Consider the following 95,798-nt stretch of genomic DNA (forward strand, 5'->3'; position numbering starts at 1 on the left):
CTTCCTTATCCCTTACATCATCACACTTCAGTTCCATGGGCGGCTGCCCGCACGAACGCTCCCTCGGCTTTTCCTCGCTGCTTTCATCACACTTATTAAACGTGTTCTTCACATTCCCTACACATTTTCCAATTAGGATGTAATCAGCCTTCAGGAAGCCTCTTATTCCCTCCAAATAAGGTTTTCCTGTAAAGGTGCCTGTGAAAAACAGGTTTTCATATTTCCCCTTTGCCCCTTTGTCCCGGCTGCAGGCAGGCTCCGGGACAAAGGGGTTTTTATAAGTCAGATCATTGACAGGGAGATCCGTTTCTTTCTGACATCGACCGCAAGAACAGTGACTTCTACAACGTCTCCAACACTGACCACTTCCAGGGGGTGTTTGATAAACCTCCTGCTCATTTTTGAAATGTGTACCAGCCCGTCCTGGTGGACGCCGATATCCACAAAAGCGCCGAAGTCCACGATGTTGCGGACAGTTCCCTTCAGCTTCATTCCCTCGGTGAGGTCTTCCATGGAAAGGACATCGCTGCGCAGGACCGGAGCCGGCATGTCCTGTCTGGGATCTCTGCCGGGCTTTTCCAGTTCATCGAGGATATCGCACAGGGTGATCTCCCCGATCCCCAGGCGTTTTGCCGCGGCTGCGGTGTCAGGAACCATTTTCTTCACTTTCCGAAGGGAGGCTGTATCCATGGGGACCTGCAGAAGCTCCAGCAGAGTGAGGACCGCGTCATAGCTCTCAGGATGGACAGCGGTGTTGTCCAGAAGGCTGACGCCGTCGCGGATCCTCAAAAAGCCCGCGCACTGTTCATATGCTCTGGGCCCCAGGCCTTTTACCTTCAGGAGCTGTCTGCGCGCAGAGAAGCTTCCGTTTTCCTCCCGCCATGCCACGATGTTTTTCGCGACTTGGGCACTGATCCCGGAAATGTGGGAAAGGAGGGGCGCTGAGGCGGTATTGAGATCCACCCCCACCATATTCACACATTTTTCCACCACGCCCTCCAGGGCCCCGTCGAGCTTTTTCTGGTTCATGTCGTGTTGATACTGGCCGACGCCGATGGCCTTGGGGTCGATCTTGACGAGTTCCGCCAGGGGATCCTGAAGTCTTCTGGCGATCGATGCGGCGCTTCTCTGTCCGACGTCAAACTGCGGGAATTCCTCCGTTGCCAGCTTGCTGGCACTGTAGACCGAAGCCCCCGCCTCATTGACAATGACATACTGGAGCGGTCTGCCTTCTTTTTTAAAGAAATCGGTGATGATCTTTTCCGATTCCCTCGAAGCAGTGCCATTTCCCACGGAAAACAGGGTGATCCCGTATTTGTCGATGAGCTTCCGGAGCACAGTCTCTGCCTCACGCACCTTGTTCTGGGGCTCCGTGGGGTAGATGACCGCCGTATCCAGGACCTTGCCGGTGGCGTCTACGACCGCCAGCTTGCAGCCTGTCCGGAAGGCCGGATCCCATCCCAGGATCACTCTGTCCGCGACGGGCTGCTGCATGAGCAGCTGTTCCAGATTCTGTTTAAATACGACGATCGCCCCATCCTCCGCTTTTTCCATGAGGGAACTGCGGATCTCCCTCTCTATAGCCGGACCGATCAGGCGGTCATAGCTGTCCGCGCACACCTCCTGCAGGATCTGCTGCGTCCAGGGATTTGCCTGCCCCTTCTTTTTGCGGATGACCTGTCTCTCCAGATAATTCAGGATCTTTTCACGGGGGGCATCGATCTTTACGCTGAGATATCCTTCCTTTTCCCCGCGTCCCACTGCGAGCACGCGGTGGCCGGGGATCCTGCTGACCTGCTCCTCGTAGGAGAAATACATCTCATAGACCCCACTCCGGTCCTCCGCTGCCGGCCCCTTCTTCTCAGAAGCCTTTTTCGCCCCGGTCTCCTTCTTCTTTTCAGCAGACTTTCCTTCGGAGGTTTTTTCTTCCGCCGCTTTTGTCTCTGAAGATTTTTTTGCCGTTTCCTTTTTTGCGGAGATCAGGAAGCCGTCCCGGGAAGTGCATTCCCGGATCCATGTCCGATAATCGGCGTTGTCCGAAACTGTCTCTGCCAGTATATCCCGGGCGCCCTGCAGTGCCTCCTGAGCTGTGGGGACCTCTTTTTCTTCAGAGACATACTTCGCTGCCTCTTCCAGAGCATCGTGGTCCGCTCCCGGGGAAAGGAGCCAGTCCGCCAGTCCCTGCAGTCCCTTTTCCCTGGCGACTCCGGCCCTGGTCCTCCTCTTCGGCCTGAAGGGCCGGTAGAGGTCATCGACCGCCACCTGCGTCTGCGCCGACTCGATCTGGGCGCGCAGCTGTGCAGTCAGCTTTCCCTGCGCTTCGATGCTCTCGAGCACCTTCTCCTTCTTTTCCTGCAGATTGCGCAGGTATCTGAGCCTCTCGTCAAGAGTGCGCAGCTGCTCATCATCCAGTGTTCCTGTTGCCTCCTTCCGGTATCTGGCAATGAAGGGGATCGTATTTCCCTCATCGATCAGTCCCACCGCTGCTTCCACCTGCCACAGCCTGACCCCGAGTTCCCCGGCGATCGTCTTCAGGATCCCTTCCTGAGGATTCCCGGAAGATACCTTTGCCTCTCCGTCTTTATTTTTATTATTATTGTATTCATTATTGCTGACTGTTTTCTTTGTCTCTTCCAAAATCAGTTTCCTCCGCGAATATGATCATAAAAGTACTATCACAAAATATTATCGTAAAAAACATTATCGCAAAAGCGTAAAAATCATTGTTATAAAAAACATAACAGCACATAAAACATTTATCAGGAATCGCAGGCCGGGAATAGTAACCGTTAATTTCTTGTGTTATAATGGCTTCTGATATCGTGCCGGTTTCCCGACCCATGAACATCTGCTGCCCGGCCGGCGGATTTCAATGTTTTTATAAATCAGACAGGAGTATTCTGTATATGAGTCATTTTGATCATCCTAAAAAAAAGACGGACGTTCTGCCCGCCGCGCGCGCTGCCGCTTTGTTTCTGTCAGCTGTTATTCTTTTCAGCGGCTGTTCCGGAACGGGAACGATGTATACGCCGGATCTCGATGAAGAGGCTTCCCTTGATATGACAGGTTCCGGGTCTACGGCCGCTGAAGCCGCACAGCCTGGAGAAGAAACAGGGTCCGGAATTAAAAAAACCGATTCCGCTTTGGCCCGGAGAAAAAAAGCAGTCATGCTCGAAGGCACAGGAAGCGAGCTGCTCAATGCCGAGACCGTTGATTATTATTATCGCTTCACTCTTGACGGTGTCACCCTGCAGCTGCCCTGCAGCTTCTCGGAACTTACCGCCGCCGGTTGGGAGCCTGCCCTGTCCGGTCAGGAAAGCAGTAAAGGCTGGGAACCCGCAGTCAGGGCATACTCCTATGAGTTTTTCGATCTTGTCTCCACAGAGGCTTCGGCGCAGAAAAACTCCGTCTTCAGTACAGCCCGTTCCAGTGATAAAAAGATACGGGTCTGTCTGGCCAATTTTTCGGATAATCCCTCTGCCCTCTCCTCCTGTACTGTCTGTGGTATTTCTGCAGCTTCGGACAGCGGAGCATCCCTGGAGACCTCATTCGGTTTCGGCTTAAACGACTCACTCAAAGACCTGACGACAGTTTTCGGAACAGATCCCTCGATCTACAAAATGACAAAATATGCCGACGGCACCTGCAGTGTTCAATACCGGTTTTCCAACGGACTTCAGGATATAGACAAGATTCCTGTCCTGGCGGAAGCCGAAGAGAAGGAACTGGCAGAGCTCATGCTCATAGAAACGGAAGAGGACAGCAGCACGATCAGGAAGCTGTCCCTGTATTATTTCCGTCAGGATAAATAAGCGAAGAGCGGAACCAGTCAGGGCTCTTTATCCCTGAAATAAACCCGAAAAAAGGGCAGCCCTGAAATCTGAAAGACATAACCAGATTAAAAAGGCCGCCCTGAAATCTGAAAGACATAGCCAGATAAAAAAGGGCCGCCCTGAAATCTGAAAGACATAGCCAGATAAAAAAGGGCCGCCCTGAAATCTGAAAGACATAACCATAAGGTTAAAGCAGAATGTACAGATTATTGCTCAGCAGGGCCTGAGATCAGAAAGATACTTCTCCGCTCTGCTCCAGAAGCGTCACGCTTTCCACTGCCGGAAGGGCTGCGATCTCATTGATCAGGCGCAGGCGCTGTCTGGTAGCGACACGCAGGACCAGCATCTGTTTTCCGTCTGTCCGGCCTGTGGAGATCTTCCTGACTTTGCTGCAGCAGCTCTCAATGATCTGGCGGCAGGCTTTCTGAATATCCTCTCCGTCTCCCGGATGCCCATAGACAGTGAGAATGAGGGGAGCGCTGCCGATCGGCAGGTAATCCAGAAGGATCACTGTCGCTGTCATGACAGCAGTGGTGACGATCGCGATCCTCCACATGCCTGATGCGATAAAAATACCGCTCGCCACTGACCAAAGGATAAACACCTGGTCCATCGGCTCCTTCACAGCGCCTCTGAGGCGGATGATCGCAAGAGCTCCCACGACGCCGATGGAAGCGATGGCATTCTGGCTCATCAGCAGGATCAGCGCCGCTGTCACAGGCGCGGCTGCCAGAAGGGAGAGGTTGAAGCTCATGGAATACAGAGACCTCCGCCTTGTGAGCCGGTAACAGAAGAAAATATAGACACTGACAAGCGCCGCCGCGATCATCGCTGCGGCGATTCCTTTCCCCTGATATTCCGAGGGCGGGTATCCCTCCGACAGTATTTTAAAGACAACATCGATAAAAGACATTTATTTTTCCTCTTCCCTTCCAGAACTATAACTTCCAAATACATAAAAAGAAACTGCGCTTGCGGCGGCAACATTGAGAGAATCCACACCGCGCGCCATGGGGATCATAACTACGCTGTCAGCTGCGCTGATCGTCCCGGGCAGCAGGCCGTCACCCTCGGCACCCAGGATCACTGCCGCCTTCTCCTCTTTTCCTAAACGCAGGTCTCCGATCCCGACTGCGTCCTCTCTGAGGGCCATGGCGATCGTCCGGTAGCCCCGCTCTTTTAAAAGCCGGAGCCCTGAACTGCCCCAGTCTTCCAGGGATCCTCTGATCCAGGCCCATGGGATCCGGAGAACTGTGCCCATGCTGACCCTGAGGGTCCTGCGATAAAGCGGATCACTGCATCCATCCGTCAACAGGACAGCATCTATTCCCAGGGCTGCAGCGTTCCGGAAGATCGATCCCACATTGGCGGGATTCATCACATTTTCCAGCACAGCTATCCTGCGCGCCCGCCCCGGGCGGCCCTGCCCGGAATCTGAATCTCCGTTTAAGATTCTGTGAAAGGCATCCCCCTCACCGTCCAGTATATCCTCCGCCGTTCTCAGGGGAGGACGCCTCATCGCGCACAGGACACCCCTGGTCAGTGCATATCCGGTCAGCTTTGTCAGGACTTCATACCGGCCCGCGTAGACCGGGATCTCCTCACAGCACCTCCGGCAGCGGGCGATCACCTCCGCCGCCTCCCCCCGGACATGCCTGTCCTCCACAAGGAGAGAAACCGGAATACAGCCCGCGTCCAGCGCGCGCATGACCACTTTGGGGCTCTCCGCGATAAAAAGCCCGCCGTTTGGTTCATAATAGTGCTTCAGCTGTACCTCAGACAGCCTGGTATAGACCTCCAGTCCCTGATCCTCCAGACCGGAGACAGAAATCAGATCCTTCATCTAAATACTACTTTTCCCTTTATTCCTGTAACAGAAAAGACTACAGCCGAAAGTATACTCCCATTCGCCGGATTTGCCAACATCATTTGCCGGTGTAATTTATAATGGGAATTTGCAGCGGTTCTCGACAAGGGTTCTTTGATAAGGATTCTTTGATAAGGATTCTTTGATAAGGGTTCTTTGACAAAGCAGGGGACAGTTCCCGGTCCACTTTGAAGTGGAACGGGGACCGTCCCTTTTTGCGATCTGTTTCCCCCGCGCTTCTCCGCGGACGGGGTCATGGTGTGTCCTTACATCATTCGATCATGGACAGCCCGGTATGGCAGCCGGCCTGCGGCCGGCCGCACATCTCTCCACCGGTTTACTGTTTACTTCACCGTCACGCTGACTTTTCTGGAAGTCCCGTTCTGTGCGTAAATGTAAATATGGCAGGTCCCTTTTCCGACCGCTGTGATCTTTCCGTTTTCGTCTATCTCGGCGACCTTCTTGTTGTCAGAGGCGTAGCGGTACCTGGCGGCATGATTCTCTTCGAGCAGCTTCTTCCCCTGGATCTCAGGAATGGTCTTCGCCTTGATTGCGGCGGTCTTTCCGATCCTCAGCGTGTAACTGTCCTTCTGGACGGTCACACTTCTGGCATTCGTAAAACCGCTGGTCCTGCCCCGGCCCCCGGTCACATGGGCGATGATGCTCGCGCCCATCCTTGTGTCCTGTCCTTCCACCTTCCGGTACGCGATGACCCTGACCTTGATATTTTTCGTACGGTCGATTTTCTTTCCGTTCAGCCTTGTGATCTTGATGACTGCCGGGCTTTTCCCGCTGACCCCCCTGACCAGTCTGGGAGCGTCCTTTCCGCAGTAAGCAGCCAGGACATCGTAACGGCCGGCGCCTTCCGCCTTCCCCCAGGAAACCATCAGCGCCTCGCCGTCCCACCATGCCCTGAGGCCGGCGTTCAGGCTGATCTTTGTCCGCGCGTTCTCGGCACCGGTGATCCTGTCGGTTATGGTGTAGGTGCCGTCTTTCAGCGTGGCTGTGTAGTTGGGATCTTTGTTCCAGGACACGGAAATCCTGTATTTCCCCGGTTTGGAGGGCTTTTTGGCAGTGGTGGAGGCCTTGATGCCCAGGTTGTCCCCGGAGACATAAGCGCCGGTCACCTTCCAGGTGAGCTTTTTGATGGATGTCTCGCGCGGGCCGGTCTTGTCCTGAGCGGTGATCGTGATCTTCGCCCGGGCGATGGATGCTTTGATCCGGAAGGCTGCGGAAGTCTTATGGTTCTTATCCCCCACATATCTGTATTCCATCGTATAGGTCCCGGCCTTCACGGCAGTGGGGATGGAGTTTGACCAGGAAGCGGCTCCGCTCATTCTGTACTGCATTTTCGCGCAGCCGTCAGGGAGCTTTGCCGGAGCGGAAAGGAGCTTCTGGTTCTTTCCGTTATAGGTAAGTCCGGATCTGGCAGCGGGCTTTCCGCTGTTCCCGGCGGACGCCGTGTCGAGGGCGGCTTTCCGGACGGTGTAGGTGCCGTCAACGAGCTGCGCGTCGTAGTTTTTGTTCTCATTCCAGCTCACGGTGATGGGATAGGTCCCCGCATCAGAGTCCTTTTTCACCCCGGACGCCACGCTGACGCCCAGCTCGTCGCCGGCCACATAGGCGCCGCCCACCGTATAGGTGAGGGCCTGCAGGTCCTCCCCGTAGATGCCGGACTTGTTGTCGGCTGAGATAGTGATAGAGGCCCGGGCAATGGCAAAGCCCAGCGGCTTTGACACGGCTTCTTTGTAGTTCTTCGTCTCGGCGACCAGGACCCGTACATAATAGGAGCCGGCTTCAGCGGGGACCTGATCTGTATAACCGATGCCCTCGTCCGTGCTGTATTCATATCTCACGTCCCCGTTCCCGGGATTGCCTGCCGCGTCCACTCCAGGTTTGTTGGCAGCCTCACCGTAGGTCCATCCGGTGATGGAGACCGTGGGTGTGACAGGTGCCTTTTTGATCACGGCTGTGAGGCAGGCGGGCGGGACGTCATTGTGGTTGGCGTCGCCGGCAACCCTGTACCAGACATAATAGTCCCCCGCGTCGATTCCCTTCGGGATCTCCTCGGTGAAGAGGCTGTCCTCAGGAGGCGTTGAGGCGTCCTTTCCAAGAACGTACAGCATCGTGCCGCCCTGGACGGTGCCCGGACGGACCAGTTCCTGGGCTTCGCCTGTGTAGGTGAGGCCGTCCTCATGCCCTGTCGGACTGCCTGAGGAATCGCCGGGATCGATCGTCACGGCAAAGCAGGCCTCCGGCGAGTCAAGGTGAGTGTCGTCTGCAAAGACCTTATACCAGACATAATAGGTCCCGGCACCGGTTCCGGCAGGGATCTCTGTGGAATATTTGTCCGCGGAAGGAGGCGTGTTGAGGTCTTTGCCGAGCGCGTACCTCAGCTCACCGCCGGAGGCTTCCCCTGCGATGACAAGCTCCTGAGCCTGCTCGTTGTAGGTAAGGTTCCGGGCAGCCGGCGCCTTTGTGACGTCTGCTGGTTCCTTCTTCGCGTAGGTGTAGATATAGACCGTATCCTGTTTGATTTCGGTCTTCTCGTCAGGCTCCACGTCCCAGATTCCGGCCATGAACGTGCTGTCTTTGGGCCTGCTGCCGGCGGAGGGGATCTGCATCTTTTCCAGCTTCAGCTTGTCGCCCTCGTGGCCTTCCAGGGTCACGGTCCTGTCCGCTGTCGCATCATCTCCCTCGCCGTCATCCCATGCGCCGTTTTCCACTCTGAAGGTGACGCTGTAACTGATCTTCGGGATGACGATTATGGCGCCATTATGGTAAGTGATATTGTAATTGCCCGTCACATCGCTGCCGTCAGCATCCTGGATCACGGCACCGGACAGAATGATCCTTCTACCCTCTACCGTCATAGTGACCGCGCTGAGGCTGTGGCCTGAGACCGCGTCAGACAATGTCACCATGTCTGTTCCGGTCCGGATTCCGGCGCCTTCTTTGATCATCTGATCAATCGCCGTGACCGAGACCGCCCTTTTGGCGATGTTCCATTGCCTGTATACCGAGTCCCTGTAGTTTCCTTTTCCGACAATGAGCACGGAATAGGCACCCGCGTCTTTTCCCTCCGCGCCGGTGGCCACTTCGTAATCGCTGCCGTTAAGATTCAGGCCGTCCATGCTCACTCTGGTGACAGCAACTGTCTGGAGCGATCCGTCATAGGTCCTTTCCGTCTGGTCCACCTTCACATCGGCACCCTTGATGGATTTCGGTTTCACAATCAGTTTTCCGGGGTCGAAGGCGATGTCATAGTTTTTCGCTGTCAGCCCTTTGGGTGTGATCATATAAATACCGACGTCGTCATACTGCCTATAGGTATAGTCAAAGACCAGTCCGCCGGACAGCACGCCGTCCGCGGTTTCCGTGTCATCTCCTACGAAGCCGGCATAGTCCGCGCCGTCGTTCGCCGGTGCGTCCCCGTAGACGATCGTCTTCGGCCTCGCCGTGACCGTCAGCTTCGCCTTTTTGATCTCTGCGACGGTGCAGCCGGGGTCGCTGCAGTAATCCTCCGTGTCACCCGCGGCCTTGAACCAGATATAATAGGTTCCCGCGTCGGTCCTCACGGGGATCTCCTCGCTCCAGCCGGACGTCGGAGGAGCGTCTTTATCGCCGATGGCGTACCTCATCGTTCCCCCCTCCGCGGATCCCCTGGAGCACAGCTCCCGGGCAGCGCCGGAATAGTCCAGTTCCTTTCCGACGGGCTCGGTAAGGATCCCGGGTTTTGACTTTTCCGTCCACTTAGGGCTCACGGTGATAACACCGTTCGCCGCATCTTCTTTAGTATATTCCCAGGTACCACCGTTCTGATCCCATTCGCCCGCTTTCACACTCGCAGACCATGTCTCACCGGTGGTTCCGTCTTGTTTTCTAGTCGGAACCACCAGATAGCCGGCACTGTTGTTGCTGGAACTAATATTGTTAAAAGCCGTAGCCTTATTAGTATCATGCACTACGACTTTAATATAATTCTTGCCGTCCGGGACCGACTCTGCCCTGACAGACAGACACAGCGCCCGCATGCTAATCAGCAGGAGTACCGCCACAGCAAAAGCAGATAAAAGCCGACATATTGTTGCTCCGGTTTGTTTCATTGGAAATCCCTCCTTTTACTTCGATGACTATACTTGCCTCTCAATGCAGTAATGGTCTGAAAAGTAACGTTTTCATCTATATGCACCTGCACACAGGTCGCGCACAGGTCAAATTTTAATTTTCTGCTTGACTTTTTCTGAATACTCGCATAAAATAGATATGCTAAAGGAAATTCCTGATATCGAAGCGTGGCTCAGCTTGGTAGAGCGCTGCGTTCGGGACGCAGAGGTCGTGGGTTCGAATCCCGTCGCTTCGACTCTTGGCAGGGGCAATCCCGGAACTGTATGAACATGCGGTTCCGGGATTTTTCATTTCCAAAAACCCGGCGGCTTCAGTCTGCCGCGCCTGAAGGTTATCCCCCACATAAGGCAGAGGATGTGTTATCATGGTACTGGACAGAACGGTATAAACCAGAACACCACTGCGTTTATTATGCGTTTACAAACAAAATCAGCAAAAGAAAAATCCCGCAGTCAAACCTTTGATCCGAAAGCATCCGCATTCTGTCAGAAAGTCTTTCACAGCACAAGAGGAAAATAGGAGGAAAATCCCATGAAAGGCATCGTTCTCGCCGGCGGCTCCGGCACCAGGCTGTATCCTCTTACCATGGTCACGTCCAAGCAGCTGCTCCCGATCTACGACAAGCCCATGATCTACTATCCGATCTCCGTCCTGATGAACGCGGGGATCCGCGACATCCTGATCATCTCCACCCCCCAGGACCTGCCCCGTTTTGAGATTCTGCTGGGGAACGGTCATCAGTTCGGGCTTCATCTTTCCTACAAGGCGCAGCCCTCGCCGGACGGTCTGGCGCAGGCTTTTATGATCGGGGAAGAATTTATCGGCAATGACTCTGCGGCCATGGTCCTGGGAGACAATATCTTCGCCGGACACGGACTGAAGAAGAGGCTCCGCGCCGCCGTGCAAAAAGCGGAGTCAGGCGGGGGCGCGACTATTTTCGGCTACTACGTAGACGACCCCGAGCGCTTCGGCATCGTGGAATTTGACCAGGAGGGGCGCGCCGTCTCTATCGAGGAGAAACCCGTCCATCCAAAGAGCAATTACTGCGTGACCGGCCTGTATTTTTACGACAACCGCGTCGTGGAGTACGCCAAAGGCCTGAAGCCTTCCGCCCGCGGCGAATATGAGATCACCGATCTGAACCGGATCTATCTGGAGAACAACGAGCTGCATGTGGAGCTGCTCGGGCAGGGCTTCACCTGGCTTGACACGGGGACCCACGAGAGCCTGGTGGATGCCACGAACTTCGTCAAAACAATGGAGCAGCACCAGCACCGCAAGATCGCCTGTCTGGAGGAGATCGCCTACCACAATGGCTGGATCACGCGGGAGGATGTCCTCGAAGCCTATGAGCTTCTGAAAAAGAACCAGTACGGCGAGTACCTCAGGGATGTCCTGGACGGAAAATATATTGACCTGAATACCTGATTCTTAACCTTCCGGCTAATTCTCCAGGTTTTATATCCGTCCTTATGACGGATCCGCGATTCCTGTGATCATGTTCAGGTTTGATCCTGCTGCCTGCTGCGGATCGCCTCCGCGAGGAGCCTTGCAAAATAGTATTCCTCCGCGCGGCCGGGCAGTTCGGCTTTTTTCCGTCTTCCCATGAGTTTTGCCGCTGTTTCTGCTGCATCCGCTCCCCGGTTGACGATGTCATCCACCAGTGTGACGATGGGCATCTCCACATCATACCTTCCGGCAAGGCGCACGGCTGCCGGGAGCGCATTGATTCCCTCGACGACCATCCCGACTTTTTTGACCGCCTCCGCCGGTTTCTCCCCTCTTCCGATCAGGAAACCGGCGCGGTTGTTGCGGCTGTGCCGGCTGGTGGCCGTGACTATGAGATCTCCCATACCCGCGAGCCCGTAGAAGGTCTGCTCCACGCAGCCCATTTTTACGCCCAGCCTCTCGATCTCCGCCAGGCCCCTTGTGATCAGCGCCGCGCGCGCATTGTCTCCGTAGCCGAGGCCCGCGGAAATGCCCGCGGAGAGCGCGATGATGTTTTTCAGCGCGCCGCAGAGCTCGACTCCCTTGACATCTGTATTGGTGTAGACCCGCATGCAGGTAGGCTTTTCAGGGCTCCCCATAAAAACATCCTGCACCATCTCCGCCGCCGCGATGTCCTCACAGGCGGAGACAATGGTTGTGGGCATATCCATCGCGACCTCTTCCGCATGCGTAGGTCCGGACAATGCGACGATCTTCACATTGCGGGGAGCTCTCCTGCCGGTATCTCCACCTTCTCCGCCGTCCTCTTTTTCCGGCTCTTTTCCCAGTTCACTCCGGATCACTTCGGACATGGTCATGAGCGTATCCGCCTCTATTCCCTTCGCCACATCGACGATCACCTGCCCGTCGGGGATATATTTTCCGGCGGCAGCCGCCGTCCCGCGCACAAAAACAGAGGGAACCGCAAAAAGCAGGATATCCTTATCCCGGCAGACCTCTTCAATGGATTTGGTAAAGGCCAGCTCGTCCGGGATCACCATATCAGGCAGATTGGGGTGCCTGCGTGTCGACGAAAAGGCGTCGATCTCTTCTCCCAGAGCAGACCAGACGGTCACATTATTGCCCGCATTACAGAGCATCCTCGCGAGCGCCATTCCCCAGGTACCTGCACCAAGAACACCTATTTTATACATTTCAGTTTCACCTCGTTTTATTTTAAAAGCATTATCATTATTATATAATATTATTCAGCCGGAAGCACTATGTTTCTGTGTTTCGTTTAAGTGTTTCATTTATTGTGGCATTTATGTGTTTCAGGCTGCTGTACAAAAGTAATCATACGTTTTTGTCTGAGCGGGAAAGGCCCCCGCTTCTATAAGGGCGCCGGATCTGCAGGCGGGTCCCCGGACCCGGCGGGGAAAGTCACCGCTTCTGTAAGGACGGCACACCAGTCATCTCATTGGAGTCAGGAAAATGAAACGGTCGAACGCAGGGAACAACAAAGGTCAGAAGGTCAGTCTGCAAAATAGAAAAGCGAAGCAGCAGGGCGCAAAAAAGATCCCGAAGGTCACGGTTAAGCGCAACAGCAATATCATCGACGGGATCACCTTCAGCTTTTCCGCCTTCCTTCTTATAGCCTGTGCGGCAGGTGCCTACTACACCGGAACAGAAGCTTCTCTGGGGCAGGATTTCGTGCATATTCTGGTCTCTCCGGCACCGCTTGTGACAGATTATTTTTCTCTGGGCAGTCTGCCTGCCGCCCTTTTAAATGCCGGTCTGTGCGGACTTACAATGGCTTTCTTCATGTTTTTTCTGCCCGGTCCGTCCCACACCAATACGCTCGCGGGCTTTTTTCTCGTCATCGCGCACTGCTTTTACGGGCTGAACTTTCTGAATATGTGGCCCTGCTTTATCGCTCCCTTCCTGTATCTTACAGTCAAACAGCTGGACTACAATGAAAACCTGCATGTCTGCATGTTCTCCACGTGTTTCAGCCCATTTGTGAGCGAGCTTTTATTCCGTTATACACTGGGAGATTCCTTTTCGATCATCAGAGTGACCCTGACGGTCCGGGGAGTCCTGCTGACCGTCCTGTTTTCCCTCATCATTGCCTTCTGCACCCCCGCCCTCCTTCCGGGTGCAAGAACCTGGCACAAGGGATACAATCTCTATAACGGCGGTCTTGCCTGCGGAGTTTTCGCCTTCCTCCTCTACAGCTTTCTGTACCGCACAGTCGGAGTCAGCGAGCCCAGAGTTCCCATGACCGTAAATCCCGTCTACGCCAGTTTCGGCAATTCCTACCACCTGTTCGGCAATGTCTTCTTCCTGATCCTTTTCGGCTGCTGCCTGTTTTTTGGATGGCTGCTCAACGGCAGGAGCTTTCGCGGAATCAGGCATCTGTACCGCGACACCGGCTATCAGAGTAATTTCGCGGCAAGATACGGCATGCCCCTGTGCCTGATCAACATCGGGCTTTACGGCGCCCTGTTTCTGGCCTATATCAATCTTGCCCTGCTTTTCACGGAGGGAGCAGGTTTTACAGGGCCCACCTTCGGTGTGATTTTTGCCGCGATCACCTTCACCGCGATGGGGCAGCATGTCCGCAATGTCTGGCCGATCCTGGCAGGTTACCCTCTCTTGTCCCTTTTATCCATGCTTTTTAACCACCTGGTCGGCGGAAATGCCGTTTGGACGATCTCCACACAGGCCTACCTCAACAGCGCCGCCTTTGCCACCGGTCTCTGTCCGATCGTCGGACGGTACGGGGCGGCCGCTGGTATCGCGGCCGGCATGCTCTGCGCCGCTCTGTGCACCTCCACAAACGCGCTGCACGGCGGCCTCATGCTCTACAACGGCGGGTTCACCGCCGGCATCACCGCCCTGATCCTCCTCCCGATCCTCGAAAACTACATCCCCGGGCCGCGCAATTCCATGAACCAGCACATTGACCTGAGCGATATGCTCACACTGAAGGATACCCCCAGGATCCCCCGGGCAAAAAGAAAGAAAGATTCCTGAAAATTACTGGAAAGAAAAAGTACTAAAAAGAAGAATCACTGAAAAGAAAAATCCCGTTCCACAATGCCCCATGCAGAGCATTATCGAACGGGATTATCTTTTTCATCGCGCAAGACTCGCGGGCGAGTCTTGGATCTTCTTCACTCCAGGCCCTTAAACGGGTCCTGAAACGATCTGTTATCTCCTTACCCCTCACATCCCGGCATACCATTCCCCGTGGACCAGTATCCGGAATTTGCTGAAATAGGTAAAAATGGCCTTTCCCAGGATCTTTTTCTTTTCAACAAAGGCATATTTTTCCGCTTCCTGGTGGTTATCTGCCAGGCCTTCCTCCACGGCATTATCCGCCCAGTACCGGGCATCCTCGGACCAGTTGCGGTTGTCGCCGAGCATCAGGTAACACCCCTCCGGGACATGGAATTCAAATCCGTCGTTGAGTACGTCCCATTCCTCCTTCAGATATCCCTCCTGGAGCGGTTCTGTGGAATCGTCAATATAGATCCCGGCGTTCTCGATCCGGACTGTCTCTCCGGGGAGACCGATGATCCGCTTAATATATATTTTTTTCTCATCTACAGGATAGTGAAAGATCACGATATCGCCGCGTTCGGGCTCTGAAAACCAGTAGCTGAAGCGGGCCCCGATCAGGCGGTCATGGGTCATGATGGTATCTTCCATCGAGCCCGACGGGATAACCGCATTGATGATAATAAAGTTTGTCAGAAACAGGGCGACGCAGAACATGATGGCAAAGGATTTTATCCAGCTGATGATCTCCTCGATGACAGCCCGCCTCTTTGCTTCCCGCTTCGCCTCCTTTGACGCCCTGGTTTTCTCCTGCGTCTTCTCTGCCCCGTCTTCCATCTGCCCTTCGGCCACACCTTCTTTTTCTTTTTCGGCACCGGTCTCCGGACTGTCTCCGCTTATCTCCATTATCTCCGGATACTGCACCCGGCTGCCGGTTTCCGGATTATCTCCGGTTACTTCCGGCTGTCTTCTCATTTCTTCCATTTTTCTTTCCATTTATGTCGTTCCGGCAATCTCCCTCGGAGCTCCGTCACGCTTTTCCCTGTGCCTTTTTTCTGACTTTTTTTCTCTTCGCAGGCGGCTTTCGGCCTGTACGTTTCTGCACAAGGGAGTCAATGCCCTTCTCAAACTGGATTTTGAAAAATCCGGCTACCGGAACGGCAAAGAGCATGCCGACGATGCCTCCGAAAGCGCCTCCGACAATGAGTGCGGCGATGACAAGCATTGGATGGACATCGACATTGCTGCTCAACAGACGGGGATTAATAACATTTCCGTCCACTGTCTGGATCACGAAAAGCACGACGATCGCGACGAGAAGCCTTTTGAGATCCTGACAGACCAGACAAACAATAATGGTAGAGCCGTAGGCGACGATCGGTCCTATGTAGGGGATCAAATTGCCGATACCGCTCAGAATACCAATAATGACTGCGTAACGGACCCCGATCAGGGTCAGGCTGCAGCTGACAAGGATCGCCATAATGAAGGCATCGATCAACTGCCCACGGATATATCCTGAAAAAACAGTGTCCGCGTCCCCTGCCAGAATGTGGAAATTTCTGCGTGCCTTTCTCCCTCCAAACGCAAGAAGGACACGGTTCCAGTACCTTCTGAGTCCCCGCGCATCCAGCATAAAGTAGATGGCAAAGATAATCGTAAAGAGAAGGTTGGTCAGAAAACCGCCTATATGGCCCAGAGTCCCGGTAAGACTGCTGCTCAGCCCGTTTGCAAACTGTGCGATCTTTGCCCCGATCTCCCCGACAGCCTTTTTCACTTCATTGGAGGAGATATTCATTTGCGCCAGGCGCTCTGTGATTATATTCTGCAGACTTTTGATCGAAGCCGCGACAGACCGCAGGGCATTCACGATCTCAGCGGGACTGGCGATCTTGAGACTCCTGGTAATAGAAGAGACCACTATAGAAAGAATGACCACCACCACGAGCGCCGCGAGGACACAGGTGATGGCGACAGCAGCACCGTGCGGATCCCTGCGCTTCCTTCTGAAAAATGTCAGTCTGCGAAGCTTTTTTTCAAAAAAGCCCGATGCCGGCAGCAGGATATAGGCGAGGACAAATCCCCAGAAGAGGGGACTCAGGAGCATGCCGACCGTCGTCGCAACACGTCCAAGCACTTTCAAAAGCGGTCCGATATTGCCGGCAGCCTGCACGAGGATATAGCTGACTACGATCGTAGCGACCGCATATGCGGCTATAAGACTGTAGTGCCTGTTCTTTTTTTTCAGATCTGCCCGCTCTTCCCTTGACAGACCTCTCCCGGAGGACTTCGGTCTCTTTATTTCTGCAGGAATTTCAGCAGGAACCGTTTTCTCTGAGGACAGTTTTCCTTCTCCGGCCGCACTGCCGGATCCAGCCCCTTTTCCGCCTTCCTTTCTTCCTGCTTCCGGTTCCCGGGCCGCTGCAGGTGCAGACAGACCTTCCCTGGAAACCGGTGCTTCTTCTGAAGGTGTCCGGAGTGATCCTTCCCCAGCTCTGCGGGGATTTGTTTTCACTCCCATCTTTACAATGCTTTCCATCTCATACTCCCTGATGCACACTGCTGTAGTAACATGGCCCCCAAACCGGTCTCCCCTTGAAATCATCCCGTGAAATACTGTGTGTTTCTGTAAAACCGGCTGCCTGCAAAGCTCTCAGCCCCTGAATTCCAATATCATTTCTATCATCCCCCTGTCATTCCCCTGACTAAGAAAATGATCAGAGGGCGGCTGAAAGCGCAATCAATAGATGATTATATCATGACGGGTTTTCAGACACAAGTGCAGTAAATGTGCAGCGAACCGCGGCTGATGACTCCTCCCGTCATGCTCAAACTGTCATTTTCGAATTGCGGTGATTCCCTTTTCCGTCACCACCAGATCCATTCGCACATCCGTCACTTCCATAGCGACCTCATCCGTTTTCTGCACATCAAAAGCGATCAGGATCTTCAATGTATTTGGGGAAATGCTTTCAAGAAAGCGGTCATAATACCCCTTTCCATGGCCGCAGCGTCCGCCCCTCTCGTCAAATACTACACAGGGAACAAGCACAACATCGATTTCCTCCGGGTCAACGACAGAGGATCGTTCCAGTATTGGTTCCCGTATGCCGAAAGCCCCCCGGCTCCAGGCCTGAGGATCATTCGGGGCCGGAAAGACTGCCTGCATGATCCCGTCACTATAACACAGTGGAAAACACACTCTCTTTCCCTGTTCAGCAAGGACCTGATTGATCTCGTCCAGATTCGCTTCAACCGCCGATGCCGCGTAGGAAAAGACAGTCTCCGCCTGCCGCAGGGCAGGGATCCCCTGCAGGAAATGGCAGATCGCGGCGCTCTTTACCGCCCGCTCCTCCTCTGTCAGGCTTCTCCTCCTGCTATAGGCTTCCGTCCGCTGTCTTTTTTTGCGCTCCAGGATATTCTCCCTGTCCGATTCTCTTTCAGCCTTTGACAATTTTACATTCCTTTACAGTTTAACGATTATTTACAGCCGCACAGTTCTTCTATTGTTTCACGGTTCTTTTACAGTTTCACAGTCCTTTTGCAGTCTCACGATTCTTTGCCACTTCCCGGTCCTTTACAATTCGAAAAAAAGTCCCGCGTACGGCACCTGCCATATAGAGGGAACCGAAGGCGATCACAGCAGGTTCCTGCCCTGCGTCTGTGGAGAGCTCTTCCGCTTTTGCGAGCGCGGTCAGGATCCCTTCCTCCACTGTCGCGCAGGGCACTGCTTCAAAGCCTCTGCCGTGGAGTTCTCCCGCCAGCTGCCGGGCAGGGAGCGCACGGGGGCTGTCCGGCGTCAGACAGACAAATTTTTCTGCAAAAGGAGCGACAATGTCAATGACCCGCCCGTAATCCTTGTCCGCCAACATCCCCATCAGAAAAACGACCCTGCGGCCGGGAAGATACTGCCGGATCGATTCCGTCAGAGCCTCCGCGCACTGGGGGTTATGTCCGCCATCCAGGATAAAGAGGGGCTTTGGGGAGAGCACTTCAAACCTCGCCGGCCACTCCACCTTTTCCAGCCCTCGTCGGACCGCCTCCCGGGGGATCTCATAGCCCCGCTTTCTGAGAACCTCGATCGTCGTCAGCGCGACAGCCGCATTATGCAGCTGATACTCTCCGATCAGGGCAAGGCGGAAAGATCCGGATAGAGGAGCTGCCTCGGGATTCTCTGAAAGACCGCCTGATTGACCGTCCGGAAGCCACTGAAAAGTCTGTCCCTCCAGGCGTTGCTCCAGAAGACGGATCCTGCCGAACCGGGCAATCGTGAGGGGGCAGCCCTCTTGGGCGCAGGTGCTGCGGACGACCTCCATGACCTCTGGTACATTCTCATAACAGACCACATCGGAGCCCTTTTTTATGATCCCGCACTTATTACCGGCGATCTCCGCAAGGGTGTTTCCCAGGTATTCGGTATGCTCCAGGCCAATGTTGGTAATGACCGCCGCCTCAGGGGCATCTATGATATTTGTAGAATCAAAGGTGCCGCCGAGACCGACCTCCAGGACGACAATATCACACTTTTTCTGCCTGAAATACTCCATTCCGATCGCCGTGATCAGCTCGAAATGAGTCGGGTGTTCCTCCATGGAGTCGGCGATCTTCGCCACCTGCTCCGTGATCCGGCACAGGGCTTCCTCTTCGATATATTCCCCGCAGTACCTGATCCGCTCCCGGAAATCCTCAATATAGGGAGAGGGATAAAAGCCTGTCGTATACCCGGCCTCCCGGAGGATGCGCTCGATCATCGCGCAGGTACTCCCCTTGCCGTTGCTGCCGGCCACATGGACAAAACGCAGGTCTTTCTGCGGATCGCCCAGGCGCTCCAGCAGCTCCCTGGTCCGGGACAGCCCCAGCTTCCACTGACTCCAGCCATATGTATTAAGATAATCAAGTGCCTCTTTGATCGTCATTCGCATTCTCCGCGGGACCCCGTCCCCGGGTCCGGTCTATACAGTATATATTAGTAAACTTTTACTTTGTCAGGACTTTGTTTTATCAGGCTTCCCGAAAGGGTAATATCGTTACCGCCCTCCCGCTGACTTTTCCCGAGGCGGCTTCACGTCTCCCACAGGTCACGTCTCTCCGGTTTTCCCCGGTTGATCACAAGCAGGATGACCGTGACAAGAATGATCAGGCAGGTTGCTCCGACACTGCCTTCCACGCCGAATCCCGTATTATAAAACAGGCCGTTCCTGGCAGATGCAGCATCGAGTTTAAAGAGGGAATATTTGGATACGATCCCGCTGTTGGGCAGCCCGAAGATGATGTTCTGGGTAAAATTCCACCCCGTATGGATCATGATCGGTATCCAGAGTGCGTCGTAATAATAGACAAAAAGAGAAAACATAATACCGATCACAATGATCTGCACGATCGCTACCGGGGTTACTCCGGGATTAGTCAGATGCAAGGCGCCAAACAAGACCGCGTTTCCAATGACCGCAACAGCAGGATGACGATATCGTCTGCGCAGCTTCTGATACAGATAGCAGCGATCCATGATCTCCTCTGCTCCGGACTGGACGCAGACCACAAAAAGAAAGGCAAAAAACAGTTTTGGATCAAACGCATTAAAAGAAAGTTTGATATCTCCCATCAGCCAGGACATCAGGACGCAGAAGGCATTCAATTCGAACCCCAGCAGCAGCCCTGCTGCAGTCTTAAACAGAGTATTTCCTGTTTTGCTGAATCCCAGACACTTCCACATGGGCCTGTTGTTTTTAAACAGGCTGATAAAGAGAAAAAACGTGATCCAGATTCCGGCAAATTCCAGGTACATCCAGAGGAAAGCCCCCGTGTCCCCGTCTCCCGCAAAAGCGCCGAGTACCTGCTCGACCGGAATCACTGTGCTCAGAAATCCTATAGGTATCGACCCTATCGCGAAAATCACAAAGGCCAGAATCACGGCAACCGGCAGTATGTCCGTCCACCGCCTGGAAGGCCTCAATACTTTTTCTTTGAATGTTTCCATTTACGTGTTTCCTTTCCTGTCTTTTCATTATTTCCCGGCGGGACCCTCGTTCTTCCACGCGCCGCCATCGGCTTCGCAGCCTTTTCTATTTTCCTGGGAGGGATCAGGCACTTTTCCCCAAAGCCGATCAGGTCCTGTCTCCCCTCCCTCAGAAGGGCTTCTTTGACCAGCTCGTAGTTCGCCGGATCCCTGTACTGGATGAGGGCGCGCTGCATGGCTTTTTCATGCGGGTCCCTGGGGACATAGACCGGCTTCATGCCGGCTCCTGTCTTCTTTGTCCCTGCTGCAGTTTTTCTCTGTTCATTGCCAGCTGTCCCTTCCCTGTATTCTGCGCCGGCTCCTGCCGGGGAGCCGGTCAGGGGATCGAGCCCCGTGTAGTACATACAGGTGGAGACCGTCCCGGGCGTCGGATAGAAATCCTGGACCTGTTCAGGCATGTAGCCCAGTTCCCGGATATATTCGGCCAGCGCAATGGCATCCTTCAGGGTGCTTCCCGGATGGGAGGACATGAGATAGGGGACGATATACTGGTCTTTGCCGGACTTTTTGTTCATCTGCTCAAAGAGACGGACAAATTCGCGGTAGACCTTGTTGCCGGGCTTTCCCATTCTGACCAGAACGTTGTCGGAGATATGCTCCGGCGCTACCCGGAGCTGGCCGCTGATATGATATTTACAGAGTTCACGCAAAAAAGTCCTGTCCTTGTCCGCCAGGAGATAGTCGAAACGGAATCCTGACCGGACAAAGACTTTTTTGACACCGGGCAGGGCCCGGAGCTTTCTGAGCAGGGAGAGATAGTCGCGGTGGTCGACCTCCAGGTTCGGACAGGGTTCAGGGAAAAGGCAGCGCCGGTTTTTACAGGCACCCTGAGTCAGCTGCTTCCTGCAGGCAGGAGCCCGGAACTCCGCTGTGGGACCTCCCACGTCGTAAATATTTCCCTTGAAATCCGGTTCGCGGATCATCTGCTCCGCCTCCCGCAGGATCGATTCGTGGCTGCGGACCTGGACGATCCTGCCCTCATGAAAGGTCAAAGCGCAGAAATTACAGTCCCCGTAGCAGCCCCGGTTGGAGGTCAGGCTGTAGCGGATCTCCCCCAGCGCCGGCACACCGCCCGCCCTGTCGTACACAGGGTGCCACGTGCGCATATAGGGCAGGGCATAGACATCGTCCATCTCCTGCATGGAAAGAGGCTTCGAGGGAGGATTCTGTACAACAAAAGTCCTTCCCCCGTAAGCCTCGTACAGGCGCTTTGCCTGAAAGGGATCCGTATTGGCATGCTGGAGGGCAAAGCTCTCCGCATAAGCCCTTTTGCCCGCAGAGGAGGGCTCACAAACCTCCTCATGGTCCGGGAGGCGGATCGCATCGTAAATATCCTCCTCCCGGCGGGTCTTGTACACCGTCCCGTCGATAAAGGTCAGATCCCGCACATCCAAACCGGAAGCCAGCGCGTCCGCGATCTCCACGATACTGCGCTCTCCCATCCCATAAGAGATCAGGTCCGCGCCCGCATCCAGAAGGATCGACCGGCGTACCTTGTCCGACCAGTAATCATAATGGGACAGCCGCCGCAGGCTGGCCTCCAGCCCTCCGAGGATGACAGGTGTCTTTTTAAAGGTCCTGCGGATCAGGTTCCCGTAGACCACGACCGCATTGTCCGGCCGTTTTCCCATCACTCCCCCGGGACTGAAGGCATCCCTGCTGCGGTGTTTTTTGTTCACCGTATAATGATTGACCATGGAATCCATGTTTCCGGACGACACCAGAAAGCCGAGACGGGGCTCCCCGAATTCCTCAATACTGGAAGGGTCGCGCCAGTCCGGCTGGCACAGCATAGCCACCGTATAACCCCGGGACTGCAGGACACGGGAGATGATCGCGGCCCCGAAGCTGGGATGATCCACATAGGCATCTCCGCACACATACACGAAATCGGGCTGCCCGATCCCGCTCTCTTTCAATTCCCGCCTGCTGACAGGCAAAAAACCTTCCGCCATCCCGTTCCTCTCTGTCCGTTTAAGCTTTTATTCTGGTGATTCTTTCTGGCTGCAGAGCATTGTCCCATATTACAGAGAAGCCGCCACGTCCAGCGCGATCTGCATCATTCCGGTGAAATTATTTTCGCGCTCCGCTGCACTCGTGGCCTCTCCCGTGACAAGGGAATCGGAAACTGTAAAGAGGGCCAGGGCATTTACTCCCGCTCTCGCCGCGATGCAGTAAAGAGCATAGCTCTCCATTTCATTCGCCAGGCAGCCCATCTTCGCCCACTTCTTCCATTCCTCTGTTTCATTATAGAAAATATCCGTGGATACAATATTGCCCACTTCGAAATCAAATTTTCTCGAGCGGGCAGACTCCACTGCTTTGCTGAGCAGGTCATAAGACGCGATCGCGGAATAGGTTCCGGGAAGATCATACTGATGGGCGAAATTGGAATCCGTACAGGCTCCCTGTGCCATGACGATCGAACCAATCCTGGTCTTGTCCGTGATCGCCCCGCACGAACCAATGCGGATCAGGTTTTTCACATCGTAAAATTTGACCAGCTCAGAGGCATAGATTCCCATCGAAGGCATACCCATGCCTGTCCCCATAACAGAGACCCTTTTGCCTTCATACGTGCCTGTGAATCCATACATGTTGCGCACTGAATTGAACTGAACCGCATCCTTCAGAAATCTCTCCGAAATCACTTTTGCCCGGAGCGGATCTCCCGGAAGAAGAACAGTCTGAGCGATATCTCCAGAATTTGCTGCATTATGGGGTGTAGACATACTTTTTTCCTCCTTTGAAAAAACTGTTGCCCTATTGCTGCTCTCTGTTTTCCTGTTGTTATCATGATACCATAATCCGGCCCGTTCTGATTCCTGTGTCCATCATTTACTACCTCATTTTTTCTCGCGCTGCGTTTTGCCCCGGTCTTTACCCTTATCTTTGCAATACAAATACGCCACCGTACTGTATTGTACGCTGAACCGCAAATTCACAGGCTGTGGCTTTGTCCGCAAACGGCAGCCTTTTTTACAACCGATGACCTTTATTACAGGGTTTTCCGCAGCTCTTCCAACAGCGCCGTACACCCCTCCAGAATGTCCTGCCAGGCCGTCTCGTAATCCCGCGTGTACCAGGGGTCCGCGACATCCCCGCCGCGTTCCGTATAGTCGAGGAGCTTTCTAATCTTACCCTGAGGATCCCCGCCGCACATCCTGTGCATGTTCCGGATATTGGCGCTGTCCATACCAATCAGCAGATCGTACATCTTATAATCCGACCTGTCCAGCTGCTGCGCCCTTTTCCCCGCACAGGAAAGGCCATGTTCGGCTAGCTTCTTCGCCGCCGGACGGTAAACAGGATTCCCCATCCCGTTCCAGATTTCCTCTGAACTCGTCGCCGCCGACGCAATCTTAAACTGATCCGACAGACCGGCCTTTTTAACAAGATCTTTCATTACAAATTCAGCCATCGGCGAACGACAGATGTTGCCGTGGCAGACGAATAGTATTTTTATCACCTTTTTATAACCTCTTGTATCTTCTCAAAACTTCTCAAATCCAGTGTTTATGCGGATCTCAGAGATTACGCTTCTCATACCGTCTTCGAATTTCTTCTCGTATCATCTCATAAATTCTTATATTTTTTCAGTGAAGTGTCCCAAAATCTGTCCCGATTTTGAAAAGTCGGATACTTCGTCATCTTATTGGTTTACTTATTGAAACAAATCCTCCAGTGTAATCTGACTGTTGATAATTCCACTGTATTTGCCCCGTTTCACTCCATATGTCGTTATCATAGTTGTCTGTAAAGATTTTTTGCAATTTGTCATTCTTCTGAAAGCGTCAAGCTTGTTTCTTAAAACCATGTCGTAATCCTTGTCTATTACGTACTCATTTATCGAGAACTTCATCTCACATACATTAATAACCCTGTCCCTGCGTTCTATGAGTAAGTCGATCTGCGCACCCGGAACTCCCAGTTCTTCATCTCCATGTGTATACCATATTGATTCTTCCGAAAGCACTCCGGATATACCGAGTTTTTTCTTAATTTGCGGGATATGATCTTTACAGAGCTGTTCAAAGGTTAAACCTGTCCATGACCTTCGAGCCGGGTTGTCAATTGCATTGCTCCAGTAATGTTCGTCTTTGCCGTAGTTATTCTTTATATAGCGGTAATAAAACGCCGTGTAATAGTCAGACAGCTGATAAAGGGCATCTTTCTTCTTTTTGCCATAGAAATTAGACACCCTTATAAAGCCGGAAGACTCAAGATTGCTGATCATTTTCGAAAAATTTCCGTTTGCAGGCAAACCCGTCTTCTGTAGGAGTTCATTTCTCGTAAGGCCTCCCTTTTTTGTACTTAATGCCTCAACTATTTTTATATGACTGTCACTGTTTGAGAATAGAGTTGCATACAAATGCCCGAATTCGTCCCACAGTTCTCCCCTCTTTTTAAAGAAAAGATTATCTATATTCTGCGTATATGACATAGCTTTGTCCAGAAGATTCAGATAGTATGGGATTCCTCCCATTATCATATAACACTCTGCTATCTCATAACGCGACCATGTAATACCTTTGAAGCCAAGGAAATCTTCTGTTTCACGCAATGTGAACGGTTCCAGATATATCCTGCATGACTGCCGATTAAACAGCCCGCCTTTATTGCCTGATATATTGTCTGTCATCCACGATGTGGCCGATCCGCAAACTATGAATACAAGGTTATTGTGCGTGGACGCCCAGTCATTCCAAAACCATTCAAACAGCGGAAGAAAATCTGACTGAGGAGTATCAAGCCACGGCATTTCATCAATAAAGACAACCTGTTTTTCCTTCTCAGGCAGAGTCTCCAGATATTCTCTCAGCTGTCTGAACGCATCACGCCAGTCTGATGGCACAGGCTGTGTTTTCCTCGATTTTTGCTTCAACTCGTCTGCAAAACTCTCAAGCTGAAAAGCTTTTGTTTTTTTATAAGCTCCGGTCAGTTTAAAAGCAAATTCATTGTTAAAGTACTCATTGATAAGATAGGTTTTCCCCACTCTTCGTCTGCCATATATAATAATCAACTGAGCCGATATAGCTTCCATACACCGGTCCAGCCTTGTGATTTCTTCGCTTCTTCCTATTATATTTCCAATGCTCATACCGACCTGCCTTCCCACTCAAGCATAAACTTCTGTCTAAATCTCCTATTATTTTATACTTTTAGACAGGTATTTGCAATGCGGCATAGTCTTCCGCATCAAACATGTCTGTCTAAAACAAGACTTTTAGTCGAGATTTGGACAGACTTTGTTCTTACCTCCTAAAGTTCTGTCGAACGCAGTCCATGAGCAGCAAAAGTCGAACGTGACTACTGTATTGCCAGAAAGGGGTGAGAAATATGGCGGCCTGGACCGATTACAAAAACCATCTCAGGGCTGAAAACCCTGAAATCGCAAAAGATATTGAAAACCAATAATCAATTCCCGACCTGCAGCCTTTTATATTTCCGTTGGCCAATCAACAGCGCCGCTATCACGATTATGGCATATAAGACAGGTGCTGCCTGATAATTCAGGAACAGTCTGCCTGCCAGATAAATCAGCCGGTAATTGGAAAACCCTGAATTCATCAGGATCGCATTCGGCCTGAGAAGCCATATCTTTTGTAATAAGCTGTATCGATCCGGGAACTCCACAAACAGATCGATCAGGAGATATCCCATTAATCCGCAGATTGTTGCCAGTTGATTCTGCGTAATTACAGAAAGCAGCATTGTCACTGCAGCAAACAGAACAGCGGCAAGCAAATAGATGCCGAAATAGACGACCAGCATATGACCGATCGTACAGGGAAGCATGGACATTGGTTTCACCAGCTGGAGCATTTCCCCTGTTCCCTCTAAGCCGTAAATGCTGAAATATGGGATCATTACAGACAAAAATACTATCAATGCAGCCGTTATGCTCCAAGTGAATCCGGCTGCAAGTTTAATATAATATAATTCTTTTTTACCATATCGGCTGCATAAAAGGAGCTGGTTCATACTGTCCGCAGATTCTCTTGCATAAGAGCCGGATAGTCCGACAGCAGATAAAAGCAGGATGAAGAATCCCAGCGCCTGAAAGGCTCGCAGCAGGTTTCCGGGGCCCCTGTGACAGCGGTAAACAAACGGTTTCTGAACCATTGTCTCCCGTTTCATCCAGAATTCTTTATCCTTCTCTGTAAGCCCCTGTATTTCCAACCGCTGAACCAGTTCCTGCTCTCTTCGCTCATAAAGCCCGTTTTCCCGGATTTCGGTAAGGTCGATGTCTTCATCGATTGACGTTATCATCACGTCGAGCACATCCATGACTGGTACATATTTTTCATATTCCCCTGTTATTTCCATTACAGTCGTTCCATTGACATATTTGAGAGCCGGTTTCAGTTCATCAATCAACTGTCCGTCAATCTCTCTGCCATTCAGTTCCTCCGCGGCCTCCCTGGATACCGGCCTGGCTTCAGCGATGGAGGAGTCTGCAAGGAGTATCAGCATGAGAACCGATCCCGCAAGCGCTATTATATTGACTCTGGAGCAGAACAGTTTCTTCAGTTCAAACCTATATATAGTCCTCAGCATTATTCTCCCTCACTGGTTATCACTAATCTTAGATATATAGAATTCCTCAAGATCTCCAGCACCCGCATTCCATTCGCCTTGCCAGAGAAGCCTTCCTTCCTTCATGATCATCAGCCTGTCAGCGATATGTTCCAGATCGGATACGATATGCGTGGAAAGCAGTACGATCCTGTCTTTCCCGATATCCGCTATCAGATTCCTGAAACGGATCCGTTCCTGCGGATCCAGACCTGCAGTAGGCTCATCCATAATAAGTATCTGCGGATCATTCAAGAGCGCCTGTGCGATTCCAAGCCTCTGCTTCATTCCCCCGGAATAGGTGCGGACCTTTTTCCGCGCAGCATCTTTCAGCCCCACCAGTTCGATCAGTTCTCCTGTTTTTTTCAGAGCAACGGTTTTCTGCAGGCCTTTTACGGCTGACATATAAAGGAGGAAGTCTCTGCCTGAAAACTCCGGATAGTAACCAAACTCTTGTGGAAGGTATCCAAGCATCTCACGGTATTCTTCTGTTTCCACACCCATTCCATCACAGGTGACGGTTCCGCTGTCCGGGACAAGAATACCGCACAGGATACGCATCAATGTTGTCTTCCCTGCACCGTTTGCCCCAAGTAGCCCTGTCACTCCCTTTGTCAAAGTAAATGACATCCGGTCTACCGCGATCTTATTCTTATACTGCCTCGTAATCCTGTCCGCTGTTAATTCCATACCGCTTCCTCCATGATACTTGTCCACTCTCTGAGATTCCCTGCCAGGCTGCACGCTGTCAGGATAAATGCAGCTGCCCAAAAAACTGTCAGCCTCTCCTCATACAATTGGCCGATAAAGACAGGCGCAGCCGCAAAAAAGAAAGAGGACAAAATACAGATCAATATGCTGCCCACCCCCTGTTCAGTACGATGTATTCTCTCATAAATCGCCCCTAACCACGAAGCGGTCAAATAGGGCACCATCATGTACAGAAATACCCGGATCAGAGAATATGAAAAGAATGGCTGGATAATCAAAATAACGATGAGAAGTCCCCCCGTATTTACAGCTCCCACCAGAAACATTCTCGCAAGTATCACGCTTCTTAAGGAAAACCTGGCAGCATGCTCGAGCTCTGCCATTCTCCAGCGAAAAGACCTCCTTGTTTCCAGAAGGATCCCGAGAGCAAGAAGCGGTGTCAATGCAAATGGATAATTCCCGGGATGTCTGCAGCACACCCATGTAATAAATAACAGCAGGAATCCGGACAAGATCCAGATCCATTTCCCGATATAAAACAACTGGCCTGCAAGGAATTCCCCATGGCTCATTACCGGGAGGCGCCGGTTCATCATCCCATGCTCTTTTAAATGTTGTAAAAATTCTCTTTTTTTCTCCGGTCGGGGAGAAATGCAGAGCTCCCTGATCTGCAAAATAAGTCTCTCTTCATTCATACTGATCCGCCTCCATTTCGACCCTGACTTTTTTCAGAATACTTTTCAGTTTCCTGTACACTGCGAACCTTGAGATCTGATACAAGCCGCTTATCACAGGTACAGGAACATCATTGACGTATCGGAGAAACAGCAGTTCCCTCTCTTCCGGTGAAAGAGACTGGAGGGCGTTCTGCAGACTCATTTTTTGTATAAGTGAGTTTTCAAACCCATCCGTCTCCTGAAAATCCATTTTTTCATCCAGGCTGTATGTAATTGTTTTATCCCTGTAATGCTGACTGCAGAGATTGCGCGCAATCGTGTACAGATACTGTAATTGCCGGTTTTCATCCCTGTAGGTCCTGCTCCCCAGAAAGCGAAGGAAGGCTTCCTGTGTCATATCTTCCGCCATATGCCTGTCGTGAAGATGAAAATACAGATATTTGAAAATCCGATCATATTGATCTTCCAGATTCACAGCATGCCCTCCTCTTTATTAAGTCTTTTCATAAATGTATAACGGAAAAAAGCCTGGTTTGTGCGCTTATAAAACAGCACTTACCCATTCTCGTTATCGATTCGATCAATCCATACATCGGAATAATCTTCCTTCTTTCATAAATGGATTTATAAACAGCCGGTGCAAGCTCCTTCATCAGGAGCCTGCACCGGCTGTTTTGAGCTATATCACGATCTTCAATTGTCCCAAAAGTGTCCCAACTATACCGCCGAATCCCCCGGGAGTCCAGTAAATACAAGGCACTCAGGCAAAAAGGAATGCCCTGCCGTGGCACACGAAAAGTATACGAACCATAAAAATTAGTTCATTCTAACAGACCTGTTTTGCCGCAAAATGCCGCGATTTACCGCGATATCCTGCCGGCATACCGGAGATTCATTCTGTCACGAAATCAGGTCAAAAATGCAAAATCCGGCAAATTGAGGCAAATCGGGGACGCCAACAGTAGTCAAATCGTAGTAAAACCGAGGTGGTTTTACTACTGCCGTTTTTTGAGTCCCAAAAATAGGACTTTATTTCAGGCGGGTTGAAGGGTTGAAGTTCAACAACTGGAATTTGATTGTTTAACCTTCGGTTTTCCGGGGTAACGGAGCCCGAATAATTCAAATCCCGCACATACGCAATGGTTCACTGCCAGAAATCTCATAGCTGATTCCTGCCAAATCCAGCGCATCCAGAAAACATCTGAAATATCTATCCGAAGTATAAGGCTGCATGAATGCAAGAAAGAAACTGTGATTGAAACAAGAGATCTCACAAAGAATATCTGTAATCTTCGACAGGGAAGTCACGATATACTGCTCTTCGATATAGGGGTCCAGCGGCCCGAAGGTTTTGCTGTTTACATAGGATATGCAGATACTTGCCTGCGCGATATCCGGGGATGGAGATGCCAGCATCTGCTTCATCTTCTTGATTTCCCAGAGTGAATTCTCCGGTTGAGCCTGCAGCATCAGCTGTCCGCGGGCGATTGTACATGCTTTGGCGATATCTTTCATATCCCGTGCCTTCGGGAAGTCCAGGAGGGCCTCACCCACAAACATACGGTAATTGGGACGAATTCCCAGCATCGCCTTGTGATCGATGCATACAGAAACGGTAATCGTCTTTTCGCTTTCCGGATTCCAGCGCCTCGCTGCTTTTGCCAGCAGCACGGATATCAGCACATTCGGGCTGCCGTCATATTCTCTGCAGTATTGCATGACCTGTCTTTCGGAGAGCTTCACATAAAAGACCGTTTTTCTGCTGTCCACTCCGTCACTCAGCCGAAAGAAATCGGGAATCGGTTTCTTTTTATACAGGGGGGCTTCCACACTGCCGATATCCAGTTCGCTGAACGGATTCCCTGTTTCGGATTCCGGGATCATATCACCCGGCAGGCGGAATCCGGCCGGATCGAAGGTTTGTCCGGTTGCCTTTGACAGATACAGGAACATTGTACTCTTGACATAAGGCAGCACTCCCGATGCATCGGTTAGGGCGTGGTGAATCTCAAATGCTAACCGGCGTCCTTCGTATTTCCAAGCCGCGAGGTGGTAGTTGGACACTTCGGAATGAAGACAGATCGGCTCCCATGTGTTCCGGACTGTCATGCATAGATCATTCGGCACGGTGACCAGGTCATCCCCTCGGTACGCAGCTTTGACATAAAAGTACGGAATACGCACCCTCATCTCTTCCACAGCCCACCGGAGGATATCCCCGTCCACAGGATCGTTTAGGGAGAGTATCACACCCATGACATTCTGGTGCTCGGGCACAGAAAAATCAAGATGCGGTTCATAAAACTCCGGCATATATTCCTCCATAAGTCCCGATCATCGTCAGCTTTACAGCCAATCTGTTTCGATAAATCCCGATTGAACAAAATCGCTGGGCGATGGCATTCCAAGGCTGTGGCGCAGCGATTTTGTTCAAATAGAAATTATCGATATGTCCGGCAGTCCTGCAGGTAATGAAAAACAGAATCTATGCCGCACTGCTTTTTGGAACGTAACAGCACGCTTTTAAGGGGTAAGTGTGAATGTGCAGACTGCCCCCTTAATCTCCGCACCTTTTTTGTCGAATGCCTGTATCGTGACATCATAAGAGTTCCCCGCCATCAGCGTATTTTCCGGGAACACATTATAAAATTCATAGAGCGCCGGGGTCGATTCCCCGTCCGGTTCATCGATTCGTGTGACCCCAACGGCCTTCGTCATACTGAAAGGATCAGAACCGTCGGAAGGAGTGAATGTGTAGACCAATGAATCGGCTCCGTTTAAAAGCCGGTAATAGCTGTAAATATCATCATCGGGCACAATTTCATCATCCTGCAGCTGATAGGGTTTCATAACACCGGCAACCGCAAAGGCTCTCTCCGTGGCCTCCCAGCCGTCCGAAGGATCTGTATCGCTGTCCAACACCTGTTCTTCAGTTGTTAAGAACACACCGTCTGAGGTGTTTTCCTTAACACGATCGATGCGGCAGATCCGTATGTTTTCGTTCTCATCGAACGCAATGATTTTGGCCTGCCTGCCTGCAAAGGCTGGTTCTCCCAGGTCGAATAAATAGTATTTCACAATATCAGGGTTCTCTACATTGTGTTCAAGCTGCAGGTACCTGGCGACTTCAAGTGCATTGGACGTACTTGAGGCCATATTGCCGTATACGAGCATATGGATTTTGCCTGGAAGATACTCAGCTGTCTCACATGAAACGGACATAGGCATGAACGACATCTGATAGAATGTTCCAAAAAAACCAGGAAGCAAATCATCGAGAATCGTCAGGTTTTCTTCGGAAACCCATGAAATGAGCAGATCCTTACCACCTTTTTCGATTGCGGTATCAGATGTTATCTCATGGACGATCGTGCCCTCTTTTCGTCCAATTTCGATTTTCCTGGAAGTCGAAGCAAGTTCTTTTCCATCCGGGGAAGACAAAGTCACCTGAATCCGGTACTTCCCCTCAGACAGGGCATCATAGGGTCTTCCTTCGTGATCAACAAGTTCGAATCCATCCTTTTCAGCCTGACCATGTTCCGGGTCAGTGGCTGATACGATGAGAGCGTAAAAATCATGATCGGTATATACACATTTTACTGTCGCGTCATGTGCAGACCTATAAGGGTTATTTTTATCAGCAACAACCAGTTCGGGGGCAGTATATGCCACCTCGGAAAAATCAGTGTCTTTGTTAAATACCGTGATATCGTCTCCAATGACAGACGGAAGTACGCGGTCAGTACCTTTCTGATCAGCTGCAGCATAACGCATCTCTTTCCCTGCTGCATCTAGAAGCGTCACCCTGAGGATTGCATCGTCCGGTATCTCGCCTGACAGCGACCCGGAGACCTTGAAATGGCGTCCGGGCGCAATTGTTGATTCTACATCGCGCGGAGTTTTAATTTTGACTTTTACTGTTTCCTGTTCGACAGAAACAGCTGTTTCTGACGGAACCCCCTTGCTGCATGCTGTCAATAAAAGCACTGAAATAACGGTGAAATAAAGAAGTATAATCGTTTTAATTGTATTCTGCTTCTTTGGCCTTTCCACGGATAGCTTAAACATGTATTCATCCTTTCACAAATTCCGATTGTACTTCTGGTATTATTTGTAATAAGTATCAAACGGTCACTGTCTTTAACACTCTATCTGGTTATATTTCTTGCATAGCCAGATTCACAGCTTATACGACATCTTGCGGTTACTTTTCTCAAACGTAGTAAAACCGTAGTAGAAATTCCATAGCTTGCCGCGATTTGCCCCGATTTGCCCCACAAAAACCGTCCCGCCTAAACACCGAATCAGCTGGTATTTTCTTTATTATTGTAGGGGTGTATTTTCTTGTCAAATCCAATTCTGCTCAAAACAACTCACTTCCTTTAAATCGTCCCCAGGTTGGGGACAAATTGTACTTAATTTTCCATATTTGCAAAAGAGCTTCAACAGTCACGAATCGATATTGACAAATGCTTTGTGGATGTCGTTGCCGAAACCAGCCTTCCGATTCGTAGTCGACACTTTCTCCCAAAGAATATAGCAGTCAACTACAGCTAAACTTCTTTTAAATATTCCAAATTCTATTTTTAAATACCAAATATAAAAATATTTTTTATATTTAAGCTTTAAATGCTGAATTTCTCATGGATTCATGCTATCATGGGCACTGAATAAAACCAGATGAAGGAGGTGACTATCATGCTATGTCAGTTTTCATTCAGCAATTTCCGTTCCTATCGGGATGAAACCACATTCGATTTCCAGGCAGCGGCTCTTTCGGAGTTCAAGGACAGCCTTATAAAGACTGAAAAAGGAAATGATATTTTGCCGGTCGGTGTGATCTACGGTCCGAATGGAGGAGGCAAGTCCAACCTTCTTGCAGCTCTGGGATGCGTGATCTCACTTGTCACAGAACCAGTTTATGAGCTTGGCAAGAATCACGCCCGCTTCATCATGCAGCAGAAGGTTTCCTGTGTCCCGTATCTGTTCGACAAGGATTCCCGGGAAGATCCTTCCCGTTTCCAGCTGTTTTTCCGCATCGGTGAATATGAATACCGCTACTTTATTGTACTTCTTCACGGCGAAATAGAGGAGGAAACGCTCTATCGCCGCAAGCTCGGTGCCAGCCGGGCTGCCAGGATCTTTGAGCGGGATCATGGAGAGATTTTCCTTGGGACAATTCTCGGAAGCAAGAATATCAACACTGAAGTAAATTCCAAAATGCCTCTGCTCTCCTTCCTTGCGATCAACTATTCCATCCCCGTGATCGTAGAAGTCATTCGCTGGTTTGAAGAGTGCATCATCCGCGACTATGCAAATCCTTTGGCAGAGCAGCAGATCCTTCTCTCCGATGATGACGTATCAAAGAAGCAGTTCCTTACCATGATGAATGACATGGGAATCGGCATCACCGGGTACCGTTTTGATCAGCAGAGCAATGAATTCTACCTGCAGAGGACCATGCATGATACGCTCTATGAGCTCCCGTTTTCCAGCGGATCCGATGGGACCAGGAAGCTGTTCGCTGCGCTCCCTGTTATCCTCATGGCCCTGAAGGAGGGGCGTCTGGTAATCGTTGATGAACTGGATGCCAAGCTGCATCCGAAACTTCTTCGTTATGTCATCCGGCTCTTTACGAATCCGGAGATCAATAAGAAGGGAGCACAGCTGCTCTTCACTTCGCATGACATGTCCACAATGAAGAACAGCATCTTCCGCAGGGATGAGATCTGGTTCGCCGCTTTGGATTCAGAAAACAGCAGTGAAGTCTATTCTCTCTCTGAGCTTCGTAAGGAAAATAACGATCCCATCAACAACACGGCTGCTTATGATAAGCAGTATCTGGAAGGACGGTATGGGGCTGACCCTTATCTTAAGAATATGCTGAGCTGGGAGGTGTGACGATGAGCCGTAAACCTCCTAAAAAATCCGATATGGGCAAGTCCTGGATGAAGCCCCGTCGTGATTCCCGGCAGATGATTTCCCCGGAATATCATCTGATCGTTTCCGAGGGGCTCACGATGTCCGGGGGACATCGGTTCTGAGCCGACCGGAGCGGAGCGGAGACCAAAAACAGAACCAACATATTTTGAGAAAATCAAAGAGACGATAGATGCCAAGTATCGGGATCGTATTCATCTGGATATCTCAGGAAAGGGCGACAACACTGTAAACCTGTTCAACCGGGCTGTGAAAGACGTAGCACGCAGCAACAATGTTTATAAGCATGTCTGGCTGGTATTTGATAAAGATGATTTTCCAGCGGAGAACTTTGACCATACTGTTGAACTTTGTGAGGCAGAAAGCACAGAGGAAACCAGGTATCATCCCATATGGTCGAACCAGTGCATCGAGCTATGGTTTCTGCTTCATTTCATGTTCCTGCAATCAGATCTTCATCGGGATGAATACTGGCCAAAGCTTAGCGAATGCCTGAAGGCAAGAAACCTTGGTATCTATTACAAAAATCGAACGGATATGTTTGATATTCTCCGGCCTTATATGGATGATGCAATCCGGAATGCAAAGATGTTGGTAGAGATTAATACCGGAAGAACACCCAGCAAATCTGCCCCCGGAACGATGGTTCATTATCTTATCAGAACACTGAAACCATACCTGTGATCTGATGATAATCCCTCCGTCGGAAAAAAACGCCTGATATGAAAAACGACATGTGTCTCCAAAGAAAAACTCCTTGCCCTGTCTGCATTTTCTTCAAGGCAAAGAGTTTGATTATCGACATACTTGCATGTCGGTTCGAGTACCTGCAAGCCGTCTTCCTGACATAACGTACAATACTATGGTATTGCTCTCTATTTACGCACCAACTTGGTGCGTAATTTTATTTTCACAAACAAACTTGCAGCCAGGATCTCTTGTTCACAACAAATCATGGACAATTTACGCGACAAATTGTTTCGCAATTTCAGAATCCAGAAGCAATCCGTCAGCTGTACCTGCTTTCTGTTTCCGCAGCATCAGTGTTAATATTTTCTAAATAGTGTGTCACAACAAAGGCCACTTCCGGGGCTCTTTCCTTCATTTCTTAAACAGTTCTTCCCAACCGCCCTCAATTGGTGTACTTGTGGTGTACTAATCCCTGCTTTTTTCTCTGACACCCTTGATTTTACTGGCTCTCCGGGCTTTTACAGAATAGTGCCGTGGCAGACAAACAGTATTTTTATCACTCTCTCCATAAGTCTCCAAAACCCTTAATATTATCAACTTCTTCAGGAGTGCCTTGCCCACCAAAAGTGGCTGCAGCTCCCACGACAAGCTAAAGTATATCTGTTTAAGCCTCTCTGATAAAACGCAAAACCTATTAGTTTTTGAGGTTTTGCGTTTTGATAATTACGCTTTTTCCAAGGCATTCTCATTCAGCAGAAAATCCAGTAAATACATCATCCGGTATCCATTCTCAAGATTCGACAACGGATTTCGATCCATAGTGATCAGAATCTTCTTATATCCGTCATCGAGCTTGTGGAACGCTGAAATCTCCCGTTCCTTCACCGCCTCGTCCTGTATAGTGTAAGAGACCTGGATGTAATATTGCCTGCCGCCGAGTTCCCTGGCGACAAAATCAATTTCTTTTTCCCGATTTTTCCCGATATCTACAATATAGTCCCGACGAAGCAGCTCCAGATATACGAGATTTTCAATAATATGCGTGATCTCGATCTGCCTGTAATGAATTGCCGCATTACGAAGCCCCATATCAGCAGCATAATACTTATTCTGAGTCTTCAAATACTCCTTCCCCTTAATATCATATCGGTTTACACGATAAAAGAGAAAAGCATCACAAATATGGCTTAGATATCTGCTGATAGTTTCATTATCCACCGACTTAAAACCATTGCTTTTCAGCGTGTTTGTGATTTTATTTGTGGAAACATATGCGCCGATCGATGAACAGAGGTGCTCTATTAATGCAATAAACAACGCCTCATTACGGATATCATAGCGATCTATCATATTCCTGGTGACCACCGTGTTTACCATCATATCCAGATAGGCTCGTTTTTCCTGTTCTTCCGTTTCCCGGACAGCATAGGGCAGCCCGCCGAACTGCACATACTCATAAAATGCATCCGTTTTGTCGATCTGCCTGTACGCAAGAAATTCGGCAAACGACAACGGGAAAACCTTTATTTCAATACCACGTCCGCGAAAGATTGTATTGATATCGTGAGACAGCAGCCTGGAATTGGAACCGGTAATATATACATCCGTATTGAATTCCGCCTTGATCGAATTGACTACTTCCTCAAACCCATCTACAAGCTGGATCTCGTCCAGAAACACATAGTATAGCTCGTCATCATGAATAGCCCCGGCTATATAATGATAAAGCATATCTCCGTCCCGCAGCGACTCCCATTTCTTCAGATCAAGCGACACTTTGATAATATGATCCGAAGGAACACCCTCGGACAAAAGGCAGTCATAAAATAATTCATTCAAAAGTACAGACTTTCCGCATCTGCGGATACCGGTAATCACCTTCACAATGTCCTTTTTTTGATATCGGACAAGCTTGTTTAAAAGTTGATCTCTTCTGATATACATCTTCCAATCACCTCACCGCCTATAATATAAACGCAAAACTTCAAAATTTCAATAGTTTTACGTTTTGATACGGCAGAATCGTCCTCAATCCGGGGACAATTCTATGATTGTTCTATAATCCATGTTTAACCCATTTCTATCGAGAATGAAAAGCATTTCCTTCTACACAAAAAAGCCAGTGCATATCGCCTTCGTTGGTGTGGAAGGAGCCTGCACCGGCTGTTCCGAGCTATATCACAATCTTCAACGGTCCCAAAAGTGTCCCAACTTCCTGCCCGGATTCCCCGGAAGTCCAGTAAATACAAGGGACTCAGGCAAAAAGGAATACCCTGCCGTGGCAAACAAACAGTATCTTTATCATAAATCATATCCTCATGTACCTGGCATCCCGAAAGCTGCCTATCTTTTTTATCTCCCCTTTTTTCTGAAGCTGTCCAAGCACCAGCTCCACTGTTCTTACACTGATATCAGGGACTTTCTCTGCTATTTCCTGCTTTGAGATCGGCACCAGGGAATTTAGCACAACAGCTCTTACTCTTTCTGATTTTTTTGCTTTATGCAATGCACCATCGATAAAGCGGTCATCCAGTTCCTTGTAGCAGCGGTACAGAATCTGCATGAAATTGATCATAAAAGGGGTGTAGTCATTTTCATTGCTGTGCCAGTTCAGCGACGACTTCTCCAGCGCTTCGTAATACGCTTCCCTGTACCTGTTAATCTGCTGTTCTATGGAAATATACCTGCCGATATCGTAGCCATGCTTATACAGAAGAAAGATTGTGAGCAGTCTGGACACCCTGCCGTTTCCATCCGAAAAGGGATGAATGCACAAAAAATCCAGAACAAGACATGGAATCACAAGCAAAATCGGGATATCACCATCCTGCCTGGCATCTATGTAAGCCAGAATAAGCTGTTCAATCGCGTCAGGTGTTTCTGCTGCTTCTACCGGTCTGAATCTCACCCGCCGCTTTCCATCGGGAGTATATTCCATAATCAGGTTATTATTCTTTTTAAACTTTCCTGCTTCCTCCACAGAAACAGCACCCGTTATCATCCTGTGCATCTGTAAAAGAAAGTCTTCAGTAAGATCCATTGTCCTGTACTCATCGTGAATCAGGGAAAGCGCGTCTTTATACCCGGAAATCTCCTTCTCATCATGAGAAACAGGGACGGCACCTTTCACCAGATCTAAAATGCGGTCATCTGTTGTCACAATTCCCTCAATCGCATTACTCCCCTTTACAGATTCAACGATCGCTCTTTGTTTCAGCGCATCAAATGCCTTAGGATTCTGTTTTCTGCGCAGGGTTTCCTTTGCGTTCAGATCAGAAATAACATTGGAAATACTGACGATTTGGCCCGGTATCTGATTTTTCAAAAAGCTGTAATCGAAAGTTCTCATACTTCCTCCCCATTTACTTACTATATATTAACAAATTTTAGTAAGTAAATCGAGCCCTATCATCACACTGGCAGGTTTCCATTCAGAGCTTTTTCTCTGTCACCCATCTCAGGCCGCCTGTCTTCGTACGCCTTTTTCGATCTTAATATGATTTCGCCGTCGCCGGCTCCATTCGGGAGTATGAGACCTGATTCGATGTCCTCTAATCTCGTATCCTCCTGCCGCCTGAACTCTATTTTTCGCTTCCCGCCTCTTGCCCGGAACCGTTCCTCAATAAGCCTGCAGTCTCTTATATTTCCGCAGGCCAATCAACAGCGCCGCTATCACGATCATAGCATATAAGACAGGGGCTGCCTGATAATTCAGGAACCGTCTGCCTGCGAGATGAATCAGCCGGTAATTGGAAAAACCGGAATTCATCAGGATCGCATTCGGCCTGAGAAGTCATATCTTTTGTAATAAGCTGTATCGATCCGGGAACTCCGCAAACAGATCGATCAGGAGATATCCCATTAATCCGCAGATGGTTGCCAGTTGATTCTGCGTAATTACAGAAAGCAGCATTGTCACAGCAGCAAGCAGAACAGCGGCAAGCAAATTGAACCGGACATATTTCATCCGGTGGCAGATAATTCAAGACTCGCTCGCGAGTCTTGCGCGCCGGATGCGGGTTGACATGTCTTGTTTTTCAAAGACATGTCAACATCTTCCGAACCGCATCCGTGCGCATCCTCGCGGAGCGTTTATTCTTCATCGCGGGATTGTACCCACGATGAAGCGAGTTTCCCTTTTGCGCGCGTATCCCACGACTGAAGTCACGGGTATTGCGCGATGAAGAATAAAATTCTGATTTTCTTCATTACATCCCCGAACTTTACATATTTTGAAACAGCTCATCCAGTGTTATTGTGTTGATAAAATCGCCAAAATACTCCACATGTCGTAAACCAAATGTTGTAATAAGCGTATTGTGAATCGAAGCCTTCTTTGGAAGGATTTCCCGAAGAAGACGCTCTCTTCGCATAAGCGCAAAATGACAGTCCTTGTCCGCAGTAAACTCATCGTTATAGAATTTAATTTCACACATGTTTACCACATTATCTTTTCTTTCAATAATGAGGTCAATCTGTGCTCCCTCTGCATCTTCTGTACCCTTTTTGGACCAAAGTGATTCTTCCGTACTGACTCCACTGATCCCGAGAGCAGCTTTGATCTGCTTGATATGGTTGAAACACAGATTTTCATACGCCAGGCCATTCCAGCTCACTACAGCCTGCGTATTTGCAGCACCAATCCATTCTTTCTTTTTTCTTGAAGATTTGTCACTTACAAATCTTAAGTAAAAAATACAAAAGGGATCTGTAAGTTTATAATAGCTGTCCCGTTTACCATTCCCGAAAGAATCATATTTCATTATGAAGGCTCCGGATTCCAGCGCTTTAAGCTGCCTGCTGAGTGAACCGCTGTCTGTAATGCCGGTTTTGCTCAGCAGCTCCTTTCTCGTCAATCCCCTGTTTTTCGAATTCAGGGCAATTACAATTGACTTCATCACCTCCGGATTTGTAAAAAGGGAGTAAAACAAACGTTCAAATTCATCTTTCAAAGGGGCGCCTCTGTCAAAAAAGAGAGCCTGTATATTCTGTGTAACGCTTAAAGCTTTGTCAAAAAAATTCAGATAGAATGGAATACCTCCTGCCATCATATAAGCATAAGCGATGTCATAGCGGGATAGCGAAAATCCTTTTGACAGGAAAAACTGCTCACACTCATACAGATTAAATGGCTGAAGATCTATCTCATATGTGAGCCTGCCATAAAGGCCCCCGTAATTGTTTACCAGTTTGTCGAGAACCCATGAGGTGGAACTTCCGCACGTAATAAGCATTATATTATGCCTGTGGCATGCCCAACTGTTCCAGAATGCCTCAAGTCCTGTTATAAAACCTGCTTTGGGTGTGTCCATCCACTGAATTTCATCGAGGAAAACCAGAAGTCGTCTATTAGTGACATCTTTTTCAGTCAGAAAACTCTCCAGCATATAAAATGCTTCCAGCCAGGATTTCGGTGGATCGCATTTCTTCATTCCCTGCATCATGAGTGACTGGTGAAAATGAGCAAGCTGCTCTCTCATACGATTCTTTTTAACGCCGCCTTCGTCTGTGCCGACCGGAGACAAACCGGCATGTCTGAACGTAATATCACCATAAAAAACTTCATCAATAAGATACGTCTTTCCTACTCTTCTTCGCCCATATACCGCAACAAATTCCGCCCGTCCGCTGTCATACAGTTCCCTGAGCTTCTTCTGTTCCTTCTTCCTGCCTATTATCATGACAATCTCCATATTTTATATTTTTCGGTCAACGCATTATTCACTGCTTTCACCGAAAATTATATAGTTAATCCAGAGCCTCGTCAATGTTGGATAAAATTATATTTTTCGGCGAACCATTTAAAATATGCTTTTGCCGAAAGTTATATACCAATCATAAAAACCGGTGCAGCTCACTGCTGTGGAGCCTGCACCGGCTGTTCTGAGCCATATCACAATCTTCAATTGTCCCAAAAGTGTCCCGGTCATCCAGCCAGATTCTACCGAAAGTCCGGAAAATTCTTCCTTTTTAAGCAAGTTCAGAACATACCGATATCCGACCTTTGTATTGTAACGAACTCCCTGTTTCAGATCGATATAGCGCTCCGCAAGTTCAGTGACTGTGATCTGACCGCCGGAAAAGCGGATCCCGTCTTCCCGGTCTTTCTTTATAGCTGCTTCCTTTCTCATCAAAGGAGTAAATTCCAGTTGATATTCCCGGAACAATTTTATAATCACTGCTTCTGTGGTTCCGGAAAAAGACACGATCCCGACCTCACTCTTCAGGTTACGAACATCCTCAAGCACTTCCCTTGTCTTTGTCTCATGGATCGAAAAGACGTATTTATCCGGATTTAATTGTTTTATCACTTCCGTAAAAGCTTTGATGGCAAAGTTATAATGCTGTGTGGAAACAGAAAAATGTTCTTTATCCATATCCTTCGACAGATACCTGTCCTCAAGAATCTCATACTGACCAACCGCCTTCTTCACATATACCAGGAATTCCCTGCCTGCCCCTGTCAAAGATATTCCTTTGTTCGTTCTTTCAAATATCAGTATGCCCAGTTCTTCCTCCAGTTCACGAATACTGGCTGACAAAGCCGGCTGAGTTACATAAAGTTTTGAAGCCGCTTCACGCATGGAAGAAGATCCGGCTATTTCAAGTACATATTTCAGTTGTGTTATATTCATACCTCTCACCTGAATTCATTTTCATATAGCCTTATCGGAGATATCAACCACATAATGGTCGCCATCGACCTTATCAATTACATATACATTTATTCCCTGGCCATCTTAGCGTAGACACTCTTCTGAACAATCTCCGGAATTGCGATATTTTCTCACCCAATTTCACGAGAAACCTTTTCGCGGATTTCGCCTATAATACATTCCCCTAGCATAAAACAATAGCAATTCATCTTCAACTGCATCTTTGCTCATAATGTAAGTATACGGAAGTCGAAAAGGAATCTCCGTTTTTTGAATTGTGACAAAATCAATCCACACATTGGTATCACTGCTGATATACTGTATAGTTTAAACCTCGTTAAAGTGATACATAACTTCCAGTTGTCTCCAAACATGGCTTCCACGGCATCTTCTGTGCCTTTAAGGCCCAGATATCGAAGTGCATATTTTCTGCTCTCTCCTCATGTACCTGGCATTCCGAAAGTTGCCTATCCTGGCTTATTTTCGGACAACATAAAAAGGCGGTTCTGTATAGAACCGCACCACTCACTATATCGTTATCGTTATATCTGCACTTGTTCTGCCCCCGGGCCATGTGTAATTTGAGTCTTCTTATCTTCTCATCCAGACCCTACTGTCCGCCGGAAAGACATGGGGTGATTCGCCCCCCGCATTGCAGGCCATACAGACATCATTAATGAAATCGCTATCCGTCATTAACTTCTGCAGATCGAGGCAGTCGAGCCATTTCAGCCCATAATTATTATTGTTCAAAAAAATGAAATATGTCTTAAGTCCTGCCGCCTCCAAAACCGCCCAGCTATGTACAGCACTCACCTCTGTGCCAAGCGGAGTGCCTGCCCAGTTAAGCATTATATCCGACGTCCACCCGGGCGGATCACCCGCTGCCACAGCAGTTTCGTCTCCCACAGAGTCTCCCACGGAGTCTCCCGCGGAGCCACCACTCGCTGCCCCGGCAGCAAACACCAAAACCGGCACCCCGCAAACCTCTCCTTTGACCGTTCCTTGTTTCAGGAACTCCGGAGACACATTATCCGTATCAATAAACGGAGAGACCGCCCGGATATTGCCCGTATTATAATACAGCTCGAGCATTGTCGGCAGGCCGCAGCAGCAGAGATCACCCATCTCAGGCCGCCTGTCTTCGTACGCCCTTTTCGACCTTAATATGATTTCGCCGTCGACGGCTCCATTCGGAAGTATGAGATTTAATTCGATATCCTCTAATCTCGTATCCTCCTGCCGCCTGAACTCTATTTTGCGCTTTCCGCCTCTTGTCCGGAACCCTTCCTCAATAAGCCCGCAGATCACCTCCGCATCCTTCGGGTCAAAAGAATGATAAAACACGATCGGTCTCTCTTCTTTCTCAAAACCGGGTTCCACCGCAGTTTCTTTCACGGTCTCCCAATAAGTCTCTTCCGCCTTTTTCAGATGTTCCCTGTAAACCTTTTCTTCCGGGCTGTCCGTGCACTCCCTGATCAGTTTCCTGAGGATCACCGCCGCCTTTTCCGCTTCAGAAGAAAAACCGGTCGTTTCCGCCGCAGCGATGCAGCTCCGCGCATAGTCATCAAACGCTTCCCATCTCTGCGTATACTTTCCCAGCTGCTCTGACTTCCGGCTCATCTCCATAAACAGCAAGGCAGCTTTTTCCTTGTCGCCGGCTGCAAGCGCCTCATGGCCTTGCTCTTCCAGCCGCAGGACCTCTGCCCGGCTCTGATCGTATTCCTCCGATTTTCGAAAGGGAGTCAGCCTTTGTTTGCGGACATAGGTCGGCTCACTCACCGCCCGCTCATGAGATACCATTCGATTTCCGTCGGAATCGTTGTGATCCCCTGGAGGATCTGCAAGGCACTCCTTCGCCTCCTCGGCAAACGGCCCCTCCACGGCAATCATCTCCCGGCAGAAATCTATGACATCCTCCGTCGTCATCCCTTCCTTCCAGCCGCATTTGTAAGTGCGGTAACTGAAAGCATATTCCCGGGGCGCGGGGTAAGAGTATTTTGTCAGATAGCAGAACGCGAAGCGAGCCATTTGCGTCGGCGCTTCATAGGCCGCTTCTTTGAGGATTTCCGCATCAGGCTCCCTGGCCACCTGCTCTCTTAGGACATAATACTCCTCATACTGATCATCTTCCGGTTCTCTGGGATTCACCCTCCTCTCAGGAATTTCACTGAACCTCAGCTTCTTCATCAGCATATTCTGACGAGAGCCATACGCATGCTGAATAATATACTCAAGATAGTATTTGTCTTCTTCGGGATCCAATTTCCTGATCTCCTGCACATTGGGCAATGGAGTATCCCAGTCATTCCACATATCCGGATGAAAAATGCCTTTCATAAGCTTCTCCCTCCCACCATACCACACTTACGCTCTATTATACTATAATCGAAAAAAGCGCCCACCGCCAATATGGCGATGGGCGCAGTTCCTTCCGTTCAGACCACTCTGAATCCTGATCACACAACCTGTCTACGAAGCCCTCCACCTGCTCAGGTGAAGGGCCGCTGCTGAAGCAGGTTTCCTTCGATTTATTCGACGGCCTTCAGGGCCTCTTCGAGCCTCTCCCTGTATTTATCAAAATATGCTCCTTTTACGGGAAGGGTCAGTACTCTGCCTTCGCTGTCAACGAAATAGGTAGTCGGCAGGCCGACCGTAAGCAGAGTTTTCGCAAGCTCATCCGTCTGCCTGATGTTGGTGTAAGTAACGCCATTGTCCTCGAGGATCTTAATGACCTGTTGGACATTTTCATCATCCAGGTCAGTGCAGATCCCGATGATCTGGCAGTCCTTCTCAGCGAGTTCTTTACTGAGTTCCTCCAGTTCCGGCATCTCCTGCTTGCAGTAAGTGCACCAGGTCGCCCAGAGATTGATCATCGTCACTTTGTGTCCAGCAAAGAGATCGGCGGAAGATACCGCATTCCCGTTGATGTCAGTGGTCTCAAAGGAGAGCTTTGTCCCGACCGGAGTGATTTCGAAGGCTCTGTGGGCTCCTTTGAGGGTTACGCCGCTGAGCACGTCCTGCTCCGCGTTCGCCATCACATCCTGATACTCGGCATACATCTCTTCCGGCATTTCCTCCCTGAACATGTCATCATAGTCTGAGTAGTCGGGGATTATATAATAATAGTTGTAATCGCCTGCTGTCCCGAGCTGTCCGGTCTTGCTGATCGTGGATCTGTCCTCGACGAATTCATCCAGTACCGTCTCAAAATCCATATCATTTTTAATGGCGACGATCATAGCAGTTGCCAGATTGAACTTGTAGTAATCATCGACTCTCTGTCTGACTTCATCTGTCTCCATTTCACTTTCAGTGAGCCCGTAATAATATGTCCGAATAGCTTCTCTTTCCTCGTCTGTCCTGGGAAGATAGAGCAGATTCGAGTAGAAAATATTGGAATTGAAGTCAGTCTCACCTTTGTCCGCAGCATGGTACTGGCCTTTATACTCTTTGTATCTTTCCGGCACCTTGAACGTAAAGCCTGTCATGTCAAAAGACCACTCGGAGTCAGTTTTTCTGTATTCTCCATCAGACTTCTGTCCGGCGCTTTCTTCGTTGGTCTCGTCTGCTGCCGCATCCGCCCCGTCCGCTGCATCCACGGCTTTTAATTCTTCGCCCTCTTTGAGGAGCCCAATGACAGCGATCCTGTCGTCCGCTGTCAGATTCGCGGTCTCGCTGCTCTTTTGATATCCCGCCGGCTGCTTCAGGATATGCGCTTCGTAATTGCCGGGATCCATGTTAAATACAGCCGCTCCGGTATTGTCGGTCACGCCCATCATGCACATGGTATCCGAGCAGAACTGCACCTTGACTCCTGCCAAAGGCTCTTCGGTATTGGCATCCTTGACAAAAATAATGTATCCGTCTGTCTGAGAGGGAAATTCCCCGGCAGCCTGCTGATCCGCCTGCACTTCTGCCCTGGACTGCGCCCCCGCGCTCTTTCCTCCTCCGCCGGAACCCATAAGAAACGGCGCGATCAGGCAGATCATAACAACGATTGCTACATACTTTTTCATAATTAACAACCCCCATCAGTTCTATTCCATCTCAGAAAGCAGCTCCTGAAGAGTTACCGAATACTGCTCCACGTTTCTGCCGACGATCGGGGAGCAAAGGATTTTTCCTTCGCTGTCCACAAAATAACTGGTGGGCAGGCCGACAGCCGGGAGCTGCTCATCACAGATCACATCGTTAGAACGGACATTGCGGAATGTCACGCCATGTTCTTCCAGAATCTTTTTGGCCAGCGGGACCATTTCTTCATCCTTCGCGTCATCGCAGATCCCGATGATCTGGCAGTCCAGATCGGCCCACTCTTTATTCAATGCTTCGAGATCTTCCATCTCTGCTTTGCAGTTACTGCACCATGTAGCCCAGATATTGATCATAGTGATCTTGTGGCCGGCGAGCAGTTCCCGGGAAGTGACCGGATTTCCCTCCAGATCCTGTGTTTCAAAAGATACAGCTGCTCCATCCTCAACATCGGGGTAAATCGACAAAGGCTCTTTGACCGTGATCCGGTCTTTGAAATTGCTTGTAGTCGCAGCCTCCTGCCAAAACTTGTACGCCTCCTCAAGCTTATCCTGCGGATAATCCGTATTACGGAGTTCTTCAAATTCACTTTCATCATCCAGGATCACATAATAAAACTTGTAATCACCGGCGGTGCCGATCTCATCACAGACCAAAATCGGTAAATCAAACATTTTTTTCTTGATTTCGTCTAAATCCTGGTCCCCGCGCACGCCCATCACGCGGAAAAATACCAGATTAGGCGAACCCTTATAGAATGCCTGCAGTTTGGCTATATCTTCATCAGTCAAATCATCCACCGAGCTAATGTCAATAGTATTCACATACTCCTCAAACTCGGCTGCAGTCTTAGCCTGGTATCCAACATATCCTGCCACTACGTCAGGGACGACACTTACTTCACCTACATCATTTATCCTGATCTCTCCTAACACATGTTTGAATTCTTCCGGGGCGTTAAAAGTGAATCCTGTTAAAGGGAGATCCAAAACCATATCAGACTCTGTGCTTTCGGTATTAACAGAATCCTCCGCGGTTTGGGACTCTGTTCCCTCTTTATCCAGAAGATAGACTGCCGAGCAGTTGTCTTTGTCGAGTGTTACCTCCTCCTCGCTTTTCACGTAGCCGTCGGGAGCCTTCATCATGTGTACTGTATATGTTCCGGGATCTTCTGAATGGAACGAGGCCAATCCGCTCTCATCCGTCTTGCCCATCTGGCACAGGGAATCGGAACAGAACTGCACTCTGGCATCCGGGATCGGGGCCATTGTCTCCGCGTCTTTGACGAAGACCAGATAATCACCGGAGCTTACGGTATCGTCAGCAGCTGCCTGCGTACTATCCTGGGCCGTATCTTCGGAAGGCCGGGCCTCATCCTTGGTCACGTCAGCCTGAGCTGCATCTTCGGAAGGCCGGGCCTCCTCTTTGGTCACATCAGCCTGGGCTGCATCTTCGGAAGGCCGGGCCTCCTCTGTTCCCTCAGTCTGTGTCGCTTGCTCCTGGGTCTCTGCCGCCGGCTTCTGGCCGGAGCTGCCAGAACCGCCGCATCCCGCAAGAATTGAAGAGCAGAGAACGGCAGCCAATAAAATAGAAATATACTTCTTCATAATTATCGTCTCCTCCTTATTCGAAATGTCATGATTTCTTAAGTCTTCTCTCCCGGTTGTACTGCTTCATTGAATTCTGCTTCATTGAATCAGGTACAATTGGGTATGGAAAAACGTTTAAGTTATTATACCACCTGTTTAAGCAATGCTATACAAGAAAAGAAGTGCCTGCCTCCCCCATGAAAGACCTGGTCGGTGCTTAACGCGTGCCAAAGGGCAGACCGCACCTCATAAACAACAATTCGCAAATAAGGATCTGTATCACTCTTTCGGATAAGCCTCCATAATATCTGTTATCGCCGGAACCAGCACCTGCTTCCTGGAGATACCGGGTTCAAGCCTGTAAGATACTCCGTCATAAACAGCATCATCTCCAAATGCAGCTTCGAGCACCTCGTCAGCCGCCTCATTGGAGGGCACAAGATAAGTGATTGAAATATCGTCATGGAAAATAGTGATCTGCGCAAAAGACATATCCATGCCATTCGGCGCATCAACAGAAGAGAAGACATTCGTCATCCGTTCAACCAGATTTTTCGCGCCGGCTTCGTCATAAGCATTCATACACCCGATTCCAAACTTTTTTCCGCCTCTTTCATACTCCTTATAGTCATTGAAAAAGATCTCCTCGTCCGTCATGCCGTCATATGAAATTGACGCCAGATACATTTCCTGATACAGGGCATCTGTATCGTTGATCCCGGCCAAAAGGGATAGAGCTTTCAGCGCTTCGCGGTCAGCAAAGGTTGTTGTCTCAGATTGAAGATTCTTAGTGTCTGACAATATCGAGCAAGCCATGGCATAGGCGGTCTTCGGATCCGGCTCAATTCCATAATTGCGATAGCGGATCCAGATGATCGCTGCTGTCGATCCAAGCGGCCGGGCATCATATATAAGCCTGTTGCCCGTTGTAATGCTTCCATCTCCGTGATGATCAATAATGGTGATCACATTTGCGTCCCGCAGTCCTTCTGCCGATTGTGAATATTCGCTGTGATCGACCAGGACCATATTGCAGCCGGAAGCATCGTCCAGCAGCATCGGAGTTTCCAGTCCGCCTGTTTCCAGAATATATCTGGTTTCGTGGTTGATGTCCCCAAGGACAACCGGGCGTGCGTCATAACCCAGTGCCCGGAGCAGTGATGCATATGCAATAGAACTGCCAACCGTATCGGAATCCGGGCTCTTATGTCCTGTCACATAAATCGTTCCCTCAATCTCACCAAGCCCATCAAGCTCACTTCGATTGAGCCGATAATTCAGCTCCTGCTCTGCCAGATATTGCGAAGCCGTTACATTTCTGCCGATCAGAATCCCGGCAGCGCCGATCACAGCAATCACGATAACCAGCGCTATCAATTTCCATAGATTTCTCTTTTTACCCATTTTAATTCACTCCTGTGTCAGTTCTCCGCGTCACTTTCCTCCCGGCGACGCAAAATCAGTCTTTCTGTTTCCAGCGCAAATTTCCCTTTCTACGCGTTTATCCCACGTCTGAAGACACGGGTATTGCGCGATGAAGAATAAACCATTGCTTTTTTATCTGTTTCCCGCGTATAATGATTCAGATTTCAATCCGGAGCTAAAGCAGACTGCTTCGGCGCAGTCTGCAATATGTATAATCAGGACCTTGAGGAGAGATTTTTATGGAAAACACTTGGAATTGGGATAAAACCGATGTTGATTATTCGCTTCTTGAAAAAGTGAATCCTGTGTTCAATACGGCCAAAATGACGCTGTTTCAGTTAGCCGCAAACGGCAGCGCGGACGCGGCGGTCCTGGCGAAAAGCATGGGTCTTACACTGGAAGCGACACAGAACAGCACCAACACCAAGGCTTCGCCGGAGCAGGTTTTGGGCGGCACGATCATGCTGGAAACCCGTTACAGCACAATGACTCGTCTGGTGGAGGAATCCGGTTTTACTCCGGTGGACATACCCTGCGGCTATACACCGAGGGCGATTGAATTCGCAAGGAAGGGCCTGCCCTATTACGGTCTGGATCTTCCGGTGGTCATTCGGGAAATATCGGACAGGATCAGTGCGCTGATCCCGCCGGAACAAAGAGAGTTCGTCCACTACCATGAGGTAGACGCCACCAACTATTCCTCTCTGGAAAAGGCGCTGGAGGACATCGACGGACCTGTCTGCATCACTACGGAGGGGCTGCTGATGTACTTTACCGATTCGGAAGCCGGGGCGCTGTGCGACAATATCTGCCGCATATTGGAGAAGAAGGGCGGCTGTTGGTACATTGCGGACGTGGAAAGTGCCCTTCAGTATGTCCTTGTCATGCGCGCTCTGGTGGGTGATCGCTTCATGGAGATCATGAAGAACTCAGTGCAGCAGACGAAGGACAAGTCGGACGTGGAGATCGGTAAAAACTCACTGATCGCCACTCCGGCGGATATGGCAGGCAGCATCCAGAACGCCATGGCTTTTCTTGCAAAGCACGGTTTGAAAGCCGAGCGTGTCAATGTCGGTGAAAACATGCCGAAACTGAATTCCCTGGACAGGGTCAGCGCGGAACAGGCTGCTGCGGTGCTTGAGGGCATGAAGCACTGTGCTTTCTGGAAAATCACCCTAAGTGAGAAGGATGTGGAACTTCCGATCGCTGAAGAGAATAGATTTCATTTCGACGCTTCCATTCAGTCGGGCACCCTGTCTCTTGCGCTGATGGGACGGCTCGATACGATCACCGCGCCGAGCCTGCTGTCCTTCTTTGAAAAGATAAATGCAGAGCAGGCGATAGAGGCCGTGGATGTGGATTGCCGCCGCCTCGACTATATCTCTTCCGCCGGCCTGCGCGTGCTGCTAATCATGCACAAGGCCTGCAAGGACGGGGTTTCGCTTCACGGTGAGAACGAGGTCGTGGCGGAAATCATAGAGCAGACGGGCTTCGATTCCTTTTTCCACTGATCTGCTGATAAGGCTTCGCCGTTTGTTTTCTCTTTACAGCAATCCCCTCATCCTGAGAAGAAAGACAATCACGAAAAGAGAGAACATGCCCAGAATGCTGCTCCATACAACGATCTGCCCCGCCAGATGGCCGTCGCCTCCCATTTCTGTGGACATAACGGTTGAGGATACTGCCTGAGGCGATGCAAAGAGAGCCACAAACACGGCTGTCTCTACTGGTGTGATCACGAGCAGCCCCAGACGGACAGCTAAAAACAGCATGGCAAAGCCGATCAGCGGCCCTGCTGCCAGCCGGACGAGTACACCTGAAATGAGTTCTCTTCTGTAATCCTCTATCTCCTTCAGCTCCAGCTGGCCTCCAAGGATGATCAGGGCCATCGGTGTCGCCGTCCGGGAAAGTGATAAAATGGCACTGTAGAGCCATGACAGGTCTCTCCGCAGACTGAACAGAATCTCTCCGTCCGCCCGGCAGGGCAGAAGCTGCCGGATGATCAGAGCGACAAAGCCAAGCAGCACTCCCTGAATCAGGGGATTGGCGGCAATCCCCTTCAGCATTTTACCTGCCCCTCCCCGGTTCGTCCCTGCCGGGGATTTTTCTTCTGTCAGCGCATCTTCCGGATAGAAACGCTGCTGGGCTTCGGGGTCAGAAAAAATACTGAGGACGATCACACTCACGAGATTGAAAAAAGTAATGACCGGAAGCTGAAGAAAGGCGGCAAGCTGCATTCCCGGAGTACCGACAAGTGCTTCCGCCACCGGCATTCCTATGACTGCGTAATTGGAGCGAAATGCAGACTGGATCAGGACGCCCCGGCGAAACCGCTCTTTTGTGGCTGCTTTGGAAAAAACAATGCCGAAAAGAAGCAGAACAAAGAGCGAAACGACCGCGAAGACTGCCAGTTCCACCGGCATATCATGAATGGATTCTATCTGGTAAATACTTACAAACACCCGGGCAAAGAGAGCGTACCGGAAGTTAAAACGGTTCAGCTCCCGGAAAGCAGACACATCCAGGTATCCTCTATGCCTTGCCAGCACCCCGACCAGAATCAGCAGGATAATCGGCATAACTGTTGAAAATGAATAATGAAAAACAGCTGACAACCCCTGCCTCCTTTCTATTTTACTCCCTGCCATACGTTGCGGACACAACCATGGCGATCATATAAATTCCCCGGCTCAATGAGCTATATCACATACGGACTGGCTGCCGGCATAAGGCTGTAGTGAGATCAGTTCGATCCGGTGGTCGCTGCCGTAGTCACATAGGGGGTGTCTGTGAGGAAGCTGGCGAAAAGGGCGTTGCTGATGAAGGCATATTCGTCTCTCTGATGGCCGCTTTCGGTCATGGAGTTGGCAAAGAGAGTGATATTCACTTCGTTTCCGTCTTTGTCTTTGCCCTCATAAGAGAATCCCATGATACCGTTCAGGAAAGCGTCCGTGCTCTCATCCTCACCATGAAATACGCCTTCCAAGGGATCGCGGCTGCCGTCACGCTGTACAAGGATCTTAGAACCTTCGGGCAGAGCCGTAAAGTAGTCGGTGCCGACGGCGTAGAATACGTCGTCCCCGTCCATGATATAACTTGCGTTGACGAGAGTTTCCGCGGGATAGGTAACATAACCCAGGCAGTCAACTCCGTCAGCGGAGCCGGTCTGAAGGCCGGGAAGGAGGGATTCCTGAATAGTCTCCACGGCATTTGCAGTGAACCCCACATAGGGAACCCCGGTCTGCACAGCGGCAAGGCTCTCCTCCTCCAGACCGCAGCCGCCCACCACCGCGTCAGCCATGGCGACGTCCTCGGTGGTGCCAAAACCCATCAGTTCCATTGCGATCCGCTCATTGTTATAATCAGAGGAAGTGGTTACGAGGGTGTTGTACACGTAACCGTCAGGAGCAGGTGTAAGTGCTTCCTTTGTGCCGCTGATGTAGACCTTGGGCGTCTTTTCGATGACATAGGCGGTAAGATCCGGATCCTTCACGCCGGTGCCCGTAAGGATGTGATCGGCAGACACAGACTGCCAGTCCTCATAGGAGCAGATAAAGTCGCCCTTGTACTCGCCCTCGGTGATCATAGCGACTTGTTTACCGGCGCCCAGGAGTGCGTTCACAGCTGCGGTGGAACTCTCAGAGGCATTGGAGATGATGACATCCCCTCCCTCTTCACCGGTAAACTGAGATACAGCGTTCTCCTGCAGGAAAGGCTGCAGCGTATCATAGGTTATGGTCCGGCCCAATGCGTCAGCGATCGCACTGTATTCTGCGGGCTTCACACAGGTAACCATGTCAAAGCCGCGGATGTAATTGAAGGATCCGCTGGCTCCATTAGACATAGTCTCCCAGCTTGTGATCAAAGGCTCTCTGTAAAGGGCAGCATTGGCCACAGACCGCTTGGCCTGGTACATGGAAACCACGGCGGCCCCGGCAGGCAGAGTCTTTCCGTCCGCAGTCACGGGTGAGTCGGCAATGCTGACTTTCACGTCGTTGCGGATCAGGTATCCGATCATTTCAAAGGCTGCCTGAAGATTGGTCTGATTCTCCGCATCCAGGGGGATCAGATAACACTCGGGGAAGAACTGCCCGTTCTCTCCTTCCCCTGTATGGGCAGGACGGAAGATCTCTGCTTCAGCACCGACCCTGTCATGCGCATCCACGAGCCAGGGACCGACCTCAGCATCGGAGTTCCGGTTCTCTATGCCGCGGTCGTAGACCTCCGCAAGATTTGCGAAGCAGCTCTCCTTGTTGGCGGCCACGTAATCAGCCAGCCCCCAAAGCCCGTAGTCAGCTGCCGCACGAGTGGTCTCGGAGTATGCGGGCAGCTCAGCGGTGTATCCGACGCAGCCATGGAGCATGGCATAGGTCGGGGTAAAGATAGTATGATAATCATTTCCGCCATTTAACCAGAACGGCGTACCGTCCTCGTCGTAGTACATGTAGTCGCGCATCTCTAACACATAGCTCTGGTAAAGCGGGTTATTGGCCACGGCCGCCGCACCGAATGCTTCCCCGCCGGCCATCTGATTCCTGGCGATCATGTCGTACTCAAAATTGGGCTGATGGGGCGGAATGGCGGGCTCTAACTGAAACGTCTCTAACAGTCCGTGAAGCTCCAGGAAAGTAACAGGGTCATAGGTGCCGATCAGATGCTGCATGTTCTGTGTCTCCGGCATGACCTGGAAGCTGTTGTCCCTGTTGAGGTTCAAGCCGTTGGCGGAATTGCGGGTGTAGTGCATGCGCGCATCTACATTCTCCTCCGGCACAAGGATGAAAAAGACATCGTTCAGAAGATCGGCCACATTAACTGTAGTCTTTTCGTATGTGTAATAACTGCCAAATCCGTCCACTACGCCGGAATCCATCATTATATTGGACCAGATGGAACCCAGATAATTGCACTGACCCTCGATCAGCTTCGGAGTGTACAATCCCATTTCCTTGCGCTGCTGCTCGAGTTTAGCCTTTCCTTCCTCAGTGAAGCCGGTAAGCTTCATGTATGTGGTGGAGGGCTCCTCGATCAGCTGCCGGGCAAATTCCAGTACCGCGTCCGCCGCGGCGACCTCGTTGGCGTGGACGTTGGAATACAGGACAGGCACCTGATAGTCATCATCTCCGGCCTTTTGGAGTTCCTCTATCACCGCGGTTCCGGTTTCCTCAGCCCGCTCCGAGAGATCCAGCCATTTTTTTACGGCTGCACTGTCGCGGGCAACGATGAGGTAGGGCATGTCATAGCCAAGGCAGGTCTTGCCCATCACGCCGTACTCCACATATGGCCTGGGTGTGGCGCCGTCGTCGTCTCCTTCCCCTGCCAGCCGCTCTATCTCATCAAACATCTCCCACATGGTATGGAAGGAGGCGTAGGGCTTGATAGTGACGTTTTCAAGGGAAGCCAGAGTAACTCCGTCCAGTTCGGCGGTAAGAGTAAACTCACCGCAGATATCCAAAAACCTGCCGCCGCTTTCATGGGGTATACTATCATTGAAGCCGTTATTGACAGGAGTGGTGGTGAAATCCAGTTTCAATGTGGAACCGTCCAGTGTAGTCTCAAAGCGTTCCATGGAAAAAGCCTGACCATATTCGTTCGCATCATTGAATCTGATCGTCGCGAAGTCGATCGTCTCCTTCTCGTTGGGATACATTTTTTCTTCGCCGTGAAGGGGGATGAAGTTTCCGTCCGCAGGGTTTGCGTAGGGTGCAAGCCGGTGGAGGATCCAGGTCACCTTGTCCGCACCGGCCTTCTCTGCCAGGGCAGCGTGTTCTTCAGTGAGAGGGAAGGCCAGCGATTTGCTGGTTCCTTCCGTCAGGGACAGAAAGAGTTCTGTCGTGCTGTCCACTCCGGCGGAAAGCTCCTCCCCGCTCCCTTCCTCCCCGGTCCCTTCCTGCCCGGCCTTTTCCTTTACGGCTGTCGTACCGGTTCCGGAAGCAAAGGCGCTGCAGCTGAGCATCAGCGCGAGCACGAGGAAGGCAGATAGAAATCTGGATGATGCTTTCATAAGATCAAGCTCCTTTCTAGGGCTGTATGCCATCGTTTGGTAAAACCAAATGGATCCCGTTCCTCTTTATGACAAAAGTTTATGACAAAAGCGGCAATAAGGTCTGTAACTCAGAACGGGGAGACATATGACAAAATACAATAAGACGGCCCGTTAAAGAATTTTCCTTAAGAGGCCGTCTTCTATACTGCCTGAAGTCTATCCTGTCTTTTTAAAGGAGTTCCTGCTCATGTTCTCGAAAAGTGCGGTTCGTTTTCCATCCTCCATCGAATACAGGATTCAAGAAACTGAATATACCCTGCGTCCTTGCACATCCCTTTCCCGGCTGTATCTGACAGTTTTGCAACCGCCTGCCCGTTGCAGGAAGTGGTCTTCATGACGATGTTCAGCGCCGGAACATCTGTATCATTGGACAGATATGTGCCGATCCCGAACGCAACCTTTGCCCTGTCGCAGAAATGACTGTATATGGCATCGGCTTTTTTAAAATTCAGGCTGTCGGAAAACAGCAGGGTCTTGGTCTTTGCGTCGATCCCCAAAGACTCGTAGTGGGAAAGCATCTTCTCTCCCCATGCATAGGGGTCGCCGGAATCGTGCCGTGTCCCGGAGAACAGGGTGGCAAGAGTAAGGTTAAAATCACGCAGGAAGCAGTCTGTTGTGATAGTATCCGTAAGCGCGATTCCGTTCAGGACGCCGTATTCCTCCACCCATGCATCCAGTGCATAGTGGTTGGAATAGGCGGGATTATGCCTGTGGTCTCCCTGTCCGACACACATGATCCACTCGTGCGCCATCGTTCCGACCGGAACAAGGTCATATTTTTTTGCAAGGAATACATTGGATGTTCCGATAAAAGCAGAGCTGCCGAGATCCGCTTCTTTCAGACGCCTGACCACAAGGTCCTGGGCTTCCGCGGAGAGCCTGCGACGGAGTCCGAATTCACTGAAGGTCCCGATGCACAGTTCATCTCTTTCCAGCCATCCGATCTTCTCTTCGAGCCTTTCCTTGAATCTTGCGAACAGACTATCGTAACCATGTGCCATGCGGAAGTATACTTCATTCACAATGGCAAGAGTCGGGATCTCATACATGGACGTATTGAGCCAGGTTCCTTTGGTTTCAATGGCAAGCCCGCATTCCGCATCTTCCGTGATCTCGAAATCTTCAAATCTCGGCTGCCAGAGACGGAGAAAATCGACATAGGATCCTTTGATCCAGCGGATATTGTCAATATACTCCAATTCGTCCTCTGTGAACCGCAGACCGCAGTAGGCCTGGATCTGCTGGCGGATCTCATGGACCATTTCAGGTGTGAAATGAACGTCCTTATTTCTGCACTTAAAAGTCCATGTCGTCTTGTATCTGCTGAAATAATGGTAGATTGCCTGCCCCATGGACAGCTTGTACGCATCTGTTTCAAGCAGGGACGTGATGATCTGATGAAGTATCATTGGTTTCTTCTCCTTTCTCTTTTCCACTAAAAGATTTCAACCTGGCATATTTTCATCATTCTTTTGTTTTTCTGACTCTTCTAATATAATTCTGCTCTTATAATTCTGCCCTGTATATCTTCCTTTTTTCCTGCCTGCCGGACGCCTCAACCGTTCCTGCCGCCGGAAACCTCCGCATGCCTGGAGGAAGGTATAAATGTCATATATGCGACAGCTTTGTCCTATTAATAATAATATATTGTCCCTTGGTAATGTATCAAGAGTTGATTTGTCATTTTCGTTTAGCCCGTCTTTATTTGCTACAGTACACGCCCTGTCGAGGGCGTGTACTGTAGCTTGCGAAAATCCCATTCCAAATCGCTTCGCGATGGGATTTTCGCCGTTCCACTCGGGTTTTTGCGTTGAAAATCACGCAAAAACGCCTCGAATTTCGAGAGGGTCTGTACGGTAACCTTTATTTTTCGTATGCAAGGCAATTTGTTGAAAGAGTCAAAAAAGACCGGTTAAAAACTGCTCACATAAAATCCCGGTATTTCCTCATTTATATAACACACTGCTTCAACGTTATTCCATTTGCATTTTCCTGCTTAAGTGTTACAATAAATAACCATAAATATCTACGCTCCACATAGAAGCCGCAAACCCCGTTCCGCACCCTGCGGATCGTTTCCGGACAATTCTGTTTTACTATGAGGCAGTGAAGAGCTTCTTTATCCACAACTGCTTTCTTTACACTGCTTTCTTTACAACTGCTTTATTCTGCAGCTGCTTTATTCTGCAGCTGTTTTATTTTGTCCTTTATTTTGTTACGGAAAGAATGCCCTGGTTTTGCCGCTTCCGGCGTTTCACAGACGCCTGCAGCCCGCCAATAATCAAATCGAGAGAAGAACAGGAGATCCAGGAGATGCATCTCATTACAGACAATTTGGAAAAGAGAAACCCGAAAAGCCGCAGCAGCTTTCTGTGCTGCCTCATTCTGATCCTTGTGGTCCTGCTGACTGCCTGTGCCGGCAGCGGGGCAGGTACAGGATCCGCCGCAGGCAGTGCAAAAGCGGAAACAGACAACAATGCGGCAAAGCCGGGACAAGGCAGCAGTGCGGCAGCGGCGGAATCGAATGGCAGCGCGGCAGAGCCGGGATCAGATGGCAACGCAGAGCCTCTGCGGATCGGTGTCCTCAAAATCGCGGACAGCTTTCCCCTCTACGCCGCTGTCGAAGAAGGACTCTTTGAGAAAAGAGGTCTCCAGGTAGAGATCATTGAATTTCAGAGCGCGTCTGACCAGTCCGTTGCCTATGAGGCTGGCGAACTGGACGGCATGATGACGGACATGATCGTCCAGAGCCTTATCAACAAGGCTTCTGGCGAAGATGGCATGCGGGCAGTTGCAATGGCCCTCGGCGGCAGCCCCGAAGAAGGCCGCTTTCTGGTCGTCTCCTCTCCCTCGGCCGGGATCGACTCTCCGGAGGATCTCGTCGGCAAGCGGATCGGGATCTCCGAAAACACCATGATGGAGTATCTGGTCACCCGTTATCTGGAGGATCTGGGCATAGATCCCGGACAGACTCAGATGGTGAATATCCCCAAGCTGACCCTGCGGCTGGACGCGGTCATGGAGGGAAAGGACATCCAGGCAGCTATCCTGCCTGACCCCCTCGCCATCGAGGCCGTCGAGCGCGGCTGCGGAACCGTCATTGATGACACAAAACTCGGAAAGAATTATTCCCAGAGCGTCTTCACCCTGCGCAGGAGTATCCTGCAGGAGACCCCGGAGCGCGCCCGCGCGTTCAGGGAAGCCTGCGACGAGGCCATCACCCTGATCAATGAGGATCCTGCCCGTTTTGCGGACCTCTTCGTCGAGAAAGCAAATGTAGCACCGGACCTGCAGGATGCCTACACGGTTCCCTCCTACACCCCCTCCTGTGTCCCTGCAGAGGAAGAAGTGGACAGCATTCAGCGCTGGATGGTGGAAAAAGGACTTCTGGAGAAGGCATTTTCTTATGAAGAAATCGTTGAACAGCCCTGAGCTTAAAGCAGGGAAAGCAGGGAGGCCAATGTCCTCGAACGCTGTTGAAAGTATTACTGAAGTTTCTCGCACAAACAGCGCTTCCCGCGTCGGAAAGCCAGTACTCATGTCGATCAGAGATCTCTCTTTTTCCTATCAGGACAGGCCCCGGGATACAGTCCTCAGCCACCTGGATCTGGACATCTTTGAGGGAGAATGTCTGGCCATTCTGGGCGCCTCGGGGAGCGGCAAGACCACTCTCCTCAAACTCCTGTGCGGCCTGATGAGACCGGACAGCGGGCAGATCCGCTACCGGGGGCAGGAACTGGTCAGACCCTCAAATGAAATCGCCATGATCTTCCAGAATTACGGTCTCTTCCCCTGGAAGACCGTCCGCGAAAATGTCCTCCTCCCCCTGCGCCTGCGCAGAGAGCGCCCGGACAGGGAAAAGACAGACCGGCTTCTGGAATATCTGGGGATCCTTCCGCATGCGGAGAAATACCCCGGGGAACTCTCCGGCGGCCAGCGTCAGCGGACTGCCCTCGGCAGGGCTGTCATGGCAGAGGCCCGCCTTATCCTGATGGATGAGCCTTTTTCCGCACTGGACATTCGCAACCGGGAGAAACTCCGCAGGTTCATGCTCCGCCTTTTCTGTGACATGCATATGACGAGCATTCTCGTCACCCATAGTATTGAAGAAGCATTGTGCATGGGAAACAGGATCGCAGTCTTTGACGAAGACCGGGGCAGGATCCGGACGATCTTTTCCAATGCGCCGGAAACCCTGGAGACGGACAGTGCGGATTATTACCGCCTTTTCAGCCGGATCCGCGAATGCCTGTGAGCCGCCCCGCAGTACAGCAGTACAGTGCCGTCAACCCGCAGCAGACTGCAGCACAGCACCCGGCTGCCCACAAGCCCAGTACCCACAGTGCATGTCACCCACAGCAGAATGCAGGACAGCGCCTGTTCTGACTGCAAGTACTGTTCCCGTCAGCCCGCAGCACAACAACTGCTTAAAACAAAAAAACACTCAGATGAACAAAAAGATCAGACAAAACATCCTCCCCCTTCTGGGGAGTCTGCTTGGAATCCTCCTCTTGTGGGAGGTTGCAGCTATACTGCTGGGACGCTATTTCCTGCCTCAGCCCACTGAAGTCGCGTTCACGACAGGGCAGCTGTTTGCGGACGGAAAGATCCTGGCACACATTCTGGCCAGTCTGCGCAGGATCACCTTCGGAACGGCCGCAGGCCTGGGCGCAGCTCTCCCTGTGGGCATCCTCATGGGCCGCATCTCCGCCGCCGACAGGATCCTGGGAGCTTTCTTCCGATTCCTCTACCCGGTACCCAAGGTGGTCTTTATGCCCATCGTCGTCGTGATGCTGGGAATCGGCGATGCCGCCAAGATCTTTCTGATCTTCCTGGCCGTCTTTTTCCAGATGACGATCATCATCCGCGACAGCGCCGCCTCCCTGGAGCAGGAACTGACTGATGTCATGCGGTCAATGAACGCAGACAGGGCAGCGGTCCTCCGCCACCTGGTGCTGCCGGGCATTCTTCCGGGAATCCTGACTGCCCTCAAAGCCTCACTGGGGACCTCCGTGGCTCTGCTCATGATCACGGAGCTCTTCGCGTCCACATCTGGTCTGGGCTACTTCATCATGAACAGCATGGATTCCCGCGATTACCCGCAGATGTACGCAGGCATCGTGATCCTGGCCCTCATGAGTGCTGTTCTCTATGGCGTTCTCGAAGCTGCCGAAAGTATTCTGTGCAAGTGGCACTACGTGAGGAGGGGCTGATCTCTTCTCTCATCCCGAATGTCAATCCAGACGCGCCTTTATTGTTGCTCACAGCGAGGAAGTTGTTACTGTACACGCCCCCCCTCATTCTCGATGGATCTTTGCCTCTCAAGAAGCATACTATGACACTTCTCCATATATCCTTTTGCAAAATTGATTTTGCTTTCCCAGAACCGGTCATTGATCGAGTTCCGAAGGCTGTCATTTGCAGAAGATAAGAGGGATCCGCACTCCGGCAGATCTTTCTCTATGTCAGCCCTTAAGTCCTCATTGGCAAGGATCAGTTCTCGGGTCTTTTCGCAGACAGCCGGAGTAAAGCCATTGCTTATTTTTGCTTCTTCAAAAATGTATCCGGCTTTTTTGAGGTTGTCATTACTCTTCTCAACCTGGAATTGTATGAGACGGATGAGATGGTCATAATCTTTTGCAGCCTGTAATGCTTTCAGGCACTCCTCTGTCTTTTTCTTCGCATCTCCGATCTGATAAATAACAACAGCCAGACCGATCACGCTGATCATAGAACATATGCCTGCAATTATATTCAATATTTCCATGGTCCTCCCTGCTGCTTCATGTAGTATTCCCTTGGATTATTCTTATGGATTATTCCTTGGGGACATTCCTTTGGATTATTCTTATAGGCTATTTCTTTGGAGCATTTCTTTGGATTATTTCTTTGGATTCCAGCCATTCCATGTCGATCAAATATCGATCTCCAGGAGGATCGGTGCGTGATCCTGCCTGGGGCCCGAATCAATCATTTCCGATCTTTTCACCTGGTCCTTGATGCGGTCGCTCACCAGAAAATAGTCAATCCTCCATCCGGAATTATTGATCTTACTGGTTTTAACCCTCTGGGCCCACCATGAATAGGCGTTTTTCACATCTCCGTGAATATATCTGAAGGTATCAACGAATCCCCTGCTCAGCAGATTGGTGAAGCCCGCCCTTTCTTCATCGGTAAAGCCCGGCGACATGTGGTTGTTATCGGGATGGGCCAGATCGATCTCCCTGTGTGCCACATTGAAGTCTCCGCATGCGATCACTGGCTTTTTCTGATCCAGTTCCACCAGATAATCTGCATAGCGTTTATCCCACTCCTGCCGGTCGCGGAGTCTCTTAAGCCCGTCACCCGCATTCGGTGTATATACATTCACAAAATAATAATTCTCACTTTCCAGGACGAGCAGTCTTCCCTCGTCATCCATCGGTCCGGGCGCCCCGATCCTGGGTATGCTTTTTTCAGCCTTCAGCCCCTCCCTGCAGAGGATCATTGTTCCCGCATAGCCTTTCCTTGCCGGCGGCTGGGCGCTGACCCATTCAACCTGATAACCGGGAAAATACTCCGCCAGAGCTTCCTTATGTTTTTTGGCAGGTCCCCCGGCAGGCAGTTTGGTCTCCTGAATCGCGATAAAGTCGGCGTCTTCCTTTTTAATCGTATTCAGAACATCCCTGGACATTTCCGCTCTGGGAGACGCAGAGGTCAGGGCCGCATTCAGGGAATCTATATTCCAGGATATTAATTTGAGCATATTTACCTCCCTATATAGTCAATACAATCAGGCGTTTTTCTTTTTAAGGCACAAAACTGCCTTCCGTTTTTCTCACGATCACTTTTTCCTGTCTGATCCGGAATGGAGAACCCTCTTCTGTCGCCTTCCGGCACAGATCCAGAGTTTCCTGCATTTTTATGACCATACTTTCGATCATCTCTTCTATCTCCGGCTCAGCCGGGCAAACCTCCAGAATAAAAGCCTTCTCTGTCACCTGCAGGCTGCGGACTGCCCGATGTCTCTTATGATATGAGGCTTCAAAAGAATCTGTAAAAGACTCGATGTCATAGAGCATCACGGGATTTCTGGCCGCCACTACATCTATTTCATCAGCAAGCCTGATCAGTGAAGCCAGATAGGGCAGATAGATCTCGTTTCCTCCCGGCACCCTGTAATGCACGGGAAATTCCGACGGATCAAACAGATCTGTCTTTCTGTGCCCCCGGCACACCTGAATAATGGCGTACTCATGCTCCGGAGAAGGTATTTCCAGGAATTCCCAGAATCTTCGCACAAAAGCCGCGCTGTATTCCTGATGAAAATCTCTGACGACGGCAGCTACAGAGGCATCCGGATGACGGTCAAAGTAATCACCTCTGTCGATTTCTTTGCTGAAATCCAGATACTGATCCATGGAGATGCCCATCCCCGAATCGTGGAGATAACAGGCCATCAGCAGCGAATAGATACTGTCGGCATTTAAACGTTCCAGCTGTTCGGGACCGATCAGCTGATTGCAGAAGTTGATCACGGACATGCTGTGGAGGGAAGAGTGATCCGTATATTCAGGGAAAAGCCGCTTGAAATGGAACAAAGTATTCTGCATGGCAAATACCGTGTCGGTAAAGCGCCTGTGAAGGTCCTGATCAAGATCTCTCAATCTGTATTCAAGTATATAATTGTTCCCTTTTGGATCCATAACCTTTCCTCTCTCGTCAGCAATTGTCACTTGATAGTTTCCGAATATCTACAAGCCTTTTCGTCCGGACACTTCTGGGCAAAACATCTTTTGGTAAAACCATTTTTTGTAAATATGTTTAAAAAACTATTGAAAACATCTTTGAAATTATTTTTTGAACACATCTTTGCTGCGCAAAGATGCCTCCCTGTCTATAATTCTATAATTGTCTATAATTCTATAATCAGTAGTTTTCTATCACAAGAGTCAGGACATTCAGTCCTATCAGATTCTGGTAAGTGATATCGGAAGCCAGTCCATGCACAATACGCGTACCAATGTTCTTATAAGGAGAATTCTCCCTGAGCATTTCAACAAATTCTTTAGGATTAAAAGGAATACCGTTATCCTTGATCCTGAGGATCACCCTTTTGTCTCTGATGATCACTCGAAGATCCACCGAATGGTTTCTTCGGTTCCCCCGAAACCCATGCTGGAATATGTTCAGCGCCATTTCTTCCATGCACAATGCCGCATTACTGGCGATGACATGTCCGATATGACTTAACTCACAGAAAGCCTGGACCCGCTCTGCCACAGAAGAGATTTCCCGCGCATGGTTCAGGGTGACAGCAAACCTTTTTCCGTTTTCCGGAAAAACCTGCGGAATCAAAAGCCATTCAGATAAGCTGGCGGGGACAGACTTGCAGCGCAATATAGAGTAGATTGGAGAAAGCAGCGCTGTAATTACAATACCGATCAGAATAGAGAGCCAGACCCCGGTGGCACCGAGAACCGGAGCCAGCAGCAGAGCCGGTATGACCATGGCCAAAAAGCCGTCAAAAACAGACAGGACATTCACAAACCAGATATGCCCTATAGCCTGGAAATAGTTGGACGAAACGGCACATGCCAATACCAGGGGTATACATACACTATAGATGGAAAAAAACTGTTTTGTTATGGAAAATACTTCCGAAGCCGGATCTGCAAAAAAGAGCCCTGCAAGCTGCCTTGAAAGCAGAAAAACTGCCAACCCCACCGCAACAGTTGCCGCCAGCACATATGTATACATGATCCTGATCAGAAGTATGACCGATTCTTTATCCTCTTCTCCGACATTGACGCTGGTCAGCATCCGGACGACCGCTCCGGCCCCCAGTGGCAGAGCTAGAAGCAGTCCGGAAATCATGTTAAAAACTGTCATAGCGGCCAGGCCTTCATTTCCTGAATAAATAAGCAGAACCCGGTTGATCACCAGGCTTCTTGCCGCCAGACAGAAAACCAGAAGAGCCCCGGGGAAACCGATCATCACCAGTGTGGGGAAATCACTCCACAAAATACTGGAAAAGTGAAAGGAGAGCTGGGCTTCCCTGGAAAAGTAATAGGTGACAAGGATCAGGAAATAGACCCAGTTACTGATCGAAGTGGCCAGAGCGAGGCCCATGAAGTCCATTTTCAGGAAAACAACCAATAGAATATCCAGGCCGATATTGGTCAGGATCATAGCTGTTATTCCTATATAGCAGCGTTTACCCTGATGCTCCAGCTGTAAAAAAGAAGCCAGCTGCTGGCCCAGAAGCATAGGAAGAATGCCGATGGCATACCACTGAATATAGGGGATCAGACCATTTTTGAGTGTCTGGTCTGCGCCAAGCCATTCTGCCATATGAGATGGAACCGCCAGACTGAGAATTGTAACAACTGCCCCGCAGATAAAAGCCATGCTCAGATTCAGTGAGAAAATTCCGGTGGTCTTATAGATCTTTCCTCTCCCCATATACCGACCGCATAGCACGGCTGATCCTCCCAAAAGAACAGCACTGACAGCTTCCAGGATACGGAGCAGAGAATAATACAGTCCTATGACGCCTATCATTGCAGGCGATATGCTCCTGGCAGCGGCCACTCCATCCACAAGGGAATTGATAGATCCCATTGCCACGATCAGTGCCTGCACAGGAAGCAGTCTGAACACCAGATTAATCAGTAATTGATTCTCCTGCCTGACTCTACGAATATTCATCAGGGTTCCCCTCCCCGTCGTTTTGTCCGGAAAAGCGTGAAAGGCATTTTCTATGCCTGCTTTTCCTTCAAAACAGTTCCAGATTGTTCAGGCAGCTGATCCATTTTCCAGCAATTGTTTCATGTCCGCGCGCTGTCGGATGAAACCCGTCAAGTGTCTCACATTTTTCAGTGCCCCGGGCAAGATCCGCAAGATAACAATCATTCTCCTGCGCCATCAGTCTTATCGTCTCATTGTATTCTTCCAGTCCAATGCCCGCGGCGTTTTCGGATACCTCCAGGTCACTCCGGCCTTTTACTGCAGAAGGCATCAGGGTTCCGCAGACAATTGCGGCTGAGGGATAATTTCTTTTTAAGGTTTTAATCATAATATCATAGGAATCCTCGAAGCCAAAGGAGTCCAGGCTGGAAACCAGATCGATCCCGCCTGCGAAATCATTCAGGCCCATATAGATCAGGATAAGATCCGGGTCGTTTTCTTCCGTTCCGAGATTCCGCAGCCTCTCTTCACTTGCACCGGCGGGAAATGTCTCCCCGGTCACCCTGCTTCCGGAATAGGAATTATTTACACATAACCGGGCATGCAGACTCCGGATCACTCTGGCCCACCATGTGTCCTCCACATTCCGCAGTCCATTCCAGTCCTGCATGTATTTGTCGTAATACACAGCATAATCTTCAGGATTATATCCTTCAAAAGTACTTATTGAATCCCCCAGAACAGAAACCAGCCTCATTCATTTCCCTCCTGCAGCGGTCCGGCTTTTCTACAGCCATTTCATTTTTTTGAACAACAGAATCCCTCCGGTCAGAATAAATACGCACACGACACAAACCGCCGGATAACTATATTTCCAGTCGAGTTCCGGCATGTGGGTAAAGTTCATGCCATACCACCCGACGATCAGGGTCAGAGGCATAAAGACCGCCGTGATGACCGTCAGGGCGGTCATGATCCGGTTCATCCGGATATCCAGCTGGGTAGAGAAGAGTTCCCGCAGCTGGACGGTATAATCCCTCAGAGACCTGATCTGGTCCATCAGGCGCGTCACCCGGTCTGTAAACAGACGGAAATAGCGCAGATTCTCTTCCTTAAAGAAACCGTTCTCATTTTCCTCCAGCTCCTCGCCGAAATCGATCATCTGCTCATAATGAATGGACATCTCCATAAGGAAAGACCGGATCTCGTTGAGCCTTTCCGGAAACTGATCCAGGCTGGCATTAAGGATCTGCTCCTCGATCCCGCCGAGCTCCTGCTCTGTCGTAATAAGGATTTTCAGGTCCCGGCTGATGATCATATCCAGAAAGTCATACAAAAAACGTTCCAGAGAAGGGAGTCTCCACTTCTTTGACCCCTGAATCTGATCGACCACCTTATGCGCAAACTCCCCGTTTTCGATAAAGATAATGCCCTTCTCATCCAGGGCAAAAGCAAACCGGTGCGGCTTCCCTCCGATTTCCGTACGTCTGGGAATAAAAAAAGATCCAGTCAGAGAAGAATAGTTCACAATGGCTTTTGTTTCCAACACTTCTGAGGGGTCCATGTCCATATCGATGACCATATCAAAAAGATTCCGTTTCAGCTCCCATGTCTCCAGATTCATGACGCCCACAAAGGGCGGGTCCCCCTGCATTCTGTTTTTAATGTCCTCCGGGCTGCACGGTGTTAGTATCTCTTTGATCTGGTAGTACATGCTTAAACCTCCCTGGGTGCTCATACCCGGTGATGGTTCTTTCCGGGTCTCATTCTGTGGTTCATGGCCTGTGCCCGATTTTTTCTCTGGCAGGACAAAAATCCGTTCTTCGTTCTTCGGGCAGACTGTCCTATTCCATTTTAGTGCTTTACAGGAAAGACCACAATACAAAAAGGCGGAACAGAGGCCCAAGAACCATTCCCTGTTCCGGATTTTGTGGTATTCTGTCATACAGAGAGGTGTGATCCTCGCAGGATTCCGTTTAAAAAGGTCTGCATAAAGGCTTCTGTATAGAAATTCCGCGTAGAAAAGTCTGCATAAAAGAAAGGTCGGTTGAAAATGAAAAAACAAACTGTCGTTGCGAAATTCGGAGGGACATCGGTTGCCGATGCCGCGCAGTTCCGCAAGATCAGGGACATTGTCCTGAATAGTCCTGACAATCTGGAAAGGAGGTTCATTGTCGTCTCCGCACCCGGAAGGCGTTTCCCGGGAGACCAGAAAGTGACAGATCTTCTGTTGGCCTGTTATGAAAAAGCTTCCGCGGGGAAATCATTTTCAGCAGATCTTGAACAGATCCGGATGAGATACAGGGAGATCACGGACGGGCTTAAAATCGAATTCCCACTCGAAGAAGAATTCAATATCCTGGAGCAGTCGCTTCTGAATGAGCCGGACAGAGACTTTACTGCCAGCAGGGGCGAATATCTGACTGCAAAGCTCATGGCACAATATCTGGGCTTCACTTTTGTCGACCCTGCCTGGTGTGTATGTTTTGATGAAGACGGTCAGTTAAACGCACTGATGACCAGCCGGACGATGCGGGCTTCCCTGCTGCCCCTCAGCCATGCCGTGATCGCGGGTTTTTACGGAGCTGATCAGAACGGGACGATACACACCTTCGAGCGCGGAGGATCCGATATCACCGGAAGCCTCGCCGCATGCGCGATCCGGGCTGACCTGTACGAAAACTGGACCGATGTATCGGGGCTCTACGCCGCGGATCCCGGCATCGTACAAAACCCGAAGACCGTTCCCTATATGAGCTACAGAGAATTGCGGACCCTGTCCTATATGGGTGCTTCCGTACTCCATTCGGACGCAGTACTGTCAGCTTCCGAAATGGAGATCCCCATCAATATCCGGAACACGAATAAACCGGAAGACCAGGGGACAATGATCATGCGCCACCTCCCCCACGGTGTCCCCAAGAACCCCGTGACCGGCGTTTCCGGCAGAAAAGGAATGTCCATTGTCCAGATCGAAAAGGTTATGGTCAGTGACGGATCAGGGTTCAGCGCGCTGATGCTCGACATTCTGAAAGAACGGGCCCTTCCTTTCGAATACTGCCTGACCGGCATCGATTCCATTACCCTCGTCATCCGCAGCGACCTGCTCGCGGACTGCAGGGAGGAACTCCTTGAAGAGATCCGCGGCACACTCAACCCCGATTTCATCGGAGTGCGCGAGGATCTCTCCCTGATCGCCGTGACAGGTGAAAAAGCTACAGAATCCAGCGATGCAAACGTAAGGGTCCTGGAAAGACTCACAGAGGAAGGGATTGAAATCGTCACCATCAACCAGGGTGCCGGCAAACTGAACCTCCTGATCGGAGTTCCCGAGGACCGGTTTGAAGATGCTGTCAGGGCAATCTATGCCTTCAGACAGAGCATTCCGCTCTGACAAGAGTATTCCGCTTTGGCGAAAAAGAAACAGGGAAGGGGCTGTTGCATTAGTTTTATGCAACAGCCCCTTTCCCCTGTCTCCTTTCTCCCAGTCTACTGTCCAGGTCTCTTGTCTCAGTCTCAAGTCCATAAACGGCCTGGGTATCGTCTTCCGGTTCACTATTTCACTGTTTTTACGGGGCTCCAGGCAGACCAGTAGTTCACTTCATTGACTTTTTTGTAGGTCCGGAGCCTGACATAATAGGTCCTGCCGGCCGTGAGGCTGCCGATCACTTTCGATTTGTCCGCAGCATTCTTGATGGTTACATTAGTGACATTTTCAGAAAATGATTTGTCCGTGCTGTACTGGATCCTGTAACCGGTGGCTTTGGTATTTGCTCCCCATTTGACAGTCATTTTTGTCGAGGCCGTCCTGACGGCGGAGCTGATGGCAGGCCGCGCGACCTGGTAGATGGCAGCAGACGCACTCTGGGTGCTTCTGCCGGTGTCCGCCTTTGCGATGATCTTGTAGGTGTATTTTTTGCCGTTGACGGTGGCGGCTGTATCTGTATAGGTCACTGTGCTGCCGCCCTTGACCATCTTGAACTCCTCGCCGTTCCTGCTGAGGATATAGGCTGTCGCTCCTGTCACTTTTTCCCAGGTCAGTTTGATGCCTTTAGCCTGATTCGCGGCCGTGAAAGAGATCGTTTTAGGCGGTACGACTTTAATGGTGATCTTTTTTGATGCGGCATTGAAATCCGCGGTCCTGGCGGATTTTGCTGTGATCGTCACGGTGCCGACTTTCTTAGCCGAGACGAGGCCGGTTGTTCCGTTTACAGTCGCGATCGTCGAGTCGGAGGATATAAAGGATTTATCTCCTTTTGCACCCGAAATGGAGACAGCCGCCTTCTGGCCCACAGCGATCCTGGAGGCCGTTGTCTTCACCGTGATCGACTGTTCCGCCTTGAGGATCTTGAATGTCTTTGTGATCGAGCCTTTGTAACTGCCCTTTCCCTTGATCGTTATCGTTGCCGTGCCGACGTGGGTATTATTTGTGTAGGAAACGGTATAGTCAGTGCCCTCAACCAGGGTGTCCGTACCGATCCTGACGGTCAGATCCTGGGTGAGGCGTCTCCCGGCATAGGTCTTGTTGACGATGCCGGTCACCTGGGCTTTGGCGATATCAATTATTGCAAAGGGTTTGAAGAAATCCAGTTCCGCGTATCCCTGCTTGAACTTGAAGTCTGTTGTCAGGATCCCCCAATGGGCGCCCCATATTCCTTCATTCGATGCCTTCCAGGGCTCATCCGCCGCATCGAACCACAGGACCTGCGTTCCTGTCGCCAGAGACCACGCCCTGATCGCTTCAAAATACTGTTTTGCCTGAGTTTCTCCGGGAACGGCATTTCCTTTTGTCGGACCGGCTGTGGGCCATCCGGTCTCCGAGACCAGGACCTGCTTGCCGCCGCTGGCGGCTTTGAGATTATTGATGGACTCTATAAAAGAAGCCGCCGCCTGTGAAATATCAGTCCCGCCCCAGAAGGGATAGCAGTTGGGCATGATCAGGTTACAGGCATTCCGGACAGAGGCATTCTCGATCAAAAGGTCCACACTGTCCGACGTGGTCACGGGTATGCTGCTGTCCGCCAGCCGTTCCCTGACATAACGGATATCGCTGATCAGCTGCGGCGCGGTCAGACTGTTGGAGAGGAGGGTCTCATTCCCCACACAGGCGACCTGGACATATCCCCTGTTACAGTGGTCGATCAGGGCGTTCATTTCCGCCCGATCCGCACTCTGGTTTCCGCTGAGCCAGGCTGTTCCCACAATGGAAAACCCCATCGAATGCGCGATCTTATAGGCTTTGGCAAGCTCTCCTGCTGCTCCGTAAAACCGGACAGTGTCCGTAAATCCCGAGATCGCCTCCAGCTGCCTGCGGATCAGACTCTCGCTCAGCGCACTTCCGGGCTGACTGCCGTCTGTATAAAAGCCCACATCGAGGGCGATCCTGTTCTTTGACACCGGCAGCAGCGCAGAAATGGCAGGCTGCCTGCCCGGGATCTCCGGTTCCGGCCTCGAAGGAGCAACAGTGACCTCTCCCCCTTCTGCACGCGTGATCTTCACATAATCCAGGGCCGCGTCTTTAGTGAGTCCAAAAGCCCCCGGTGTATGATTGGACGGGATCAGCATGACATGGAGGATCCTGGCGTTTATATCGTTCCCTCCTGTGTTGAACTTGCCGCTGAAGGATCCATCATCAAACAGGTCAACATAGGGGGTCAGATCAGTGGGCTTTTTGTAGTATTCCCCGCCTTCATAAAGCTGCAGATAGATGGAGATCCTGTAGTCTGCCGGATTGAAGGATCCGCCGTCTCCCCTGAACACACAGCCCTGCAGGGGGCGGTTCTCTCCCATTGCGGGGACATCGGTCAGACAGATGACCGGTCCGGTTTCATTCTCTCCCGTTATCTCTATTTCGGTTGTTTCAGTCGCTCCCCCTGCTTTAGGGGATTCTGCGAAATCTGTTGTTTCTTCTGACTCTGTTCCCAGTCCTGTTTCTGTTTCCTCAAATTCCTTAAACGATTCCCGTTTATCTTCTGGTTCTTCTGCTCCTGTATCTACTGCCGGTTCGGTATGCTCCTGCGGATCTGCGGCCTCTGCAGCCTCAGAGGCTTCCGCCGGATCTGCAGGCTCTGACATTTTATAAACGCCTTCCTGACCTGCAGTCTCTGCCGATTCAGGACCTTCTTCAGGATCTGCAGTCCATGAAATTCCTTCAGCCCCCGCTGTTTCTGGTGAGGCGGCGGTTTCTGATGAAGCAGCTGTTTCTGTTATTTCGAAAGCATCTGCTGCTTCCTCTGTTTCAGCGTTTGCTGCTGTTTCGAAAGCGTCTGCTGCTTCCTCTGTTTCAGCGTTTGCTGCTGTTTCGAAAGCATCTGCTGTTTCCTCTGTTTCAGCAGTTGCTGCTGTTTCGAAAGCATCTGCTGTTTCCTCTGTTTCAACGTTCGCTGCTGTTTCGGAAGCATCTGCCGGCGCTGAAAATTCCTCTTCTCCCGAAGCATAACAGGCTGAATCCTCTGATGTTTCAGCGACATAATCTGCCGTGTTCTCAGGCGCTTCAGCCGGATACTCTGTTTCAGCAGCCGTATAAGCCGCTGTGCTTTCTGAGGTCTCTGCAGACAGTGTTTCTGCAAATATTGCTCCGGCAGGTACTGCTGCCGCAAGCACAATTATGGAAAAGGCAGCAGCAAGCCGGCGCTTCAAATGGATTCTCTTTTTCTGATTCCAGGATTTCACTTTACACCTCCTGACATTACTTGTGCATCTCCCTGCTCAGATATCCCGCTTTTGTTTTTCACTTGAAGCCTTAACCCTGCTGCCTGTAAAGCGTGGCGATCATTCGCCGCTGTAAAACTCTGTCGATGTCTCGTTGGCCTGGATCAGCACGGAACTCTGGTTAAAAACTTTGATCAGTTCATCCGCCGCAGCGTGGATCTCTTCCGGAGAAGTGTCACTCAGGTAAATGACGAGTGTGTATTCCTGATATACTGTGCCGTCGTCGATCCAGCCGCCGTTCGCTTCCTGAATGGTATATCCGCCGAAATGAGAAATAAGGATATCCTCTGCCTGTGCTTTTGCTTCTTCCGGTGAAAAAACAGGCTGGTTTGTATCTTTATCGTTTGTCCCGAGATACATCACATACTGGATATCTCTTGCGGATGGATCCGAAGCTGCTGCAGGAGCTTCGGACTTTCCTGAACTGCAGACCATGACAATCGCAACGCAGGCAAGTACGGCGGCAATAATGCTCAGAATCAAAGTAAGCGTTCCGGTTTTTTGGGACATTATCCTTTCCTCCTTCTCTTCTCTTCTATTTCTATTCTAAAATTTAATTTCATTTTTAACATTTTAACATCTACAAATAGAAGCATCAACAGACAAGCCCGGATACGCATGTTACCGTATCCGGGCTTGTTCCGGACCTGTCATAAAAGCCATAAACGGGCTTTTCTTTAATTTTTCGTCATGAATCAGCAATACCGGTCGCGTCTGGGCTGCAGCTGGTTTTCCAGAGCCACTATGCTGTGATAGACGGCATTTTCCCTGCGGATCACGTCTTTTGCCTGCTCGATCATGTCTGCTCCGACCAGCAGAGACATGCCGCAGCAGAGCTTGCCGCGGGCTGCGGCAGGAGCCGGCGCTATGCGGTTCATTACGCCGGCTTCGTCCAGCAGGTCATGGAGGGCCAGACCCTGCTCATAGTTTTCAAATAAGATGTAATATCGCAGATTCATCCGTTCATCATTTCCACAAATGCTTCAATGCGGGTCCTGAGCTGTCCGGCATCGGAATCTTCATAGTCCGTCTCCAGCTGCAGAAGCGGGATACCTTCCTTCTTCAGGGCCTCCGCTACCGACTTTTTCTCAATGTCATAGAGACCGCAGAATTTCAGGCTGCAGTCGATCACGCCGTCTGCCTTGTATTCCTTCGCCAGACGGATGATATCCTCAATGCGGCCGGGGTTAGGGGTGAAGCAGGCGCAGTTATTTTTCATATAGCGCTCCGACAGAGCCATATAGAGGTCGTCAAGCGTCTCCCCGCTCTCATCCACAAGGTTTTCAAAATAACGGGTACCTGTGCACATCTCCTCGCATACGACCGCTGCTACGCTGGTCTCGATGATATTATGCAGCTTCCAGTTCGGGACTGCCAGGGGTGTCCCGGTCAGCAGGATCCTCTTTGTGCCTTTGGGTACCACACTCACACCGTCTTTGATTCTCTGTTCCAGCTCGTCCGCCAGACGGTTGCACATCTGGGCGCAGCGTCCCGGGTCGTCGAAGAAGGAGATCTGCGTCATCAGGAGCGCGTCGCGGCCGGAGATCGGAAGGCACTCGCTCTTGCGCGCTTCATAGACACGCTTCATCGCCTTTCTCTTCTCATTGACGATCCGGATGGCTTCTTTGAGTTTCTCCACGCTCACCTTGTTCCCGGTGATCTCCTCCACCTTCAGGGCAAAGTCCGCGATCTCATCCTTCCATTTCAGGATATCCTTCGGTCTCTTCATCTGAGGGACATCCATGATATACATGGGAACATCCTGGCCCAGGATCTCATAGGCTTTTTTCTTGCCGTCACAGGTCGTCTCCCCCACATAGACATCGGCAATTCTGAAAAAGGGACATGTCCGTCCGAGGCGGGCGCCCACGGACGCTTTGATCAGCGGACAGGTGTTTTTGGGGAGTACAGTCTCACCTCCCGGAACCCAGAACTGGGACCCACCGCAGAGACCGGTCACAATACCGTTGGCCGCGATGATCACCTCGTCGGGGACAAAGACGCAGAAAGTGCCGAAGACCTTACGGCCTTTCTTCTGCTCTTCGATCAGCTCCGCCGGCCGGATCCCGTGCACCTCCGAGATGACCAGATCCCAGAAGTCCATCGCCTTGGGGCGGTTTTCCTGTGTCATGAAGACATCTCCCACCGCGACAGGCAATACCTGACACAGCATGTCATGGCTCTCCAGATCCATTCCCAGGTTTTCCCACATTGCCACATAGTCCGCCATCTTTGCTTTCCTCCTTTTCTTGTCTGCTTGTTGTCCCTGCTCTTGCAACCTCATTCCTTATGTTTTCACCCCTTGCAGTCTTACCCCTTATGCGCTTACCCCTTGCGCTCTTATCCCTTGAAACCTTATCCTTTGAAACCTTATCCCTTGAAACCTTATCCCTTGAAACCTTATCCCTTGAAACCTTATCCCTTGAAACCTTATCTCCCGTGACCTTACCCTTAAGACCTTTACTCCTTGAATCTTTTTTACTCCCTGTGTCTTTCCGCCCTACAAGGCCGACGCGTAAACCGCCGCCCCGATGGCTCCTGCAAACCGCGCGTCCGGCATGGTCCGTACTTCCCGCCCAAAGGCTTTTCCCAGTCTCTCGCAGACAAAGGGAAAGTCACACAACCCGCCGGTCAGATACAGGGGGCCCTTCTCCAAAGCCACCTTGGCGGCCTGGGTCTTGACCTTCTGCGCGATAGAATCGACGACTGCCCACGCTATGTTTTCCCTTGGCGTCCCGCGGCCGATGAGATTGGTCACCTCCGACTCTGCGAACACCGTGCAGAGAGAACTGATCCGCGTCACATCCCCCTGCTCTGCCATCTCGCACAGGCCTGCCGGTGTCACCGCCAGGGTATTGGCCATCACTTCAAGAAACCTCCCGGTCCCCGCGGAGCACTTGTCGTTCATGGCAAATTCCAGAACAGAACCATTCTCAATGACGATCAGTTTTGTGTCCTGCCCCCCGATATCGACCACATTCAGAGTATCTGTTCTGAACAGAGCTGCCGCCCCTTTCGCGTGACAGCTGATCTCCGTCAGGCATTTGTCGGCAAAAGGAACCGAGACGCGCCCGTAGCCGGTTGCCACAAACCGTGCCTGGCCGTCTGTTTTCACTTTGTCACGAAGGTCGAGCCTGATCGCCTCCGCTGTGTCCACACTGCTCCATCCGGTCGGCCTCAGGTCGCGCCAGACTATCTCCCGGTCCGGGTTGATCACGACCGTTTTCGCGCAGGTAGAACCGATGTCGATCCCGACTCCATAATGTCTGCTTATGCCATCCATAAAGCGACGCCCTCCCGGTTTCCATCTTTTCTTTTAATAATTTTCTCATGTATACAGTGAATAGTCCAATTCAAATCCATTTTTATTTTTCATCGCATTTTATTTTTCATCACACAAGACTCGCAAGCGAGTCTTGAATCTTCATCGAAAAATCTCTTCCCTCAGAAAAAGGTAATTGTTTTTCAGTGTCAGAACCGGCTTCAGTTTTCCGCGTTTTACCAGATCCAGAATATTCTGCCTGGAGCAACGCAGGAGAGAGGCTGCTGTAGATGTATCGATTATGTTATCCTGTATATATGTATAAAAATCCCTGTTGGTAACAGGCAGGAGACTGCCTTTTCTGCGAAGGTCTTCCGAAGATAAACGCCATTTTTCGTTGATTCTCACACCGTGCCCGCCGGCTTCCGGAGAAAGCCGGGTGATCTCCCTGTAATAGCAGGCGAGACGTTCCATCCTGCTCTGCTGCCGGTTGTAATCTGCAAGCAGATCTTCCGCAGAAATACGTCTGACCATCCCGTCGCGGAAAAAGAAGAGGAACCCGGTGCCTTCTGCCGGAGGGTTTCCATCAGCCGGAACAGGCATATCCGCCGGAGGACCACCATAAGCCGGGACAGGCATATCCGCCGGAATACAGGAAAGGATCGTCTGCTGCAGACGCCGGTTCAACTCTGCCGGGAGGCTGCCTTCTTTTAAGGGTACGAGAAAACAGTCATCCTGGGCGCAGCGGCCTTCCGCAAGAACCAGAAGGCGGAAGGGATCGTATTCTCTGAGGCCGTTGGCCCGCAGGATCATCCCCAGATTCTGGCGATCCGGAGGAATGATCCTGAGTTCCGCCCAAAGCCTGCTGGATCCGGGATCGAGACTTTTTTTGCCCCGCTTCACAAAGGAAGAAATGAGAAGCGGGGCCTCCCATTCATCCACTCCATCGCAGATTTCTATATGATATTCATCTGAAACCGGATAATAGAGCAGCCATCCCAGATCGCGATCCTTCGCGATGGACGCGTCACGAATTGCAAAAATCTTCATAATACTCCCATCTTTTCCACACCATTTCCCAGATCGCGTCTCTCCATTGAGCCGGAAGCGCATCCTCCAGACCGTTAAGAAGATACTCTCTGGATTCTTTTTTCAGGCGTCCGGGCAGCCTGCGGTGTTCACAGGGGATCAGCCGGAGGTTGTCGGCTGCCGAATTTGACCCCACGAAGCACTGGATTCTCTTGTCTGACAGGGGATCTGCGCCAGCCAGCTGTTCTTCCTTGTGTGCGGAAAAATATAAAGATAATCCATGATCAAACAGAGGCGCAAGGTGCACTGTTTTTTGCATACGATTACGCAGAACCTCCATGTTGGCGCCGTGCCGGTCCCGGTTTAAAACCAGGAAATCGACGATCAGCATCTGATAAATATATTCCTCCCATCCCTGCCGGATGCAGAAATCCAACGGGCTTTCCCCGGACAGTCTCTCCATCTGATAATAAGCATCCAGCGCGATCTTACTCTCGCCGCTTTTTTTAAAATCAGCGGATCTGCAGAGCCATGTTATGTACTCCTCACCGTCAATAACAATTTCAGCGTGGATCAGCTGGTATTGGAGATGCGGGATCTTCAGTAAGGTCAGGAGTCTGTCTGCAATAATCTCATTGACACATTCATGTCCGACGATTCCACGGAAGGAGTCATAGTCTGACAGTTTGTAATACCAGTGTATTCCTCCTGTTTTTTCCGAGGCTTTCAGAAATGAACCTGCGGTTCCGGAGGAGCGGCGTGTCTTCGTCCAGTCCAGGTGACGCAGATCACACAATTGCGTCCAGATCTTTGATTCTTCCATATGTCATCACCTCGAAATCATTTTTGTCGTTCACTATAATTAAATTTTAGCAATTTTCTTGTCAAATGACAAGGAAAACAGTCTGCGGAGATGCCTTGTAAACCGGACCGATTGCTATTTGCCGCCCGTTGGCCGGACTCGGAGGTTTTTGCGTTCCAATTATAAAAAGCGATTCTATTTCTTTGACGACATTTCGTTACCGTACAGACCCCCTCGAAATTCGAGGCGTTTTTTGCGGCTTTTTCGCGAAAAAACCGAGTGGAACGGCGAAAACCCCATCGCGAAGCGATTTGGAATGGGATTTTCGCAAGTTACAGTACACGCCCTCGATAGGGCGTGTACTGTAGCGGCATTTCGTTAACGTACAATGTTTTTAAAATCGTTTCCTTTTTTACGGTAACAAATTGGTGTATTATATTTTCATCCCCTGAACATCAACAAGTTTAAGGGATGCTGTTGCCAATGGTATATTTCCGCTTAAGGAGTACCGCCTTGAAAAATAATTCGAAAATATATTTGGAAATAAGTTCGAAAACAAATTCAAAAACAAATTCAAAAATTAATTCGAAAACAGATTTAAAAATAAACATAAAGAAATTCCTGACAGTCCTGGCTGTTCTGGCCGTTTTCCTTAACCCGGTCCGTGCTTTTGCCTGCACGGAAATCTATATCGGTTCTCATCTGACCGACGATGGGAGTACTGTTTTCGGACGTCTGGAGGAATATTATTCCGACATGGGCATGCCAAAGCTTTTTGATGCAGTTCCCTCCGGAGTCCACAAAGCCGGAGAAAAATATCTGGGCTGCTACGGTTTCAAATGGACCTTCACGCATGACAGCTACAGATATACTGCCTTCTGCGACGACAACTCGCAGGGTGTGTGCCCGGACTGCGAAGGTACTCATGAACATACGCCTTATCAGGCGGCAGGGACAAACGAAAAAGGCCTGAGTGTTTCGGCCACTGAAACTCTTGAAAGCAAAGAAAGTATTGTATCTGTCGATCCGTTCAATACCGAATCAGGCATTGAAGAAGCCGAAATTCCGACGATCCTGCTGAGCGAGGCGGCCACAGCCAGGGAGGCAATAGAGCTCCTCACAGAGATTTTGTCTACGACAGGAGGCTGCAGCGCCGGCAGTGTGATCGTGGGAGATGCCGAGGAAACCTGGTATATTGAGAGCCTGAGCGGAACCCAGTACGCCGCTGTAAAGCTGAATGAGGATCTTCTGTTTGTCTGTCCGAACATCTCGATCATCGGTCTGGTTGATCTGGATGACACGGAAAACATCCTCGCTTCGGACAAACTGATTGAAACAGCTGTCAGGGCAGGAACCTTCAAAGGCGATGCGGACGCCCGAATTATCGATCTTGCAGCCTCTTATGAAGATCCCTATGATTCGAACTATTCCCGTCTTTCTGCCGCATTGAACTTTCTGTCTTCTGAGGCCGCCTGGCCAACAAATATGAAGGCAGGGGATATTGACAGCAGGGATTTCAGGATTTCCAATGTCGACGCAAAGGGGAACACCGTCCCTCCCTATACCGGGATCGTGGCGGATAGAAAGCTGAGTATACGGGACGCAATGGAGCTTTTCAGGCGGCCGCCCATCAGCAAACACCGCAGTCTCGAGACCCACCTGTTCCAGATCAAAGGGGCAGGGAAGGACGATACCGTGGAATGGATCTCCATGGGCGATCCCCTGTACAGTGCCTTTGTTCCCTACCTGCCTATGCTGACAACCGACGTCTCCGCTCCATACCGGGCCGGTACAGAGATGCCCGAATATGCGGAGGAAAAGCCGGCAGAGGGCCTGTATTACGCAACGGAATACGGCTTATGGGGAATCTATCCTGAAGGCTGGCACAATTCCTTCTACTGGGTTTCTACCGCTCTGGAACATATCGCCAGGAAGGATAAATCCGCCGCCAGGCATATTGCCGAATCCATGAGCGCCCTGCAGGATGAAATATGCCGGAAGCAGATGACCGGGAATGCCGCCGCGGAAAAGGCCTACCAGACTGCGCTGGAGCTCCTTAAAGAATATGGTATGTGACCATATGTGACCATGTTTATCTGTCTGCTCCCGGGCCTGCATATTTTGAACTGCATGTTTTGAACTGTATGTTTTGAACTGTATGTTTTGAATGAGTCCCCAATTTTCAAAAGCCCTGTCAGTTTTGACAGGGCTTTGTTCGTTCTATCAGTTTTCAGTTAAAACGGGTATCCGGGGATAAGCAGTCAGGAAGAATGCACAAGTCTGCCCTTTATCCTGCAGACCCCGTCCTGATACTCCCAGTTCAGTGTCTGGCAGGCGTGCCGGGTCAGAGCCATACAGAGCGCATCGCCTGTCTCCAGGGGATTCTGGTCTCTGCCGGCGTACATCACTTCCATATCCACACTGCCCCCGTCTTCATCACTGTACTCAAATACCAGCCGGATCTCGCTGTCCCTGTCCAGCATCGGAAGGATAACCTGTATGCAGAATTCCTCCACCACAGTCAGCATCCTGTTCACGATTCTTCTGCTGATCATATGCCTCAATCCGAACTGCTCGATCCTGGCAAACTGCTCTGCCGTGTCAAATCCGGCTTTCCCGATCATCATTTCAAGCACCTGCAGTCGGTTGATAAACTGACGGGTCTTGTCCTTTTTCGGCGCGTTAAAGATCTCTTCCGGAGTGCCCTCTTCATAGATGATTCCCTCGTCCATGAAAAATACGCGGTTGGAAACATCTCTGGCAAAATGCATCTCGTGGGTGACGATCAGCATCGTCAGACCTTCCCCGGCGAGTTTTTTGATGACCGAAAGCACCTCCTGGACCATGGTGGGATCCAGGGCGGAAGTCGGCTCATCAAAGAGGATGATCTTGGGATCCATGGCGACAGCCCGGATAATGGCGACTCTCTGCTGCTGTCCTCCGGAAAGCTGAGCCGGAAGGCTGAGCGCCTTGTCGGCCAGACCGACCATCTGCAGAAGCTCCATACTTTTTTCGCAGGCTTCTATGCGGTCCCGCTTTAAAAGCAGCGTCTGGGCCAGCATGAGGTTCTCAATGACCGTCAGGTGGGAAAACAGGTTGAAGGACTGGAACACCATCCCGATCTGCTCTCTCATCTGATTTACGTTATAGCCTTTTCCAAAGGTATCCTGCCCTTCAAACAGGATCCTTCCTTCATCCGCCTGCTCCAGGTGATTCACCAGATTCAGCAGGGTGCTTTTGCCTGTCCCGGACGGGCCGATGACCGAGATCACATCCTGTTTGAAAATATCGCAGCTCACATCTTTGACGGGCGTCACATCCCCAAAGCTCTTCCTCAGATGTTCAATTCTGATGAGCGGTTCCTCTGCCTCCTCCTTTTCCGGACTGACCGGCTGCTCATGTTCCATATTGGCATCCGGCTTGAAGGCCCTGACAGTTTCCACGATCTCTTTTTTGACAGATCTCTGTTCCGGATGAACCTTTTTCGACAGAAACCGGAGAAGCCATGTCAAAAGGGAACAGAGAATGAAATAAATCAGAGAAGTCAAAAAAAGCGGGAAAAATGCTTCGTAGGTTCTGGAGCGGATGATATCCGAAGCCTTGGTGAGGTCAATGACGGAAATGTAACCCGCGACAGCTGTCATTTTTACTGTGGCGATCACCTGTCCGCTGTAGGAGGGCAGGAAATGGACCAGAGCCTGGGGCCAGATCACCTTCTGAAAGGTCTGGAGCTTTCCAAAGCCGAGCGCCGTCGCGGCTTTGATCTGCCCGGGCGGCACAGCTTCGATACCGCTCCGGAAAATCTCCGAGCAGTAGGCGGAGAATTCGATGGAAAATGTGATGGCGCAGATCCAGAAGGCGCCCAGTCCGCTTTTGCGCAGGACGATATAATTCAGAACAAGCAGCAATACTACAACGGGGAGCGCCTGGAAGATCCGGATATACAGACTGGCAAATGCACTGACATAGGGATTCCTGCGCGTGCGCAAAAAACAGATCAGCCCGCCCAGGGCTGTTCCCAGAACCCCTGCGATCAAAGACAGGAGAATCGTCACCCTGAGTCCGGAAAGCAGGACCTTATACCGGTCTTCTGTCACGAATGTACGCCGGATGCTGTCAGAAATATTTTTAAGAAACACAGAAGCTTTGGAGACTTGTTTCAGCACAGGCTCCCGTCTGACGATCATATAGTATTCGTCTGCCATCAAAGGATCTGTGATATAGATGCTCGCAAGCCGTTCTTCAGAGTAGGTGACCGAATCCGCGCAGATATCATAGGTGCCTGAAGCCAGTCCTGTGAGTTCCGCGGAAAAGTCCACAGTCTCATACTGAGGAATATAGCCCTCCGCAGCACAGAATCCGTTTATGATCTCTATGAACTCGCCAGTGAGGGTTTCACCCTGATAATATGTCATCGGCGTCCACAGGCCTCCGGTCACGACCCGCAGTTTCCCCTTCTCACCAGAAAAACTGTATTCGCCCATGACGTCGCCGGCCCGGCCGGGATCCTCCCACTTTTGGCGGAGCGCGTCATACTCACCGCTCTTCTTGAGATCGGTCAGATACCGGTTCAGTTCTTTGCACAGGATCTTTCCCTTTTCACTCTTCTGAGTCGCAAAACCGAAGTCCACAACAGTAAAGGGCTCTTCGATAAAGGCAAGATGCGGGTGGGTAGTTGCCAGGGTCTGCCTCTCATCGATGAATCCCACCGCCGCATCGACCTCACCGGCTTCGAGCGCGGCATAGCTGTTCGACAGGGAATTATAAAAATGGACCTTCCCTTCGGGGAAGCGTTTCAGGATCTCCGTCTCCCACTCATGAATAGTCAGAGACCCGAATCTGGTGCCGGACGCCTCCAGATCTTTCAGAGTCATTGAGGTAACCGGGCAGCCATTTTCATCCACCCCTTCGGTCTCATCAATAACAGATACCGTTCCGATCAGATGTGGGAGAAGGAGAAGAAGTACGATGATAACTGCCAAGAGTATTTCGTAAAATCCACTGGTTTTCTTTTTCATTTACTGCCTCATTCCTGTTTAGGATTCCTGCTCAGGCTGCCCGTTCTTTTCTTCTGTTTCCTGTTTGCTGTTATCTGGTTAACCCGTTTTCCTTCAGCCATGCCGCCACATCAGAGGAGAGTGATGATCCGCCGGAATAATGGACCGACAGTCCCTCGCCCAGAACGGAATCCGGGGCCAGCTTCGCGATCGCTGTCAGACTCTGTCCGAATCTGCCGCCGCCGTGAGAACAGAAGGGAATGATCGTTTTCCCGGAGAAGTCATATTCCTCAAGGAAAGAAGCGATCGGCATCGGGATGGAGGCCCACCAGTTCGGATAGCCCAGCAGGATGATATCATAATCATCCATGTTCGGAACATGGTTGGAAAGCTCAGGTCTCGCCTGTTTGTGCTGATCCTCCTGTGCTTCCATCAGGACAGTATTGTAATCCGTGGAGTAGGGATGAACGGGTGAGATCTCAAAAAGGTCGGCGCCTGTCTGGGACTGGATCTCTCCTGCGATCCCCCGTGTATTCCCGCTCCAGGAAAAATAGGCGATCAGGATTTTCCCGCCTGTCTCTGCCTGCAGAGACTTTTCTCCGGCCGTCACAAGTCCGGAGCGGCTGTCATCCGCATTTCTCACGAGGCGCACACCGAGGTTGAAGCTTTTCATATCTTCCTGGCCGGCAGCGCGGTAAGCGCTGCGCATGTTCTTGGCAAAGTCGTTCCATCCGCCGCCGCGATAGATATGCCTTGTCCCGGATGCCGCCCCTGTCGGATCCTCTGCGTCAGCAGCATCATAGGTTCCGTAATGATCCCAGCACCACTCATTGACATTGCCGTGCATGTCATAGAGGCCCCAGGTATTTGGTTCAAAGCTTCCGACAGCCAGAGTAGTCTGCCGGTATTCCCCGGGTTTTGCCTCAAGAGCGGAGTTATCGAAGTAGTTTTCTTCAATCTCGTAGGGATAATGACCGTAGAAATTTGCCTCTTCCGCACTTAAGGAACTTTCTGTATTAAAGGGAGTCACGGTACCGGCCCGGCAGGCATACTCCCATTCCGCCTCCGTCGGGAGACGATAGCCTTCTGCGGCAAGATCCCATGTTACGCCTTTATCTGTAATAGTATAAACCGGTGTAAGTCCCTTATCCACACTTTTCTCATTGGCATATTGGACAGCCTCCAGCCAGGAGATATTTTCAACAGGAAGATCATCTCCGGTAAATGTGGCCGGATTTTCTCCCATCAGCCGGACATATTCTGCCTGTGTAGTTTCATAAGGGTCGATGTAAAACGAAGAAACCTTGACTTCATGCTGCGTTTCATCATCGATCCTCCAATTTTCCGTTTCCGGACTGCCCATCAGGAAGGTGCCGCTCTGGATCAGTACAAATCCGTCATCCACAGCCTTCAGGTCCTGCTTCTCTGCATCTTTATTGTCCAATACTTCCTCCTTCGCGCTGTCCCGGGTACTGTCCCGGGTGCTGTCCTTGTCCTGAGTACTATTCAGCGTTTTGTCAGATTCACCGTTCTGTGCGGTCTCTGCCTGCTGTGCACTCCCTTCCGCCTTCCCGGAAGCGCCCTCCGCCTGCATCGCACTCCCGGCCGCATTCCCGGAAGCGTCCTCTGCCTGCATCTCACTCCCTTCCGCATTCCCGGAAGCGCCCTCTGCCTGCATCGCACTCCCGGCCGCATTCCCGGAAGCGTCCTCTGCCTGGGACGGATTCCAGTCTGCATTCCCGAAAGATTCCGCCCTGTCTCCAGACGGAAGCGCAAGCTGAAGCATGATCCCGATGATAACCGCCGCCATTATAAAAACGACCGGCAGCAGCGGATTCTTTTTAACGGCCGCTTTCTGTGCCGCATTCCTGCAGATCTGCGCAGCCTGCGTGCCGATAAAAACCCAGAATAAAAGCATCAGGATATTTTCAAAAAATACAAACCAGCCGGCTTTATCATAGTCCAGGAACGCAAAAGGGACCCGGAAAAACAGGTAGTCCGGCATGTTGTTCCGAAGAAAGAGATAGAGACCAGACCCTCCGATACAGGCAAAAATGCAGGCAAGGACAGTCCTGGTCCCGGTTCTTAATCTCAGCCCTGCTGTCATGGCCGGGATGTGCATTCCCAGGTGAAGGCCCATCAGCACAAAGGCCCAGTGGGACATAGAGAGATGCATCCTGCGGACAAAAGAGACCGGCGCCATCCCGTAAAGGAAGGGAACCGCATAGCTGCTCATGGACATACCGCAAAATGCAGTCAGGGCAAAACAGACCAGGAGCAGGATATTCAGTACAGTAGATACGGCCCGATAAAGGCTGTATTTCCCCTTGCGCAGCGCGCCGTACCATTTCCGGTTCAGGATCTGATGGATGATGACAAGCACCGCCATGCTTACACCGGTCCATTCATGCGCCATCTCTCCCGTCACCTGATAGGCCATGAGACAGAGGAGGAGGACAGTCATGGCTGCATCCACGATTCGTTTCATTATGTTGCTCGTTCTGAGTCTGGACAAGGTACCGTCCCTCCATTTTTCTTAGAAAATTTCATTCCCTGCAGGAAGATGTCGTTTCCTGCAGGGAATGATGTTTACTTCAATCCCTCGATCCAGGACTGAAGCTCTTCTTCAGTTACATCTCCGTCAAAACGCTTTCCTTCCAGCCAGGTGCCGGTGCCTGCCAGAGCCTCCATGTTGGAGCCGCTCCGGCCGATGCCGCTGCTGCCGGATGTGCAGAAAGGGATCACCGTGATGCCTTCAAAATTGTACTTCTCAACAAATGTATCCAGGATGCGAGGCTCCTCGCCCCACCAGATGGGAAAACCAAGGTAGACAGTTGTGAAGCCCTCAAGGGAGAGGTCTCCGCTGCCGATCTCAGGGCGCACGCTCTTATCATTCTGCTCTTTCGTAGTACGGCTGCTCTGGTCGTTATAGTTCAGATCATCGGAGGAATAAGGCTCCGCTGCCAGGATCTCATACAGGTTTCCTCCGGTCACGGAAGCGATCCGCTCCGCCACACCCTTTGTGGTGCCGGTCGCTGAGAAGAATGCCACCAGGACATCAGAATGCGCTGCCGTCTCAGCTTCGGTCACGGCAGTGGAAGCCTCCTCGGATGAGAGACTGGAATCCTCAGCAGTTTCCTCAGTTGTTCCCTCAGTCATTGTTTCCGGCTCTTCGGAAGCTGCATCAGCTGTAAGATCTGTGGTTTCTGCCGGTGCGCTGCTTGTTCCAGGCTGCGAATTACTGCCGCAGGCTGTGAGCATCGCAAACATAAGGACTGTCATGAGTATCGGAATTATTCTTTTCATAAATTTACCCTTTCGCTTTACTTAAACAAAAACCTATTGCCTTCAGGTAATGGCCAGTCAACAAAGTACCTCTCTCTTCAAGCCCGATTATTTCAGTCTGTTGTAATCTTCTTCATTTACTGCTTCCAGCCACTCTGTGCCTGCATCCTCCCCTGCCACTTCAATCGCAAGGTGGGAGAACCAGGAGTCCGGAGCTGCACCATGCCAGTGTTTTACATTCGCAGGAATGTTAATTACTGTGCCGGGTGTCATTTCAACAGCTTCTTTTCCCCATTCCTGATAAAAGCCTCTGCCGCCGGCACAGATCAGCATCTGTCCGCCGCCGCTCTTTGCATGATGGATATGCCAGTTGTTGCGGCATCCGGGCTCAAAGGTCACATTGAAGACCGGGACCTGCTCTGTGGACAGCGGCGCCAGATAACTCTGTCCTTTGAAAAACTCCCCGTAAGGATTCGGCTCGCCGATCGGGAAAAAGATCGTGTTCTGAAATCTGTCTTTTTCTGTCACCCCGGGTTCTTCTTCATTCCAGACTTCCTTCGCCAGACGGAAGACCGCCCATCCCTTGGGCCAGCCCACGTACATAGTCGCATGGGTGATGATCGCAGCGATCTCCTCCTTCGTCACTCCATGGGCCTTAGCATTCTGAAGATGATAGGTCAGGGAGGAATCTGTGATACCGGAAGCCATCAGGGACACCACTGTGATGATGCATTTTGTCTTTACGTCGACAGCTTCCTCATTCCATACTTCTCCGAAGAGCACATCGTCGTTGAGATGCGCAAACATGGGCGCGAATTCTCCCAGCTGGTTTCTTCCCGCAGTCTGCACGATTTTTTCACTCATTTCTTCTTTCCTCCTTACTGCATCGGTTTTTGCTGCAGATACCTGACTTGCCGGCACCCTTGCAGGATGCCAGGTTTTCCCTCCTTACTTCCCAATCTTCTGATCACCGGTGGACCAGACATGTTTTTCTTTTGCTGCCGAGGGCTTGTTCTGCGCCATGACACCCGCCAGCGGGTGGGGCACATAGGGTTCCTCGAGATAGAGGATCTCTTCCTGAGAAAGGACCAGATCCACTGCTCTCGCGGCGCCTTCGATATGATGCAGCTTCGTGGCACCGGCCACGGGGGATGTCACCTTTGTGAGCAGCCAGGCAAGGGAGACTTCTGTCATTGTCACACCGCGCTTTTTGGCCAGCTCCGCTACTCGGGCGATGATCACATTGTCCTGGGCAGCTGTTGCGTCATACTTAAACTTCGCATAGGCATCTTCCTCCGCCCGTTTTGTTCCGCCTTCCCCGGGAAGTCTGGAAAGCCTTCCGGAAGCCAGTGCGCTGTAGGGCGTGAGGGCAATGTTCTCCTCATCGCAGTAGGGGACCATTTCCCGCTCCTCCTCGCGGAAGATCAGGTTGTAATGCCCCTGGATGGAAACAAACTTTGCAAAACCCTCCTTTTCCGCCAGGGCATTCGCCTTTGCGATCTGCCAGGCAAAACAGTTGGAGATGCCGATATATCTGGCCTTGCCTTCTTTCACGATCCGGTTCAGTCCGTCCATGATATCCTCGATCGGCGTCTGCCAGTCCCACATGTGATAGATATAGAGATCTACATAATCCATGCCCAGGTTCTGAAGACTCGTATCGATCATGTTTTCAATGTGCTGCTGACCGCTGATGCCGCTCTCGATCTCATCCTGGGTCCTCGGAAGAAACTTGGTGGCTACAACTACATCCTCACGTTTTGCAAAGTCGCGAAGCGCCCGGCCGACATACTGCTCACTGGTGCCGCTCTGATAGGCGATCGCCGTATCATAAAAGTTCACACCCAGCTCCAGTCCCCGCTTTATGATCTCCCTGGTGTGGTCTTCATCAATGGTCCAGCTGTGCTGTCCCCGTCCGGGATCTCCGAATCCCATGCACCCCATGCAGATCCGGGAAACATTCAGTTCTGAATTGCCCAGTTTTGTATATTTCATGAGACGATTTCCTCTGCTCCTTCCTGCTGATCCTTTACAGCTTTCTGCCGGTCCTTTACGACTCTCTGCTGATCCTTACAGCTTTCTGCTGGTTCTTTACGACTTCCTGCTGATCCTTACAGCTTTCTGCCGGTCCCTTTCAACTTTCAACTCATCCTTGATCCCTTACAGGACCTCGTTCAGCCAGCGCCGGATCTCCGCTTCATTCGGCCGGTTGATCTGACGGCCTTTCGCCCACTTCACATCGCCGGTCACATTCTTATGCAGGGCAGTATCGCTTTTCCCGACACCGCTTCCTCCGGAAGTGCAGAAGGGAATGATCTTTTTGCCGCTGAAATCATAGCTTTCCAGGAAGGTTTCGATGATCCTGGGAGCCACCCCCCACCAGATCGGGAAACCAACGATCACGGTGTCGTAGGAACCCATATCCGCAACACTGTTCGCGATCTCAGGTCTCGCGGAAGGATCATTCATTTCCACGCTGCTGCGGCTTTTCTTGTCCGTCCAGTCCAGGTCAGCTGAAGTATAAATCTCCCCGGGAATGATCTCATGAAAATCCGCTCCTGCGATCCTGGCGATTTCTTTTCCGACTTTTTTCGTTACGCCGCTGGCGGAAAACACTGCCACCAAGACTTTCTTTGCCATCGATGTACACTCCTTTTTAATGCCTGTTATCTGATGTTTGTTAATTGATGTTTGCAATTGATGCTTCTTATTTGGTGCTTCTTATTTAATGCTTGTCCCTTGATGCCTGCTGTCTATTGTCATTAGTTTACTCTCTCCCATTTAATCACTTACCCAGCAGCCGGATCAGGCAGCTGCTGGTCAGTTCATAAACGGTTTTGTACACATAGTCCACGCCGGCTTCCCGCATGGCAGTCTTCTGCTTCTCCGTGACTGCTGTATAGGGATAAATGCCGAACATAAAGGGATAGAAGGTATAGATAAAGTTTTGAATGTCCGCCGCGCTCATGTCCGGGCAGTTTTTCTCCAACAGCATGCACATAAGCTGCATAGAGCGGCCGTAGGACTGCTTGAACGAGGTCAGCATCTCCTGGCGGCTGTTGGCTTCCATGTCATAGTTGTTCATAGAGAGAAGCTTTAAAAGCTGTTCCCTTTCTGCCAGGGACTGGGCGATCCGGTCCGCCAGCTGCGCTTTTGTCAGCCATCCGTTTCCCTCAAGAATTGCAGTCAGTGCTTCGTTCCAACGGTCATACTCCCGCTTGAAAAGTGCCAGAAAAATCTCTTCCTTCGTCTCAAAATAGTTATAAATCGTGGGACGGGAAAAGGATGTGATCTTGCTGATCTCCTTGAGTGTGATCTCCCGAAAACTCATCGTCTGGTAAAGCTGCTCGCAGGCATCCACGATCTCCTCCCGTTTCAGAGCGACCTGTTCCGGTGTTCCTTTTCTCATTACAATCTCCTCCGTTTTCCGCTGCTTATTATTCTTATTTATTATTCTGACATCCTGTCAACAGCTGCATTATATATCTGCTCTGACATTGTGTCAATATTCATTTTCGAAGTTTTTTCTGTACTGTTTTCCGCGCAGCTGTTTTCCCTGCAAACGAAGAAGACTGATCTGAGCAGGTGGATCATATCCGGTGCTCAAATCAGTCTCCTTTTCAATCATCTTTCCAGTTTTCTTTTTAGTTTTCTTTTAAATAAGTGTTGTTCCTTATTCGAGACCGCTTCTTATTCGAGGCAGCTTCTTATTGGAGGCAGCTTTTATTCAATATCAAGGTCTGCTGTGACCTGATAGTAATCGCAGGCGTGGGCTGTATAGCCGGTGACGCCGGCTCTGGAGATCATATTCATCTCCAGGAAGGAGCAGAATACATAGGCATTATCATCCAGGATCAGCTGCTGCAGTTCTATCGCGATCTCGCCTCTCTTAGCGGGATCGAATTCCGTAGCCAGCTGGTCGATCAAAGAGGTGACTTTTTCGTTTTCATAGGCGCCGAAATTATAGCTCATGCCAGGGAGGCAGCTGGTGGTGAAAAAGTACTGGGGGTCTCCGGAAGGAGCCGTGACCAGGGCCGAAGCGTAGATGTCCCAGCTGTTCATGTCCGCAAGAAATTCGCGGCGGTTGGCAGTACAGTTGATGTCGGCCTCGATGCCGATCTCCTTGAGAGAGGCCTGTACGGACTCAGCCAGCAGGGGAAGTTCCTGGCGGCTGGGATAGGTCAGCCAGCGGATCGTCAGCTTTTTGCCATCCTTCTCACGGATGCCGTCTCCGTCGGAATCCTTCCATCCTGCCTCCTCCAGAATCTTTTCAGCCTCTTTCGGATCATAGGTCTCTGTTTTTACATTTTCGCCTCCGAAATTGCTGAATCCATCCGGGAAAGCTCCGTTTCCGGGCACTCCGTGCCCTTCCAGGAGTGTAGCCACAAAGCCCTCCTTATTGATCCCCATGGCAATCGCTTTTCGGACCGCGGGATCCTGGATAACAGGGCTCGTCATGTTCATAGACGCGAAAAAGGCCCGGGACGTCGAGATGGAGGAGAACTGGAAACCGTCATTTTCAAAATTCGGATAGGCTTCATAGGCCATTCCGTAGGCGGCGTCAATGTCGCCGGCCTGCAGAGCAGCGGAAAGCGTATCCCCGTTGGAAAGCGTGCGAATGGTCAGTTTATCGATCTTGGGCGTGCCGTTCCAGTAGTTTTCATTTTTGGTCAGGGACAGGTGATCGTCCGTCTTCATATCGGTCACCACATAGGGACCTGTGCCCGCGACGATCCCCTTGTCAAAATCGGAGGCCTGAACATCAATGATGCAGCCGTAGGGATCCCCCAGGTAATTCATCAGCGCCGGGTTGGGCTCGCTGGTGGTGATCGTAAGGACCTGGCCGTCCGCCTGAATATCCGTGATCTTTGTGTCTCCCGGAGCCCGGTCATGATTGGCGAGCAGATGCTCCAGGCATTCCTTGACAGCTTCTCCGTCCATCAGACGTCCGCTGGAAAAATACACATCGTCCTGCAGGGTGATGGTCCAGGTCAGATTGCCGTCGTTTTCCCAGGATTTGGCCAGCCAGGGCTCCAGTTCCATGGTATCTGTATAATGGACAAGTGTCTCCCCGATCCCGTAGCGGATGCAGGCCCAGCCATTGTAGGTGCGGTGGGGATCGACTGTCTCCTCCCAGTTCTCTGCGTTGAAGGTCGTGTCGCCGATGACCATAGTCTTTTGGCCGTCTGATACCTGTTTAGAATCCCCGGTACTCTCCGCCTGTGTGGATCCTCCGTCTGCCTCCACACCAGATGCCGTGCTCTTTCCCGCTCCCGCGGAAGATCCGCCGCATCCTGCCAGCAGACCGGCTGTCAGACAGAGAACTGCCAGGACCGGAATCCATTTCTTAAATACCCTTTTTTTCACAACAACTCCTTTCCCGCCTTATTTCAGGTACTCTTCATGATCTCCGCGGATATTTTTGTACGTGTCTTTTCGTCCCGTTCCTTTTTCAATCCGGAGTCTTTTTCAATCTAAATACTTTTTCATTACATAAAGAGCGTCAGAATGTTACAGAATGCTGTCGATCAGGCGCTTTGTATACGGGTGCGCAGGACATTGGATGACTGTATCCGGAATTCCTTCCTCCACGATCCTTCCCTGGTACATCACCAGTACCCGGTCGCAGAATTCCTGTACCAGGGCAATGTCATGGCAGATAAACATAATCGAGAAATTCCTGCCCTGCTGCCTGCGAAGGTCCCCCAGCAGGGACATGATCTCCTGCTGGACCGTGACATCCAGGGCGGATGTGGCCTCATCGCACAAAAGGATCGACGGCCGGATGGCCAGAGCCCTGGCGATGGCGGCGCGCTGGCACTGTCCGCCGCTGACTTCATGCGGATAGCGCCCGGCAAATTCCGCAGGCAGATCACACAGGTCCAGAAGCTTAGCGGTCTCCTCCCGGGCCGCCGCGGCAGACCAGCCATTGTTGCGCAGGCTCTCCCCGATCCCGTCCCCCAGCGTGCGGCGGGGATCAAAAGAGTCCGCCGGCTGCTGAAAGACCATCTGGATCTCCGAATAAACGCTGCGCAGCGCTTTCCCGCGCAGACGGGTTATGTCCCTGCCCTTTAGCAGGATCTGTCCGCTGTCCGCGTCGATCAGGCGAGTGATCATATTGACGAGCGTGCTCTTGCCGCTGCCGCTCTCCCCGATGATCCCGAGACATTCTCCCGGCAGCAGGGAAAAACTGACCCCATCGACTGCCGTCAGGGGTGTCTGACCCCTGCGCCTGAAAATTTTTGTCAGATCACGGATCTCCAGAACCGGTTCCGTTTTTCCATCCTGCATGCTTTATCCTCTCTTCTGTCTCTTCAGACGCGGGACGGCGGACATCAGTTTTTTCGTGTAGGCATTTTCCGGGGCCTGCAGCACCTGCTGTGTCTTTCCGTATTCCACCGCCTCACCGTCTTTCAGGACCAGTACATTGTCCGCCATTGCACCCACGAGGCCGATGTTGTGTGTCACCAGGACGATCGAGGTCCCGAATGTCCTGCGAAGCAGTAGCATCTCCTCGACGACCTGTTTCTGCACAAAAACATCCAGGGCCGAAGTCGGCTCATCTGCCAGCAGAATGGAGGGCTTCAGGAGCATGGCGGCCGCGATCCCCACCCTCTGCTGCATACCTCCGGAAAGCTCAAAGGGATAGCTGTCGAGGATACGCTTTCCATCCTCAAAGCCGATCTTCTGCAGCAAATCGACGGCATGTTCTGTAAAATCCTGTTTTGACACCTTTCCGTGGGCCGCCGCGCTCTCATAGAGCTGCGCCCCGACCGTGCGGACAGGGCAGAAAGAGCTTCCCGAATTCTGAAAGATCATCCCGATCTCCGGGCCGTTGACCCTGCGGAGCTCTTCGGCCGTCAGGGCGGGAAGACTCCGTCCCCGGTAGAGAATATCCCCCTGCGTGACAGCACCGGCCGGCCCCAGAAGACCCATCGCCGCGCGGATCAGAGTAGATTTGCCGGAGCCGCTTTCCCCCACGACCCCTAGGATCTCTCCTTCACGGAGAGAAAAACTGACATCCCTGACAACAGGAAGGCCGCGATAGCTGATTTCCACCTGTTCATATTTGAGAAGTTCTCCCATCGATCGAGCCTCCGCGCTGCCGGACTCTCCTGCGAGCCCTGCGTACTGTTTACAGATCCCTGCTCCCGGGGGCAGCACCGGAAGCGTCCCGCAGGGCGTCCCCGCGGATGTCACAGATCCCTGCTCCTGGGGTCCGCATAGTCGCGGATAGTATCCCCGAGAAGATTGAATACCATGACGGAAAGGAAAATGGCCGCGCCCGGTGAGAAAGCGACCCAGGGAGCTGTCGTCATCAGGCTCCTGGCATCGCTCATCATGCTGCCCCACTCCGCCGTGGGAGGCTTGGCGCCCAGTCCCAGAAAACTCAGCCCTGCAAGCTCCATCATCATCGTGCCTATGTCCAGCATGGAAGTGACCAGAATCGGGCCTATGATATTAGGCAGCAGATGAACAAAGATGATCCTGAATGTACTGCTCCCGGCAAGCTTTGAAGCCTTCAGATACGCAGTCTCCCGCTGGGCCAGCGTCTGGCTTCTCGCTATGCGCGCGTATTTGGGCCAGGAGATCGCCGCCAGGGCTATGATCGCATTTTGCAGACCGCCCCCCAGCACGCCGGCGACAGCCATGGCAAAGACCAGGCCGGGGAATGCCAGGAAAATATCCGAAATACGCATGAGAACCGTGTCCGCCCGCTTCCCGTGCCAGCCGCAGAAAACACCGACCAGAGTCCCGACAGCCGTGATGACAGCTACCAGGAGCAGAGTCGAGAAAATGCTCGCCCGGCTTCCGGCGATCACGCGGGAAAGCATGTCCCGCCCGTATCGGTCCGTACCGAGAAGATGCGCCGCGGAAGGTGCTGCCTTCGCGTTGGCCAGATCCTGCAGATTGGGATCATAGGGCGCCAGCGCTTCACTGAAGACTGATCCCAGCAGCAGAAGCACTGCCAGGACGCCGAAAAAAACCAGCCTGGCCCTGACAGAGCCTGCCCGGGCTCCTTTCATCCCCTTTCGGGCTCCAATCCCTTTAAAATTCTTTGTATAAGTCTTTGTATGCCCGGTTTTTTTATCATGATCACTGAGAAAATTCTGCTTCATTCGGAGGTCACCCCCAGTCGGATGCGCGGATCCAGCAGATGGTAGACAAGATCCGTCACCAGATTGACCAGCACATAGATGACCGCCATCCAGACGACATAGGCCTGGATCAGGGGGTAATCACGCATGGTGATCGCGTCGACCGCCATCTTGCCCACGCCGTCCCACATGAAGATGCTCTCGATGATGGCAGTTCCTCCCAGAAGACTCCCGATCGAGAGCGCGAGAAGGGTAATGATAGTCAGCATAGAAGACCGGATCACGCTGTTCCACAATGTCACCCGGCTGCGGACTCCACGGGCCTTTGCTCCCGTCACGTAGTCCTTCTGAAGTTCCTCCAGAACAGCCGCCCTGACCTGCCTCATGTATTTGGAGGACATGGCAATGGCGAGGGTCATCGTCGGCATCAGGGCACTGCGCAGGGAGATGCCGTTGGACAGGACCGGCAGAAGCTTCAGCCTGATTGAAAGCAGGTGCATGAGCAGAAGGGCGACAAAAAAGTTTGGCAGGGAATTTCCGATAAAACTGATAAAGCGGAGGATATAATCGACTGCCCGGCCGCGGCAGACCGCTGCCAGGATCCCCAGTGGGATCGAGATCACGACCGTTGCCAGGATCGACAATACCGTGAGCAGGAGGGTCGCCGGCAGTTTGGACGCAAATGTCGCCCAGACATCCAGACCTGACACATAACTTGTCCCCATATCGCCTCTTAACATCCTGCCCAGCCAGGTGACATACTGGGTCAGAAAAGGCTTGTCCAGCCCGAGTTCAGCTCTTTTGGCGTCAATGATCTCCTGGGAGACCGCCCCCTTGTCCCCGTACAGCTCCGTGATCGCGTCGCTCCCGGCTATACGCATCATGGCAAAGGATAAAAAAGTGATGCCGATCAGAACCGGGATCAGCTGCAGAAGCCGCTGAATAATGTATTTATGCAAGGTATTCTCCATTTTCTCTATTATTCGAAAAAGCCCCGGCAATAGTGGCTGGTCACAGAACCGCCACCCCGGGGTTAAAATGAACAATTCTATTGTAAATGCCTTTTTTTCCTGTCGGAAGCCCCATAGGGGGATAGGGAGTAATAACACGCACCGGGCAATAAAGATACACAGAAAGCCCCATAGGAGGATAGGAAGTTATGTCAACCCGACTTATGACAGGCCTGATTAAAAAGGTCACTTATCGGCAAACTTCCTGTTTTATATCTATTTATATCCCCCCACTCGGGTTGTGGGAGGGTATGGCGGATGTTACTGTATCGATAGAAGCGAAATGTTTTCCCGGCCTGACGGCCTGCAGCACAGGAAGGAAAAGGTGAGCAGATGTCTCTTTCAACGATTCTCTCCGAAAACAGACAATACTGGACCGGACGGTCTGCCGGTTATTCCAAAATCAACCGGACAGAACTGTCCACAGAACAAAGAGAGAAATGGAAATTCTGTCTGAAAAATGAGATCATGGACCATTTCCCGGACAGAGCCCATGAGGAGCTGTATGTTCTGGATATCGGGACAGGTCCCGGCTTTTTTGCGATCCTTCTGTCTGAAATGGGTTTTTGTGTCACAGCAGTCGATCTGACACCCGCCATGCTGGATGAAGCCAGGAGAAATGCCGGAAGCCTCGCGGAAAAGATCCGCTTCCTGGAGATGAATGCGGAACAACTGGATTTCCCCGATGATTCTTTCGACGTGATCGTCAGCAGGAACCTGACATGGAATCTGCCGCATCCGGAAAAGGCCTACGCGGAGTGGTCCCGGGTCCTGCGGCCCGGCGGGCTCCTGCTCAATTTCGACGCCAACTGGTACTCCTATCTTTTCGACAGTGAGTCACTTTCCGCCTACAAGACAGACAGGATCAACGCCGCAGCGGAAGGCATACACGACGCCAATATCGGGGAAAACTTCGATATCATGGAAGACATTGCCCGCCGCATCCCGCTCTCAGGGATCCGCAGACCGGGCTGGGATCTGGACATTCTGGGACAGCTCGGACTGCGCGCCGAGGCGGACGAGACCTTCTGGGAAAGGGTCTGGTCCCGGGAAGAAAAGATCAATTTTTCTTCCACACCCATGTTTATCGTCCGGGCCGGTGCGTAAATAGCCTCATCGTTTTCATATTCCTGAAAGAGCCAATCGAGTAGGAGGGGGCGTTGCGCCCCCGTCCTCTCACACCACCGTACAAGCCGTTCGGCATACGGCGGTTCAATCAACTTAACAAGCGGCACGCCTCTTGGCGTAGTAGTCCACCATAGAGATTAGCCCGAAGGCGGCTAATCTTTTATTGCTTATTGCTTTATGCACCCATCCAATATGGGCTATTCTTGCGTATCTGTTTCCGCAATACGCGATTTTGTACGCCGCCCAACGGGGTACATCCAGCATCATCAGGAGCTTGGCTCTGTTCTGAGGCGTCTTCCAGTGTTTCCAAATACACATCCTCAGACGGTATCTGATGCTACTGTCCAGCCGCACACACAGTCCTTTCATGCTCCCGATTCTGAAATAGTTTATCCATCCTCGGATTAGCTGGTTGAGCTTTAGCACCTTATAGGAGTTGCTCACTCCCCAGCTTCTGCATGTCAGTCTCTTCATCTGTGCCTTGAACTTCGCCACTGCTTTCGGGTGCGGTCTGGCCTTGTATGCTTTGGCAAATGAGTCAAAGTAAAATCCAAACCCTAGATACTTTATTCCCTTTGGCTTATCGACCTTGCTCTTTTCAGCATTCACTTTCAGTCCGAGCCTTTCCTCTATAAATCGAGTAACGCTCTTCATGACTCTGTCCGCCGCCTGCCTGCTTCCGACCATGATGATAAGGTCGTCTGCATACCGGACGAAATCCAGCCCTCTTGCTTCCAGTTCTTTGTCCAGTTCATTGAGCATGATATTTGCTAACAGCGGTGAAATATTCCCGCCTTATGCCGAGCTAGTTGTTATGCCGAGTTAATGCTAAATAAGCTTGAAATAGCAGGAAACACGCGCCGGTTATCTCGGCATAACATATTCCTTCTTGAAGGAATTCCGGAAACCAATAAGACACAGATCTGCTCTCCAATCCAGGTATTAAATATTGGAACTCAGCATTCTCCTCAATCTTTGGAGTAAGAATATGTCCAAAGATTGAGAACCTATATGAGCCTCATTAATATAGCGGAAGAATTATGTCGAGATAATCGATGATGAAGCACTATAATTACAAGTGATAAAGTGCTTATCTCCACATAACTAAGAGCTCGACATAAGG

Annotated in this window: 70 protein-coding genes and 1 tRNA gene; 14 read left to right on the forward strand and 57 right to left on the reverse strand. The window is 51.0% G+C overall.

Annotated features, from left to right (window positions below):
* Positions 1 to 282: 282 nt before the first annotated feature.
* Positions 283 to 2,538, reverse strand: a complete 2,256-nt coding sequence (locus BLT02_RS02300; protein ID WP_092991319.1) for a Tex-like N-terminal domain-containing protein — start codon at positions 2,536 to 2,538, stop codon at positions 283 to 285.
* 368 nt (positions 2,539 to 2,906) lie between these two features.
* Here BLT02_RS02300 and BLT02_RS02310 point away from each other — a divergent pair, with 368 nt between their 5' ends.
* Positions 2,907 to 3,812: a hypothetical protein gene (locus BLT02_RS02310; RefSeq protein ID WP_139187365.1), complete on the forward strand. Its 906-nt coding sequence runs from the start codon at positions 2,907 to 2,909 to the stop codon at positions 3,810 to 3,812.
* 250 nt (positions 3,813 to 4,062) lie between these two features.
* Here BLT02_RS02310 and BLT02_RS02315 read toward each other — a convergent pair whose 3' ends face one another.
* The 3 genes from BLT02_RS02315 to BLT02_RS02325 all read right to left on the reverse strand — a co-directional run bounded on the left by BLT02_RS02315 (position 4,063) and on the right by BLT02_RS02325 (position 9,806).
* A complete protein-coding gene (locus BLT02_RS02315) occupies positions 4,063 to 4,746 on the reverse strand; it encodes an MgtC/SapB family protein (protein WP_092991250.1) in 684 nt (227 codons plus the stop codon).
* A complete protein-coding gene (locus tag BLT02_RS02320) occupies positions 4,747 to 5,676 on the reverse strand; it encodes a TrmH family RNA methyltransferase (protein WP_092991251.1) in 930 nt (309 codons plus the stop codon).
* Positions 5,677 to 6,044: 368 nt separating this feature from the next.
* Positions 6,045 to 9,806, reverse strand: coding sequence for an MBG domain-containing protein (locus BLT02_RS02325; protein WP_092991252.1), 3,762 nt, complete (start codon positions 9,804 to 9,806; stop codon positions 6,045 to 6,047).
* A 183-nt stretch (positions 9,807 to 9,989) separates the two neighbouring features.
* On the opposite strand from BLT02_RS02325, the gene BLT02_RS02330 reads away from it, so the two are divergent.
* Together BLT02_RS02330 and rfbA are read left to right on the forward strand one after the other, a co-directional pair.
* Positions 9,990 to 10,063: transfer RNA gene (locus BLT02_RS02330), tRNA-Pro, on the forward strand.
* A gap of 296 nt (positions 10,064 to 10,359) precedes the next feature.
* Positions 10,360 to 11,256, forward strand: coding sequence for a glucose-1-phosphate thymidylyltransferase RfbA (gene rfbA, locus BLT02_RS02335; protein ID WP_092991253.1), 897 nt, complete (start codon positions 10,360 to 10,362; stop codon positions 11,254 to 11,256).
* Between the two features lie 74 nt (positions 11,257 to 11,330).
* On the opposite strand, the gene BLT02_RS02340 is transcribed toward rfbA, so the two are convergent.
* Positions 11,331 to 12,470 (reverse strand): NAD(P)H-dependent glycerol-3-phosphate dehydrogenase, encoded by a 1,140-nt coding sequence (locus BLT02_RS02340; protein WP_092991254.1) that lies wholly within the window; start codon positions 12,468 to 12,470, stop codon positions 11,331 to 11,333.
* Between the two features lie 280 nt (positions 12,471 to 12,750).
* Between BLT02_RS02340 and BLT02_RS02345 the strand changes: the two genes are divergently transcribed.
* On the forward strand, positions 12,751 to 14,295 hold the full coding sequence (locus BLT02_RS02345; protein WP_092991255.1) for a DUF1576 domain-containing protein: 1,545 nt from the start codon (positions 12,751 to 12,753) through the stop codon (positions 14,293 to 14,295).
* 192 nt (positions 14,296 to 14,487) lie between these two features.
* Here the strand turns inward: BLT02_RS02345 and lepB are convergent, their stop codons facing one another.
* The 15 genes from lepB to BLT02_RS02420 form a co-directional block, all read right to left on the reverse strand.
* Entirely contained in the window at positions 14,488 to 15,306 is an 819-nt protein-coding gene (lepB, locus tag BLT02_RS02350; RefSeq protein WP_347474862.1) for a signal peptidase I, read from the reverse strand.
* Between the two features lie 46 nt (positions 15,307 to 15,352).
* On the reverse strand, positions 15,353 to 16,861 hold the full coding sequence (locus tag BLT02_RS02355) for an AI-2E family transporter (RefSeq protein WP_175453650.1): 1,509 nt from the start codon (positions 16,859 to 16,861) through the stop codon (positions 15,353 to 15,355).
* Positions 16,862 to 17,158: 297 nt separating this feature from the next.
* Positions 17,159 to 17,776, reverse strand: coding sequence for a 5-formyltetrahydrofolate cyclo-ligase (locus BLT02_RS02360; protein ID WP_092991257.1), 618 nt, complete (start codon positions 17,774 to 17,776; stop codon positions 17,159 to 17,161).
* A 76-nt stretch (positions 17,777 to 17,852) separates the two neighbouring features.
* The gene (locus BLT02_RS02365; RefSeq protein ID WP_092991258.1) at positions 17,853 to 19,238 is read right to left on the reverse strand and encodes a bifunctional folylpolyglutamate synthase/dihydrofolate synthase; all 1,386 of its coding nucleotides are present in this window, start codon (positions 19,236 to 19,238) and stop codon (positions 17,853 to 17,855) included.
* Between the two features lie 146 nt (positions 19,239 to 19,384).
* Positions 19,385 to 20,299: a CPBP family intramembrane glutamic endopeptidase gene (locus BLT02_RS02370; RefSeq protein ID WP_092991259.1), complete on the reverse strand. Its 915-nt coding sequence runs from the start codon at positions 20,297 to 20,299 to the stop codon at positions 19,385 to 19,387.
* Positions 20,272 to 22,293, reverse strand: coding sequence for a YgiQ family radical SAM protein (locus tag BLT02_RS02375; RefSeq protein ID WP_092991260.1), 2,022 nt, complete (start codon positions 22,291 to 22,293; stop codon positions 20,272 to 20,274). Before BLT02_RS02375 ends, BLT02_RS02370 begins: the two co-directional genes overlap by 28 nt.
* A gap of 69 nt (positions 22,294 to 22,362) precedes the next feature.
* The gene (deoD, locus tag BLT02_RS02380; protein WP_092991261.1) at positions 22,363 to 23,070 is read right to left on the reverse strand and encodes a purine-nucleoside phosphorylase; all 708 of its coding nucleotides are present in this window, start codon (positions 23,068 to 23,070) and stop codon (positions 22,363 to 22,365) included.
* Positions 23,071 to 23,336: 266 nt separating this feature from the next.
* Positions 23,337 to 23,807, reverse strand: a complete 471-nt coding sequence (locus tag BLT02_RS02385; RefSeq protein WP_092991262.1) for a low molecular weight protein-tyrosine-phosphatase — start codon at positions 23,805 to 23,807, stop codon at positions 23,337 to 23,339.
* Between the two features lie 195 nt (positions 23,808 to 24,002).
* Entirely contained in the window at positions 24,003 to 25,439 is a 1,437-nt protein-coding gene (locus BLT02_RS02390; protein ID WP_092991263.1) for an AAA family ATPase, read from the reverse strand.
* Positions 25,440 to 25,756: 317 nt separating this feature from the next.
* Complete coding sequence (locus BLT02_RS02395) at positions 25,757 to 26,899, reverse strand: efflux RND transporter permease subunit (RefSeq protein ID WP_092991264.1); 1,143 nt, start codon at positions 26,897 to 26,899, stop codon at positions 25,757 to 25,759.
* Between the two features lie 9 nt (positions 26,900 to 26,908).
* Entirely contained in the window at positions 26,909 to 27,607 is a 699-nt protein-coding gene (locus tag BLT02_RS02400; protein ID WP_092991265.1) for an ABC transporter ATP-binding protein, read from the reverse strand.
* Complete coding sequence (locus BLT02_RS02405) at positions 27,598 to 28,323, reverse strand: hypothetical protein (RefSeq protein ID WP_092991266.1); 726 nt, start codon at positions 28,321 to 28,323, stop codon at positions 27,598 to 27,600. Before BLT02_RS02405 ends, BLT02_RS02400 begins: the two co-directional genes overlap by 10 nt.
* Entirely contained in the window at positions 28,316 to 28,780 is a 465-nt protein-coding gene (locus BLT02_RS02410) for an RNA polymerase sigma factor (RefSeq protein ID WP_092991267.1), read from the reverse strand. Before BLT02_RS02410 ends, BLT02_RS02405 begins: the two co-directional genes overlap by 8 nt.
* A gap of 644 nt (positions 28,781 to 29,424) precedes the next feature.
* Complete coding sequence (locus BLT02_RS02415) at positions 29,425 to 30,618, reverse strand: hypothetical protein (RefSeq protein WP_092991268.1); 1,194 nt, start codon at positions 30,616 to 30,618, stop codon at positions 29,425 to 29,427.
* A gap of 210 nt (positions 30,619 to 30,828) precedes the next feature.
* A complete protein-coding gene (locus BLT02_RS02420) occupies positions 30,829 to 32,079 on the reverse strand; it encodes a hypothetical protein (protein WP_092991269.1) in 1,251 nt (416 codons plus the stop codon).
* 924 nt (positions 32,080 to 33,003) lie between these two features.
* On the opposite strand from BLT02_RS02420, the gene BLT02_RS02425 reads away from it, so the two are divergent.
* The 3 genes from BLT02_RS02425 to BLT02_RS02430 all read left to right on the forward strand — a co-directional run bounded on the left by BLT02_RS02425 (position 33,004) and on the right by BLT02_RS02430 (position 34,929).
* Complete coding sequence (locus tag BLT02_RS02425) at positions 33,004 to 34,206, forward strand: AAA family ATPase (RefSeq protein WP_092991270.1); 1,203 nt, start codon at positions 33,004 to 33,006, stop codon at positions 34,204 to 34,206.
* A gap of 2 nt (positions 34,207 to 34,208) precedes the next feature.
* Positions 34,209 to 34,349 (forward strand): hypothetical protein, encoded by a 141-nt coding sequence (locus BLT02_RS18175; RefSeq protein ID WP_347474863.1) that lies wholly within the window; start codon positions 34,209 to 34,211, stop codon positions 34,347 to 34,349.
* Between the two features lie 64 nt (positions 34,350 to 34,413).
* A complete protein-coding gene (locus tag BLT02_RS02430; RefSeq protein ID WP_347474872.1) occupies positions 34,414 to 34,929 on the forward strand; it encodes an RloB family protein in 516 nt (171 codons plus the stop codon).
* A gap of 729 nt (positions 34,930 to 35,658) precedes the next feature.
* On the opposite strand, the gene BLT02_RS02435 is transcribed toward BLT02_RS02430, so the two are convergent.
* The 8 genes from BLT02_RS02435 to BLT02_RS02475 all read right to left on the reverse strand — a co-directional run bounded on the left by BLT02_RS02435 (position 35,659) and on the right by BLT02_RS02475 (position 48,619).
* Positions 35,659 to 36,879 carry an ATP-binding protein gene (locus BLT02_RS02435; protein ID WP_092991271.1) on the reverse strand — a complete coding sequence of 407 codons (1,221 nt, stop codon included), beginning with the start codon at positions 36,877 to 36,879 and terminating at the stop codon, positions 35,659 to 35,661.
* Positions 36,880 to 37,243: 364 nt separating this feature from the next.
* Positions 37,244 to 38,284 (reverse strand): Fic family protein, encoded by a 1,041-nt coding sequence (locus BLT02_RS02440; protein ID WP_092991272.1) that lies wholly within the window; start codon positions 38,282 to 38,284, stop codon positions 37,244 to 37,246.
* A gap of 874 nt (positions 38,285 to 39,158) precedes the next feature.
* Complete coding sequence (locus tag BLT02_RS02445) at positions 39,159 to 40,616, reverse strand: AAA family ATPase (protein ID WP_175453652.1); 1,458 nt, start codon at positions 40,614 to 40,616, stop codon at positions 39,159 to 39,161.
* A 120-nt stretch (positions 40,617 to 40,736) separates the two neighbouring features.
* Entirely contained in the window at positions 40,737 to 41,570 is an 834-nt protein-coding gene (locus BLT02_RS02450; RefSeq protein WP_092991274.1) for a LysR family transcriptional regulator, read from the reverse strand.
* Between the two features lie 612 nt (positions 41,571 to 42,182).
* On the reverse strand, positions 42,183 to 43,931 hold the full coding sequence (locus BLT02_RS02460; RefSeq protein WP_092991276.1) for a hypothetical protein: 1,749 nt from the start codon (positions 43,929 to 43,931) through the stop codon (positions 42,183 to 42,185).
* Between the two features lie 191 nt (positions 43,932 to 44,122).
* Positions 44,123 to 45,610, reverse strand: a complete 1,488-nt coding sequence (locus BLT02_RS02465) for a TlpA disulfide reductase family protein (protein ID WP_092991277.1) — start codon at positions 45,608 to 45,610, stop codon at positions 44,123 to 44,125.
* Between the two features lie 21 nt (positions 45,611 to 45,631).
* Positions 45,632 to 47,233, reverse strand: coding sequence for a redoxin domain-containing protein (locus tag BLT02_RS02470; RefSeq protein ID WP_092991278.1), 1,602 nt, complete (start codon positions 47,231 to 47,233; stop codon positions 45,632 to 45,634).
* Between the two features lie 261 nt (positions 47,234 to 47,494).
* Positions 47,495 to 48,619, reverse strand: coding sequence for a DHH family phosphoesterase (locus BLT02_RS02475; protein ID WP_092991279.1), 1,125 nt, complete (start codon positions 48,617 to 48,619; stop codon positions 47,495 to 47,497).
* 260 nt (positions 48,620 to 48,879) lie between these two features.
* Here BLT02_RS02475 and BLT02_RS02480 point away from each other — a divergent pair, with 260 nt between their 5' ends.
* Positions 48,880 to 50,151 (forward strand): STAS domain-containing protein, encoded by a 1,272-nt coding sequence (locus BLT02_RS02480; RefSeq protein WP_092991280.1) that lies wholly within the window; start codon positions 48,880 to 48,882, stop codon positions 50,149 to 50,151.
* A gap of 33 nt (positions 50,152 to 50,184) precedes the next feature.
* On the opposite strand, the gene BLT02_RS02485 is transcribed toward BLT02_RS02480, so the two are convergent.
* The 3 genes from BLT02_RS02485 to pncB all read right to left on the reverse strand — a co-directional run bounded on the left by BLT02_RS02485 (position 50,185) and on the right by pncB (position 56,092).
* Positions 50,185 to 51,255: an AEC family transporter gene (locus tag BLT02_RS02485; protein ID WP_175453653.1), complete on the reverse strand. Its 1,071-nt coding sequence runs from the start codon at positions 51,253 to 51,255 to the stop codon at positions 50,185 to 50,187.
* Positions 51,256 to 51,383: 128 nt separating this feature from the next.
* On the reverse strand, positions 51,384 to 54,641 hold the full coding sequence (locus tag BLT02_RS02490) for a M14 family metallopeptidase (protein WP_092991282.1): 3,258 nt from the start codon (positions 54,639 to 54,641) through the stop codon (positions 51,384 to 51,386).
* 227 nt (positions 54,642 to 54,868) lie between these two features.
* Positions 54,869 to 56,092 (reverse strand): nicotinate phosphoribosyltransferase, encoded by a 1,224-nt coding sequence (pncB, locus tag BLT02_RS02495; RefSeq protein ID WP_092991283.1) that lies wholly within the window; start codon positions 56,090 to 56,092, stop codon positions 54,869 to 54,871.
* Positions 56,093 to 56,996: 904 nt separating this feature from the next.
* Between pncB and BLT02_RS02500 the strand changes: the two genes are divergently transcribed.
* The 3 genes from BLT02_RS02500 to BLT02_RS02510 all read left to right on the forward strand — a co-directional run bounded on the left by BLT02_RS02500 (position 56,997) and on the right by BLT02_RS02510 (position 59,896).
* The gene (locus tag BLT02_RS02500; protein WP_175453654.1) at positions 56,997 to 58,115 is read left to right on the forward strand and encodes an ABC transporter substrate-binding protein; all 1,119 of its coding nucleotides are present in this window, start codon (positions 56,997 to 56,999) and stop codon (positions 58,113 to 58,115) included.
* Between the two features lie 106 nt (positions 58,116 to 58,221).
* Entirely contained in the window at positions 58,222 to 58,938 is a 717-nt protein-coding gene (locus tag BLT02_RS02505; RefSeq protein WP_175453655.1) for an ABC transporter ATP-binding protein, read from the forward strand.
* Between the two features lie 193 nt (positions 58,939 to 59,131).
* Positions 59,132 to 59,896: an ABC transporter permease gene (locus BLT02_RS02510; RefSeq protein WP_175453656.1), complete on the forward strand. Its 765-nt coding sequence runs from the start codon at positions 59,132 to 59,134 to the stop codon at positions 59,894 to 59,896.
* A 65-nt stretch (positions 59,897 to 59,961) separates the two neighbouring features.
* Here BLT02_RS02510 and BLT02_RS02515 read toward each other — a convergent pair whose 3' ends face one another.
* From BLT02_RS02515 to BLT02_RS02540, 6 genes are all read right to left on the reverse strand, one after another.
* Positions 59,962 to 60,450 (reverse strand): hypothetical protein, encoded by a 489-nt coding sequence (locus BLT02_RS02515; RefSeq protein ID WP_139187371.1) that lies wholly within the window; start codon positions 60,448 to 60,450, stop codon positions 59,962 to 59,964.
* A gap of 147 nt (positions 60,451 to 60,597) precedes the next feature.
* Entirely contained in the window at positions 60,598 to 61,428 is an 831-nt protein-coding gene (locus BLT02_RS02520) for an exodeoxyribonuclease III (RefSeq protein ID WP_092991288.1), read from the reverse strand.
* Positions 61,429 to 61,471: 43 nt separating this feature from the next.
* Entirely contained in the window at positions 61,472 to 62,368 is an 897-nt protein-coding gene (locus BLT02_RS02525; protein ID WP_092991289.1) for an HD domain-containing protein, read from the reverse strand.
* A 223-nt stretch (positions 62,369 to 62,591) separates the two neighbouring features.
* Entirely contained in the window at positions 62,592 to 64,373 is a 1,782-nt protein-coding gene (locus BLT02_RS02530) for an MATE family efflux transporter (protein WP_092991290.1), read from the reverse strand.
* Positions 64,374 to 64,440: 67 nt separating this feature from the next.
* Complete coding sequence (locus BLT02_RS02535; RefSeq protein WP_092991291.1) at positions 64,441 to 65,109, reverse strand: SGNH/GDSL hydrolase family protein; 669 nt, start codon at positions 65,107 to 65,109, stop codon at positions 64,441 to 64,443.
* A 30-nt stretch (positions 65,110 to 65,139) separates the two neighbouring features.
* Positions 65,140 to 66,066 (reverse strand): magnesium transporter CorA family protein, encoded by a 927-nt coding sequence (locus BLT02_RS02540; RefSeq protein WP_175453657.1) that lies wholly within the window; start codon positions 66,064 to 66,066, stop codon positions 65,140 to 65,142.
* Positions 66,067 to 66,405: 339 nt separating this feature from the next.
* Between BLT02_RS02540 and BLT02_RS02545 the strand changes: the two genes are divergently transcribed.
* Positions 66,406 to 67,746 (forward strand): aspartate kinase, encoded by a 1,341-nt coding sequence (locus BLT02_RS02545; protein ID WP_092991293.1) that lies wholly within the window; start codon positions 66,406 to 66,408, stop codon positions 67,744 to 67,746.
* 161 nt (positions 67,747 to 67,907) lie between these two features.
* On the opposite strand, the gene BLT02_RS02550 is transcribed toward BLT02_RS02545, so the two are convergent.
* From BLT02_RS02550 to BLT02_RS02580, 7 genes are all read right to left on the reverse strand, one after another.
* A complete protein-coding gene (locus tag BLT02_RS02550; RefSeq protein ID WP_092991294.1) occupies positions 67,908 to 71,024 on the reverse strand; it encodes a glycosyl hydrolase family 17 protein in 3,117 nt (1,038 codons plus the stop codon).
* 99 nt (positions 71,025 to 71,123) lie between these two features.
* The gene (locus BLT02_RS02555; RefSeq protein ID WP_092991295.1) at positions 71,124 to 71,573 is read right to left on the reverse strand and encodes a DUF3574 domain-containing protein; all 450 of its coding nucleotides are present in this window, start codon (positions 71,571 to 71,573) and stop codon (positions 71,124 to 71,126) included.
* Between the two features lie 185 nt (positions 71,574 to 71,758).
* Complete coding sequence (locus tag BLT02_RS02560; protein ID WP_092991296.1) at positions 71,759 to 72,022, reverse strand: putative Se/S carrier-like protein; 264 nt, start codon at positions 72,020 to 72,022, stop codon at positions 71,759 to 71,761.
* On the reverse strand, positions 72,019 to 73,293 hold the full coding sequence (locus BLT02_RS02565) for a double-cubane-cluster-containing anaerobic reductase (RefSeq protein ID WP_092991297.1): 1,275 nt from the start codon (positions 73,291 to 73,293) through the stop codon (positions 72,019 to 72,021). The genes BLT02_RS02560 and BLT02_RS02565 overlap by 4 nt, the downstream gene beginning before the upstream one ends.
* A gap of 270 nt (positions 73,294 to 73,563) precedes the next feature.
* Entirely contained in the window at positions 73,564 to 74,346 is a 783-nt protein-coding gene (locus tag BLT02_RS02570) for an acyl-CoA dehydratase activase (RefSeq protein WP_092991298.1), read from the reverse strand.
* Positions 74,347 to 74,487: 141 nt separating this feature from the next.
* On the reverse strand, positions 74,488 to 75,375 hold the full coding sequence (locus tag BLT02_RS17670; RefSeq protein WP_242869681.1) for a hypothetical protein: 888 nt from the start codon (positions 75,373 to 75,375) through the stop codon (positions 74,488 to 74,490).
* Positions 75,353 to 76,177 carry a HipA domain-containing protein gene (locus tag BLT02_RS02580; RefSeq protein ID WP_092991299.1) on the reverse strand — a complete coding sequence of 275 codons (825 nt, stop codon included), beginning with the start codon at positions 76,175 to 76,177 and terminating at the stop codon, positions 75,353 to 75,355. Before BLT02_RS02580 ends, BLT02_RS17670 begins: the two co-directional genes overlap by 23 nt.
* Positions 76,178 to 76,669: 492 nt before the next feature.
* On the opposite strand from BLT02_RS02580, the gene BLT02_RS02585 reads away from it, so the two are divergent.
* Positions 76,670 to 78,232 carry a C69 family dipeptidase gene (locus BLT02_RS02585; protein ID WP_175453658.1) on the forward strand — a complete coding sequence of 521 codons (1,563 nt, stop codon included), beginning with the start codon at positions 76,670 to 76,672 and terminating at the stop codon, positions 78,230 to 78,232.
* 185 nt (positions 78,233 to 78,417) lie between these two features.
* On the opposite strand, the gene BLT02_RS18080 is transcribed toward BLT02_RS02585, so the two are convergent.
* The 12 genes from BLT02_RS18080 to BLT02_RS02645 all read right to left on the reverse strand — a co-directional run bounded on the left by BLT02_RS18080 (position 78,418) and on the right by BLT02_RS02645 (position 93,496).
* On the reverse strand, positions 78,418 to 81,174 hold the full coding sequence (locus BLT02_RS18080) for an ABC transporter permease subunit (RefSeq protein ID WP_092991301.1): 2,757 nt from the start codon (positions 81,172 to 81,174) through the stop codon (positions 78,418 to 78,420).
* Positions 81,175 to 81,244: 70 nt separating this feature from the next.
* The gene (locus BLT02_RS16730) at positions 81,245 to 83,668 is read right to left on the reverse strand and encodes a flavodoxin (protein ID WP_139187375.1); all 2,424 of its coding nucleotides are present in this window, start codon (positions 83,666 to 83,668) and stop codon (positions 81,245 to 81,247) included.
* A 74-nt stretch (positions 83,669 to 83,742) separates the two neighbouring features.
* Entirely contained in the window at positions 83,743 to 84,459 is a 717-nt protein-coding gene (locus BLT02_RS02600) for a flavodoxin (protein ID WP_092991302.1), read from the reverse strand.
* Positions 84,460 to 84,546: 87 nt separating this feature from the next.
* Positions 84,547 to 85,302, reverse strand: coding sequence for a carboxymuconolactone decarboxylase family protein (locus tag BLT02_RS02605; RefSeq protein WP_092991303.1), 756 nt, complete (start codon positions 85,300 to 85,302; stop codon positions 84,547 to 84,549).
* A gap of 84 nt (positions 85,303 to 85,386) precedes the next feature.
* The gene (locus BLT02_RS02610) at positions 85,387 to 86,433 is read right to left on the reverse strand and encodes an aldo/keto reductase (RefSeq protein WP_092991304.1); all 1,047 of its coding nucleotides are present in this window, start codon (positions 86,431 to 86,433) and stop codon (positions 85,387 to 85,389) included.
* A 165-nt stretch (positions 86,434 to 86,598) separates the two neighbouring features.
* Entirely contained in the window at positions 86,599 to 87,078 is a 480-nt protein-coding gene (locus BLT02_RS02615) for a flavodoxin (RefSeq protein ID WP_092991305.1), read from the reverse strand.
* Between the two features lie 145 nt (positions 87,079 to 87,223).
* Complete coding sequence (locus BLT02_RS02620; protein ID WP_092991306.1) at positions 87,224 to 87,847, reverse strand: TetR/AcrR family transcriptional regulator; 624 nt, start codon at positions 87,845 to 87,847, stop codon at positions 87,224 to 87,226.
* A 314-nt stretch (positions 87,848 to 88,161) separates the two neighbouring features.
* A complete protein-coding gene (locus BLT02_RS02625; protein ID WP_092991307.1) occupies positions 88,162 to 89,805 on the reverse strand; it encodes an ABC transporter substrate-binding protein in 1,644 nt (547 codons plus the stop codon).
* 144 nt (positions 89,806 to 89,949) lie between these two features.
* Positions 89,950 to 90,729, reverse strand: a complete 780-nt coding sequence (locus BLT02_RS02630; protein WP_092991308.1) for an ABC transporter ATP-binding protein — start codon at positions 90,727 to 90,729, stop codon at positions 89,950 to 89,952.
* Positions 90,730 to 90,732: 3 nt separating this feature from the next.
* A complete protein-coding gene (locus BLT02_RS02635; protein WP_092991323.1) occupies positions 90,733 to 91,524 on the reverse strand; it encodes an ABC transporter ATP-binding protein in 792 nt (263 codons plus the stop codon).
* 110 nt (positions 91,525 to 91,634) lie between these two features.
* Complete coding sequence (nikC, locus tag BLT02_RS02640) at positions 91,635 to 92,558, reverse strand: nickel transporter permease (RefSeq protein ID WP_347474868.1); 924 nt, start codon at positions 92,556 to 92,558, stop codon at positions 91,635 to 91,637.
* On the reverse strand, positions 92,555 to 93,496 hold the full coding sequence (locus tag BLT02_RS02645) for an ABC transporter permease (protein ID WP_092991325.1): 942 nt from the start codon (positions 93,494 to 93,496) through the stop codon (positions 92,555 to 92,557). Before BLT02_RS02645 ends, nikC begins: the two co-directional genes overlap by 4 nt.
* A gap of 384 nt (positions 93,497 to 93,880) precedes the next feature.
* Here BLT02_RS02645 and BLT02_RS02650 point away from each other — a divergent pair, with 384 nt between their 5' ends.
* Positions 93,881 to 94,654 (forward strand): class I SAM-dependent methyltransferase, encoded by a 774-nt coding sequence (locus BLT02_RS02650; RefSeq protein WP_092991309.1) that lies wholly within the window; start codon positions 93,881 to 93,883, stop codon positions 94,652 to 94,654.
* 114 nt (positions 94,655 to 94,768) lie between these two features.
* On the opposite strand, the gene BLT02_RS02655 is transcribed toward BLT02_RS02650, so the two are convergent.
* Positions 94,769 to 95,461, reverse strand: coding sequence for a group II intron maturase-specific domain-containing protein (locus BLT02_RS02655; protein WP_347474873.1), 693 nt, complete (start codon positions 95,459 to 95,461; stop codon positions 94,769 to 94,771).
* Positions 95,462 to 95,798: the final 337 nt, after the last annotated feature.

This window comes from Sarcina sp. DSM 11001, from assembly GCF_900101015.1.
GTDB lineage: Bacteria > Bacillota > Clostridia > Lachnospirales > Lachnospiraceae > CAG-791.

Excerpts from the sequence above, each read along its gene's own strand:
- BLT02_RS02310 (WP_139187365.1), top strand. The coding sequence starts at position 2,907 with ATGAGTCATTTTGATCATCCTAAAAAAAAGACGGACGTTCTGCCCGCC.
- BLT02_RS02315 (WP_092991250.1), bottom strand. The coding sequence starts at position 4,746 with ATGTCTTTTATCGATGTTGTCTTTAAAATACTGTCGGAGGGATACCCG.
- BLT02_RS02320 (WP_092991251.1), bottom strand. The coding sequence starts at position 5,676 with ATGAAGGATCTGATTTCTGTCTCCGGTCTGGAGGATCAGGGACTGGAG.
- BLT02_RS02325 (WP_092991252.1), bottom strand. The coding sequence starts at position 9,806 with ATGAAACAAACCGGAGCAACAATATGTCGGCTTTTATCTGCTTTTGCT.
- rfbA (WP_092991253.1), top strand. The coding sequence starts at position 10,360 with ATGAAAGGCATCGTTCTCGCCGGCGGCTCCGGCACCAGGCTGTATCCT.
- BLT02_RS02340 (WP_092991254.1), bottom strand. The coding sequence starts at position 12,470 with ATGTATAAAATAGGTGTTCTTGGTGCAGGTACCTGGGGAATGGCGCTC.
- BLT02_RS02345 (WP_092991255.1), top strand. The coding sequence starts at position 12,751 with ATGAAACGGTCGAACGCAGGGAACAACAAAGGTCAGAAGGTCAGTCTG.
- lepB (WP_347474862.1), bottom strand. The coding sequence starts at position 15,306 with ATGGAAGAAATGAGAAGACAGCCGGAAGTAACCGGAGATAATCCGGAA.
- BLT02_RS02355 (WP_175453650.1), bottom strand. The coding sequence starts at position 16,861 with ATGGAAAGCATTGTAAAGATGGGAGTGAAAACAAATCCCCGCAGAGCT.
- BLT02_RS02365 (WP_092991258.1), bottom strand. The coding sequence starts at position 19,238 with ATGACGATCAAAGAGGCACTTGATTATCTTAATACATATGGCTGGAGT.
- BLT02_RS02370 (WP_092991259.1), bottom strand. The coding sequence starts at position 20,299 with ATGGAAACATTCAAAGAAAAAGTATTGAGGCCTTCCAGGCGGTGGACG.
- BLT02_RS02375 (WP_092991260.1), bottom strand. The coding sequence starts at position 22,293 with ATGGCGGAAGGTTTTTTGCCTGTCAGCAGGCGGGAATTGAAAGAGAGC.
- deoD (WP_092991261.1), bottom strand. The coding sequence starts at position 23,070 with ATGTCTACACCCCATAATGCAGCAAATTCTGGAGATATCGCTCAGACT.
- BLT02_RS02390 (WP_092991263.1), bottom strand. The coding sequence starts at position 25,439 with ATGAGCATTGGAAATATAATAGGAAGAAGCGAAGAAATCACAAGGCTG.
- BLT02_RS02395 (WP_092991264.1), bottom strand. The coding sequence starts at position 26,899 with ATGCTGAGGACTATATATAGGTTTGAACTGAAGAAACTGTTCTGCTCC.
- BLT02_RS02400 (WP_092991265.1), bottom strand. The coding sequence starts at position 27,607 with ATGGAATTAACAGCGGACAGGATTACGAGGCAGTATAAGAATAAGATC.
- BLT02_RS02405 (WP_092991266.1), bottom strand. The coding sequence starts at position 28,323 with ATGAATGAAGAGAGACTTATTTTGCAGATCAGGGAGCTCTGCATTTCT.
- BLT02_RS02415 (WP_092991268.1), bottom strand. The coding sequence starts at position 30,618 with ATGCCGGAGTTTTATGAACCGCATCTTGATTTTTCTGTGCCCGAGCAC.
- BLT02_RS02420 (WP_092991269.1), bottom strand. The coding sequence starts at position 32,079 with ATGCGTTATGCTGCAGCTGATCAGAAAGGTACTGACCGCGTACTTCCG.
- BLT02_RS02425 (WP_092991270.1), top strand. The coding sequence starts at position 33,004 with ATGCTATGTCAGTTTTCATTCAGCAATTTCCGTTCCTATCGGGATGAA.
- BLT02_RS18175 (WP_347474863.1), top strand. The coding sequence starts at position 34,209 with ATGAGCCGTAAACCTCCTAAAAAATCCGATATGGGCAAGTCCTGGATG.
- BLT02_RS02435 (WP_092991271.1), bottom strand. The coding sequence starts at position 36,879 with ATGTATATCAGAAGAGATCAACTTTTAAACAAGCTTGTCCGATATCAA.
- BLT02_RS02440 (WP_092991272.1), bottom strand. The coding sequence starts at position 38,284 with ATGAGAACTTTCGATTACAGCTTTTTGAAAAATCAGATACCGGGCCAA.
- BLT02_RS02445 (WP_175453652.1), bottom strand. The coding sequence starts at position 40,616 with ATGATAATAGGCAGGAAGAAGGAACAGAAGAAGCTCAGGGAACTGTAT.
- BLT02_RS02450 (WP_092991274.1), bottom strand. The coding sequence starts at position 41,570 with ATGAATATAACACAACTGAAATATGTACTTGAAATAGCCGGATCTTCT.
- BLT02_RS02460 (WP_092991276.1), bottom strand. The coding sequence starts at position 43,931 with ATGAAAGGCATTTTTCATCCGGATATGTGGAATGACTGGGATACTCCA.
- BLT02_RS02465 (WP_092991277.1), bottom strand. The coding sequence starts at position 45,610 with ATGAAAAAGTATGTAGCAATCGTTGTTATGATCTGCCTGATCGCGCCG.
- BLT02_RS02470 (WP_092991278.1), bottom strand. The coding sequence starts at position 47,233 with ATGAAGAAGTATATTTCTATTTTATTGGCTGCCGTTCTCTGCTCTTCA.
- BLT02_RS02475 (WP_092991279.1), bottom strand. The coding sequence starts at position 48,619 with ATGGGTAAAAAGAGAAATCTATGGAAATTGATAGCGCTGGTTATCGTG.
- BLT02_RS02480 (WP_092991280.1), top strand. The coding sequence starts at position 48,880 with ATGGAAAACACTTGGAATTGGGATAAAACCGATGTTGATTATTCGCTT.
- BLT02_RS02490 (WP_092991282.1), bottom strand. The coding sequence starts at position 54,641 with ATGAAAGCATCATCCAGATTTCTATCTGCCTTCCTCGTGCTCGCGCTG.
- pncB (WP_092991283.1), bottom strand. The coding sequence starts at position 56,092 with ATGATACTTCATCAGATCATCACGTCCCTGCTTGAAACAGATGCGTAC.
- BLT02_RS02500 (WP_175453654.1), top strand. The coding sequence starts at position 56,997 with ATGCATCTCATTACAGACAATTTGGAAAAGAGAAACCCGAAAAGCCGC.
- BLT02_RS02505 (WP_175453655.1), top strand. The coding sequence starts at position 58,222 with ATGTCGATCAGAGATCTCTCTTTTTCCTATCAGGACAGGCCCCGGGAT.
- BLT02_RS02510 (WP_175453656.1), top strand. The coding sequence starts at position 59,132 with ATGAACAAAAAGATCAGACAAAACATCCTCCCCCTTCTGGGGAGTCTG.
- BLT02_RS02515 (WP_139187371.1), bottom strand. The coding sequence starts at position 60,450 with ATGGAAATATTGAATATAATTGCAGGCATATGTTCTATGATCAGCGTG.
- BLT02_RS02520 (WP_092991288.1), bottom strand. The coding sequence starts at position 61,428 with ATGCTCAAATTAATATCCTGGAATATAGATTCCCTGAATGCGGCCCTG.
- BLT02_RS02525 (WP_092991289.1), bottom strand. The coding sequence starts at position 62,368 with ATGGATCCAAAAGGGAACAATTATATACTTGAATACAGATTGAGAGAT.
- BLT02_RS02530 (WP_092991290.1), bottom strand. The coding sequence starts at position 64,373 with ATGAATATTCGTAGAGTCAGGCAGGAGAATCAATTACTGATTAATCTG.
- BLT02_RS02535 (WP_092991291.1), bottom strand. The coding sequence starts at position 65,109 with ATGAGGCTGGTTTCTGTTCTGGGGGATTCAATAAGTACTTTTGAAGGA.
- BLT02_RS02540 (WP_175453657.1), bottom strand. The coding sequence starts at position 66,066 with ATGTACTACCAGATCAAAGAGATACTAACACCGTGCAGCCCGGAGGAC.
- BLT02_RS02545 (WP_092991293.1), top strand. The coding sequence starts at position 66,406 with ATGAAAAAACAAACTGTCGTTGCGAAATTCGGAGGGACATCGGTTGCC.
- BLT02_RS02555 (WP_092991295.1), bottom strand. The coding sequence starts at position 71,573 with ATGTCCCAAAAAACCGGAACGCTTACTTTGATTCTGAGCATTATTGCC.
- BLT02_RS02560 (WP_092991296.1), bottom strand. The coding sequence starts at position 72,022 with ATGAATCTGCGATATTACATCTTATTTGAAAACTATGAGCAGGGTCTG.
- BLT02_RS02565 (WP_092991297.1), bottom strand. The coding sequence starts at position 73,293 with ATGGCGGACTATGTGGCAATGTGGGAAAACCTGGGAATGGATCTGGAG.
- BLT02_RS02570 (WP_092991298.1), bottom strand. The coding sequence starts at position 74,346 with ATGGATGGCATAAGCAGACATTATGGAGTCGGGATCGACATCGGTTCT.
- BLT02_RS17670 (WP_242869681.1), bottom strand. The coding sequence starts at position 75,375 with ATGAAGATTTTTGCAATTCGTGACGCGTCCATCGCGAAGGATCGCGAT.
- BLT02_RS02580 (WP_092991299.1), bottom strand. The coding sequence starts at position 76,177 with ATGGAAGAATCAAAGATCTGGACGCAATTGTGTGATCTGCGTCACCTG.
- BLT02_RS18080 (WP_092991301.1), bottom strand. The coding sequence starts at position 81,174 with ATGAAAAAGAAAACCAGTGGATTTTACGAAATACTCTTGGCAGTTATC.
- BLT02_RS02600 (WP_092991302.1), bottom strand. The coding sequence starts at position 84,459 with ATGAAAAGAATAATTCCGATACTCATGACAGTCCTTATGTTTGCGATG.
- BLT02_RS02605 (WP_092991303.1), bottom strand. The coding sequence starts at position 85,302 with ATGAGTGAAAAAATCGTGCAGACTGCGGGAAGAAACCAGCTGGGAGAA.
- BLT02_RS02610 (WP_092991304.1), bottom strand. The coding sequence starts at position 86,433 with ATGAAATATACAAAACTGGGCAATTCAGAACTGAATGTTTCCCGGATC.
- BLT02_RS02615 (WP_092991305.1), bottom strand. The coding sequence starts at position 87,078 with ATGGCAAAGAAAGTCTTGGTGGCAGTGTTTTCCGCCAGCGGCGTAACG.
- BLT02_RS02620 (WP_092991306.1), bottom strand. The coding sequence starts at position 87,847 with ATGAGAAAAGGAACACCGGAACAGGTCGCTCTGAAACGGGAGGAGATC.
- BLT02_RS02630 (WP_092991308.1), bottom strand. The coding sequence starts at position 90,729 with ATGCAGGATGGAAAAACGGAACCGGTTCTGGAGATCCGTGATCTGACA.
- BLT02_RS02635 (WP_092991323.1), bottom strand. The coding sequence starts at position 91,524 with ATGGGAGAACTTCTCAAATATGAACAGGTGGAAATCAGCTATCGCGGC.
- nikC (WP_347474868.1), bottom strand. The coding sequence starts at position 92,558 with ATGAAGCAGAATTTTCTCAGTGATCATGATAAAAAAACCGGGCATACA.
- BLT02_RS02650 (WP_092991309.1), top strand. The coding sequence starts at position 93,881 with ATGTCTCTTTCAACGATTCTCTCCGAAAACAGACAATACTGGACCGGA.